Genomic DNA, 84870 nt, shown 5'->3' with positions numbered 1-84870 from the left:
TTTTCAAGGAACTTTTCAGGTGGCGCCCTCGCGCCAGGATCTTTATTGTATCACTTTTGCTGACTTTTCGTCAACCGGCAATTTCTGGTGGGAATAGGGGGCTGTTCGCCGCGCCACTACCGCCATTATTGCCTTTTTTCGTCGCTGTCGCAGCAGCGACGCTTATTAATATATCACTTTTTTTGACACTGTGCAATATGTAGTTTGTGGTAAGTATAGCAGGTTTACTCATTTGATTTACCAGCTTTGATAAATACCAGCCCCTGGGCTGAGGCTATTAAACGTCCCTGCCCGTCTTCAACTGTTACCCGATAGTTTGCCGCGCTTCGTCCCAGGTGCTCTTCCACAGCGGTTGCGATTAAAGTATCACCGGGCTTACTGGCCTTAATATAATTAATATTGACGCTAACCGCCACCGCGGTTTGCCCCCGGGCGTTGCTGGCAATACCAAGGGCCACGTCTGCCAGGGTAAATACTAAACCACCGTGAGTAATCCGGTGTATATTGGTCATGTAATCCTGTACCTGCAAGGATACCCTGGCATACCCGGGGGAAAGCTCGATAATTTTCACCCCCAGGTGGTTGGGAAAGGGATCGTCCTTTATAAAAGCCGCCAGATTATTACTAATATTTATCTCCGATTTCCCCACTTGCAATCCCCCTTTAATGAGCTAATTATATATTATCACAGGCAAAATCAGTTATTGTATACAAAATATTTGTGAAATAAATAATTATTTTAAGTAAAACCTGTGGACTGGACATAAATTAATGTGTAGAATGTTAAACAAATCAAGCTGCCACTTATTTCATTAAAGATTGATTCATTTGGCATTCATACCTTTTAATATAGCGGTAAAACTATTTTTGAATATATTTTATTATTAGGTTGGAAAGGGGTTGCCGTTTTTTATGACGATTAAAATAGGTATTAACGGATTTGGCCGCATTGGACGTAATGTTTTTCGGGCGGCGCTGGACAACCCGGAAGTGGATGTAGTGGCGGTAAACGACCTCACTGACGCAAAAACGCTGGCCCACCTGTTGAAATACGATTCTGTGCACGGTGTACTCAACGCGGATGTCCGGGTGGAAGAAGGCGGGTTTTCCGTTAACGGCAAAAAAGTGAGGGTACTTAGTGAAAAAGAGCCGTCGGCGCTTCCCTGGGGCGACCTGGGTGTAAGTATGGTGATTGAATCAACCGGGCGCTTTACCAAAGGAGAGGATGCGGCGGGTCACTTAAAGGCCGGAGCCGGAAAAGTCATCATCAGCGCTCCGGGCAAAAATGTGGATGCCACCATTGTAATGGGCGTCAACCATAACGATTATGACCCGGAAAAACACAATGTGGTTTCCAACGCTTCTTGCACTACCAACTGTCTGGCGCCCATCGTCAAAGTATTACACGATCATTTCAGCATCAAGCACGGGATGATGACCACGGTACATTCTTACACCAATGACCAGCAAATTTTGGACCTGCCGCACAAGGATTTGCGGCGGGCCCGGGCCGCCGGCGTTTCCATAATTCCCACCACAACCGGCGCAGCCAAGGCCGTGGGACTGGTTATCCCCGAACTACAGGGCAAGCTGAACGGTCTGGCCATGCGGGTGCCCACTCCCAACGTATCGGTGGTGGATTTTGTCGCCGTTTTGGAACGCTCCACCACGGCGGAAGAAGTGAACCAGGCGCTGCACAGCGCTGCCGAAGGGGAATTAAAGGGAATAATGGCGTACAGCGACGCGCCGCTGGTATCCAAGGATTACTACGGGGATTCGCACTCATCCATTGTGGACGCCCCCTCAACCATCACCCTGGGAGATAATATGGTCAAGGTGCTGGCCTGGTACGACAACGAGTGGGGCTATTCCTGCCGGGTGCTGGACCTGGCGCTGTACATGGCCAAGCGGGAAGCGGGCAGCGTCCCCAAAATAACCTGGACCGGCATAAACCGGGATAACCTGTACCGCAGCGTTTCCGCCGCCTACGTCCCCAAGTAAAAAACAAAAAGAGGGACTGGCTCCGATTCATTTGCAAGAAAGGCGCGCTCATTCAGTTCCCTTATTGCGCGCCTTTCAGTACTTCATTCCTTTGTCCTGGCCATACATTGGGGACATTCCTCGAAGAGGTGTGTCCCCAATGTATGGCCAGGATATAATATTTGAAGTGATTCATTAATACCGACGGCTATGGTAAAATTGCATAAAATGAAACCAGGTGAAAAATATGCCAGCGAAAAGCAGGTACAATATTTATTCGGAACATTTGATAAAAAAATTTGGTCAAAAGGTTTACAAACTACCCATAAATCTACCGGGCACCTGCCCCAACCGGGACGGCACGGTAGGCCGCGGCGGATGTATTTTTTGCGATGAGCAGGGGGCGGGGTTCGATGCCTTGCCAAACACGCTGTCAGTAACTGAGCAACTGCGGCGCAACAGGGACTATTTCCACCGGCGTTTTGGGGCCGAAAAATTCATCGCTTATTTCCAGGCCTTCACCAATACTTACCTGCCACCCGATGTTTTCGCCGCCAATATCAGGGCGACGGCAGCGGGAAAAGACATCGTGGGCATATCGGTATCCACACGGCCCGACTGCATCAACGAAGATTATCTGGACATCCTGACCGAAGTACAGGTGGAAAAAGGTCTGGACATCAATATCGAACTGGGGTTGCAAACCGTCAATTATCATACTTTAATAAAAATAAACCGGGGTCACACCCTGGCTGAATTTATCGACGCGGTACTGCGCGCGCACCGGAGAGAATTTGAAATTTGCGCCCACCTGATTTTGAACCTACCGTGGGACAATATGTCCGATGTTATAGAAAACGCCAAAATATTATCCGCGCTGCAAGTACGATACGTCAAACTGCATTCCCTGTATATCGTACGCGGTACCAAACTGGGAGAAATGTATGAGCGCGGCGAGTTCGACGTGATTTCCATGGAAGAGTATGTGCGGAGAATTATTACTTTCCTTGAATACCTTGACCCTGAAGTTGTCATTCAACGCCTGGTGGGCAAGGGCCCGCAAAACGAAGTACTTTTTTGCAATTGGGATGCCAGTTGGTGGAAAATTAAAACCGAACTGGAGCGGCTCCTGAAACAGGAAGACACCTGGCAGGGCAAAAAGTTCAATTACTTGAACGGCAGTGCCCTTAAATGGTCCAGGCGTTGAACAGTAAAGGATTTACTTGAAAATTTCCGCATCATCGCCGAGGAGCACTTTTACCACTTCTTTAACTTTTTCGTTGGTTACCCGGTAAAAAACTTCGGTGCCGCTGCGCACACCGTCCACAATTCCCTGGGCGCGTAAAATGGCCAACTGCTGAGAGACCGTGGACTGCGGCAAGTTTAAGCAACCTTTCATTTTATTGACATTGCAGCTGTCATTCATTAAACCTGCCACAATGCATAGGCGGGTGGGATGGGCAAGCGCCTTTAATAACCTGGCGGGCTCTTCATACTTGTTTAAATCCTTCAATTTGCATTACCCCCGAGGGTCTTTTTATGAAATAATATATTATAATATTATGTTTAATACAATACTATTTTATGAATCTTTGTCTTAAGGGCGCGATTTCTTCCACATTCAGCACTAAAAGCAGCAAAAGGTATACCGATACCGCCGCCCCCACCGCCAGCGTCATGCCCCATAGCTGACCGGCCAGGGAGATTGCACCGGCGTACAGCCCGGCATATCCCCCAACCAGCCGCAACACAGCGGCAAACGCCAGAGTGGCTGTTATTATCTTGAACTGGTCCACCAGCAGCCGGCGCCAGTCAAATCCTCGCAGGCGGCGGGTTAAAAAAGCCAGGAAAAGAATTGCGGTGACAAAAAAGCCCACCGTATTGCCCAGAGCCAGACCGGCATGTCCCATGGGAGCAACCAGCAGGTAATCCAGTACGATATTTACGGCCAGCCCGGCCACTCCCACCCCCAGGGGCAGCAGGGCGTCCCGCAGGCTTAAAAAAGTATAGGTCAGCACCGAATTCGCTGACATGGCGGCCACCGACAGCGCGTAAAAACCAAGGGCCGTGGCAGTGGCGGCCGTGGCGGCGGCATCAAAGGCGCCCCGTTCAAAAAGCAGGCGCACCACCGGTGCGGCCAACACCAACAGCAGCGCGGCGCAGGGGTAGGTTACCAGCGCCACCAGGCGCAGCCCCATGGCCGTCCTTTCCCGCAGCAGTTCCATGTCCCGACGGCCCGCCGCCGCGGCCAGGGCCGGGAAAAGAACCGAGGAAACCACGGCCACAAAAAGACCATAGGGCAGTTCACGTACCCGGTTGGCAAAGTTTAAAGCGGCAATACTTCCCTCCACCAGGTGCGAGCCGAACCAGCGATCCACAAACACAAACCCCCGGCCGGCCAGCGTTGTCAGGACTACCGGAACGGCCATAAGGAGCACCCGGCGCACTTCCGGGTCCCGGATGTTCAAAAGCGGTCGCACCGGTACCCCGAAGCGTCCCAGGGCCGGCAGGTTGTATAAGTAAAACACCAGCGCCCCGGCCAGGGTGCACCAGGCCAGGCCGGGGCCCAGGTACTTGCCCAGCGGAACGATTAATATTAAAAAAACAAAGTTTTGCCACACCGGAGCCAGCGCCGGTACGTTAAACTCGCGGTGGGCGTTGAGCACCGCCTTGGCCATAAACCCCATGGTCAGAAAAACCGTTGACGGCAGCATGATTTGGGTGCACAAAAGCGCCACCCGCCGGGCCTCGCCGGTAAAGCCGGGGGCAAGAAAGTCCACCACCTGCGGAGTAAAAAACAATCCCAACAAGGTGAGCAGAGCAATCATGGCACCGGTAACGTACATAACGGTGCTGGCCAGATAAGACCGGCCGTCGTCCTGCAGCCGCCCCGTATAAACCGGCAGCAATGCGTTGCCGGCGGAAACGCCGATAATAAAAGACAGTGTAAACGGGATGGTGGCCGCCACCACAAAGGCGTCCGCTTGCAATGAGGTGCCTAAAAGGGCGGCAATGACTTGCTCCCGAACAAAGCCCAGTACCCGGCTGGCGACAAATAAGACGAGCAATATGGAAGAAGCTCTGAATAAATTTTGCCTTGACATCTGCCGGCGCCTCCGTAAATATATTAAAAACAACGGTATTATAAATGCCTCATTAACACAGTTAAAAAGAACTTTTTAGAACAATTACTATAATAGCACATTTTTCAGCAAGGGGGGAGATTACCGTTTACCCGCAAACACATGTCTATTTTGCTGAAAAAGTATTGGGCCGCACCTCCGATTCCATTACCCTGGGCAGCCTTTTTCCTGATATGGCCATCAACGCCAGAATGACCCATACCATGGCCCACAGTATGGGCAAAAAAATACTGCAGATATGCAAAGACAACTCCAAACTGCTGGATTTCGCCCGGGGTGTGGTGACGCACGGCATCTCCCCCCGCGGCCTGGATTACTACGGTGATGAAAAGTTCCCGGGTTGCGAACGCGGTTACTGCTTTGAAAAAGGCCGCTCCCTGGTGGAACAAACCATTGACGCCTGCAATATTCCGGCGGAAATGGGCTGGTGGAAGGCGCACAATATTGTGGAAATGGGTATCGAACTGCGGGTCAGCAACCGCGGACCCTTCGGACAAACCATTCGCCGGGCCTTCAACAACCACCGGCTGATTAACCAGATTGGCAACTTATTGGCAGACATTACGGGGTACGACAGGTATCAGCTCAAATCACGCATTGCCGGTTTTCCCGATTACATTGAAATCTTTCAAGCCACCCCCCAGTCGCTGGCCAACAAGTATCGCATTCAAATGTTCGCGCGGCACCGCATTAACATCAACACCGCCAAAGTAGCCCGGCTCATCGAAGCGGCCGCCGAACAGGTGGAAGATGACCTGGCGGAATTTTTCCGGGTCACCAACGACAACGTGCTCGCCGCCCTGAAAGATATTGAAAAAGCCCTGACTTAACATTTTCCAGCGAATGTGATACCCTTAACCTAACATCGCATACTCCCAGGAAAGGTGATCCAACTTGAGTGAAACAGAGATGCAACCTTATACGCAAACTAAAGACGGGCAAGCTGTTTTAATAAACACCCCCGCTTATACACCGGATGATGTAGAAAGGGCGGCAGAATCCGGGGCGGACGGCCTGGGCCTGTTAAGCACCGATTTCATGTACCTTGACCGGAATAACCTGCCTGGCGAGGAGGAACTGTACGAAACGTTCTGCCGCATCAGCCGGAAAATGGGTGGCCGCCCGGTCACAATACGCCTGATGCAATTGCCTCCGAGCCGGATAACCGCCATAAAGGATGCCGGGCTATCCGATGAATACCGGGGCGTGCGCCTGGGACTGGCCCGGCCCGACATGCTGCTGCCGCAACTACGGGCCTTTATGCGGGCCGGCGCGGCAGGGAACTTGCGCCTGCTGCTGCCCGTGGTGGCGGATGTATCAGAAGTCCTCCGCATAAAGGAGATGATCAATGACATCCACCACGAACTGGCCGGGCAAAACATCCCCCACGTGGCCATGCCCGAACTGGGCGTGGAAGTGGAAATCCCGGCGGCGGCGGTGATGGCTCCGGTATTGGCATTTGAAGTGGCATTTTTCAGTATCAGTGAAAAACTTATTTACAATACCCTGTTACTCAATAACAGCCATAATCTTAATGGCGGGCTGCTGCACGATTACACGCCGTCTTTCCTGTTTCAAATCAGCCACCTGGCGGAAGAAGTTCGCAAAAGGCGGAAAACAGTGTCCGTAACGGCCCCCCTGGCGGGGCGGATGCCCGCGGTGCCCCTCCTGGTGGCCATCGGCGCCAACGAACTGGTCATGGCGCCCGAACAAATTGAGCAGGCCCGGGAAATCGTCAGTCGCCTGACTATGCCCAGGGCCAAGCTGGTGGCTTCCAAGGCCATGTCGTTCTGGTCCCCGAACGAAATCCAGCGTTACGCGGAGGAGTGTCTGGCCCGGCTGTTAAAGTAGCATGGCAAAAACCCACGCCCAGTCTTCCTTTTTACCAAAAATACCTTGCTTGTTTTTTGCAAATAATCTAAAATTTATAGAAAATAGCATTTAAAATTGGAATAAAGGTTGGATGAATTATGGAAAGAGCTGCGAATTTATTAAATTTGGATTCAGGCATAAAAGAAGATTTAAACATAAAAGATGAGGTACTAAAAGTTTTAAATGGCACTGTTGATGTATTAATCACCATTAGTTCGTTAATTGATTCATATACGACCAACCACCAGCAGAGAGTATCTCAACTGGCTTGCGCCATTGCAGAAAAATTAGGCCTGCCTGAACATCGAATAGAAGGAATTAAAATCGGCTCCCTCTTACATGACATCGGCAAAATTGCAATTCCCAATCATATCTTGTCCAAATACGGTGCCATCAGCGAGCATGAATTTGGTATTATTAAGTGTCACCCGCAAAATGGTTATAAAATATTAAGCAAAATAAAATTCCCATGGCCGGTACATAAAATGGTCCTGCAACACCATGAGAGATTAGACGGTACCGGTTATCCTGTTGGCCTGTTAGGGGAAGACATTTTATTCGAAGCAAAAATTATTGCCGTAGCTGATGTTGTCGAAGCCATTAGTTCACACCGACCTTACCGGAGTTCCCTTGGAATGGACACGGCCATACAAGAAATAAGTGATAACAGCGGAACCTTATATGACGAAACTATAGTAAAAGCCTGCATTAGATTAATACTGGAGGACAAGTTTAAGTTTACGACCTGACTTTATCAAAAAGAATCTACAAAGCAGCGCATTCATTGTACGGACCGCTGCATTGGTCTTTCTTATGCCGTATAGAAACAAAACACGCAGGAAGCAAGTAGGCTCCTGCGTATATTTTTGGTAAGACTACCCTAAAAGAATATTCGGTAAAAAGGTAGCGATTTGCGGGAAGGCTATCAATATACCCAGGCAGATAACCAAAGCCAGCAGGAACGGCCATATCCCTTTAAAAATGGTTTCCAGGGGTATATCCGGAGCGACTCCTTTAATAACATAAACATTCATACCCACCGGAGGCGTAATCACACCCATGGCCACCACCATAACGATTATCACGCCGAACCATATGGGGTCGTAGCCCAGTGTGGTAACCGCAACGGGGTAGAAGATGGGAATGGTAAGGAGAACCAGTGCCAGCGCGTCAATAAAACAGCCAAGCACCAAGTAAATAAGCAAGATAACGGCCATAATGACAAATGGCGGAAACGGCAGGGCACCGGCCCAGTTGGCCAGTTCAAAGGGAACCCGGCTGATGGCCATGAAGCGCCCGAAAATAACCGCCCCGGCGACCATCAGCATGATCATGGCCGTGGTCCGGGTAGCGTCAAACAGGGACTTTTTAAACCCCTCCCAGTTGAGGCGCTTTTTAACCAGAGCCACGGCCAGGACCCCGGCTGCGCCTACAGCACCCGCCTCCGTAGGGGTAAACCACCCGGCAAAAAGGCCTCCTATGGACAGGGAAAAAACAATCAAGACCTCCCCCAGCCCCCCACGGAGCGCATTTATCCTTTCCTCCCAACCGGCCTTGGGCCCGGCCGGCCCGAGGTCGGGGTTACGGGCAGCCAGAATAAATATGGCCGCCATATACAAAGCCATAAGCAGCATTCCCGGCACAATACCGGCCATAAAGAGTTTGCCAACCGACTGCTCAGTGGCCATACCGTAAACAATCATGATAACACTGGGGGGAATTAAAACTCCAAGGACCCCGCCGGCAGCGACACTGGCCGTGGCCAGGGAAATATCATATTTATATTTCTTCATCTCCGGTAGGGCTATGGCGCCCATGGTTGCCGCCGTGGCCGTGTTTGAACCGCAAATAGCCCCAAAAACAGCGCACGCCGCCTGGGTGGCAATGGCCAACCCGGCGGGGTAATGCCCGATTAACTTATACGCTAAAACATACAGCCTGGATCCAATGCCGGAGTAATAAGCGAGGAACCCCATCCAGACAAACATGGCAATAACGCTCAGCGAATAGGAAGAAAAGGTTAAATAGGTTTCCTTGGCTACCATGCTGAAGGCCGCGGTGGGTGACGCCAGTAAGCTAAAACCGGCGAAACCCACCAGGGCCATGGCATAAGCTATGGGCATGCGTAAAATTAACAGGGCAAAAAAAGCCAGTATACCGGCTAAACCAACAAATTGTGGGTTCATTTGTTAATTGCCGCCCTCTTTATAGATTCCACCAACCCGGCAAGCAATACCAGACACAGAGCCAGCAAACCAAAAGAAACGAGGTATACAAATGGGTAAAAGGGCGTCTGCGTGGTGGGAGAAACCACGCCGCTAACCGTCATGCCGTTGGCATATTTACCGGTGTACCAGGCAGCCAATCCCCAAAAACACAGTGCAAAAACATTAATAATTATATCAACGCAAGCCTGTATCCTGGCCGGTAACTTTTCCATCACAAAGCTCACCGCAATATGGCCGTTTTGCAGGGCACAGGAAGCCAATGCCAGGCCTATCATTGCCGCCGTCAAAAAGCCCACGTATTCATAGGTGCCCAAAATGGGGCGGCCCAGTAAAGCGCGTAAAAGAATGTTGGCTACCACTAAAACCATGACGGACACAATACAAAGAGCGGCTATTCTGTCCAGGAGGCGGCTCAGCCCCGCAACCAAGCCTGAAAATTTTTTCATGGCTCAAAAACCCCCAAAAGAAGTTACTTGTATTCTTGATTATATTTATCAGCTAACTTTTTAACTGTTTCTAAAATTTGCTGGCCGTCAAGCCCTTTTTCATTCATTTTGGCCACAAAATCGTCCTGGATCGGTTTAACCAAACTTATCCAGCGTTCCGCTTCCGCTTGAGGCAGTTCAATAACTTCCATACCGGTCTCTTCCACCGCCCATTTTAACGCGGATTCGTTTTGTTTATCCCATAACCCCATGGCTACTTCTTCAAAATACTTTTTATTAACTTCTTCAATGGCCTTTTGCGTATCCGGGGTCAGGGAGTTCCATTTATCCAGGTTCATGGTTATGAAAAACAAGGTGTTGTAAAGGAAGGGTGTGCGAGTTAAATAGTCGGTTACCTCAGCGTGTCGCCAACCTTGCAATACCTCGACCGGGGAAAGATTCCCCTGGACAACTCCCTTGGATAAAGCTTCGTAAGCTTCCGACTGGGGCATGGCCACCGGAGTCGCCCCCAGTATCTCCAGCGTTTTAGCGCTCAACCCGGTGGCCCTGATCTCCAATCCCTGCAGATCGCTCAGGCTGCGAACCGGAACCTTGGTGAATAAATCCCCCGGGCCGGTGGTAAGCACCATCATCAGTTTAGTGTCCTGTACTTCTTGGGGGTTAAGCTGTTGAATACCTTCCCAGGCAACTTTACTGGCTACCTTGGAGTTATTGTAAGTAATACCGGGCAGTTCGAAAGCCTCTAAAACCGGAAAACGCCCCCGGGTATAGGAAAAACAAGACATGCCGATATCGGCAATGCCGGTAACCACTCCATCGTAAATAGCATCTGCTGTCAGCAAGGTTTGGCCGGGGTAACTGGTGATTTTCACCTGCCCGCCGGTGGCTTCCTCAATAGCTTTTGCCCAGGGCTGGATTAACTCCGTCTCAGCAGGGTGGGTGCTGGGAAAGAAATGAGCCAGCTTAAGTTCAACCGCTGCCGGTTTATCTTGTTTCGGTGAAGGTGTCGATGATGAACAACCAGTTAATGCGAATGATACCATCAACACCGATAACAGCAGTACTTTCCAACCATAACCAAAACGAAACCCTTTCAATGCTTAATACCTCCTTCAAAATTTTCATTGTTAAAATAAAAAAACCCCCGTAGGAGTTTAAAAAGAAATGCAACTCACTCCCGCCCCTTTCCCCAGTGAAAAAAAACCGGAAACAGCCGGGAAAATACCGCATCTGCTTTTTCCTACCGTATAACTGTCCTACCTTTTAAAACTCAACCGTACCCGTACTAACCATGGGACCATTTTTAAAAATGCTGTCATTGCACTTAATTGACAAACAATTACTTCTTAACAGGCAAAAATATTAATTACTGTAATTAATATTATTCCATACTCAAAAAAAGTTTTCCTTCCTTGCAAAAATTATTTTTGACAATTTTTTTTATAATAAGCCGTCATAACGGCGCCGCCCTTTTAATATATTCCAACAAGGAAAAAGGAAATTGGACATCCCAGGAGGGGGTTGAATGCAAAACCAGAACATAGCCGAATATTTCTCCCGGGTTGATGAACTGCGCGCATCATACCTATCGCCCGAAGAAGCGCCGACCATTGTATTTATGGGGCCGTATAACACCGGCAAGTCCACCCTGGTTAACAACCTGCTGGAAAAAACCATTGCACCGGTGGACATCATTCCCACTACCCCCGCCCCGGTACGCTTCAGTTACGGCAAGCGCTTTCTGGCACGGGTTTATTTTGCCGACCGGCAGGTTAACACGCTGGCCGAAGGGGAATTAACCGCCCTGCTGGCGCAAAAACCGCTGTATGGCCGGGAAATACAAAAAGTTGAAGTACGGCTCACGCACAACTTGCTGCAAAAAATGCAAATTGTCGACACCCCGGGGATTGATGCCTTAACAGGGCCGGCATTTTCCCCGGAACGGCTGCCGGTTGCAAACCACATTATTTACCTTTTGCACCAGCGGGGGCCGGGCGAGGCCGACCGGCAAGCCATTCAAAAACTGATAAAAAAATACGCCCCGGGGCAGATTTCTTTTGTGATCAACTGCAACCTGGGTCATTATGACGGGTCTTCTTTCCGGGAAGCGGGCCGGGTCCTGCGCCAAATCTGCGGCGGTGAAATTACATTGCAGCGGACCAATACCTTGGACCCCGAAGCGGTGGATAAATTTCGGCTGTTTATCGAGGAACGCGCAGCCGCACTGGCGCTGCAGCACATCACCGGCAAACTGAGCGGTCTGGACCGCCGCATCCCGGATATCGTCGCCGCCTCCCAGCGGGAAGCCGGTGACGCGGACTTTTTAGTGCGTTTCTGGCAGGCCCGGGAGCACGCCCGCCAGGTCATCAGGGGCGTGGACCTGATTAAAACTTTGCCTCCGGTCGCGCAGCAAATCGGGGCCCTGCTGAAGCAATCTCCCGAACCGGCGATTTATCCCGGCGGTATCCCGGTGGTTTATCAAACCGTCGGCAGCATGCCGGACCCGGCGGTAATAAAGGAAAAAATCCGGACCCTTCTGGCACAGGTCGCAGCTGAACCGGCGCTGAAGCCTTATCAGGATATAACCCGGCAATTAAAAACACTTTCCGGTGAACTGGCCGGGGAAAAATACCTGGTAACTGCCGCCGGCAGCTTTTCCAGCGGCAAATCCACTTTTTTCAACGCAATAATGGGGGAGCCGCTGCTGCCCGCGGAAAGCCGCCCCACCACTTTCGCCGTCACCCGGCTCATCCACGGCGCTCCCCGTCGAGTCACCATTACCTTTGCGCAACAGGCAACCATTCCCACCCACTACCGGGAAGGCCAGCACGCCGTAATCTGCCGGCATGAACTGGCCACCCTGGAACGCTGGCTGGGTGACGGGGAACTGCAAAAACAAATCCACTCCCTGGAAAAAAGCGCAAATGGTAAATTATTAAAAATAACCGCCGCCGAACTGCTCCGGGAACTGGAAGCGCTGAAAAAATCCTTTGCCCGGGTAAAGCGGGATTTTTCAGGCGGCAAGCGCCCGTGGAAGACATTATTTAAAAAAATACCCTGGAATAAATTCACAGACAGCCAACTGGCGGATTACTTCGTGGTACGCTTTAAAAAAACGGACATATTGGAACTGGACCTGGAAAGCGAAGCAGGCCGCAAAGCCCTGGCACAAATTTCCGGTACGCATCTGGCCCTGCGAGTGGAAAATATAACCATCCAGCACCCGGCGGACTTACTGCGTACGGCCACCTTTGTAGACACCCCCGGCCTGGATTCGGTCTACCACCGGCACCGGGAAATTACCGCCCGCTACCTGCCGGATTCAGATTGTTTTCTACTTTTCCTGAACGGCAAACATATTTTAACCAGGCCGGATACGGGCATCCTGCGTATGATTTTTCAGGCCGCCCCCCAAACACCTGATTTTTCCCGCAAATTGTTTGTCATTATAAACTTTGCCGACACCCTGACACCTCGGCAGCGGGAAAGGGCGCATAACTACCTGCGGGAAAACCTGGCCAAACTTTCCGAGGGGCGGGCGGATCCGGCCCGAATACATTTTATTTCCGCCCTTGAAGCCCTGACCGGGCGGGACCAAAATAATTTTTCCCGGCTGTTACAGCACTTGAAGGACCAAATCTGGCAGTCGCGCTGCGCCGGCAATTACCGGCTGTTTATCCGCCGGGCCGCTGAAATATTGCATGCAGCCGGCCGGGAAGAATCCCCCCAGGAAAAAGACGCTCAAAAAAAATCCCAGATGCAGCGCGAAGCCGAAGAACTGCTGGCGCAAATAAAAGCTGAACTGGCCGACTGGCGGAAAAAAATCGCCACCTTCAGCAGCCCGGAAGATCTGCGTGGTTTCAGGGATGGAAAGCGCTTAATAAAAAAAGGTTTTTTAAGGCTTTCCCGCCAGGCGGAAACAGTGCCCTCCTGCCGCGACCTGGCCCGGAGCATTAATGCCCCTTTGTCCCGATTCTATCACCGGTGGGGGGTTGCAGCAGCGGGTCAGGCGGTGCCTGAATTCGGGATGCACGAACTGGTATCGGCCATTGACCGGCTGTTAAAAAACAAAAGCAGTCCCCGGGAAACCCGCGATACGCTATGCGCGTTGTTGACCGGGGAAGAATTACGCATTGCCGGGACCGTCAGATCTCTGGCCCGGCAAACGGCAAGCAGGTTAAAACAACCGGTCGCGACGCCGGAGCCGAAAATATTATCACCGGCCGTACTGGCTGTCATTAACCGTTATATCGCTGAACTGAGGGCATTGGAGGAAACAATAACGGAACATTAAAGAATAGGGGTTCAACAAGCCGGTATATTTTAGCGGCTTGCCCGCAACTCACCGGGAGGGATCAATGATGCAGAACGCCCGAGCACTCGATGAACGGCTGCGCAAAATTATCAGGGAGGTCAGCGACAGCACCGGCCAGGAAATTAAACGCGATTTAACGGAGGAACTGGCCCGGGTTATCCATGAAAACCGCATGCGACAAACCAGGGATTTCCTGGAGTCTTTCAAACAGGCGCTTAAAAAAATATAAAATTGGGGCAAAGGAGGATTCTAATGACGGCAGCAAACCTGTTTCAGGGACAAAAAGACGAGGTGCAGACTATTTTAACCGATATTTTAATAGGCCTCAAGGCGAAATTTGTCCAGCCGGTATTAACTGAAAACAGCAGGTTGATGAGCATGCTGGAGGAAATGCGCAAGCAGGACCAGGCCGGTATTGAGGAACTCAAAGAACGAGTTACCGGTCTGGAACAAAAAGTGGAAGAAATACCACTGCTGGTACTGTCCGCCATCAGGGACGCCATCAACCAGGCATCCGGGGGAGTGTAAAACACATGGCCCAGCTTTATGAATTCAATAGGGATACAAGTCCGCCGGAATTGACCAGTTCACTGGCCCAGTCATTAAGAAACGGCTTCTTCTTACCGGCGGAAAAGAAATTCAGCAGCATGGAAATGGAAATTATCGCCCTGAAAAAAGAAACAGAGACCAATCGGCTGGGCGTGCATGAAAAGCTGGCCAGGCTGGAAAGCGAACTGGCCCTTTTGCGAAAACTGCTGCGCAACGGCCTGTGTTTTCTGCTCACCATCCTGGCCGGGGTAATTTTTGTACTGATTTATATTTTTAGCTGGTACTAGGCAGTAATTTTCAGGGCAGCAACTGCTGTACCAGTCCACGCATGTCCGCCGGAAGCGGGCTGCACAGTTTGACCGGTACGCCGGTGCGCGGGTGATTGAAGGCAATGAAGGCAGCATGCAGGGCCTGCCTGTCCAGCAGCGCGGTATCCCCACCGTACAGGGCGTCCCCCACCAAAGGGTGACCGCCGTGGCTCATGTGCACCCGAATTTGATGGGTGCGTCCGGTTTCCAGTTCCAGGGACAGTAGCGCGGCCCCCCGGAGCTTCCTGACCACCCGGTAGTGGGTGACCGCCCTCTTTCCACCCGGCGCCACCATCCACCGGGCCGTGGCGCCGGGCTGCAAGGCCAGGGGCAAATCTATGGTCCCCCGGGAGCCGGGTAAGCCTTCCACCACCGCCAGGTAACGCCGGCACAGGGTTCCCGTTGTCAACTGGCGGGCCAGCTGCTGTGCCGCAAAATGCCCGACGGCCACCAACACAATGCCCGAAGTATCCCGGTCCAGGCGATAAACCGGCCTGAACCGGGCCTCCACTCCCCTTACCCGCCAGTGATAAAGCACAGCGTTGGCCAGGGTGCCGCGCTGCTCGCAGCCAACCGGGTGCACCAGCATACCCGCCGGTTTGTTTACCGCCAGTAAGTCCGCATCTTCGTACAATATTTCCAGCGGGTGCCTTTCCGGCTCCAGTTTAGTTGCCCCGTCGGGCGGCAGTTTAACCGTCAATACATCCCCCGCGCTCACCCGCTCCCGCATATACACCGGCACGTCATTCAGCAACACCTCCCCCGCCCTCTTCAGCCCGCGGATTAAAGTGCGGGAAAATCCTTTTCGGCGAAGCAAACCGCCCACTGTCCCGCCGGCATCGTCTTGATCAATATGATAAACCAGCTCTTGCATATTCCCCCCCCCAACAGGCAGCTCAACCCGGTAAACCGTTCCCACTGTTTTTATAAAATCTTGTGAAAATATCGACACCCGAAAATCACAATTTACATTGAAATAAATGCTTTAAAAAGGATAAGTATTGCCAGCAAAACAACATTTCTTTATAGTTTAACACATATATAAACTTTACAAGGAGGTACCCGGGGTGAAAGAAAAAGCAAAAACAATCAAAGACTACATGATCCCGTTATCCGATTACCCGCACGTCAACGATAACACAACCCTGCATGAAGCTGTCAATATCATCCACCGGATGTCCAAGGAAAAGGGGTATCGCTGGCTGGTTGTGATGAACGATAACAACAACATAGCAGGGTTTCTGACATTGAGAAACATATTTGAGGCCATAAGCAAATTAGCCCCCAGAGCGGGGGGATTATTGGGCATTTTCAGCACTGTCAGCCGTCCTGATTTCTTTTTCCTGGAGGGGATACAGTTAATTAAGGACACCCCGATCAAGAAATGCATTAAGCCGATGGTGCAAGTTTCCGTGCATGAAAATGATTCTCCCGGAAAAGTGGCGGAAATTATCCTGAGCCACCGCATAACCATAACACCGGTGGTTAACAGCCAGAATGAAGTAGTGGGTGTTGTCAGACCCATTGACCTGATACCCTTTATAAAAAAACTGTTTGATAATGCCCCGCCAAAGTAATCCCCGGTGCCGGACCGGGGTTTTTACGTTTTCCTTTTACTGCACGGGTCAACAAAAAAAAGCCATCCCTTACAAATCCCTCATTATGAGCTTAACCAAAAAAAGGGGACTGGCTCCTTTTTCGCATTTTGAAAAAGGTGCCTGTCCCCCTTTTTTCTCCATTGTTAATTTCACCGGTACAGTTATATAATGGTTTAGTATAAAGTTATATTACCAGTGAAAGAGGTATTATCAATGCCCGGTTTACGTACCATTTTATTTAACTTAAAAAGTTTAACCCTTTATCGCAACATTTTACGGGATTGTGTTATGCAGGCCTTTCAAGAACACCTGGAAGCACTCGCCGGCCCGGGCGAAACGGCACACCCGGCCCAAACCTACGCCGGGGTATATCACCTGCTGGCCGGGACCTGCAACCCCCTGGAAGGATGCGATGCCTGGCAGAACCACTTGCTGAATCTGATAATTCACGACGACAACCCTTTTAGCCGGGCGGCATATACGCCGGGAGCCGATTACACAGTTTTTTTGCCGGCGGTTAAAAGGGATTTGCTGATTTTACAACAGGCTTTTCAATTAAATACAGTAATTATACGGGACGCCACCGAGCAGTTGATCCACCGGTCTTCAGCCTTACCCGGCGAAGCCGGGCAATTACCGTTGTGGACAGCTCCCCCGCCTTTGCCGGAACAGCCCGCCGCCTTCGCCCGCCGGCTGCTGCAAGTAAAAGAAAAAATGGCCGCCGAATCACAGTGGGACAGGCTCGCCGGCCTGCTGGGAGATCATTACGCCGCCTGCGGCTGCGGCATTTACAGCCGTTACATCGCCTTCAAGTGGCAAAACGGTTCCCTGCACGGCATCAGCCGGCCCGACCCGGTCAGCCTGGATAAATTGATCGGGTACCGGGACATCCGGGAAGAAATCATCAACAACACCCGGCAGTTTTTGCACGGCTACCCCGCAAACAACATCCTGCTTTACGGCGACCGGGGCACCGGAAAATCCTCCACAGTTAAGGCACTGCTCAACGAATACTGGCCCCGGGGCCTGCGTCTGGTGGAAGTACCCAGGCGGCAGCTGGCACAATTCCCGGCCATAATTGAAGAATTGCGCCGGCGCAAACACCGGTTTATCTTGTTTGTGGACGACTTGTCCTTTGAAGAAAACGAAACGGTTTACAAGGACCTCAAAGCGCTGCTGGAGGGAGGCGTCGAAGCGCGGCCCGACAACGTAATAATTTACGCCACATCCAACCGCCGCCATCTGGTACGGGAAACCTTCGCTGACCGGGAACGAAACACCGCCGGGCGGGAAATCCACGCCATGGACTCGGTGCAGGAAAAGCTGTCCCTGGCCGACCGTTTTGGCATGACCGTCATTTTTCCCACTCCGGACCAGGAACTTTTTCTGCAAATCGCTGTCGGGCTGGCCCGACAGCGCGACCTCGCGTTGGAGCAGGATGAATTGCGCCGGCGCGCGCTGCAATGGTCGATGTGGCATAACGGACGCTCACCCCGGGCCGCCCGCCAGTTCATCGACCACCTGGAAGGGCAACTGGCCCTGGAAAGGAATTAAACTTTGGTGCCGGGTGTTGCATGGTTGCGATTCTACGCATTCTGCCAACCCAGTGCCGCCACTGATTCAATTACAGCATCCGCGCCGGCGCCGGCCAGTTGTTCCCGGGTGCAGACCCCCGACAGCACCCCGATACTGCCTGCGCCGGCGTCTCTGGCCATCTGGATATCCCGCGGCGTATCACCGATTACCACCGCCTGTCCCGGCGCCACGCCCAGCAGGCGGCAGGCCAGCAGGGCCATATCCGGGGCGGGCTTGGAGTTTTTCACCAGGTCCGCTCCGATCACAACGTCAAAGAAATCATTTAATTGCAAAGAAACCATGGACAATTGTGCCCGTTCAGTTACATCCGCCGTCACCACCGCCAGCCTGAAACCGTTGCGCCGCAAACTTTCCAGTTGTACCTTCAGCCCCGGCACCGGCCTGGTCAGCGACTCCCAATCCATGGCTGTTTCAGAACGCCGGGACACTTCGGTGACCAAATCATGTGCCGTTTCTTCAGACATTCCGGATTCCCGCATTACCATGACAAGGGCAGACCGCAAGCCGGACATCGTCCCCCCCGCCAGCGGACCATCCGGGTCCACGTGCCAGTTCGCCATATCAATCCCCATGGCCTGCTCCAAAACCTCCCGCGACAACACCCCGTGGTTAACGGCAGCCAGGATTTCATCTATCATATACCTGGACCACTCCAACCACATTACCTTAAAATCCAGCAAAGTACCGTCTTTATCAAACAACACTGCTTGACAGTTAAATTCTTTACTACCCGCCTTCAGTAAAGGCAATTGTGATCCCCCTTACCTGTAACATTGACCTGCTTCAAAATATCAAGCCAAAACTTACTTTCGCTGCCCCGCCCGTTATTTCCTTTTTAATTGGTCAACCCAATTAAGCCGAGTTAAAAGCATGTTTATGAAAACCGGCCGCCAGGAAACAATATGAGAAAAACAGGAGGTTTGACGAAAATGACATACAATGTTTCCGTCCGGGTAGACAAAGATAATTCCATCGACCCCAGCTATATTATACATTACCGGGTCACCGAAGGTGAACGCCTGATAGGCGACGGCATTGTAGAATACCACAGGCAAGCTGAACATAACAACATACCGGTCAGCGAAAACATTCCCCCGGCGTACCGGGAAGAAGTTAAAAGACAAATCGTGGAGGCGGCCACCCGGTATATCGCAGAGCAGCGTTGACCGGGCAGGTATAGGAAAATCACATTTTAATTGTTGGCCCGCTTTCCTTCAGAAGTAAAAAGCAAAAAGGGGACAGGTACCTTTTTCAAAAAACGAAAAAGAAGCCAGTCCCCTTTTTGCAGGTTCCACTACGCCAATGATTCAAGAACAGATTGGTAGTCGCAATACTGTTCGACATTTTCTTTGGCTATGGCTATGCCGACTTTGTCATTGGGCTTGAGGTGCCTGGACAGGTGGGAGACCATTTCGATCACCGTATAGGTATCCTGGTAAGTCAGGATCACGGGCACTCCCTTTTCCCCGGCCCGAGCCAGTACTCGTACGTCGGGGTATAGCCCGCCGGTAAGAATCAACACCGAAGTGTGGGTCTCCAGCGCCGCCAGGGCCAGGTCCGACCGGTCCCCGCCCATGACCACGGCCTTGTTGGCCGCCCGGCGCAGGTAAGAAAGGGCACTTTCCATGGTCATGGCGCCTACCACGACATCTTCCACCAGCCGGCCCATCTTTTCCTGGCCCACCAGGACTTCACCGCCCAGCCTCTCCCGGTATTCTTCAACGGTTGGTGAGGAAATTTCCGGCCGGCTGGGAATAATACCGGTAATGTTAAACCCGTCTTCTTCCATGGCCGGGCGGAAAACGCCCTCCGTTTTGGCCAGCAGCGGCCGGGGCACATTGCTGAAAACTGTGCCTGCAGACGGCACCTGCTGTCCGGCCAGGTACCGGTTGTAAAACAGCGCCTGATCCAGGCTGTAATCGTCTTCCACCTGCTGGACAGTCAATATTTTGGCATCAAGTTCGCGAGCCATCGCGGTCGCATCCAGGCCGACGGCAGCCAGGGCGTATGGGTAAACGGCCCCCTCCACCAGCACGATGTCACAATCGCGGGCCACTTCTGAATAGGCGCCCTTGATATCTTGCAAATTGGTAGCGTTTTCGCCAAACCGGGTCAGGTAAGACGGTCCCGCCATAACCGGGCTGATAATTCCCACCGGGACTTCCATATCCAGCACATGCTTCATCAAAACGGCATCCCCGCCGGGTACCTTCCCGGAGGCTGACTTTCTACCGTTGTCCACCGGCTTAAAATACCCCACCCGGTAGCCCATGTCTTTGAATTTTAACGCTAAACCCAGGGCTATAGCAGTTTTTCCACTACCCGGGTTACCCATAACTAACAGGTTTTTCATCAGTAAACACCTCACGATATGGTGATTTTTATATCCAGGGCGGATAGCCCGTCTTCATATGCAAACACCGGGTTGATATCCATTTCGGCAATTTCCGGAAAATCATTGACCAGCGCCGCCACTCTTCTAATGACATCCACCAGGGCCGCCATATCCCGGGGTTTTTCACCACGGTAACCCCGCAGTAAGGTATAAGCTTTGGTCTCCCGCAGCATGTTTTCGATTTCCCGCGCGGTCAACCCCCGGGCCAGCCGGAAACTGACGTCCTTGAGCAGGTTGACATAGATGCCGCCCAGACCGAAGGCTATAAGCGGGCCGAACTGGACATCCCGGGTCATCCCGATAATCAGTTCCGTGCCCTTGGGCATCATCTTCTGCACCTCAATACCGTAAATCACCGCCTGGGGCATATACCCGTGCACGTTATCCATGATTTCTATATAAGCCTGGCGCACTTCCTCCGCCGTCTGTAAACCTATTTTAACTCCACCCACATCTGTCTTGTGCATAATTTTCGGGGAAGCCACCTTCAGCACCACCGGGAAACCCATTTTTTCCGCCTCTTCCACGGCCTCATCCGGTGAAGTGGCCAGCGCCACCGGCGCCGCCGGGATACCGTAACATTTGGCTATTTCCGCAGTTTCACTGCCCAGCAGCACCAGCCGGTTGTCTTTTAACACATCATAAAATATAGCCTTTACACCTTTACGGTCAATATTCGGCAAATCAGCAGCGCTGTCCTCCTCCGGAGTCCGCAATACTTCATTATAGTGCACCAGGCCGCTGATAGACGCTATAGCCGGTTCCGGGAAGGTAAAGCAGGGCACTCCGGCTTTAGCCAGCATGTTCGCTCCCCCGGCCAGAGTCTCACCGCCCATGTAAGCCCCGAAAATGGGCTTGTCGGGGAAAGCTTCCCGCATCTCCAGGATGGCCTCGGTGGTTTCAATGGGTTGGGTAACCCCCACCGGGCACATCAACACTACCACGCTGTCCACATTGGGGTCGGCGCACACTTTTTGCAGCGCGAACCGGTAGCGATCGGCCTTGGCGTCACCCAGCACATCCACCGGGTTGTAGATGTTGGATTCCGCCGGCAGGTTTTCCCGCAATTCATCAATGGTTTCCTTTTCAAACCGGGCCATGGTGAGACCCATGGCCTCCACGTTATCCGTAGCGATAATCCCGGGGCCGCCGGAGTTGGTAACAATGGCCACCCGGTTGCCCTTGGGCACCGGGGCCTTGGCGAAAGCTACCGCCAGGTCGAATAATTCCGTCATACTTTTGGCCCTGATGATACCGCACTGGCGGAAAGCCACATCGTAGGCCAGGTCACTGCCCGCCAGAGCACCGGTGTGGGACGACGCGGCCTGCGCCCCGGCCTGGCTGGTCCCGGACTTGATTACGATCACCGGCTTTTTGCGCGCCGCCCGGGAGGCTACATCAAGAAACCTGGGACCGTCTACGATATCTTCAATGTAACAAAGAATAACCTTGGTGTTGGGGTCGTTGGCGGCTTCTTCGATAAAGTCTATTTCGGACAAGTCAGCCTTGTTACCCAGGCTGACCACCTTGCTGAAGCCCAGCCCCACCGCAATGCTCCAGTCCAAAATGGCCACCAGCATCGCACCGCTCTGTGACAGGAAGGCGATTTCTCCCTTTTTGGGGAATGTAGCTGAAAATGAAGCGTTGATGGGTGTATGCGTATCAATAAGCCCCACTACGTTGGGACCCAGCATGCGCATACCGTAATTTTTACAAGTTTGTACCAGCCGTTTTTCCAGTTCCAGTCCTTCCGAGCCAACTTCCTTAAAGCCCGCGGTAATCACCGCCAGGCTTTTTACGCCGGCCCGGCCGCAATCTTCCGCCACATCCAACACCCGGGCCGCAGGTACGGCAATTACCGCCATGTCTACCTGTTCGGGCACTTCGGATACAGCTGGGTAGGCTTGCAATCCAGCGATTTCCTTTTCCTTGGGATTAATGGGAAATATTTTCCCCTGATAACCGCTGTTAATGACATTGTTAAAAATAGTGTGGCCAATTTTCCCCGGCTTTGGTGTAGCTCCGACCACGGCAACCGATTCCGGCCTGACCATGCTTGTGAGATCGTTCACTATCCTCACCTCGCTATTACACCTCTTTAATCAACCCGCCAAGCAACCAACAGGTTTTAAAATATTAGGTCTTTATTGTTTGGTAACATTATATCCAGTAAGGATAGCGATAGTAAACCACTTGGGTTGAAGTTCATTTTTTAAAATAATTAACAATAGACAGAAAAAGCACACTATCTTGAAATCTATCAATTCAATGAGAACAAGCCGGTTGCCACTTGAAGGAAAAAAGGGAATGGCGGCACCAGACGGCCATGAGTTAAAGCAGTTGACCAATACGGGAAAAAACGGCATCGCGCATTTCTCTTCTTCCGCAATTGGGCGTAAACAATCAAACCCGCCTATCTGTTTCAAAAAGGACAATGGGATTTGACATATTTAATCATCCAGAGGGGTATAGCGGGACTGGATTAGGACACAGCCATACTTTTACTTCAGTTCTCAAACCAGGCCAAAAAGGGGTATATACCCTTCATTTCGACTTAGGTGCTGCAGAGGAAAACCAGGAGGTCAAACTGTTGCCCCCTCCTGAAGAAATGCAACAATTAGAACGAGAAGCCCTAAATGCTAACTTGATTGTTACTTTAGGAGATGAAGAAGTAGCTCGTTTTGACCTAAAACCTAACACGGTGGAAGAAAAGGCCTCCCTTTGATTATTAAGTAACCTGTCAGAAAGCTAAACTACAAGCCCTGATATTAGCTTTTATATTAGAGAGGAGTTATACATATGAAAATCATTCCATAAGATGCAACAAAAATATGAGAAAATTCGTCTATAAATATAAGGTATTAATATATCGGGGAGGGCGAAGTAAAATGTTAGCTGCCTTACGGGCAGTAATCGGGGCGCTGGTTTTTCTTGGCGTTTTTTTCTATCCTTTTCAGTTTACATTATCAAGACAATCACTCGGATATCACTCGTGGCAGGAGTTAAATCAACAAACGAGCAAGTCAACGGCAGCATCATCCCTTTCCGTTACCGGCCAGCAATCGGCTGAAACTAAGCTTCCGCAGGCAGGTAACAAAGGTAAATCCCCGCAAATATCATCGCAGCCGGAAAAAATGCTGCCTCTGCCGCGACAGTCTACAGCGGTGGATCCTCCCCCGGTAGAGTATCCACAAATAATGAAACGAGTTGAGGTTAAGGGCAAAGTGGGGATAAGCTTTGATGACGGCCCTTTTCCGGGGATGACCGAACAGTATCTTGACGTCCTTGAAAAATATGATACGCGGGCTACTTTTTTCATGGTGGGACAGCGGGTGAGTCTTTACCCCGAGTTAGCTCGTAAAGTTATAGAACAGGGAAGCGAAATCGGCAGTCATTCCTGGTGGCATGGCCGGTTGGATCAACTGGAGACGGGGCAGGTGTTTGCAGACCTGCAGAGCGTGGCAGAGCAGGTTTACGATATTGTGGGCAAAGAGGTAAGCCTTTTGCGCCCTCCCTATGGCCGCCACTCCGAAGCCATGGTTGCGGCAGCTCAGGAGTTAAACCAGCAGTTGATCCTGTGGGATGTTGATCCCCGGGACTGGGAAGACCCGCCCCCGGAAGAAATAGTCGCTAAAATATTGAATCAGACTATACCCGGCTCAATTATTGTTTTGCACGAAGGGCATAAGAATACGCTGCAGGCCCTACCCGAAATCATTCAAAAATTAAGGGAACGTGATCTGGAACCGGTGCCTATTTCTGAATTGTTTAACTGATTAAACCTTTTTCTTACCAGATATCGCTACCATGATCAATATTCATAGTGGTGGTGATAAAATATGAGCAACATTTAACCAATATTCTACAAGGTTACGCTTATCAAATGCTCTTAGGGAGCCAGTTGTTAGAAAGATACTAAAAGAACTACCTATTCCTTTATCAAGTTATGGGCTGGATGCAGGGTGCGGTATTGGGCTGTATTCCCTGCTGTTAGCAGAAGTGGTGGGGCCAAGCGGACACATAGTGGGTCTTGACATAACTAAGGAATTTTTGGAAGAAGCTTATTGTTTAGTATCTAAGTCCGGCTTAAAAGACAGGATTACGTTTAAGGTGGGTGATGTCAATGCAATTCCTTACAGTGACAACACCTTTGGTATTTATTCTAATATGGTCGTCACAGATGCTACTTCCTGGATATCCACTGTTGGAAGCTCAATTAAATGCAACTTCGGCGGGAATTGCTCCATTTAAAAAAACTATGAAACCGGAGAGGCATATCATGCGTGCCCGTGAATGGTTTAAACAAGCAGGTTTTCAAGAAACTACTGCAATGACCTTTGTTGGTGATATATCCGCTCCTTTGAGTTCTAAAATTCGTAACGCCCTAACTGACCTATTTAGTATGCGCTGGGGTGGTTGTGGGGAAAATAATCACAAAATACTATTGGGAGGGTTAAAAATGGATTTAAGTTTTGCTACAGAAGTTAAACTGGGGGTTACTAAAGGCACAGCCCTGGAACAGGCGGTGAAAGATAACTTCAGCGGCGAAAACTGGGAGGTGGGCTGGTATCTGGCAGCTGCCCGCCAGGCGCAGCGCGAGGGTTACCCCGAGGTTGGCGAAGTGCTGATTCGAATTGCCTGGGAAGAAGCTATGCACGCCGCTCGCTTCGGCGAACTCAACGGTGAAATTTCCGCCAGTACCAAAGAAAACATTGAAAAGGCTTTAGCCGGAGAACAAAAATCAAACCAGATGAAGCGTGAAGCTGCCGTGAAGGCCAAGCAGGATAACATTGACGAGGCGCACGACTTTTTTGACGAAGCCGCCAAGGATGAGGCCAGGCACGCCCGAGCCCTAAAGGGGCTGCTGGATAGATATTTTAAGTAAGCAGGCAACCAGGAACCTGGTCAGAAAGCAATCTCCAATTACTTTTACACCAATATATGCATAGCCTTAACCGGTTCCTATATATATAAGGTTAAGGCTTTTTTATCCAAAGGGAACAGCGTATTGGGAACTTTACGACATTATTACCGTCTATAATGAATACGTGCAGTTTTACGAAGGCTTGCGTAACCAGGTAGTTTTTAACCCCCCCCAAAGAGCTGTCCTTCTCGACTTTTACAAGTCCCTGGGGATTACCAGCCAAGCAATCAAATAAACAAGAATACCCGGAAAAGCTGCAGAAAGCACGGAAAGCAGCACATATCCCAGGCGTACCAGGGCGGGGTCCAGACCCAAATATTCCGCCAGCCCGCCGCAAACCCCGCCTATCATGTAATTGCGGCTGGATCGGTATAATCGTTTAATTTGTCGGGCCATATGCACAAATCTCCTTTGATCGGTGGAACTTATAAGCCGCGGGGCATCTTGTCGCCACGGCTTGTCGGCATTATGGACGAAAATAACCTTTAGCCACGCGCGGGGCCATTATTTTAATCAGCACAGCGCCCATGATAAAACCACCCACATGGGCCCAGTAAGCCACCGGGTTGGCCGCGCCGCCCAGGGACGCCACACCGTTGAACAGCTGGATTAAAAACCACAGAGCAATGAATACAACCGCCGGAATTTCCATAAGGGTAAAGATGATTATAATGGGTACCAGGGCGAGAATGCGCGAGCGTGGAAAGGCAATAATGTAAGCGCCCAGCACCCCGGCCACGGCGCCGCTGGCCCCCACCACCGGAACGGTGGAAGTGGGATTGGTCATAATATGGGCCACGCTGCCAACTATCCCGGCAGCCAGGTAAAAAAGCAGGTACTTGAAATGCCCCAGCCGGTCCTCGACATTATCCCCAAAAACCCATAAGAACAGCATGTTACCTATTACATGCACCCACCCGCCGTGTATAAACATGGCGGTAATAAAACTTACCAGCACCGGCGTCAGGGACGCCCCCGTAAAAATTGTATTCAACACTTCAGCCGGAGTCAAACCAAAAGTATAGTAAATCTGGTTCAATTGGTACGGTTCGACCGAAACTTCCAAAAAATATACAATTAGGTTCAATACTATAATGGTCAGGTTGACAATGGGAAAAGTTCGCGATCTGACGCTGTCTCTGAGCGGAATCAATGATTTCTCCCCTTCCGTCGTGCAAAGCGATTACCTTAATAATATTATAATTCACCAAATTGCGCGCGGCTATATTAAAAAAATTTGGCTTTTGGTTGTAAACAAGAAGTGTGTGTTCGAAAAGGAGCATGTAGGTGCTAGTGCAGCATTTGAACAAAGTTTGCCAAGTCGGTGTAGTTAGCTTTGGTGCCAGGTGTTGAAAGTTGAAAATCGAAGATTTTTCAACTTTCAACACCTGGCACCTATCAAACGTGTGTCTCGCGTGAACTTTTCGAACAACCTCAAGAATAAAAAAGGCACCGTAAAAGGAGACAGGAAAAAAAAGGGGGACAGGCACCTTTTTCAAAATGCGAAAAAGGAGCCAGTCCCTTTTTTTCAGTCCCCTTTTTGCGGATTGGTAGTCCCTGCTGCGCTTGCGAATCTCCGCTCCGACAGGACTTTGGTTCGTTTCGGACCGGCTCCGGTGGTCCTGCATAATGCGCGCAACGTGGCAGTTTTACGGGATTACCTTGTTGAGCGGGTATTCGATGATGTCCTGGGCGCCGGCCCGGCGCAGGGAGGGGATCAGGTCGCGCACCTGTTTTTCGTCCAATATGGTCTCCAGGGCCAGCCAGTCGCTGTTGATCAACTGCGACACCGTGGGGTGCTTCATGGCGGGCAGAATAGTCAGGATGTCGTCCAGCTTGTCCTTGGGCAGGTTCATTTTCAGGCCCACCTTGGAATCGGCGCGCAGCGCGCCCAGCAGCAATACCGCCAGGTTTTGCAATTTTTCCTTTTTGAAGGGGTCGTCCCAGGCCTGCTTGTTGGCGTGCAGCCTGGTAGTGGACTCCAGTAAGGTGTCAATCACCTTGAGCTTGTTGGCACGCAAGGAACTGCCGGTTTCGGTGAGATCGACAATGGCGTCCACCAGGTGCGGCACCTTGACCTCCGTGGCCCCGTAGCTGAATTCCACCGAGGCGGTGACACCGTTCTTTTTCAGGTAGTTGCGGGTAAGCCGCACCAGTTCGGTGGCGATGCGTTTACCCTCCAGGTCCTTAACCGTTTGGATATCGCTGTATTCGGAAACCGCCAGCACCACCCGGATAGGGTTGTTGGTCTGCTTGGAATAGGCCAGGTTGGCCACTTCCACCACATCGGCTTCATTCTCCAAAATCCAGTCCAGACCGCTTAATCCAGCATCCAGTACACCCTCGTTGACATAGCGGGGAATTTCCTGGGCGCGCATCAGCACCACTTCTATTTCCGGGTCGTCTATGGACGGAAAGTAAGAGCGGCTGCGCACGGAAATGTTAAAGCCCGCTCGCTTGAACAGCTGAAAAGTTGATTCTTGCAAGCTCCCTTTGGGTAATCCCAAACGTAACTTTTTTTGCATATTTAGCCATCCCCTTTACTTTATCTCGTTATCTATTTAGCGTATTAAAGCACTTTATTCAGTATATACCCCTGCCCGGCAACTGTCAAGGGTCTATGGACTATTTTAACTTTATCACGTAAAATATAAAAAATTACAGGCACAAGGTGATAAACGTGAGTACCAATGAATACAGGCTTTCCATGGTTAAAGTCACCAAACATCACATTTTCTTTAATTTTTATGTCAATGGTTCCCTGGCCAATACGGACGGTTATCTCTGCCTACCGGTGGAAGATTTTCACCGCCTGTTCCAGGACCTGTTCCGTTCCTCTCGCGGCCGGTGCGTTAAAAATTACAGCACCAACCCGCCCGTGGAGTTTTACACTTAAAATGTTTGCTACAACCGGGAAAGCGGTGCAATTGGCTAAAGCGCCCTTTTTTAATAAATAATAATAATTGTCAGGCAACCCGGCAAAAATAAGCATGGCATAACAACTGCGACCAGTTGCAGATTTTGTTGCCACCACCAATATCCGCGACACTTTTTACTGAAAGGAGAACCATCATTGCGGACGTTGCAAATCACCGTGTTGATGTTGTCCTTGATATTTTTGTCGGGTTTTTTATCCACACCCGGTTTTGCGGCACAGGCCGACACCGGTACGCCGGACAGCGTGATTATTTTCTGGACCGACGGCCCCAAACTGAAAGCGGTGAACCTGACTTTCTTCCCCGACCGGGCCGGGCCCATCGGGATCGTTTCCGTACCCGTTTACACCTGGCTTGACAGCGAAAAACAGGAAACAACGGTGAGTGAATGTTATTATAAATACGGCAGGGATAAATTGATTCGGCAAATGGAGGACTTATTTAAAACCTCCATAGGGGCCTACATCACCATTGACCAGCAGGCGCTGGTCAATGTCAGTGATGTAATCGGCAACATAGAAATGGCCGGCAGAAAAACAACCCTCAGGGATGTTTTTGAAGGTAATTATACCGACGGCCCGGTAAACCTGCAGGTGGAAATCAGGCAACTGGCCGATGCCTTGTTGACGCCGGCAGTGTTGTTGAAACTACCGGAGGTTATCTGGATTTTTTGCCGGCAAATTGACAGCAATATCGGCCCGCAACACGTGATGGCATTTTACCATGTGCTGCGATACCGGGGCTCCGGCGTGCTGCAAAAAAAGGCGGTGCCGGGCCGTGACTGCATGATCGGCAACCGCAAGTACCGCCGGGTTGAGCCGGACACATGGTCGAGGACATTAAAGGAAGTGACTTCGTAAATTGGTGATTGCATTAAACTTTTAAGCAGTATATATAAATATTATGGTTAGTTTAAACAAGTTTAAGTCTGACCCCAAAAAGCAAAAGGGGACAGGCTCTTTTTTCAAAATGCGAAAAAAGTTGCCTGTCCCCTTTTTGCTTTTTTTATTTATAGATTTTATTTTACTACAATATTTACCAGCTTACCGGGCACGGGAATCACCTTAAGAACTTTTTTGTCCCCAATCAATTGCTGAACCCGCTCCTGCTGCATCACCAGCTCCTGCATGGCATCCGGCTCCATGCCGGCCGGCACCAGCATGCGGTCCCGTACCTTGCCGTTGATCTGCACCACGATGGTAATTTCGTCCTCTACAATGGCCTCCGGGTCGTAAGCCGGCCACGGCATGGCGTGGATGCTGCCCTCGTGACCCGTAACAGCCCATAATTCCTCGGTGATATGCGGAGCAAAGGGAGCCAGCAACAGCAGCAGCGCATCCACCGCCTCGCGCAATACCCCGGCGTCGCGGTCGCATTCGGGCACTTCCCGGTACTGGTACATGGCGTTGACCAGTTCCATGATGGCGCTGACCGCCGTATTGAAGTTGAACCGGTTGCCCACATCCTCGGTAACCTTCTTGATAGCCTGGTGGGTCACCCGGCGCATGTCCTTGTTAACCCCGGCCAGCTTGGCGTTCCCGGGCAATGGCGCGCCCGCCGGCGTATCGCCCAGCGGCGCCACCAACCGCCAGACCCGGTTCAGGAAGCGGTAACAGCCCTCCACGCCCTGGTCGCTCCATTCCAGGTCCCGCTCGGGCGGCGAAGCAAACAGAATGAACAGCCGGGCGGTATCGGCCCCGTAGGCGGCCACAATATCTTCCGGGCTCACTACATTGCCTTTGGACTTGCTCATTTTAGCCCCGTCCTTGAGCACCATGCCCTGGGTGAGCAGGTTGGTAAAGGGCTCGTCGTTATCCACCAGTTTCAGGTCGCACAGCACCTTGGTAAAGAACCGGCTGTACAGCAGGTGCAATATGGCGTGCTCCACGCCGCCGATGTACTGGTCCACCGGCAGCCACCGGCGGACTTTGTCCGGGTCCCAGGCGTTGTCTTCGTCCCGCGGGCTGGTGTACCGGTAGTAATACCATGATGAACACATGAAGGTGTCCATGGTGTCCGTTTCCCGGCGGGCCGGACCGCCGCAGGACGGGCAGGCGGTATTGACAAAGTCCCGGTGTTCCTCCAGCGGTGAACGACCGGTGGGCTTGAAGGCCACATCCATGGGCAGCATGACGGGCAAATCCTCTTCGGGCACCGGCACCACGCCGCACCGGTCACAGTAAATTATGGGGATGGGTGCACCCCAGTAACGCTGCCGGGAAATAAGCCAGTCCCGCAGGCGGTAATTAACGCGGCCTTTGCCCAGACCCCTTTCCTCCAGGTAACGGGTGACGGCGGCAATGCCTTCCCGGTTGGGAGTGCCGTCAAAGGGCCCGGAATTGACCATCAAGCCCTCGCCGTCGTACGCCTCGGTCATGGAATCCGGTTCCAGTTCCGCACCCTCGGGCTGAATAACCACCCGGATGGGCAGGTTGTATTTACGGGCGAATTCAAAGTCACGCTGGTCGTGCGCCGGCACGCCCATCACCGCGCCGGTGCCGTACTCCAAAAGCACGTAGTTGGCCACCAGGATGGGCACCTTTTCCCCGCTCAGCGGGTTGACACAGTAAGCGCCGGTTGGCAGGCCGATTTTCTCCGTCTCGGTGGAGGTGCGGGCCAGCTCGCTCTGGTTGCGTACCCGGGCTACAAATTCTTTAACTTGTTCAGCCTGGGGCCGGCCCGCGATCAGTTTTTCCACCAGCGGATGCTCCGGCGCCAGCACCATGTAAGTGACACCGTATATCGTATCCGGCCGGGTGGTGAAAACCGTGATGGTTTCATCAAACCCGTCTATGGTAAAAGTAATCTCAGCGCCTTCGCTGCGCCCGATCCAGTTCTCCTGCATGATCTTGACCTTGTCCGGCCATCCCTGCAACTTGTCCAGGTCGGCCAGCAGCCGGTCGGCGTAGTCGGTGATCTTAAAGAACCACTGTTCCAGTTCCCTTTTCTCCACATCACTGGCGCAGCGCTCGCATATACCCTCCTTGACCTGCTCGTTGGCCAGTACAGTAGCGCAGGAAGGACACCAGTTGACGGCCGCTTTCTTTTTGTAAGCCAGCCCTTTGTGATACAACTGCAGGAACAACCACTGGGTCCACTTGTAGTAACCGGGATGACAGGTGGCCACCTCCCGGTTCCAGTCGTAACTGATGCCCAGCTGTTTCAACTGCGCGCGCATGGCGTCTATATTGTCCTTGGTCCACTGGGCCGGGTGCAGCGCCCCGTGCTTGATGGCCGCGTTTTCCGCCGGCAGGCCGAAGGCGTCCCACCCCATGGGGTGCAGCACATTGAAACCCTGCATGGTTTTATAACGGGCCACCACGTCGCCAATGGAATAATTGCGCACGTGCCCCATGTGCAGTTTTCCCGAGGGGTAGGGGAACATCTCCAGGCAGTAATACTTGGGCCGGTCGCTGAAATCAGGAACAGCGTAAATATCCTGTTCAGCCCACTTTTGTTGCCACTTGGCTTCTATTTCCTTAAAATCATAACGGTCCTTCATGGCATCCTCCCGACATAAAATTTATATGAATAAAACCGGCCTCCTGTTTAACCAACATGTCAAAACAGGCCCGCCGGCTCAATCTACCAGGAATCGGAGCATTTTCGGTTTACACCTTCGCAAACCGAATTTATATTATCATATTTTGTTATGGGTAACAAGTTTTTAAACTATCCCCGCTGTCCCATCCCCTTTGGATATTCTTTTGATACCCATTTCCCGCAGCTTGAATTTTTGCACTTTGCCGTTGGCGGTGGTGGGGTAACTATCTACAAATTGGATGTACGAGGGAATTTTATACCGGGCTATCTTACCCGCGCAATAATTCTTGACATCCTCATCGGTTACCCCGGCCCCCTCTTTTAACTGGATAAAGGCCATCACTTCTTCCCCGTACTTCTTGCTTGGCACGCCAACCACCTGCACATCTTTGATCTGCGGGTGGGTATAGAGGAATTCTTCAATTTCCCGGGGATAAATGTTCTCCCCGCCCCGGATGATCATATCCTTGATCCTGCCGGTAATGCGCAGGTAACCTTTTTCATCCATGATTCCCAGGTCACCTGTGTGCAGCCAGCCGTCCTTGTCAATGGCGGCAGCGGTCGCTTCGGGCATTTTGTAATACCCCTTCATTACGTTGTAACCGCGGGCGCATATTTCTCCCTGGCGGCCCGGGGGCAGTTCTTCTCCGCTGGCCGGGTCCACTACTTTGACCTCCACCCCGTCCAGAGCTTTACCCACCGTGGCCACCCTCACTTCCAGCGGGTCATCCGTCTTGGTCATGGTAATGCCCGGTGCGGCTTCGGTCTGGCCGTAAGTGATCACTATTTCACGCATGCCCATTTTCTCCACCACGGCCCGCATCACTTCAATGGGGCACGGCGCTCCGGCCATAATGCCGGTGCGCAGGGAAGAAGTGTCATAGGGCTGATTTTCCAGCACCTCCAGCTCGGTGATAAACATGGTAGGCACCCCGTGCAGCGCGGTACACCGCTCTTTCTCCACCGCTTCCAGAACCTTGACCGGGTTGAATGTTTCCAGCACTACCATGGTGGACGCATAAGAAACACAGGACAAAGTGCCCAGCACACAACCGAAGCAATGGAACAGCGGCACCGGGATACACAGGCGGTCGTCGGGACTGAAATTCATGCACTTGCCTATACCCAAAGCATTCCCCACCAGGTTGCGGTGCGTAAGCATAACTCCCTTGGGGAAGCCGGTGGTACCCGAGGTATACTGCATGTTGGCCACATCGTCCGGCTCCAGGGAAAGCTGCCGGGCTATCAGTTCCTCGCCGGAAATTCTCTCACCCAGGGCCAGCATTTGTTCCCAGGTAAACATTCCCGGCATTGATTCTTCGCCGATAAATATCAGATTTTTCAGCATGGGCAGCTTTTTGCTGTTTAACCGGCCGGGCATGCTGTCATAAAGTTCCGGGCAAAGTTCATATACCATATTTATATAGTTAGTTTCTTTGGTCCCGCCGGTAAAAATCAAGGTGGTGGCATCGGACTGGCGAAGCAGGTACTCCAACTCAAATAATTTGTAATTGGTATTGACCGTTGTAAGGACAGCGCCCATTTTAGCGCTGGCAAACTGGCAAATCACCCACTCCGGCACATTGGGCGCCAGGATGGCGATATGCTCGCCCCGTTTGATCCCCAAAGCCATTAACCCTTTGGCCACCCGGTTGCATTTCTGTTGAAACTGCCGGTATGTATACCTGAGATTCCGGTCCGGGTAAACCAAGGCTTCATTGTGCGGGTAACGGCCCGCCGCCCGGTCCAGCAAGTCCCCGATGGTTATCTGGTCCCAATTTTTAATCATGTTGTCACCCCTAATCCTTTATCGAGTTAACGCATTAAAGAATATAGAATCTACAATGCCTTGAAAGTAAAACATATCACCCTTCTGATTTTGCCGCGCCGGCGGCACGGGTATATTAGAAAACAAAAAACCCCTTGTCCTGTTTAGGGACGAGAGGTTTACTCGCGGTACCACCCTAATTGATAAAGTTATGTGGTGGAGATGAGGGGGATCGAACCCCTGACCTCCTGAATGCCATTCAGGCGCTCTCCCATCTGAGCTACATCCCCATAACTTTAACCGCTCAACGTGCTAACGGCACGCACCGGCCCGGTGTACTTGACAGCTTTCCCCCGGGCAACTCCGGGGCGAGTTCACCCGCATTACCCACCGCCTCGCACCAACCGGCGGCTCTCTGGGGATAATGCTATGGATTACTACTCCCCTTCAATGTTTTTCATTATTAAACCTGAGCCTTATTATAAGATATTCAATCCATAAAGTCAATGTAAAAATTATAAGTATTAAATACTTATCGGGGACCTGACTACCGGAGCATCCCCCCACAGGTGTTCAAGGTTGTAAAAACGGCGCTGCTCTTCCTGAAAGATGTGCACCACCACTGAACCGTAATCCAGCAGCACCCACTGCCCCGTCCTCAGACCTTCCCTACGGGGTCGGGCGACATTAAGCTGTTGAAGTCTTTTTTCAATCTCCTCGGCTATAGCCCGGGCATGCACGGGCGAACGGCTGCTGCAGATAACAAAATATTCGGCAACTACGGACACACCACCGATGTTTAATACGGTGATATCCATGGCTTTCTTTTCCTCCGCCGCTTCAACTGCAACCTGCGCCAGAACCTGTGGTTCAATTATCAACAAGCAGTCCCCCCAATTTTCTTTATAATAAATGGATATTCGCGCACCGGCCAAAAGTTCCTGCTAAAACGTTAAAATTCAATAGAAGCGAATTTTTTTTCTGAAACCTCAACCGCAAAAATCAACTGGTTGCGTGCCATTACCGTCAAGGGGTGAACCGGCTCCCCTTTTTGCACGGAAAGGTTTATAGCCATGTCAAAACAGCGCAACAACGTCCGGTCCAGGTTTTGTTCCGCCTCTTCCCGCAGCTTTTGCACACCGGGAAAACGGCGGCCCGGCTCCACCTTATCCGCTACAAACACAATCTTATCCAACAAACTCATACTGACGCCACCAAGCGTATGCCGGGAAATGGCGCGAAGGACCGCAATATTATGTACGCCGAATTCCAGCCGGGCCATAAGGGCGCCCACCGGCGCGTGCAGCAATACCGGCAAAATCTCTTCCACTTCGGTAATTTCCAGGGCGTGCTGCCGGGCCAGCGCCAAAAGCCTTTCCCCCGGCATATCCCTGGCGCAGTCGTGCAACAGACCCGCCACCGCCGCCTTTTCCCGGTCGGCGCCGTATATGCCGGCCAAGCGCACCGCGGTGTCCATGACCCTCAGTGAATGAGCGTATCTTTTACTGTCAAGCATACCCTTTAACCGCTGTAAATAAACCTCCATACAATCTTCTTCTCCCCGTAAACATATATTAGTTGGGGACATTCCTCCAAAGGAGGTGTGTCCCCGTACCTTAAAACCGTCCCTATAGCTCCGTTAACTTTTTTTAAATTACGCTGTGCACTGAAAGAAAACCTCCCGCTAAGGAGGTTAATGAGCTGGGTTATTGTTTTCTTTGGCCCGGGCTTCGTTGACGGTAATTATCCGCCCGCCAAATTCGGTGCCGTTAAGTGCCTCGATCATTCCGTCGGCATCCTCGTCGTTTACCTCTACAAAACCGAACCCGCGCGAACGCCCGGTTTCCCTGTCAGTAATAATTCGGCTGTCCAAGACTTCACCATAATTTGCAAAAGCTTCAGCCAGATCCTCGGCTTTGGTTGCCCACGGAAGGTTGCCTACATAGAGTGTACGAGCCATTGATTGATCACCTCTTTTCCAGTACTGCATTTCGTGGTGTGTAATGTATTATTTGCAAAAGGAAAAATCATAATACAATTAAACTTTGCCAAGTTTTTAACCTTGATATAATCTTTTTTGATAAATATATTCCTCCACCGCTTCCGGCAGCAGGTATTTGATAGGTCTGCCCTCGCGCACCCGGCGCCTGATCTCGGTAGAGGATATAGCCAGGGCGGGCACTTCCATGGTCTTGATCCTGGCCAGGCAGTTCTCCGGCAGGTTGTCCAACTTATCGCCTATACTTTCCAGTTTAAATCCCGGGCGGGTGGCCGCCACAAAATAACATTGCTCCAACAGTCCGATAACATTTTTCCAGGTTAAAATCTCCAGCACGGCATCCGCACCGGTAATAAAAAACAATTCCCAGCCGGCATATATTTCCCGCATTTCCTGCACCGTATCTATGGTATAAGAAAGTCCTTCCCTTTTTATTTCTATATCCGAAACGGTAAAGTAAGAATTGGTCCGCACCGCGCTTTGGGTCATTTCCAGCCTGTGTTGCGGGTGGGAAATACCTTTTCTGGTCTTATGGGGCGGCATGGCGGCCGGGATAAAAATGACTTTCTCCATACCGAACTGGCAGCGCGCTTCTTCCGCTGTGACCAGATGGCCGTGGTGGATGGGGTCGAATGTTCCCCCCATTAAACCGATTCTTTTTGTGCCTTTCTTTTGACCGGTATCCTTAAACATGTACAACTCCTCCGGTGCCGGGTGTTGAAAGTTGAAAGTCAATAATTAACTTTCAACTTTCAACACCCGGCACCGTCTTTTATTCCAGGGCCAGGTTGTCCCGGTGGATTATTTCATCGTAGTCCTTGTAGCCCAGCAATGCCGCTATTTCGCCGGTCTTTTTGCCCTTGATTTTTTCCACCTCGATAGCCGAATAATTGACTATCCCCCGGGCTATTTCCCTGCCGTCCGGGGCAATAACGCTTACGGTATTGCCCATTTCAAAGCTGCCCTCCACGCCGGTAACACCGGAGGGCAGCAGGCTTTTACCGTTTTGCCGCAGGGCCCGCACCGCCCCCTCGTCAATGTGAATACGCCCGCACACCGTGGCGCCGTAAGCAATCCACCTTTTTTTATTGACCAGCTTAACCGAGGGCCAGAAGGCCGTGCCCAGCGGCTCACCGGCCACCAGCCGGCGCAGCACGTCTGTTTCCGACGCCCGGGCGATAATGGTCACCAGCCCGGAATGCATGGCAATGCGGGCGGCCTGAATTTTGGTCGCCATGCCGCCGGTGCCCACGTTGGAACCGACGCCCCCGGCCAGCGCCTCAATCTTATCATTAATTTCATGAATTTCTTTAATCACCCGGGCCCCGGCAGCCCCAGGCTTACCGTCGTAAAGCCCGTCCACGTCCGAGAGCAGCACCAGCAAGTCTGCGTCCACCAGCCCCGCCACCAACGCGGCCAGGTTATCATTGTCCCCCAGCTTGATTTCATCCACGGCCACGGTGTCATTTTCATTGATAACCGGTATAACATGCAGGCCCAGCATCGCCTGCAGGGTGTGACGGGCGTTTAAAAAGCGCCGCCGGTCGGCGAAGTCCTCCCGGGTCAGCAGCACCTGCCCCACCACTATACCGTATTCCGCAAATATTTTTTCATACATATGCAGCAATATGCCCTGCCCCACGGCGGCCGCCGCCTGTTTTTCGGGGATGGTGCGGGGGCGGGCGGTAAAACCCAGTTTACCCATGCCGGCGCCGACGGCCCCGGAAGTGACCAGCAGCACGTCCATCCCCCGGTTGTGCAGGTCGACCAGCTGGCGCACCAGGCGTTCGATTTGTTCTATATTAAGTTTGCCGGTGGCATAGGTCAGCGAGCTGGAACCCACCTTCACCACCAGCCTTTGCATCCGGCTGAAGTCTCTTTTACTCATAATCCACTCCGCTTTAATCCACAAATTCAAAAGTAAAATCTCTGATCCGCACCAGGTCGCCATTCCTGGCTCCTTGGTCGCGCAGGGCCTGTTCCAGCCCCATCAGGTGCATGATACGCTGCAGGCGCTCTACCGCTTCCTCGTTGTCCAGGTCGGTCATAGCCACGTGTTTCTCTATTTCCCGGCCGGTAACCACCAGCATGCCGTCCTCCCGGTAAATTTCAAACCTGGGGCCGGCATGATGCACCACTTCCGCCGGTTCTTCCGCGTGCAGCGGCTCCGCCGGTATTTCCTGCAAAAGATCGTAAATGCGCCCGATCAATTCCGCCGTCCCCGCTCCAGTGACCGCGGAAATGGGAAATATTTCATACTTGCCGGCCAGCGCGTCCTTTATTCTGGCCAGGTTGTCCTCGCTTTCCGGCAAATCCATTTTATTGGGTACCACTATCTGCGGCCGGCCGGCCAGCGCTTCATTATACAGAGCCAGTTCCCGGTTGATCACCTGAAAATCAGCCAACGGATCACGCCCCTCGGTACCCGCCGTATCCAAAACATGCACCAAAAGCCTGGTGCGTTCGACGTGGCGCAAAAAATCATGCCCCAGGCCCGCCCCGCCGTGGGCCCCCTCGATCAAACCCGGAATGTCGGCCATGACAAAACTTTTTCCCTCGCCCAGGCTGACCACGCCCAAATTTGGCGTCAGGGTGGTGAAGGGATAATCGGCAATTTTGGGCCGGGCCGCCGAAACACGGGAAATCAACGTGGATTTGCCGGCATTGGGGTAACCGATCAGGCCCACATCGGCCAGTAACTTCAGTTCCAGCATGAGCCAGAGTTCTTCACCGGGCTCGCCCTTTTCCGCCATGGTGGGCGCTTTGTTATGCGGGCCGGCAAACCGGGCGTTGCCCCTGCCGCCGCGCCCACCGCGGGCCACCACCAATCTCTGGCCGTCCCGGGTGATATCGCCCAGCAACCGACCGCTGTCCTCCGCCCGGATCACGGTGCCCAGGGGGACCCGGACCACCAGGTCCTCCCCGGTACGACCGTGCATGTTTTTACCGCGCCCGTGCCGGCCCCGCCCGGCCTTGTAATGACGCTGGTAGCGAAAGTCCACCAGGGTGCGCAGGCCCCCGTCACCCATAAAGATGACATCGCCGCCCTTGCCGCCGTCGCCGCCCCAGGGACCGCCCTCGGCCACGTATTTTTCACGCCGGAAGGCGGCGCAACCATTGCCGCCGTCGCCGCCCTTGACATAAATCCTCGCCCTGTCGTAAAACATGCTCACTCACCTGAATTTTTGATAAATTATTACCCATATTATGCTCATTAAAGCGCCTGTTCAGGCATTGATCGGAAAAACCCACGTTTTTTCTACTCCCCGGCGGGCAGAAACATTACTATATGACACTTTCGATCGCCCACATTGCCGTCCAGTTTACCCCAGTAAGGCGCGAGCCTTTCTTCCACCCGCTGAATCGTTTCCCGGCCATTATAGCAACGCCCGCCGGACATGGTATTAAAACTGAATATGCACTCGTAATCCCGGCCCGACCTGTTTATCTTGATAAACAGGTCGCGCTCGGTATTTTCCACCGGAGCCAGGTATTCCACAATGTTCTGCAGTACATCCTCCAGCACCGGGCCCAGTTCTTTGCCGGGCACTGCGCATCCGGCCAGGTCGGCCTGCACATCGTAATGCACCTCTATATCATGGTCCGCAAACCGGTGATGGGCGATTAAAAAGGCTGCCGCCACCTCCGGCACTTTTAAGTGCACCACCCTGCTCAGGCGGACAATATCACGGGTGACTTCGCGTATATATTCCCTCGCCCGGTCTTCCTTGTTTAACTGCAGCAGGCCGGATATTACCTGCAGGTGGTTGAGAAAATCATGCCGCTGCAAGGACAATAATTCCAGCATTCTAGCCATATCCACCGGGAACTCTCCCCTTTTGCATGTATGTAATCACGTTAGAATTGGCATATAGTAAGCATTATACCAGTATTATTAAATTTTTGCACTAAATTATGGCGAAGAATAAAAAGGGGACCGGCAAAAAGGGGACTGGCTCTTTTTTCGTATTTTGAAAAAAGTGCCTGTCCCCTTTTTGCTTATTAGGCTCCGTAAAAAGGGGCCCCGTAAAAGGGGGCCCCTTTTTGCGTTCTTTCCTTAAAACACAAAGCAGCCCGTATTGGGCTGCTTCCAACTTTATACTTATTGTTATGACACAGCGGCTTCCTCAACTTCCCGGACGCTGACCACTTTTTTATCCTTGCCCTTGGTCTGAAAAGTTACAATGCCGTCCACCTTGGCAAACAGGGTATCGTCGCCCCCGCGGCCGACATTGTTGCCCGGGTGTATCCGTGTGCCCCGCTGGCGAACCAGGATGCTGCCGGCGGTGACAAACTGACCGTCGCCCCGCTTGACACCAAGCATCTTGGGATTGGAATCACGACCGTTACGCGAACTGCCTACACCTTTCTTATGTGCCAATTTATTTCACCTCCGAAATCAGGCCTGTATTTTTTCCACCACAACCCTGGTAAAAGGTTGGCGGTGGCCTTTTTTACGCCGGTAATTCTTCTTGGGCTTGTACTTGAAGACAATAATCTTCTTGCCCTTGCCGTGCTTTTCCACTTTGAGAATCACCTTGGCGCCCTCCAGCAAGGGAGTGCCCATCTGCAGTTGACCGTCCTTTTCCACGGCCAGCACCTTGTTTACTTCATAGGTTTCACCCGCGTCAGCCGGCAGTTTTTCAATATACAGGGTATCCCCTTCGCTGACCTTGTATTGTTTGCCGCCGGTTTCCATAATTGCGTACATAGTTAGTTCCCCCCTTAATACAGGACTCGCCGGAGCCGGGTAAGGTTTTACCTTTTAGCGACCCGTTCCGTGCGGTACTTATAACAAGATTAACAACACAAGTATTTTATCATAAAGACTAATATTGTCAAGGCTGCTTTACGGTTTCGCCGGTCCCCTGCAGCGTTTGTTAAGCCGGCTACCCTAAGTTCTAATCATTTTGGCCTTGGCGTAGGTGCGGAACACCTTGCTGACTTCCACGGGTATAATTTCCCCCACCAGGGCGCCCGCTCCTTCGATATCCAGGATAAATCCGTTGACCCGGGCAATCCCGTCGTTGAAGTTGTTGACATGCGGTTCTTCGACCTTAACTTCCAGCACCTGCCCCGGTTTAACAGGTAAAGTTTGCGCCTGGATATCGGCCTGGTCGTATATCGGGCGCATGGCAACCGATTCTATATGATGTTCCGCGCAGCCCCTGATGTACACGTTTTTACCGGTACGGGCCTCCAGTTCCCGCAGGTTGGCCCCCCCGCTGCCGATGAGCCGGGCGGCCACCAGCGGGTTGGCCTCCACCAAAATGGTTTCAGCCGCGGTCTGCCTGGCCATCTGGTAAATTTGCTGCTTGATGCTGATCCCCACGGTTTCCTCGGAAAGCACCTTGCCCCGCCCGTCGCAGTACGGGCAGACCTTCTGCAGCACCTCGGCCAGGCTGGGGCGTACCTTTTTCCTGGTCATTTCTACCAAACCCAGCTGGGTAATACCCAGAATATTGGTTTTGGTCTTGTCCTTGCGAATTTCCTCCTCCAGCACTTCCAGTACCTGCCGGCGGTGCTCTTCCCGGCTCATGTCAATAAAATCAACAATGATGATGCCGCCGATGTTACGCAGGCGCAGCTGGCGCGCGATTTCCACCGCCGCGTCCAGGTTGGTTTTCAACACCGTATCCTCAAGATTGGTGGTGCCCACGTACTTGCCGGTATTGACATCTATGGCGGTTAGCGCCTCGGCCTGATCGATGACGATATAACCGCCGCATTTAAGCCAGACTTTGCGCTTCAGGGCCTTTTCCAGCTCAACGTCCACATTGTTATCTTCAAACAGCTGATTGCGCTCTTCCAGGAAAACTTTGACTTTCAGGCGCGGCCCGACAATATCCAGTAAATCCAGGATCTTTTCGTATTCGTACCGGGAATCAATGATCAGCCGGTCCACATCTTCGGTAAAAATGTCGCGCAAAATACGCTGGACCAGTTCCAAATCGCGGTGCAGCAAGTTGGGGACCGGACCGTGGTTGGAGCGGTTAATGATCTTTTGCCAAAGGTTGGTGAGCAGGTTGACATCCAGGCACAGTTCGTCTTCATCGACCCCTTCGGCCACGGTGCGCACAATAACGCCCATGCCCGGGGGTTTAATCCGGGCAGCCATTTCCCGCAGGCGGTCCCTTTCCCGCTCGTCCTCGATGCGCCGGGAAATGCCGATGTATTCCGCGGTGGGCATCAGCACCAGGTAGCGGCCGGGCAGTGTAATATGGGTGGTCACCCGGGCCCCCTTGGTGCCTATGGGCTCTTTAATAATCTGGACAATTACTTCCTGGCCGTGTTTCAGTATATCGCATATATTGGTACCCAGGGCCGAGTTGCCTTGGCCCTGCCCGGCATCGGGGGCACGGGCGGGGATAGCGTCCTCCACGTATAGGAATGCGTTTTTTTCCAGTCCGATATCCACAAAGGCCGCCTGCATACCGGGCAGCACGTTTTCCACCCGACCTTTGTATATGTTCCCGACCAGGCGCTGGTTGGGCGAACGCTCAATATACATTTCCACCAGTATCTTGTTTTCCAGTACGGCTACCCTGGTCTCTTCTTCACCAACATTAATCAGTATCTCTTTAAACATTTCTTTTCCCCACAATCTATATATGAAAAACTAATCCAGCCCGCTGTCCCCGGCAAACAGTTTCATCCGGGTGATTTCCAGTTCAACCGGGTCCACCGGTATGCCGGCGTGCCGGAAAAGGGCTGTCATGGCCTCTTCCGGGCGCACGTTCATGGCGCTGCCGGTTTTCAGTTCCAGGCGCATAGTCAAACCGCAAACCCTGGACTGCACCTCCATCTTTATAATCCCGGGCCGGATGTCGCGCGTTTTTTCCCGGCCGTTCTTACCCCTGCGGCTCACTTCCACCTTGTCCAGGGCCAGAAATTCCTCCACTGTGCACTCGAACAGCGGGGCGGGCAGGTCGTCAGCATCCAGGTGCACTATGTAAGCGGCCTTATCCAGCACGGCCATGGGCGCCGGGGCATTATCCGCCACTTCAAGCACTTCCTTGACCGCCAGCCCCGGCGGCAGCGCTGCATTCAGCCGGTCCGCCAGGTCCCGGCGCGGCACCGGTGCGGTCATTTCTACGTCCATCACTTCCGCCAATCCTTCAATGCCAACGGGCAGAGGGGCGGCAAAACTCATACGGGGGTGGGGATTAAAACCCTCGGAAAAGGCGATAGGCAATCCGGCCCGGCGCATGGACCGCTCCAGCGCGCGCACCAGGTCCAGGTGTGAAATGTAGCGGGCCGGTCCCCTTTTGCTATAGATTATCCTGTACCGGGGCAACGGTTTCACCTCCCGCCATGTACGGCTTGACTGCCAGGGTGGGGCACAGCCCGCACCCCGGGCATCGCCCGCCTCGGCAATCATGGGTGGTTTGCCCGTCCATGGCCCGGCGATGTTCTTTGACCAGGTATTTTTTACTGACCCCGGCGCCGATATGGTCCCAGGGTAAAATATCTTCGTAATTATAACGGCGGTGTGCGTACCGCCCCGGTTCAATTCCCGTCTCATCAAAAGCGGCCAGCCACTTATTGAGGTCAAAAAATTCGGACCAGCCGTCAAAACGGGAACCCTTGCGCCAAGCGGCCTCAATGGCACCGGCCAGGCGCCGGTCGCCCCGGGAGAGCACCGCCTCAATAAAACTGGTTTCGGGATCGTGCCAATTGAACACCAGCCCCTTGCCCCGCAGCCGCTCGCGCAGGAACGCCTGCTTGCGCCTGAGCTCTTCCATGGTATCCTGGGGCTCCCACTGGAAAGGAGTATGGGACTTGGGCACAAACGATGATACGCTGACGGTGACTTTCAGCCGCCCCCTGGCTGTAACCAGTTCGCGACCCCGCTGCAGCACCCGGCGGGCCAGTTCTACAATTCCGGCCAGGTCAGCGTCGGTTTCCGTGGGCAGCCCGATCATGAAGTACAGTTTAATGGCCTGCCAGCCGCCGGAAAAAGCCGCCGTAACCGCCTCCATCAGGTTTTCTTCGGTAACTCCCTTGTTGATTACATCCCGCAGGCGTTGGGTGCCCGCTTCGGGTGCGAAAGTCAGGCTGGAGCGACGCACTTTCTGCACTTCCTTGGCCAGGTCCACCGAAAAGGCGTCCACCCGCAGGGAGGGCAGTGATACATTTACTCCTGTGTCCCCGTGCTTACGGGTCAGATCGCTGACCAGCGGGCGCACCCGGGAGTAATCCGAAGTGCTCAGCGAGGTAAGCGATATTTCGCCATAGCCGGTGGCGCCGATTATTTCCCGGGCATGGCGCAACAGCGTTTCCGGTTCCTTTTCGCGCACCGGCCGGTATATCACGCCGGCCTGGCAAAACCGGCAGCCGCGGGTGCAGCCCCGCTGCACCTCCAGCATGGCCCGGTCATGCACCGACTCAATGGCCGGCACCACCGGACGGGTGGGGAAATATACGTTTTCAATATCGGCAACCACCCTTTTTTTCACCAGGGCCGGCACCCCGCCGACCGTTGGAGTCACCGACTTTATCCCTCCGTCTTCATTATACTCCACTTCATAGAATGAAGGCACGTAAATTCCGTCGATTCGCGCCAGCCGCAGCAGCATTTCCCGCCACCCCTCGCCCCGCCGGCGCGATTCCAGGTAGGCGTCCAGCAATTCATTGACGATTTCCTCCCCCTCGCCGAGCACAAAGGCATCAATAAACTCGGCCAGCGGCTCGGGATTGAAGGCGCAGGGTCCCCCGGCCACCACCAGGGGGAAATCGTCCCCGGCGCGGTCCTCCGTGCGCAGGGGAATACCGGCCAGGTCCAGCATATTCAGTATATTGGTAAAGCTCAGTTCATATTGCAGGGTAAATCCTATAATGTCAAAATCCCGCACCGGTTTGCGGGATTCCAGGCTGAACAGCGGCAGGCCCGTTTTGCGCATCTGCTCCTCCATGTCCGGCCAGGGAGCAAACACCCTTTCCAGCAGGGCATCCTCGCGCTCGTTCACCGCACCGTATAAAATCTGCATGCCCAGGTGACTCATGCCCACCTCATAGACATCGGGAAAGGCGAAGGCCATTTTTATGTAAGTGCTGCTCCAGTCCTTGCGCACGGCATTCCATTCTCCTCCGGCATAGCGGCCCGGCTTTTGCACCCGGCGCAATATTTTTTCCAGCTGTTTGTCCATTTATACTTTCCTCCAAAAATTGCCTTTAAAATACCTTCCCAAGATAAATAACATTATTTATTAAAAAAATCAAGCGATTACCGGATTATCTACTTTTATTTTACCCGATTTCCGACAAAAGACACATTTGTATAAGAATACAGAAGTCAGAATTCAGAATTCAGGAGATAGGATTTATTATGTTTTTCATTCTAAATTCTAAATTCTGAATTCTGTATTCTGCAATCTCACCCTTCCAGCAGTTCGCCCACCGGAACATCCGCGCCCCGGTGTAAAAGGGCATCAATAACGATCGTTTCCGTTACCGTGCCCCGGAACCGTCCCTGGCGGTCCAGCACCGTCACCAGGTGAAAACGGCGGGGCACAAAGGGGCGCACCAACTGCCCCAGGGGCACGTATTCCATGGCCGCCAACCAGTTGGCTGGCAGCACCCCTTCCCGGGCCATTTCTTCCTGCTTGCGCATGACAAGCTGCATGAACAGGTACGGGGCCGTCTTTTGCTCCCGGGTGGCCGCGTAAAAAAGAAAAAGCGCCGTCACCGGAATGTCCAGCCCGCAGTAGCCGGCCCACATGCCCAGCGCACCGGCAACGGCAATTATCACGGCCCAAAACTGCCCCAGCCGGGCCGCCCGGTACGTGGCCAGCCTGATCCCCACCCGGCCGGACAGACAGGCCCGGTATATCCGCCCGCCGTCCAGGGGCAGCGCGGGCAACAAGTTGAACGCCGCCACCAGCAAATTACATTGCAAAAAAAACGGACCCAGGTCAGTATGCCAGAGCCCGTAATTTTTTGCCGCCACTCCCATGCCGAGCATGATCAGGTTACTGGCCGGCCCGGCCACGGCAATGTATATTTCCCGCACCGGGTCCACCGCCAGTTCGGCGCCCGCCCGGGCCACCCCACCGAAGGGCAAAAGCTCCACGTCGTCCAATGTAACCCCCAGTCGCCGGGCCGCCAGCGCGTGGGCCATTTCATGCACCAGCACCACGCCGAAGGCCACGAGCCCCCGGCCCAGAACCCCGGCTACGAAAAACAGGGCCAGCAAGGCCATAAAGAAGGGGTTTAAATAAAGCTCAACCCCCATTAAACGTCCCAAACGCATTCCCGCACCCCCGTCAATTCCCTTTCACCTGCAGGCGCGTCAGCGGGTCCACCAGTTTGCCGTTTTCACGCAGCTCAAAATGCAGGCCGCCGCCGGGCACTTCCCCCTCGCCCACTACGGCAATCTCCTGGCCCGCCCGGACCGTCTGTCCCTCCACCACAGCGACGTCGTCAACTCCACCGTACAAAGTATAGGTTCCCTCGCCGTGATTGATTAAAATATACTGTCCCAGCTCTTTATCCCGGGAGATTCTTTCCACCTGACCGTCCATGGCAGCGGCCACGCTCGCCCCCGGCGGGGCGCTGATATCAATTCCGGCATGATATCTCTCCATGCCATCCACAGAAGATTGTACCCAGCCGAATTCTTCAACCACCTTGCCCGAAACAGGCACATAAAGCTCCGCTTTCGTCAAGTCCGACCCTGCAACGGGCTTCGTGTCGCCATCCACGCCGGGAGAAGGCGGCATAACGGGATTGTCCCAGTTAACTAATTGGGCGGCCAGGAGCACCGATTTATTAATCAGCGGCCCAAAATCCCATTCCGCGGTCAACATGTGGCGCAGATTATCGCGTACCTGGTCCCCCACGGGGTGCGGGTACTGGCGCGCCACCATCAACACCGTCAGTATAACCAGTACGGCAGTGATGCGGAAAACACCGCTCCGCCTGCTTTTGCGCCTGGCCGGCGAATATCCCGGCCGCCGCCCGGTGACGGATTCATAATAGCTTGCCCATTCATCAGCTCCGTATTTGTTCCGTTTTTCCCCGCGTGGTAACCTGCCCCATTTCAAGATACTTCCCCCCCAAAAAAGCATTTTGGCTGCTGCATCCGGTGCGCAATCGCCAAATTACTTGACCGCACCGGAATTATAGTAATGTTATGATATAAAAGCGCGCGGGCTATGCTTGTCTTCATGCACAAATCCCACGCGGCTTTCATCGGCTTTCATGTCGCTATGCTATATATATTTCAGGGGGTGGACAAATATGACAAGCTTATGTCCGGTGCAGAATAAAATTAACCTCATCATGCAGCATCACTACCGCCACATCCTCACCTCCTTCGTAACCCTCGGCTTCCACGATCACCCGGTAGGTGCCCGGATCGATTTCATTAAAAACATACTGACCGTTTTTATCCGTGGTCGTGGAATGCAGCACCTCCCCGCCGTCCAATTCCTTTACATGCACGGCGGCCCCCCGCACCGGGGTATTCCTTGGGAATTCACTTACCATACCTTCCAGGATTACATAGCCCAGGTATGTCACATCCAACCCGAGGGTCCCCACCACGGATACGCGCCCCATGCGGACACTCACTTTATCCACGCTGATCCGGTGATGAATGGAAACTATGTTCTCAAAATCCTGCACACGCCGTAGCTGCACAAAAAAGGTAGTATCTATGTCCTTGGTAATTTTCTTGCAGGCCAGGTCATGGTCCGGTTCCACACCGTTTTTCGGCAATATAACAAACAGGCGCACCAACACACCCACCCGCAACACCGAATTTTCCAAAAGCTGCGGGCGAATGCTCTCCACCCGAGCCAGTACATTGACATTATACACCCCCACCGGCACCCCGACGGATCCGTACCAGTTGTATTCTTTTTTCGCTACCTGGCGCACGGTATTTTCTTTACCCATATAGGCCTCCATAAAATCTTAAATTATCATCAAAGTTATAATTTGTAAAAGATACGCCGCTGATACATGCAAAAAAAAGGGGACAGGCTGTAAAAGGTATATTGGGTGCGGGGCGGGTTGTTCCCCGCAAGTGATGTATCGGAGCGTCGGTAACGGGACTTGGTGAAGCTGAGGCTGCCGAATTGGCGGGACGAATCGCGCAGAAACCACTGGCATAGTTTGAAAAGAGAAAGCTATTGTTAATAAATGACTCAGTATAACTACCCGTTCTGCGCAATATGCAGGACCGCCAAATTCGGCCCGAAGCGAACCTTAGTCCCGTCGACGCGGAGATTTGCAAGCGCAGCGGGGAACAACCCGACCTGCACGCTTTTCACCCTCTGATGGTGTCGCAACAGCGACATGAAAGTCTGTCCCCTTTTACGGTACCTGGGCAACTTTTTCAAAAAACGAAAAAGAGAATAAAAAGGGGACAGGCAACTTTTTCAAAAAACGAAAAAGTAGCCTGTCCCCTTTTTATTCTAAAAAATTATCTTTTGCCTGCGCAGGTAAATATTGAGCAGTACGCCTATGGCGGCCATGTTGGTGATCATGCTGCTGCCCCCGTAACTGAACAGGGGTAACGGCAGGCCGGTTATGGGCATGATGGCAATGGTCATACCCACATTGACCAGTATGTGGAAGGTAAACATGCTCACCACCCCCACCGCCAGCAGCGTGCCGAATGTATCCTTGGATTCTATGGCAATCCGCACGCCCCGGTATAAAAATATACCAAATAAAACCAACATCAGGGTGGCACCCAGAAAGCCTGTCTCTTCAGCCAGTACGGAGAAAATAAAGTCCGTATGCCTGATAGGCAAAAATTCCAGAAAGCTCTGGGTCCCGCGCATCAGCCCCTTGCCCCATAAACCGCTGGAACCAATGGCTATTTGAGACTGAATAACGTGGTAGCCGGCCCCCTGGATATCCGACCAGGGGTCCAGAAATATGGTAAGTCTTTTCAACTGGTAATCGTGCAGGGGAATCCAGGTGCCGAATTTGAGGTGCGCCCAGACCAGGCCGACCGCCCCGGCCACTCCCGCGCCAAAAAGACCGGAAACCAGCCAGGGCTTGGAACTGGCGGTAAACAGCATGCCGAACAAAATGGCTATAAATACCAGGGAAGTGCCCAGGTCGGGCTGCATCAAAATAAATATCAAGGGCACCCCCACAAAAATGAAGGTGGGCAACAATTCCTTGAAATTGCGGAGTCTTCCTTCCCTTTTGGCCAGAAAATCGGCCAGGGTGATAATGATAATCAACTTGGCGAACTCCGACGGTTGAAATACAAACGGCCCGATGTTAATCCAGCGCTGCGCCCCCATGGCCGTATGTCCCAACACCAGCACCGCCCCGAGCATGAGTAGGTTTATAACATACAAGTGCCTGGTGTATTTACGCCAATCTTCGTAGGGGATATAAACAACCGCTGCGGCAACTCCGGCACCAAGCAAGGCCCAGACAGCCTGTTTGAAAACATATTCTTTTTTCATCCACAGCAAACGCTGCAGAATATTGGCCTCCTGCAGCTTGTCAATATCCAGCCCGAGACGCATCCACCACCCGTAGTCGGTGCTGGCACTGCCGATGATTACCAGGCCGAACATGATGATTACCCCGGTAACCCCGATCAAGGTAAAATCAAGGTTTTTGAAAAGTCGTCTGGTTCCCAAAAAAACCACCGCCTTGCCTTGCGGTTAATTGATTTAAGTAAAATACGCGCCACGTATTCAATTATATAACAGGCGTCAAAACAAAAAAAGCCGGTAACATAATTTACCGGACTTATCCTTATGAGCATGTTTTCAACCATTACGCGCTTTCGGTTTGAAACCTTCTTTTCATCCTCTTTACCGGTATGTTGGCCACCAGCGCCACCTGGTTTTCACTGCTGTCCAGCGAAACTTCCAGGGCTTGCTCATCAATTTCCATGTAATTGGAAATAACTTGAATCAATTCGGCCTTCAAAGCCTGCAGCAGTTCCGGTGAAACACCGGCGCGATCATGCACCAGCACCAGGCGCAATCTTTCCTTGGCCACGTTCCTGCTGGAATGGTTTTCCCGGCCGAAAATGCGGTTGATAAAATCCAGCACAGCGCCTCCTCCCTTCTTTTTTTACTTCAGGCCGATCATCCGGCGTAACCTGTTAAAAAGACCGCTGTTTTCCTCAAGATCCATCATGGGCACCTCTTCACCCTTAATCCTGCGCACAATATTACGATAAGCCTGCCCGGAACGCGAAGCGTTGTTCATTACCACCATTTCGCCCCGGTTGGTACTCACCACCACCAGCTCGTCTTCAGGCACCACTCCCAACAGGTCCACGGCCAGAATCTCAATAATATCGTCAATACTCATCATGTCCCCGTGTTTAACCATTTGAAAACGCATCCGGTTAATTACCAATTTGGGCTCCCGCAGGTCTTCCTTTTCCAAGAGGCCGATGATCCGGTCCGCGTCCCGCACCGCCGACACTTCCGGGGTGGTAACCACCACCGCCTGGTTCGCCCCGGCTATGGCATTGCGGAACCCCTGCTCAATACCGGCCGGGCAATCAACGATTACATAATCAAACTCGTCCTTTATTTCCTCACAGAGAGTTTTCATCTGCTCGGGACTGACCGCGGTCTTGTCCTTGGTCTGGGCGGCCGGCAACAAAAACAGGTTTTCAAAGCGCTTATCCTTGATCAGAGCTTTCCGGAAATGGCAGTTACCGCTGGTGACATCCACCAAATCATAAACGATGCGGTTTTCCAGGCCCATGACCACATCCAGGTTGCGCAGGCCGATGTCAGCGTCAATCAAGCACACCCGACTTCCCAACGAGGCCAAACCGGCGCCCAGGTTGGCGGTGGTGGTGGTTTTACCCACCCCTCCCTTGCCGGAAGTAACAACAATCACTTCTCCCATAAGATTTATTTCCTCCCTTATTATGCTTTTACATTGGCGTTAAAGTCATTACTGACGTTCCGGACCTGGTATAAAGGCCTCGATAATCACCATCCCATCTTTTATTCTGGCAATTTCGGGAACGGGCGAACCGGGCTCCTCCCCGTCCGGAGCGCGGGTTATATGATTGGCGATACGCAACTGGGTGGGCTGCATGCGAAAAGCATATACCGCCGCCTTTTCATTTCCGCCGGCGCCGGCGTGCACCACGCCGCGCAAATTGCCCATCACCACCACATTGCCGGTCGCCACCACCTCCCCGCCGGGATTAACATCTCCCAAAACAACCACGTTGCCGTCAAACCTTATCGACTGGCCGGAACGCACGGTGCGCTGCACCAGAATAGTATTATCGTCCATCATATCGCCAGCTTCCCCCTTGCCGGGGAAATGCACCAGATTACCGCCAGTCCAATCCGGAGCCACGCTCTACTCCTCCCTGCGAGACAAAGTTCAATCATATGATTAATTTGCAGATGCCATTACGTTTTATTATTTCTACGACCAATAACCAAATCCTGCTAAAAAACTAAAAACAAAGAGCTTTTTTCCGTGTGGAATTTACGCCAGCAATTTTAAATTTTCTATTGACAGACAGAAACATACAGTCTTATTATATAAGCAAATTTAAATATGTTTATATAAGGAGGTGTTTAAATTAAAAATAACTTAGAAATTTTAAAAGCACTTGCAGACGGTACGCGGCAACAAAGCCGGTCGAAAAGCAACACCCGGTTTATACCTTCTGAGAAAGAAGCTGATAGTTGTGAGTGAAAGAAAAAAACTGGCCATCATAGTGGCGGTTTTTTTAACCGCCTTTTATCTGCCCCTCGGCAATCAAAGAGTGCAGTCGGCCATTCTTGAAGCGTTCTTCATGCTCCAGGATTACGCGCAGCAGCACGTGCTGGCCTGTCTTATACCGGCATTTTTCATTGCCGGAGCCATAGCAGTATTTATATCACAGGCATCTGTTTTGAAATATTTCGGTACAGGCGCGAACAAAATATTATCCTACGGCGTGGCCTCGGTGTCAGGCAGCGTCCTGGCCGTCTGTTCCTGTACTGTCCTGCCGCTGTTCGCGGGCATTTATACTCGCGGCGCCGGCATCGGCCCCGCAACGGCGTTTCTGTATTCAGGACCGGCCATAAATATTTTGGCCATTATTCTAACAGCCAGGATACTGGGCCCCGACCTGGGTGCGGCCCGGGCTGTGGGAGCAGTTTTTTTCTCCATAATCATCGGCTTGATCATGCATTTTCTATTTTTAAAGGAAGAAAAAGAGAAAGAAAAAACCGCCCTGGATTTGCCTGATGCCGACGAAAACAGCCGAACGCTCCCGCAGTACGCAATCTTTTTTGGAACCATGATATTATTTTTAATCTTCGCAGCCTGGGGCAAACCATCTCAGCCGGTAGGATTTTTTAACGCGGTTTACGAAGTACACTGGTATATTGCAGCTTTATTCCTGGTTATACTGGGTGTTATCGTCAAGCTGTGGTTTAATAAAGAAGAGCTTGTCATGTGGACGGATTCCACCTGGAGTTTCGTAAAGCAAATCTTTCCTTTATTGCTGGCCGGGGTTCTGGCGGCAGGATTTTTAATGGGCAGACCCGGCTTGGACGCCGGTATAATACCCAGTTCATATGTATCCGGTTTGGTGGGCGGCAATTCTTTAAGTGCCAACCTGATAGCCTCCGTCCTTGGAGCATTCATGTACTTTGCCACCTTGACTGAAGTGCCCATTTTGCAAGGATTAATCGGCAGCGGCATGGGCAAGGGACCGGCGCTTGCATTGCTGTTGGCCGGGCCGGCGCTCAGCCTGCCCAGCATGATTACAATTAAAACCATCATGGGTACCCAAAAAACATTAATATATATTTCACTGGTAGTTGTCATGTCCACTCTGTCGGGATTCATTTTCGGCTCAATAGTAAGTTAATTGATTAAGTAAACCGAGAAGGAAGGTGTATACTTGTGGAAATCAAAGTATTGGGACCCGGATGCCCTAAGTGCCATACCCTGGAAAAAACCGTGCGGGAAGTTTTAGCTGAAACAGGCATTGTCGCCGAGGTCAAAAAAATAACCGGCATCAAAGAAATTGCCGCCCACGGGATCATGCTGACGCCGGGTTTGATAATCAACGGCAAGATCAAATCAACCGGCAAGGTTTTAAGCAAAAGCGAAGTGCAAAAATACATCGAGCAGGAACGAAAATAACCGCATATTAAGGAGGTTTTGTAACCATGCGTATGCTGGCGGAATTCTTCCCGGAGTTTGCCGAAAAACTTGACGAAATAGACTCCTTATATCAAGAGAAAAGAATGATCGATGAAAAAACATATCAATTTATCTGCTTTGCCCTTTCCATTAAAGCCAGGTCCAAACCTTGCGTGCTCAAGCATTTTAAAGGCGCGCTGGAAGCCGGAGCAACAGTACAGGAACTTGCTTACATCCTGGCCCTGGTTATGCGGGAAGCGGCAGGCGCAGACGACTGCTGGACCCATGATGTAATCGGAGACTGGCAAGAAATTATTGCCGGCAATATCAGCTGTGATTGTCAGAAATAACTTTTTAGCATAAGGTGCCGCCGGGGGGAGTACCCGGTTATGAACCCGTCATGTTGACGGGTTCATAACCGGCTTTCGGGCGCGTATGAAGGCACTGACAACAGCACCGTTCAATTCGCGGAGCTCGGGCTCGGATAAACCGGGTAAAATATTCTCCGCCCCGGGGCTGTTAAAATCATAAACTCTGGTCACCTGCACATCTACTTCTTTGAAACCGGCACTAGCAAGCTTGTCACGGTATTCCTCTTCCCGCAAAGCACCCGCGACACACCCGGCCCAGGCCAGCAAATCCTGCCGCACTTTAAGAGGCAGTTCCCTTGTAAGTACAATATCTGATACTGCAAACCTGCCGCCCGGTTTCAATACCCGGTACGCTTCCCTCAAAACCCGGTCTTTATCGGCGGACAGGTTTATGACGCAATTGGAAATAATCACATCCACGCTCTCGCCAGGCAGGGGTATGGACTCGATATGTCCCTGCAGAAATTCCACATTGTTGATTCCGGCCCGCTTCTGGTTGGCTCTGGCCCGTTCCAGCATTTCTCCGGTCATGTCCAGCCCGTAAGCCTTGCCGCCAGGGCCGACCCGGCGGGCCGACAGCAGCACGTCCAACCCCGCCCCGCTGCCCAAATCCAGCACTACTTCACCGGGACGCAGCTCAGCCAGTGCCGTGGGGTTGCCGCAGCCAAAGGAAGTCGCCACCATATCCCGGGGCAGGCCGTCAATTTCACCGGCACTGTACAGGTCACCCGTAATCATGTCAACCTGCTCCGAGCCGCCCCCGCAGCAGCTGTTCCCCCCGCAGCAACTGCTTTTCCCGGTAATGGCCCGGGCGTATTTTTGCCTGACTACTTCCCGAATATTTTCTTTCATTTTCTACCTCCGTTCATATCAATTTTTTTTGATTTGTAATTATAAAAAAAATTATTTAAGATTAAAATCTGACTTCAACAGCTGGGTGAAACCAGTTAAAGTTTTTTGATTGATATAGTACATCTTCCATTTGCCCCTGGGCTCTTCGGTAACCAAGCCCGCCTCCGCCAGCTCTTTCATATGATATGACACGCGGGATTGGATAAGGCCCAACTCAGCCATGATCTCACAGTTGCACAATCCCGGCCTTTGGTCCCGGGCTCCCGGAACCGGACAACATTCTTTTTGGCTTCGAGCCAGCATCAGTAGAATTTGGTACCTTACCGGATCACTCAGCGCTTTGGCAATTCTTACAGCATCCAACATGTTGTCATTGTATCAAATATTTTTGATACATGCAAGCTGGTGTTTCAAAACCTTACTCATCAATATTTTGCCGGTTTTCCGCCTGTTCTTCCGGCCCGGCCGGCGGCGGGGCCGGTTGTTCCTGCGCGCCCTGCAGCGGTGCGGGCGTTTGCGGCGGCAGGTTCTGCTCCGGCACCCGGTCCGGTATCGACGGGGCCGGGTGGGCTTGCTGCGGCTCAGACTGCTGCACCGGTAGGCCGGGTACCGCCTCGGGCGCGGGAGCAGTTGCAGGGGCAGGTTGCCGCTCAGCAGGAACAACCACCCGCCGTGACTGCCCGGCCGGCACTTCGGGCCGTACTGTGGTTTGTGCCGGCGAGGCCGGCTGCGCGTGTTCCCCGGCTCCCGGCATCGCCGGCCGGGATGCCGGGCCGGTCGTTTCGGGACCGGGTTCCGGCTCCCAGCCCGGCCAGTTTAAAGACGGTATAGCCGCCCAATCTACCGGATTGTCAGCCTGTTCAGTTTCCGCCCGGTCCGGCGTTTCCACGCCGGTCGTGGCGTCACCCGGTTTCTGTGCCGTCGCGTCACCGGGTTCGACCGGTTCCTGCCCGGCAAAGTAAGCGTCCAGGATCTGCCGGGCAATGGGTCCGGCGTAACCGCTGCCGGAATGGCCGTACTCCAACACCACAGCCACTGCCACTTCGGGTTTTTCATAGGGCGCGAAGGACACAAACAGGGCGTGGGCGTTACCTTCTCCCTTTTCGTTTTCCGCTGTACCCGTTTTAGCCGCCGCCGTATACTTGGCCCCGGCAAAAACCGCAGCCGCGGTGCCGGCCGGCGGTAAGGTCACCATGTGCATCCCTTCCCGGATAATCTGCAGGTTATCCGGTTTAATATCCACCTTTTGCCTGACTTTGGGCGCGAATTCTTTAACCACCTTGCCGTCCGGGGAAACAATCTTATCCACCAGGTAAGGGCGATACAGGATACCCCCGTTGGCTATGGCCGTTACGTATGCAGCCAACTGCAGCGGCGTGTACATATTGTAACCCTGTCCGGTGGACATGTTCACCGTATCGTAGGCATGCCAGTTCAAATTCCACTCGAATTTCTTCAGCTGTTTTTCCAGTTCTTTATCCCGCAAGCGCCTTAATTGCTGCTTTTGCTCTTCGGTATCAGCATTATCAATTGCTTCATTCAGTTCGCGAACCCGGGCAAAATCTTTATGCGTCCAAACCAGGAAAGACTTTTCCTTATCATATTTGTATTGCGGGGTAGGTACCGCGCCGCCCATTTCCCCGGGCAAATTAATGCCGGTTTTTTCCCCAAGCCCGAATTCCCGGGCGTAATGGGCAATGGCATTTACCCCGACCTGCAGCCCGAATTTGTAAAAATATGTGTCACACGAAACTTCCAGGGCCTCACGTAGGTCAACCGAACCGTGCCCGCCGGGCTTCCAGTCCCGGAAACGCCCTTTGCCTAACATGAAATAACCCGGGTCGGGCATTTTATATTCGGGATCCACGACCTTATTTTCCAGTATGGCCGCCGCCGTCACCATCTTAAATGTTGACCCCGGGGGATATAAGCCGGTGATGGCGCGGTTCATCAGCGCCTTTGATTCCTGCAGCTCCCGGTATTGAGTTTCGGACAGCCCCCCTTCAAAAAGCTGCGGCTCAAACCCCGGGTAACTGGCCATGGCCAGGACAGCCCCGGTGTTCACATCCATCACCACCGCCGCACCGCCCTTGGAATAAACGTAACCCGCCTGCTGGGCCCGTTTTACCCCGTCCGCCAGCGCCTGTTCCGCCGCCTTTTGCAATTCCAGGTCAACAGTCAGCACCAGATCGTTGCCGGGCACCGGCTGCTTCATGCCCAAATCGCGCACCGGGCGGCTGCTGGCGTCCACCTCCACCTGCCGGGCGCCGTGCTCGCCGCGCAGGTATTTTTCATAAACCTTTTCCAGGCCGTTTTGCCCGAACAGGTCGTTCATTAAATAACCTTCATCTTTATGCTCCCGGTACTGCTCGGCATTGATGTTCTGCACGTAACCCAGTACGTGGCTGAGCAGTTCTTTGTGGGGATAGGCCCGGGTAGGCTTGATATCAACCACCACTCCGGGCAGGTCCATTTGCTTTTCACGCAATGCCACCACCATCTGGGGCGGAATATCTTCCGCCACCAGCACCGGCTCATAGGGCCTGTACCATTTCTTGTCCCGGATGTTTTGCCGCACCCGTGATTCCACCTCGTAAGGGGTTTCATCTTCAAATACGCCCGCATCAAACAGCATAGCCACCAGCTTGCTCAGTTCATCCGTTTCCTTTTCCATCCTCACGCCAAAGGAGGCCAGGTCCTGCCGGCGCAAAGTTTTGACCGTTTCTGGATGATAAGCCACAGCTATTTCCAGGGGTTTGCCTGTTTCCAGTTTGACTTTGTTGCCGCTTATGCGGTCCTTGATAGTTTCCTCGATAAATTTCTTTTTAACCGTATAGGCTTCAGCCTCGGTGAAATTATCACCAATCACCAACTCCTGGTCACTTATTTGCTCGAAATATAATACCGCTTCCTCATCGCCGGCCAGTATCCAGGCCAGAGTATCGGCCATACGCACGGCGTCGGCTCCGGTACGGTCCAGGTAGAGGTGGTAAGCGGTGCCCTGTAAGTTCAAATCGTTGATGGATACGGTGTAAATAGGCCGGTTAGTGACAATTTTTTCCCCGTCCCGGTCAAATATTTCCCCCCGCGGGGCAAAAACCGGCACAATACGGATATAGTTGTTCCGGGCCATGGTACGGTATTCTTCGGTCTGCACCAGCTGCAGGTAGGATATTTTGGCCAGCAGCACCAACAGCACCAGCATTACCGCGCCCAGCACGAATTTCATTTTATATTCAACCAGTTTTCGTTTCATTCTGCCGCCCTTTCAATTTAAATTTCCCTGCCCCGCAACATGCCGCGCTGGTGAGAGCGATAATACCACCCGTAGATGACCAGTGCCACCAGCGCATTGTATACGCCCAGCGGAATGATAATACTGACCAACGCCGTCAACACGGGCACCTGCACGCCAACCAGCTCCAGCAACAAATAATAAACCAGTTGCGCCCCCAGGGTGCAAAAACCGCTGAGCCCGGCGGCGATAACCCGGTTGTCCCGGTAAAGACGGCCTTCGCCCAGGCCGGCCAGATACCCCGCAAACATATTCGTTAGAGCATGCATGCCAAAATACCCGCCGCTCACCAGATCTTGCAAAATACCCCCTACAAAACCCAAAAAAGCCCCCTCCCGGGTACCCCGGAGGAAGCCGTTTAAAATAACCAGAATTAAAACCAGGTCCGGTTTAACGCCGAGCACCACAATGAAATGCAAAGCCGTAACCTGCAGGATCAGCGCTCCCAGCACCAGCAGCAAAAAATACAGTGAACGCAATATTTAACCCCCCCGGGAATTGTCGCTCCCGCCCGGATTAACCGACGTAATTACCAGTACCTCCTCCAAACGGTTAAAATCCACGGCTGATTTAACCAGCGCCATCTTAAAAAGGCCCGATCTTTCCCGGCGCACTTCAGTAACGGTGCCCACCGGAATCCCCTTGGGAAAAACACTGCCGAACCCGGATGTTATGATTCCGTGCCCTTTGTCAGGCGCCAGGTCGTTGGGTATATGCACCATTTGCAAAACTCCCCGTCCGCCGGCTACGCCTTCAACAATCCCGGGAGCGCGCGTTTCTTGCACCAGGCCGCCCACCCCGCTGCGCGGGTCAGTGATGAGCAACACTTCGGCGGTGCTGTCGGAAACCCTCATCACCCGGCCAACCAGCCCGGCGGGCGTGATAACTGTCATATCGCGACGAATGCCGTCTTTGGCACCTTTGTTAATAATGATACTGCCAAACCAGTTGCCGGGGGTACGGCCGATCACCGCCGCCGCCTCGGTGGTCAGTTGCGAGGCCAGGTTGGTCTTGAAAGCCAGCAGCTCTTTCAGACGCGCATTTTCTTCCTTGATCTCCCCGTACTGCGCCAGCTTCCCCTCCAGCTCTTCAACACGTTCCTCCAGCGCTTGGTTACGCCGGGAGACTTTAATCAACCTGGCCGGTGCAGACACAAAGCCGCTGACCTCCCGCCCGGCAACCATCGCCAACCGCTGCACCGGGGCCAGCGTTTCCCGCAAGGCGGATTCCAGGGGCGTCAACCGGTCCACGTTACCCGCGGAATAATGCAGGCCCACCAAAATAACAATCAATAAAACAGCCAGAAAAATTAATCTCTTACCACCTGACATACGGGACACACGGCATGCACACCTTAATTTTTATGCCAATTTTTTGGGCTGAATAATTACTTTGCGCAAAATATCTATATTTTCCAGCACGCGCCCGGTGCCGTAAGCCACAGCCAGCAGCGGCTCGTCCGCCAGGTGTACCGGCATGCCCGTTTGTTCGCTGACCAGCCGGTCCAGACCGCGCAGCAGCGAGCCCCCGCCGGCCATTACGATGCCCCGGTCCATGATATCCGCCGCCAGTTCCGGCGGGGTCAATTCCAGGGTGTTCTTGATGGCTTCCAGGATGCTGGAAACGGGTTCGGAAAGGGCCTTGTATATTTCCTCCGAAGTGATCTCAATGGTCTTGGGCAGGCCGCTTACCAGGTCCCGCCCGCGCACTTCGTAAGTTTCCATACCGTCGGTCGGGTAAGCGGTGCCGATTTCTATTTTGATTTCCTCGGCGGTGCGCTCGCCGATCATCAGGTTGTAGGTTTTCTTGACATGTTGAATAATGGCGTCGTCCATCTCATCGCCGGCAATGCGAATGGAGCGGCTGGTTACGATACCGCCCAGGGATATAACGGCCACCTCCGTGGTGCCGCCGCCGATGTCCACAATCATGTTGCCCGTGGGCTCGTGCACCGGCAAACCGGCCCCGATGGAAGCCGCCATGGGCTCCTCAATCAGGTAAGCCTCGCGGGCGCCGGCCTGCAGCGCCGCCTCTCGGACCGCCCGTTCCTCCACGGCGGTTACGCCGGAGGGCACGGACACCACCACCCGGGGCCTGATTAAAAATGCCCGGCCCCGCAGCGCCTTGCTTATGAAATATTTTATCATGCTCTGGGTGACGTCGAAGTCGGCAATGACGCCGTCCTTCATCGGTCGAATGGCTATGATGTTGCCGGGGGTGCGGCCGATCATCTGCTTGGCCTCCTCGCCCACCGCCAGCACCTGACTGTTGTCCCGCTGGATAGCCACCACGGACGGCTCCCGCAGCACAATCCCCTTGCCCTTTACATAAACCAGGGAGTTTGCCGTACCCAGGTCAATGCCCATATCTTTGGAAAAAATCCCTAATCGCATACTAAAGGCCCCTCTCTGTGCGATTGTTTCACAAAAGGCCCTCGGCCTTGAAACTAATAAACTTATTATCTCCGATAACCAGGTGATCTAAGACTTCAATGCCGATAATATTACCCGCTTCGATCAAACGCTTGGTCGCCTCAATGTCCTGCCGGCTGGGCGTGGGGTCACCGCTGGGGTGATTGTGCACCAGGATGACGCCGGCGGCGCTGCGCCTGATGGCCGCCTTGAACAATTCCCGCGGGTGAATGGCGGACGAATTTAACGTGCCAATGGAAATTGTTTCCCTGGCCAGCACCTGGTTCTTGGTATTTAAAAGCAGCGCCCAGAAATGTTCCCGATCCAGATGGCGCATTTCCTCCATTACCAGGGCGGCGGCGTTTTCCGGCGACCTGATGGAAGGCATGTCCCAGGCCCTGGCCATGGCCACCCGGCGCCCCAGTTCCAGGGCGGCCCTGATCTGGGCCACCTTGGCCGGACCGATGCCCTTAAAGGCGCCCAGTTCTTCCGTCGAAGCGCCCAGCAACTGTTTTAGGCCGCCGAAATGACCAAGCAGCGCCGTAGCCAGTTCCACCGCACTGGCCTCGGCCGACCCCGTGCGCAGCATGATGGCCAAAAGCTCTATATCCGATAAAAATTCCGGCCCTTGGGCAAGCAACCTTTCCCGGGGACGCAACCGGGCGGGCATGTCCTTTATAGCAACGCGATAACCCGGAGAACCCAATAATATTACCTCCAGTACGCGGAAACGTCAATATCCATTTTTTTCAACATTAAGACCAATCTGGTAATTGGAAGTCCTACCACGTTAAAGTAACAACCGCGAATACCCTCGACAAATACAGACGCCAATCCCTGTATACCGTACGCCCCGGCCTTGTCCAGCGGCTCGCCGCTTTGCACATAACGCATCAATTCCGCACGGTCTGCTTCGCGCATTTTTACCGTTGTGCGTTCAAAATCAGTCAACACCCGTTCACCCGGCAGTTCCAGCACCGTCAGGCCGGTATACACCTCGTGGGTCGCCCCCTGCAACCGCTCCAGTATGGCCAGCGCATCCGCCTCGTTTTCCGGTTTGCCCAGCACTTCATTATTCAGCACCACAACGGTATCGGCGGCAATGATTACCCCGACCGCCAGTTGCCTGGCCGCAGCCCTGGCTTTGCGCCGGGAAAGTTCCATTACCTGTTCGGCGGGCGGCATCTCCCCGGGTAGGCTTTCGTCAACATCCGTGGCGATTACAATATGAGGCAAGTTAATCTGGTTCAGCAAATCCCGCCGCCTGGGTGACGACGAGGCCAGGTATATGGTGGGCAAGAACATTCCTCCTAGCATTGCGCAGATACCGTGGACCTGGTGATTAATTAAGTTAAATCTTACGATAAATCAGGTAACCCAATACCAGCCCCAGGGCGGTTACCGGTCCCATGTCCACGGTTGCCCCGAAGGTCAACTGCATAAAGTGTAAATTCAGCGTTGCCGGCTGCAGGCCGATTTTGCCGGTAGCTGCCAGAAACGGAAAACTCTGCGCCAGGGTGCCGGAAAGCGCGCTGCCGGCCAGCCCGCCGGCCAGCAACAACAACAAAAGCACCCAGGGGCTCTTGCCCCCCCGATGAACTCTGCTCATTTAACCACCCCGACTCTTGTAAGTACCTGCTCGGCTAATAACACACATAATAATTGTATCATATCTTCTTGTCCAATGGCTGTTTTGCAAAAATTTTAATCTGTTAAAACTTTTATAATCATTTCCACTTCCACCGCCGCGTTCAGGGGCAGTTCGCCGACCCCCACCGCAGCCCGGGCATGCACGCCCCGGGAGCCGAAAATTTCTTTTAAAAGTTCCGATGCCCCGTTGATCACCGCCGGCTGCCCGGTAAAACCGGGGGCGCTGTTAACATAACCGGTTGCCTTGACTACCCGCTCAATACGGTCGATACCTCCGGCCAGGTCGGCAGCCACGGTCAGACAGTTCACCGCGCAGATACGGGCGGCGGCATACCCCTCTTCCGCCGTCAGATCACCGCCCACCTTGCCGGCATAACGCAGCTTCCCTTCTTCAAAGGGCAGTTGCCCGGAAACATAAACCAGGCCGTCCACCAGCACACCCGGCGCATAAGCCGCCACCGGGCGCGGCACCGGCGGCAACTTGATCCCCAGCGCAGCAATTTTTTCCGCGGGCTTCATTAAAACAAGCACCTCCAAAAATCATCTTGAAAAATCCTCCAAGTAAATCGGGGCCGGTTGTTCCCCGTACATTAAACCAACCCCCGGGCAATGGCGTAAACATAGCCCCCGTAAAACAACCCGCCGGTGCAAACAATCACCCGGCTGTCCAGGTAACCGCGCACGCGCACCAAAATATAGACCACCAGCGCAGACAAGATGGCCAGCGCAGCGCTTAAAAGAGCCACCGAATTGAGCTGCCACGGGGTAAGCGCTATACCCACGGCCGGAATCACGGAACTTTGGAAAACCATGGCTCCGGTAATATTGCCCAGGGCCAGGGTGTCCTTGCGCTGTGACAACCAGATTACGCTGTTGAACTTTTCCGGCATTTCTGTGGCGATCGGTGCTATAAGCAGCGCAATAACCAGGGGTGAAGCGCCCAGGCTGGAGGACAGGTGTTCAATCCCCCCGACAAAATATTTGGCGCCCGCAACTATACCGACAAAGGCCAGCAATACCTGGGATATAACCATAAACAACGGCGGATCCTCATGACGGCGACACAAGAGCAGCGGGTCCATTTCACATTCTTCGTTGAATCCGGCCCCTTCGGTAAAAGTCTTATAAACGTAATATATGTAGGCTCCGATCAGCCCGATAATGACAGCCACTTTCAACGCCTGGTTCATAAAGGAGGCGGATATGGCTATGGTGTACACCAGCAAAAAAAATCCCAAATCCCTTTTTAATACGTGGGGGTCGGGCTCAATGCGGGGGTAGTTGTCCGCGCGCCGGCTGCGGAACATCAGCACCGCCCCCCCGCTCAGGAAAAGCGCCAGGGTGCCCAGCATGAAAGGAGCACCCAGAATGGCTCCGATACCTATCTCATGGCCCGCTTCACCGGCTCCGAAAAATATGGCGATAAGGGGAATGATGGTTTCAGGCAATGCAGTGCCCACGGCAGCCAGCACGCTGCCCACAGCCCCTTCGGAGAGGTTCATTTTTTTACCCAACCACTCCACGCCGTTGGTAAAAAACCCGGCGCTGATCAGGATAATCCCCAAGCTGATGATTAAAATGGCTATATCTCGCAAATTTTGCTCACTCCAGCGTTGGATAACTTGGCGTTAAACAAGGATGGTACTTTTTTCCGTTCAAGTCTAACGCAAAAAGTTCGTCGCGTCAACAAATTTTCCGCAGGTGGTAGACATTATGTTTATTATACGCATTTTTACGCACATCATTGCATAGGAACCAATGCCAATCCGGGGCTAAACCGGCCGGTTGTTGGCCCGTAGCACCACTTCCCGGGCTTCGGCCACCATATACAGGGAGCCCGTGACACACACCAGGTCGCCTTCCCGGGCCAGTTGCATGCCGGCCAGCACCGCTTTTTCGATATTTTCAACGGTATCCACACGGGCAACGTAGCGGCGCGCTTCTCCGGCCATCTGCTGCCAGTCCCCCGCCCGGGGGCTGTTGGGCCTGGTTATCACCACATGCCGGGAACGGGGCGCCAGTTCGGCCACCACCCGGGCCCGCTCCTTGTCGCCCAGCATACCCAACACCATGATGACGTTATACTCCGGAAAATATTCATCCAGTGCCTGCCGCAGGCTGCGGGCCCCGTCGTAATTATGCGCCCCGTCTATTAATACAGGCGGGCTGTCGCCGATCAGTTCCAGCCGCGCGGGCCACACCGTATTTCGCAATCCTTCCCGCAAAGCCCTTTCCGGCAAATGCACTCCCCGACCGGACAGAACCTCCAGCGTCGCCAAGGCGGTGGCGGCATTGCTGACCTGGTGCCGACCGATCAAGGGAATCCATAACTGCGACAGATTCCGGTCCAGGCCGCAATAATCGAAAAATTGCCCGCGCAGCGAGTGTTCGCCGCAGGCCCAGCGAACATCCCGGCCCAACTGAACCAGCGGGCACCCTTTTTCCCGGCAGGTTTCCTTGATTATTTCCAACACCTCGGGCTTGGCGGCCGCGGTAACTACCGGCACGCCCGGCTTGATTATCCCCGCTTTAACCCGGGCGATTTCCACCAGGGTGTTACCAAGGTAATCCATGTGATCCATGGCCACGTTGGTTATTACGGAAATTATGGGGTCGACCACGTTGGTGGAGTCAATGGAGCCGCCCAACCCCACTTCCAGCACCAGATAGTCCACCTTTTCCTCCAGGAAATAGCAAAACGCCATGGCCGTGCTCACTTCAAATTCCGTGGGATGTTCAAATCCTTCTTGCACCATGGCCTCCAGGTGGGGACGCAGGCGCGCAATCAGCCCGGCCACCCGGTCCGGCTCAATTTCCCGGCCGTTGATCCGGTAACGCTCGGTGTACGAGTGCAGGTGCGGAGAGGTGAAGGTGCCAACCCGATATCCCGCGCTATGCAGAACGCCGGCCACCATCGCCGTGGTGGAACCTTTGCCGTTGGTCCCGCCGATATGTATCGTCTTGATCTGCCGGTGCGGGTTGCCGATCCGCCGCAGCAATTCGGTAATCCGCCCCAACCCGAAATTCATGCCGAACTTGGTTAAATTCTGCAGGTATTCCATGGCCTCCTGGTAATGCAATGATTGTCACCTCTTTCGGGGCAAGTAATAAGATTTATTTCGACGTCCTTTTTTATTCTCCTATACTATCGGCTTTCTAGCAAGAAAAAAAGATTTACCGGCAGGTTATTCCAAATTTTCTGTCTAATTTTATTATTAACAATCTGAATCGGGAGGAAAAAAAAACATGCAAACACTTCGGGCACAGATGACCATGGTTACCGCGCTTTTCAGCATGCTCACCCTGGGCGCCGCCTGCGGTGGGTGGTGGTTCACCGGCAAAACCGCAACCGGCCTGGTTGGCGGGGGCCTGATGGGGCTGTTAATGGCAGCGGCTTTAAGTTATTACCTGTTCAGCCGGTTACATCAAGACCTGCAGCACATTCTGGCCAATACCGAAAAAGCCATCCGGGGGGATTTGACCGGCCACATTGAACAAAAAAATTACGGCTGGGGAGAGTTTAACCTTTTAATCAATAATATCCGTAGAATTTTAAAAGGGGTGCACAAATGGTTCGCCTTGGTCAAGGATACCAGCGTCACCCTTGACCGGGCCGCCGAACAAATTACCGCCGGCACCGAACAGGTCAGCACGGGCAGCCAGGACCAGGCCGAGCAGGTCACCAAATTGTTAAGCTCCATTGAAAAACTGGCCGGACAGGCCGGGGATTGTGCGCGCCAGGCCGCCGAAGCCGAAAAAGCCGCCCGCAACGCCGCCGCCACCACCGGCCGGGGCAGCGCCGCCGTGCAAAAGGTATTGCACGAAATGACCCTGCTGGAACAGAAATTTGCACACTTGAGCCGGAGTGCCACCAACATCGTTAAATTTTTGGAAGTGATCCAGGACATCGCTTCCCAAACCAACCTGCTTGCGCTCAACGCCGCCATTGAAGCTGCCCGGGCCGGGGAACAAGGGCGCGGCTTCGCCGTTGTGGCCGAAGAAGTGCGCAACCTGGCGGAAAGCTCGGAAAAGGCCACCAAGGAGGTGGCCCAGATAGTCAACGAAATTTCTTCCGCCGTGGCCGATACCGTGCAAGCGGTGCAAACCGGCCTTTCCTGTTCGCGGGAAGCCGAGGAAATTTTCCACGAAATAAATAAAACCCTGGATGAAACCGGTATTCTGGTGGATAATATCTCCCGGGTCGCCAGGGAACAAGCCGAATCCACCGATGAAATGCTGGGCGGTGCCCAGGCCATCGCCGCTGTGGCTCAGCAGGCGGCAGCCAGTTCCCAGGAAACAGCCGCCGTGGCCCAGGAACTGACCAGAAGCGCGCTAAGCTTGAAACAAGTAGCTGACATCTGGCACTTCGGCAACGAAAACAACACCAAAGGCGCGCACTAAATCAGTCCCCATTATGTGCGCCTTCCGGCACTTTAATCCGAAAACAGCCGGTGATATTTTTGTGTCCAGTTTTGTGTCCAGTTGTGAACCAACAGTTTAATTCGATGTCATTTGCAAAAATCCCTTGTAATATATTAGTTGATAGTATCAGAAAACCAGCACAAAAAACTATTCCCAAAAAATATTGACACGCATAAATACAATGTCTATAATGAAAGTGAAAATCGTTATCAGCTAACGGTTTTCATTTTAATTAGTTAGTGATAAAGATTATCATTTTCGAACTGCCAACTACATATTGGAGGTGCTTTACCATGACCCTGGATCGGGTTAAAAAAGGACAGCATATTAAAATTTTATCCATTCCGGACGAGATGATCCGGGCCCAGGCCATCCGCTTCGGCATCGCCGAGGGAGCGATAGTGCTCTGCGAAGAAGTAGTGCCCGCCGGCCCCATTGTACTGCGCAAAAACAAGCAGGAAATTGCCATCGGCCGGGGCCTGGCCAACAGAATCAGCGTAGCGCTCAATTAACCTTACCATTTACCATTATTCTTATAAGGCGGTGAATATCAAATGGCCCATTGCCATAACACAGGCCTGAAAATGGATATTCCGGCAGGCGCCCGAAAGATCGTGCTGGCCGGTAACCCCAATGCCGGAAAATCGGTTTTCTTCAATCACTTTACCGGCTTATATGTAGACGTCTCCAACTACCCGGGGACCACCCTGGAAATATCCCACGGGCGGTTCGGCAGCGATGTCATCATCGACACCCCGGGAGTTTACGGAATTTCATCGTTTAACGACGAAGAACGCATCGCCCGGGATATTATCCTGTCCGCCGATACGGTAATCAACATTGTCAACGCCGTGCATCTGGAAAGGGACCTGTTTTTGACCCAGCAAATCATTGACACCGGGGTCCCGGTGGTGGTGGCTTTAAACATGGTGGACGAGGCACAGAAACAGGGTATTGAAATAGATGTGGATCTACTGAGCGACCTGCTGGGAGTACCGGTTATCCCGACCGTAGCGGTGCGTAAGCAGGGGCTTGACCGGGTTAAGAAGGCGCTGGCTGCAGCCCGGCCTGGCAACATTGACGCCGGGCTGCAGCAAAAACTCACCCGCCTGGTGGACCGGGTGGGCAGTCAGGCAGAAGCGCTGCTGGTACTGGAGGGCGACCCGGTGGTGGCCGGTCGCCACGGCCTGGAGCCCGGCGGAGAACGGGAAGAGATTTACTTAAGCCGCCGGGAGCGGGTAAATGACATTACCGGTCACGTAGTCAAAGAAACCAGCAGGGGGGCCAACATAAGCAGCATTTTGGGCCGCTGGATGATCAAGCCCGCCACCGGCATCCCCATGCTGGCCCTGGCATTATGGGCCATGTACCAGGTAATCGGGGTATTTATCGCCGGGGCGGTGGTCGGCGTTACCGAGGAAACCATCATGATCGGCAAGTATGAGCCGGCAGTGCGGGGTTTTGTGGGGCAGTTTATTGCGGAAAACAGCACCCCGGGCACCATTTTAATCGGTGAATTCGGCGTGCTGACCATGACGGTCACCTATGTGCTCGGCCTGTTGATGCCGCTGGTGGTGGGATTTTACTTTTTCCTGTCATTATTTGAAGACTCCGGTTACCTGCCGCGCATCGCCACGCTGGTGGACAGGTTGCTCACCGGCATCGGCCTGAACGGGCGGGCCGTAATCCCGATGATTTTAGGGTTCGGCTGCGTCACCATGGCCAGCATCACCACCCGGCTGTTGAGTTCCGAGCGGGAAAGGAGAATCACCATCTTCCTGCTGGGACTGGCCATCCCCTGCTCGGCCCAGCTGGGAGTGATCGCCGGGCTGCTGGCCGGCGTCGGCCCGCAGTATGCCGTTCTGTACGCCCTGGTCATCCTGACCGTGCTCGTCATCGTAGGCACTGTTTTAAACACCCTGCTGCCGGGCAAATCTGCGGAATTGTTGATCGACCTGCCGCCGCTGCGTCTGCCCCGGATGGACAATGTGCTGCGGAAAACCGCCACCAAGTCCTACATGTTCCTGAAGGAGGCCACCCCCTTGTTTGCCCTGGGGGCGCTGATCATCAGTATATTCCAGGTAACGGGCATTTTGACCATGCTGCAGAATTTACTGGCCCCGGTGACCGTCGGCTGGCTGAATCTGCCGCCGGAAACCGCCACGGCCTTTATCATGGGCATTGTGCGCCGCGACTTCGGGGCCGCCGGCCTGACCGACATGGCCCTGACCCCCATGGCCACCGTGATATCGCTGATCACCATCACCCTGTTTGTGCCCTGCATCGCTTCCATCCTGGTCATCTTTAAAGAGCGGGGCCGCAAGGAAGCCGCCCTGATGTGGGCCGGCACCTGGGTGATCGCCTTTACCATCGGCGGCCTGGTGGCGCAACTGTCCGGCATCTTCGGCAACGGCAACGCCGCACGGGGCATCCCCCTGATCATCGCCGCCTTTGTCACGCTGGCCCTGGCAGTATTGCTAACCTGCCGCTTTGCCAAGAAACCGAAAAACTCCGGTGCCGGGTGTTGAAAGATAGGTTGGTGAAAGGTGCGTCGACAATCGGCGATCTAAGCTTTTATTCAACAGACAAGTTCAGCGCCCTCCATCAAGGAGGTGTTTAGTTTGGAAAAGCAAGCAGCCTATGTAACCTGTTCCCGGTGCGGTTACCGTTTTACCCCGGCGGCCGATATACGCTGCCCGCGCTGCTGCAAGCCCGCCGTCACCCCGGGCGGCTGCTCCGGCTCATGCAGCAAATGCCTGAAGGATAAAACCTGCCACAACATGCGTAAAGATTGAACGGCCGTTATACATGTGGAAAAAAATCCCCTGCGCGGGGATTTTTTTCGTAAACATGAGCCTCACTTATTTACTCCCCGAACATGGCCAGGCGTTCTTTTATGGCCCCCGCCTTGGAAGAAAGCTCCGCCTCTTTGCCGCGTTCCTTCTCCACCACCTCGGCGGGCGCCTTGTTCAGGAAGTTCGGGTTGTTCAATTTGCCCTGCACCCGGGCCAAGTCTTTTTCCAACGCCTGCAGTTCTTTGTTCAGCCGGGCCAGTTCCCGGTCCACGTCGATCAGTCCCCGCAAGGGCACATACACCTGGACGTCCCGGGCCACGGCGGTGGCCGCCTGTTCGGGCTTGTCCGCCAGTTGGGCCAGTACCTCGGCCCGGCAGTTGGCCAGGCTTTCCACGTAGGACAGGTTGCTGTTCAATACCTCGCGTATTTGGGGCGCGCCGGTCACGATCAGCGCTTCGGCCTGCTTGCCCGGCGGCACGTTCATTTCACTGCGGATCTGCCTGATGCCCCGAATGACTTCCATAAGCATCTCCATCTGCTCCTCGGCTTCCCGGTCCGCCAGATCGGCGTTATACCGGGGCCAGGAGGCGCGCATAACAGTCCGCCCGCGGTGCGGCAGGCGCTGCCAGATTTCTTCGGTGATAAAGGGCATAAAGGGGTGCAAAAGTTCCAGTGCCCCCCGCAGCACACCGGCCAGCACGTGCTGGGCCGCCTCCCGGTCGGCGGCGCTGGTTTTGCCGTACAGGCGCGGCTTGACCAGCTCAATGTACCAGTCACACAGTTCGTTCCAAATAAATTCATACAACACCCGGGCAGCTTCGCCCAGTTCATATTTTTCCAGGAATTCGGTGCAATCCCGCACCGCCCGCTGGTAGCGGCTGATTATCCAGCGGTCGGACAGGGTATACTGCTCCCGCGCCGGCGACTTTTCGGGCGCGTAATCCTGCAGGTTCATCAGGGCAAAGCGGGAGGCGTTCCATATCTTGTTGGCGAAGTTGCGCGCCCCGTCCAGGCGCTCGAAATGGAAACGCAAGTCATTACCCGGGGTGTTGCCCGTTACCAGCATGAACCGCAGACTGTCCGCTCCGTGGCTTTCTATAACGTCTATGGGGTCCACCCCGTTGCCCAGCGACTTGCTCATCTTGCGTCCCAGGGCATCCAGCACCAAACCGTGGATGAACACCTCCCGGAACGGCACCTCGTCCATGAAGGCCAGCCCGCTGAAAATCATCCGGGCCACCCAGAAGAAGATAATGTCCCGCCCCGTCACCAGCACCGAAGTTGGATAATAGTAAGCCAGGTCCACGGTTTTTTTCGGCCAACCCAGGGTGGAAAAGGGCCACAGCGCCGAACTGAACCAGGTATCCAGCACGTCCGGGTCCTGTTCCAGGTTCGTAGAGCCGCACTGGCATTTTTCCGGGGGCGTTTTGCTGACGATCATTTCATCGCAATCCCGGCAGTAATACACCGGAATGCGGTGCCCCCACCAGAGCTGGCGGCTGATGCACCAGTCCCGAATATTCTCCATCCAGTTCAAATATATCTTGGTGAATCTTTCGGGGATAAACTTTATGCGACCGTCCCGGGCTGCGGCAATGGCAGGCTCGGCCAGCGGCTTCATGCGCACAAACCATTGCTTGGAAAGCATGGGCTCGATGACCGAAGCACAGCGGTAACAGTGGCCCACGGCGTGGGACAGGTCTTCAGTTTTAAACAACAACCCGCGGGACTGCAAATCCTTGACAATACGCTTGCGGCACTCCCAGCGGTCCAGCCCCCGGTACTTTGGACCGGCCTCGTCGGTCATCCGGGCTTCCTTGTCTATGACCTGCACCGAAGGCAGGTCGTGCCGGCGGCCCACCTCGAAATCGTTGGGGTCGTGAGCCGGGGTGATTTTCACCGCGCCGGTGCCGAATTCAGGTTCCACGTATTCATCGGCGATCACCGGGATTTCCCGTTCCACCAGGGGCAAAATCACGGTTTTGCCCACCAAGTGGCGATAGCGCTCATCTTCGGGGTGTACCGCCACCGCCGTGTCTCCCAGCATGGTTTCCGGCCGGGTGGTGGCCACGGGGATATATTCCTCCGGGTTGTCTTTGACCGGATACTTGATGTAATAAAGTTGGCCGGGCTTGTCCAGGTGCTCCACCTCAATGTCGCTGATGGTGGTCTGGCAATGGGGGCACCAGTTGGTAATATAGTAATCCCGGTATATCAGGCCCCGTTCATACAGGCGGGTGAACACCTCCAGCACGGCGTCGGAACAACCCTCATCCATGGTAAAGCGTTCCCGGTCCCAGTCGCAGGAAGCACCCAAACGGCGCAACTGGGTGGTGATACGCCCACCGTACTGCTCCTTCCAGGCCCAGACCCGTTCCAGAAATTTTTCCCGGCCCAAATCGTACTTGCCGGTGCCCTCTTTGTGCAGTTGTTCTTCCACCTTGGCCTGGGTGGCTATCCCGGCGTGGTCGGTGCCGGGCAACCACAGGGCATTGTAACCTTGCATGCGCCGCCAGCGGGTGAGGATGTCCTGCATGGTGTTGTCCAGGGCGTGACCCATGTGCAGCTGCCCGGTCACGTTGGGCGGCGGCATGACAATGCAGAACGGTTCCTTTTCCGGGTCCACCGTGGAACGAAAGTACTTGTTTTCTTCCCAGTGCTTGTACCACTTGTCCTCCACTTTATGGGGATCGTAGGTTTTGGGCATATCGAACTGATCAGCCATCTTCTTCCTCCTCATAGCGGGGTCAAACTTAAACTTATTTAAACTAACCGTATTTTTTATTTATTAAGACAAAGTGTTTAGTTATAACAAGTTAAAGTCTGACCCCAAATATAAAAGCCCTTTCATTTAAGGACGAAAGGGCTTCGCGGTACCACCTTAATTCCGGCGCAGGCGAAGAAATGCGCAGGCTTGCGCGCGGCTCTTGTCAGCTATAGCGGGCTGAACCCGGCGCGGGCCTAATCAGCGCTCGACCTTTCGACCCGGCGGCTCCGGGGCGACAGCGACCGCAGCGACCGGGATACCTTACAGCCACGGGTATTCCCTCTCTTGGGTCGCTTTTTGGCGGGACGCCCTCCCTTTCAAAGCCTGTTTTAAACTACCATATATATTAATTTTTTTACTACCGCTTGTCAACATGGTGCCGGGTGTTGAAAGGTTGAACTTGAAAGGCTGAACAATGATGAAAAAAGTAAAATCGGAGACGTAAAACACCAAGTAACTATCGACTATCAAAATACGATATCCTTGCCGGGTTAATCTTCGATTTTTCGGTATTGCGCCGATCAGCGGGAAGTCCTCAAGCTGTAAAATGCTCTGTTCGATATTTTCTGCCAGTTTAAGCGCGGCAGCGGGGTTGTCGTTTGAGATATAATCAACAATTTCGGCCAGATCCTGCTCTGCCGCCTCGGTGATACTAATTAGATGCTTTGGCATGGATGCGGGTCCTTAGGTCTGCCATAACCTCACGGAACGGGAGGCGTTTTCCTGCGCGGCTTTGTTCTTCGGCCTCGTACAGTTTGTCATAAAGGTCTAATAGGGCTTGCTGTTCCTCAAAAAGCTCCTGACTCATGATGACTAAATGACCGTTACCGTTTTTGGTGATAAAAACCGGCTTTTTCTCTTTGATGCAGATTTCCTCAATCTCAGGGGTCTTGTTCCGTAAATCGGAAACGGGACGAATTACTGGCATATCATACACCTCGTGATTAATTTTATGTCATTATTATATCACAATTTTGATAAAAATGCGGGGCTTTTTTTGCCAGCAATATAACTTTGTTGATGGCAGGCTGTTGCTTGCAGGTGGCAATGGCAGAATTCTCTCCCTAAAATAATTCACCTACGTATCGCTATTGGATGGGCTTATCGTTCCATTATGTCTAAGTTATTCCATCTGCTCAAGCTTTTCCCGCTCAGACTTTTTTAGCCCCTTGCAGACAAGCGAATACGAGGGGTCTATCATCTTCATAATTTCTTTTTCAGTAATGCTCTCGTCAATCTCCACCGCCTCGTGGACAAAGCGAGCCTCCGCAGGCAGGGCAGCAAATGAGGGCGGCGCCGGTGTTCAGATCCATAAGGGCTTTATACATATTTACCTTAGCCCGGGTTTGTAATTTCCTCGCCCGCTTTTAAACGCCGGCAAGTTGACACCGATAATACCGCCGGCAGCAGCCAGGACCAATACCATAAAGAAGCGGGCTACCAATACCGGTAAAGTAGGAAAACCTGTGCTCCAAACTGCAAGAAACAAAACTATGGCCAGGCAATAAAGCAGGCCCACCGCTGCACCGTGCAGCCACCCCATACGACCGGCAATTTTACCGCTGACCGCCCCCCCTGTAAAGGTCCCCAGCAATATACCCGCCGTTACTATACCGCTAAAATGGTAAACCTGTCCACCGGTCATAAACACCCAGAGCATCAGCGCGGCACAAACAAATAATGTGCTGGTGAGAGCCCAGAGCACCCCGCCCCACAGAGCGCCCATTTTGAACAAACCGGCCTGCCCATCCCTGTGGGACCAGCTAACCAGCGTTATCCCCCTGAACATAAAACCTACCCCCGCAAATTATATTTCTAACTATTGTATGACGACAGTGACAAGTTTATGCAATAATTTATCAGTCATTAAATCAAATAAATAAAAATAACTATAAAAAGATAAAGTACTTTCCCCGGGGGTGATGTGTTGTTTAAAACAAAACCGTTTCTGGCGCTGTTGCTGCTGGTAATAATGTCCCTGGTCGGCGGATTTGTTTTTATGCTGAACAGCAAAGACAGGGATAAAAAAGAAACGATAACCCTAACGATATGGGAAGGGGAAAAATCCATCTTACACCTTCCACTATACGTGGCCCTGCAGGAAGGTTACTTTAAAGAACAAGGCATTAATGTAAAACTGGTTGCCCGCTCCGGCAATACGGGCAACAATCCCTATACCGACCGCATAACAGACTTGATATTGACCGACCCGGTGGAATGCCTGTACCGCAAGTCCATTAACCCGGGTTCACCCCTGATAATAACTACCATCGCCAGCCGGGACGGCACATTCCTTCTGGGCAGGAAAAAGGAGGTTTTCAGCTGGGAAAAACTAAACGGCAAAAATATTATTGCCTACCCGCCCGAAACCGGGCCCGGCCTGGCATTGGACCAAAAATTACGTGCGGAAAACATGGCACCCATGCTCGACGTGAACCTGTATATCCGTATACCCCGGGATTTACGTCTCAGCGCTTTCAAATCGGGCAGCGGCTCATACATCCAGCTTGCCGGACCGGAAGCAGTTAAGGCCGAGCAAAACGGCACGGGATATATATCCGCATGTCTGGGCGAGGAAACCAGGGTTTTCCCCTCGGTACTTTGCGCCGCCTGGCCGGAAACAATCGACCGGCATCCCGGGGCGGTGCAGGGATTCGTCAACGCCATCTACAAAGCCCAGCTATGGATGCGGGAAGAACCCGAACTGGGCGCCAGGGCGGTGAAAAACCACTTCCATAACCTGGACAAAAAAATCAGCAATCAACTTCTTGAAAAGTATTCCAAAATAAATATGTGGCAGCCCGGCCCCTGGGTCGACAACGCCACCTTTAACAAAATCGAGCAAACCATGGAGGTTGCCGGCCAGTTGGCGGTGCCTGTAACGTACGGCTACGCCGTCGATAATTCCTTTGCCCGCCGGGCAGCGCAAATCATAAAGTATATCCCCAAAGAAGAACGGGAAAAAAGCTGGTTTAGGAAAATATTTGACTGATCCATTAGCGTAAAAAAACAAATAGGGGATAGGCACTGTAAAAGGGGACTGGCTCCGATTCGTTTTGTTGAATCGGTGCCTGTCCCCTTTTACCGAAGCCAGTCCCTTAAAACTGTTTGTCAAATGGCCTCAAACCTCATCAACCTTGAACTTTATCACAGTGTTTTGCAATTCTTCGGCGATATTGGCCAGTTTCTGTGCGGCGCCGGAAACCTGCTGCACGGTGGAGGCTATCTGTTCGCCGGCTGCAGTAAGTTGCTGGGTGCCTTCGCTGGCCTGTTTTGAACCGGCGGCAACGTCCTGTATCAGCGCCGTGTTCTTTTCAACGGCTTGTACGATTTGATCCAATGCGGAACCGGCGCTGCCGGCCACCTGCACCCCCTCATTGACTTCCGCAGTCCCGTGCTCCATGGCCGCTATGGCCTCGTCCACACCGGCCTGTATTTCTTTGATCAAATCAGTAATTTCGCTGGCCGCGCCGGCCGACTGCTCGGCCAGCTTGCGCACTTCTTCCGCCACCACGGCAAACCCGCGACCTTGTTCCCCGGCCCGGGCAGCTTCTATGGCGGCGTTCAGGGCCAGCAGGTTGGTCTGGTCCGCAATGTTGGTGATGGTGCTAATAATTTCCCCGATTTGGTTGGACTGCTCGCCCAGTTTTTGAACCGCCCCGGATACATTTTGGGAAGCCGAGGCAATGGCATTGATTTTGGCGATGGTATCCCGGACGGCCCGGCTGCCCTCTTGGGCCACCTGCCACATCTGTTCGGATTCCCTGGTCGCTTCTTCCGCGTTTTCCGCACCCTGGGCCGATGTGGCCGCCACTTCGTTGGTGGTGCTGGCCACCTCTTCCACCGTGGCGCTTACCTCTTCACTGGCGGAGGCCAGTTCCTGGCTGTGGGATGTCAGCTGCTCGGAGTTCTTTCGTATATCTGCTATCATGGCCTTTAAATTTTCAATCATCTTAGCAAATGCACCGACCAGCCTGCCGATTTCATCCTTGCTGTTCAGGCCAATGTCAACCCTTTGGGTTAAATCTCCACCGGCGACGGCCTCGGCGGTTTGACTCAGTTTCAATAAAGGCTTGGCTATGAAGTTGGCGATCAGTAAAGCAATTAACAGCATAACCACTACGGAAACGACAGATACCATCATTCTGGTTTCCCGGATCTTTCCCAGAGGCGACATCACATCGGCCATATTGGCCGTTTGGGCTACAGACCAGCCGCTAATCTCCACCGGGGCAAAGGCCATTAATTTTTGGGTGCCTTCGAAGGTATATTCATCGTAACCCTTTTCGCCATTGCTCATCCTTTGCAAGATAGATTTTAATCTTTCACCGGCAACGTCGACTATCTTTTTGTTGCCTACAAATTCCTCCTCTGGGTGGGCAATTGTGATCATATCTTTATTTTGAATAAATCCGTAGCCATACCCGTTTATTTTCATTTCTTTGATCAATTCTTGCAGGTATTTGATCGTAAAGGTCACGCCCACCAGGCCATCCGGTTTATCGTCACTGTCTTGATATACCGGTGTAATAACGGCGATTACCCGGTTGCCGGTAGCTTTGCTGATTATGGGATCGGATATGACGGTCTGTCCCTGCAATACCTTGCCAAAGTAACCCCGGTCCGCCACGTTAACAGGCTTGTCATTTGTGCCTATGCCGTCACCGTTTTTATCCGCCACATAAAGGTATTCATAGTCTTCGTTATCTTTTTCAATGCCCTTTAAAACAGGCAAGAATTCTTCCGGGTCCATACTGCGTATGGATTTTGTTTTGGAAATGGTATTAATGTCTTTAACTATGCCTTTCAGCCATTCGTTTACAATCTTTGCGTTGTATTCGGCACTGCCGGCGGCTGAACCTTGTAATGTGTCCATAAGCATATTTGATGCTGTTTTGTAATTGATATAAGATACTGCACCCATTAGCGCAATGGTGGCCACAGATATAATGATCACCAGCTTAAGCCTTAAACTGTTCAAAAATAATTCCTCCTCCTCAGGCAATATATCTTTTGGTAAATTTTTTAATTTTTCGACGTTAAGGTAAAAATTCCTCCACTGCACAGATAAAAAGAATATTAACAACAAAAATGCCCGTGGAGCCGGGTGTTGAATTGTTGCGCTTCCGCATACGCCCACCGTGGTGCCGCGCGCATTTTTTACGTTCTTCGGGTAAATAATATTACAGAAAAAAACATGGAGGTGATTTATATGGCTCTGGTACCCTATGACCCATTTAGGAGCATGGACATCATACGCCGGGAAATGGACCGCTTTTTATCACCGTTTTACGATTTCCGGCGCGACGTGGATATCGGGCCCCGGGTCGATGTTTACGAAACCGATAATGAGGTAATCGCCCTCTGTGAAATCCCCGGTATTGAGAAAAAAGAGGATATTCATCTCGATATACACGACAACGTGCTGTCCATCTCGGGCATCATCAACCGGACCAACGAAATCAAGGAAGAAAATCGTTTCCATCGCTCGGAAAGGTTTTACGGTCGGATCCAGCGCAGCATAGCTCTGCCCGCCCGGGTGCGTTCCGAGGGGGTCAAAGCATCTTACCGAAACGGAGTCCTGGAGGTTAGAATGCCCAAGGAAACCCACGGGCAGCACAGGACCATCAATGTCGATTTTCATTAACAGAATAAGCGGACAAAAAAAAGGGGACAGGCTCCGGTAAAAGGGGGCAAAAAAGGGGACAGGCACTTTTTTCAAAAAACGAAAAAAGAGCCTGTCCCCTTTTTTGCCTGTCCCCTTTTTTTTATTTTATCCATTCCTCGATGATACTCCACACTTCGTCCCTCCCCTGGCGGGTAACGGCGGAGAACAGTAACAGCGGGTCCGCGCCCGCCAGGGGTAGCGCTTTGCGCACCACCTGCAAATTCTGCATAGCCCGTCCCCGGCCGAGCTTGTCGGCCTTGGTGGCCACCACGGCGGTGGGGATTTGGTAATGTTTCAACCAGTCGTACATCTGCCGATCGTCCGCCGTGGGTTTATGACGCACATCCACCAGCAGGATAACACCGCATAGTTGTTCCCGCCCGGCCAGGTACCCTTCCACCATTTTGCCCCACCGGGCCTTGACATGCGCCGGCACCTTGGCAAAGCCGTAACCAGGCAGGTCCACCAGGTGAAAACTGTCGTTGATAGCGAAAAAATTAATCAACTGAGTGCGCCCGGGCGTGTTGCTGGTCCGGGCCAGCCGTTTGCGGTTGACCAGGATATTGAGCAAGCTGGACTTGCCGACATTGGAACGCCCGGCCAGGGCTACCTCGGGGCGGCTTGTGGCCGGGCATTTGTCAAGCCCGGCAGCACTGGTTACGAATTCAGCTGAGGTTATTTTCATTGGGCAGTTCCGAGCCTCCCTCGACCTCCACCACGTTGCTGTACGCCACCGCGGGCGGCGGCTCGACTTGCGCGGTCTCGGGCGAGAATTTGGCTTCCCGCAGGGCAACCTTCAACACTTCGTCCATATGGTCCACCAGGACCAGTTCCAATTGCTTTTGCACATTGTTGGGGATTTCTTCGATATCCTTCCGGTTATCCATGGGCAGAATGACGGTCTTGACGCCGGCCCGGTGCGCGGCCAGCACCTTTTCCTTGACCCCGCCGATGGGCAGCACCCGTCCCCGCAAAGTGATTTCGCCGGTCATGGCGACGTCGTGCCGCACCCGGCGGTTGGTCAGCGCCGATGCCAGAGCCACCGCCATGGTAATACCGGCGGAAGGGCCGTCCTTGGGTATGGCGCCCTCGGGAACATGCACATGAATGTCGTATTTCTCAAAAACATCGTGTTTGATACCCAGTTCCGCGGCCCTGCTGCGCACGTAGCTGTAGCTGGCCTGGGCGGATTCTTTCATCACATCCCCCAGCTTGCCGGTCAGGGTTAGCTTGCCGTTACCCTTGTAGGTGGTGACCTCGATGGCCAGCGTATCGCCGCCCACTTCGGTCCAGGCCAGTCCGGTGGCCACGCCCACCTGGTCTTCCTTTTCCGCGATACCGAAACGATACTTGGGCTTGCCCAGGAACTGTTCCAGGTTCTGCACGGTCACCTTGACCTTCTTGGCCTTGCCGGCCACGATTTGCTTGGCCGCTTTTCGGCACAGCGAAGCAATGTTGCGTTCCAGGTTCCTGACGCCGCTTTCCCGGGTATATTCCCGAATCACCCGCCGGATTGTGTTTTCGGAAATATGCACCATATTATTATTTAACCCATGCTCCTTGACCTGCTTGGGCAGCAGGTGACGCAAAGCGATCTGAACCTTTTCTTCCTCGGTGTAACCCGAAATATTGATAATTTCCATCCGGTCCAGCAGCGGCCGGGGGATGTTGTGCTGAATGTTGGCCGTGGTAATGAACATTACGTTGCTCAGATCATACGGCGCTTCAATGTAATGGTCGCTGAAGCTGTTGTTCTGCTCGGGGTCCAGCACTTCCAACAGCGCCGATGACGGGTCGCCCCGAAAGTCCATGCTCATTTTGTCGATTTCATCCAGCAGGAACACCGGGTTTTTGGAACCCGCGGTCTTCATGCCCTGAATAATCCGGCCCGGCATGGCACCCACGTAGGTGCGGCGGTGTCCCCGGATTTCAGCTTCATCCCGCACGCCCCCGAGGGAGATGCGCACAAATTTGCGCTCCAGAGCCCGGGCGATGGAACGACCCAGCGAAGTTTTACCCACCCCGGGCGGTCCCACAAAGCACAGGATGGGTCCTTTCATTTTTTTGGCCAGCTTGCGGATGGCCAAGTACTCCAGGATACGTTCCTTGACTATTTCCAAACCGTAATGATCTTCGTTCAAAATTGTTTCCGCCATGTTGATGTCCAGCCGGTCCCGGGTGCCCTTCGCCCAGGGTAGGGCCAAAAGCCAGTCCAGGTAGTTGCGCACAACGGCCGCCTCGGCAGCCATGGGCGGCATTTTTTCCAGCCGGTCCAGTTCCTTCAGGGCCTTTTCTTCCACCTCCCTGGGCAGCTTGGCTTTGGCGATTTTATCCCTCAACTCCTCGCCTTCCGCCATGCGGTCGTCCTTTTCGCCCAGTTCCTTTTGAATGGCCTTGATTTGTTCCCGCAGGTAATATTCTTTCTGCGTCTTTTCCATCTGCTTGCGGACCCGAACGTTTATTTTACGTTCCAGTTCCACAATTTCCAGTTCCCTTGATACAATACCACAAAGTTTTTCCAGCCGCTTGGCAATGTCCACGGCTTCCAGAATAGACTGTTTATCCTCGATGCGCAGAGCCAGGTGCGATGCCACAATGTCGGCCAGGCGGCCCGGCTCCTCAATGTTGACAACGGTAACCACGGTTTCGGGCGGAATTTTTTTGCTCAGCTTGACATACTGTTCAAACTGTGAAATCAGGTTGCGCATCAGCGCTTCCACCTGGGAATTCTTTTCGTATTCCTCCGAGTACTGGTCTACCTCCACGCTAAAGTAAGGCTCATGATCAATGTATTGATTAATTTTAGCCCTGGCAATACCTTCCACAAGCACCCGGATGGTGCCGCCGGGCAGCTTGAGCAGCTGCTTGACCTCGGCCACGGTACCAACGTTGTAAATGTCGTCCTCGCCGGGGTCGTCCGTCTGGGCTTCTTTCTGGGTAGCCAGGAAGATAACCCTGTCCTTGATCATGGCTTCTTCTATGGCTTGAACTGATTTTTCCCTACCCACATCCAGGTGAATGACCATGAAGGGAAAAACCAGTATACCCCTTAAAGGTAAAAGAGGTAACACCCTTTTTTCTATCGAACTCATGGAGCACCTCCTTGGTTGAATTTTTGATTATATTTATTACAAACTATGCATGGGCAGATGTACAGTTTATTGTAACATACCATAAGGGGCATCGCCATAGCAATAACTGCCATAATGCCGGTAAAGCCGGTACGAGCCGGAGATAAGGCAAATAATAGCGAAAAGCTGCTATTTTTGGCCTGTTTGCTTTCTTTTGCCTTGGCAGTTATAGGTACCATGAAAAAACTTTAATACTCCCCCGTCACCGGCGCGCCGGTGGCGGGTACGAAGGCGCCGGCACCCACCGGTTCCCTTTGTGGGCCGGCCAGCACCAGTTTCTTTTCCGTTCCCGCCAGCAGCGCTCCCCGGATAACTTCGTCCAGAGTTTCCGACGGGATCACCTGCAGATCCGGGATGCCCCGGAACATCTCCTGGTTATTGTCGGCCGGGATGTATACTTTTTTGGCCCCGGCGTGTTTGGCGGCCTCCACCTTGGCCACCACCCCGCCCACGGGCATGACCAGACCCCGGATGGATACCTCGCCGGTCATGGCCACGGTGTTGTCCACCGGTATGCCGGTAATGGCGGAATAAACGGCGGTGGCTATGGCCACCCCGGCGGAGGGCCCGTCCACCGGCGCGCCGCCCGGGAAGTTCACGTGCAGGTCATAGTCCCGGGGGTCCACATCCATGGTCCGCCGGAGCACGGTCAACACGTTTTCCACCGATCCCCGCGCCATACTCTTGCGCCGGATGGTTTTGCCCCGGCCGCCCAGTTCTTCTTCGTCCACCACCCCGGTGACCACCAGCTTGCCCAGTCCCCGGGGCGCCGGTATGGCACCCGCTTCTATTTCCAAAAGCGCTCCCATATTGGGGCCGTATACCGCCAACCCGTTGACCAGTCCCACCTGGGGCTTGGCCGGCACTTTCTTTTCCGGGCGGGGCACGTACTGACCGCTGTTGACCACCCACTCCACGTCGGCGGTGCCGATTTCCCCGCGGCCTTCGGTGATGGCCACCCCCGCCGCCAGTTGGACAATGTTAACCGCCTCCCGCCCGTTGGTGGCGTACTTTTTGATAATTTCCAGAGCCCCCGGTTCTATGGGATAATTTATTTTCTGCGCCGCGTTGGCCGCAATTTGTCCAATTTCTTCCGGCATCAACTGCCGGAAAAAAATCTCCAGGCAGCGCGACCGAATGGCAGGGGGAATTTCTTCAGCGTTCCGGGTGGTCGCCCCCACCATACGAAAATCAGCCGGCAGCCCGTTCTGGAAAATATCATGAATATGCCCCGGAATATTGGTGTCTTCGGAGCTGTAATAGGCGCTCTCCAAGAGCACCTTGCGGTCTTCCATCACCTTGAGCAATTTATTCATCTGAATGGGATGCAATTCTCCGATTTCGTCAATGAACAGCATGCCGCCGTGGGCCTTGGTCACCGCTCCCGGCTTGGGCTGGGGAATGCCCGCCATGCCCATGGGCCCGGCCCCCTGGTAAATGGGGTCATGCACCGAACCGATCAGCGGGTCGGCAATGCCCCGTTCGTCAAAACGGGCGGTGGTGGCGTCCACCTCGACAAACCGGGCGTTTTCCTTGAACGGCGAATCGGGGTTCTTTTTCGCCTCCTCCAGCACTAACCGCGCCGCAGCGGTTTTACCCACCCCGGGCGGTCCGTAAATAATGACGTGCTGCGGGTTGGGGCCGCACAGCGCGGCCCGGAGCGATTTCAACCCTTCCTTCTGGCCGATAATGTCTTCAAATTTTCCCGGCCTGGTCCTTTCCGCCAGCGGCTCTGAAAGGGAAATCTGGCGCAAGCGCTGTAATTTTTCCATCTCCTTGCGGGATTCCCTTTCCACCGCCGATTTGTTACCCTGCTGAGTTTTAAGCAAATTCCAAAAATATAAACCGATAATCACCGCAAAAAATACCTGGATAAAAATGATAAAACTTGCTACACCACTGGAAAATTCCACAAAGGATGCCTCCTTAATAAAACCTACCTGAAAACAATCAGCTTTTTTATGATACAAATTACTACTGGTAATATATTATTGCTAACTTTTTCAAATTTTATCCGACGCTTAAATATGCACTGGAATGCCGAGTATTACTGAATAATATATTTATATACTGTCTGCAACTGGCAGGAATTTCCCCATGCGGTGTCCAATATGTAAGTTGTTAAATAAGGAGGCTGCCTTAAATGAACCAGTTGCGTTTTACCATACTTGACAGTATCGGCGAGGCAGTTTATGTCAGGGACCTCCGGGATAACCTGCTCTACGCAAACAAGGCTTTCATTGATTTTACCGGGTGGTCGATTGAAAAATTATCCGGCAAGAAATGTTATGAGATTTTCGACAGTACAATAGATGCTTGTGTGGTAAATTGTCCTGCGCGAAAACTTAACGGCGCTGTACACTCCTGCCGGGTGGAAAAAACCATCCGCATATTTGGCGAAGAAATCCGCCATGTCCGGGTATCCGCTTCACCGCTGACGGAAAACGGGCAAGTGACGGGCAGCGTCATAATAATGCAGGACATCACCCGCCTGCGGGAATACGAGAATTTATACATCTCAACCGAACAAAAGCTGAAAGAAGAGTTAAGCCTGCGCAAAATACTGGAAAAATACCTGTCGCAATCCGAGGCCATTTACCGGGCCATGTTTGAACATACTGGCACCGCCATGCTGGTGATAAACGAAGACCGGACCATTGCCATGGCTAACCGGGAAACGGAGCGCATCACCGGTTATACACGCGACGAAATCGTCGGCAAAAGAACGTGGGGTGAATTTGTGCATCCCGAAGATAAAGAGCGCATGCTGCGGTATCACACGGAAAGAAGGGCCAACGGGGGCAAAGTGCCAAATCAATACGAATTCAGGCTCATTGATTCCCGGGGGCAGATCAGGCACATTTTTTACACCATCGCCATGATACCCGGCACCAAGCAAAGTATCGGCTCCATGATCGACATAACCGAGCGCAAACAAGTGGAATTGAAACTGCGGGAATCTGAAGAAAAATACCGCCTGCTGCTGGAGAACATCGAAGATGTTTTTTACGAGGTGGACCTCCGGGGTAACTTCACCTACGTAAACGATTCGGCTTACCGCGTTTTCGGGTACGATAAAAACGAACTCATCGGCCGCAATTACCGGGAACTGGTGGATCAAGAAAACGCCCGCAAGGCCTTTGCCGCCTACAACAAAGTTTTCACCAGCGGCATTCCGGAACGTGGTTTTTGTTGGGCCATTACCCGCCCGGACGGGCAAAAAAGGGATATGGAGGTTTCAGTTTCCCCCATCCGGGATCAGCGTGGTAACATTTGCGGTTTTCGCGGTACCGCCCGGGACATTACCGAACGCAAGCAGGTCGAAGACCGCCTGCGTTACCTGAGCTTGCACGACACCCTCACCGGGCTGTACAACCGCACCTACTTTGAAGAGGAAATGCGGCGGCTGGAAAAGGGACGCCGGTTTCCCGTTTCGCTGATCTGCGGCGATTTGGACGGTCTGAAACTGATCAACGATACGCTGGGCCATAAAAAAGGCGACCAGCTGCTCAAAGCCGCGGCCAGGGCCATCAAGGAAGCACTGCGCGCCTCCGACGTGGTGGCCCGGATGGGCGGCGACGAATTTGTGGTAGTTTTACCGGAAACAGATGAAGCCGGGGCGGAAAACACCTGCCGCCGCATCCAGGAATCCATCGACCGGCATAACCGGCAAAATCCCGAGTTGCCCCTGCACATCTCCCTGGGCTGGTCTACGGCAAAAACCGGGTCGGAAATGAGCAATTTGTTTAAACGGGCCGACAATAACATGTACCGGGAAAAAGTGCTTACCAGCAACGGCTCTAAAAGCACAATTTTCCGCGCTTTGATGAGCGCCCTGGAAGACAGGGATTTTATCAAACAGGGGCATATTACCCGTCTCCAGGAAACTGTAACCGGCATGGGCCGGGCCCTTGGCCTGCCAAACCGGGAACTGGCCGAACTTGTTTTGCTGGCTCAATTTCACGACATCGGCAAGGTGGGCTTGTCAGATAAGGTGTTGTTTAAATCTGAACCCTTAACTGATAGTGAACGCGTGGAAATAAAAAGTCACTGTGAAATTGGCTACCGGATTGCCCGGGCGGCGCCCGATCTGGTACATATCGCCGACCTCATCCTGGCCCATCACGAATGGTGGAACGGCCACGGCTATCCCCTGGGGTTTTCAGGAAAGGAAATCCCGGTGGCCTGTCGCATATTGGCCATAACCGACGCCTACGACGCCATGACCAATGACCGCCCTTACCGAAAGGCCCTAAGCAGAGAGGAAGCGATAGCCGAATTACAACGTTGCGCCGGTACCCAGTTCGACCCCAAACTGGTGGAATTGTTCGTGAAATTACAACTGGAAAAGCGCGTTGGGGACTGAATAAAAAAGGGGACTGGCTCCGATTCGTTTTTTGAACCGGTGCCTGTCCCCTTTTTTATTGGGCTGAAAAGGAGGCTGAGCTGAAAAGGGGACAGACAAAAAGGGGACAGACTTTCATGCCGCTATCGCGGCACCAACAGAGGATGAAAAGCGTGCAGGTCGGGTTGTTCCCCGCTGCGTTCAAAATCTCCGCGTCGACGGGACTAAGGTTCGCTTCGGGCCGAATTTGGCGGTCCTGCATAATGCGCAGAACGGGTAGTTATACTGGGTCATCTATTAACAATAGCTTTCTCTTTTCAAGCTATGCCAGTGGTTTGTTGCGCGATTCGTCCCGCCAATTCGGCAGCCTCAGCTTCACCAAGTCCCGTTACCGACGCTCCGATACATCACTTGCGGGGAACAACCCGCCCGCACCCAATATGCCTTTTCAGGA

At 53.1% G+C, this 84870-nt stretch carries 83 protein-coding genes and 1 tRNA gene; 29 read left to right on the top strand and 55 right to left on the bottom strand.

Features of this window, described 5'->3' with window-relative positions; genetic code table 11:
* Positions 1-224: 224 nt before the first annotated feature.
* Positions 225-650, bottom strand: a complete 426-nt coding sequence (locus BM299_RS10965; RefSeq protein WP_092483930.1) for a PaaI family thioesterase — start codon at positions 648-650, stop codon at positions 225-227.
* A 262-nt stretch (positions 651-912) separates the two neighbouring features.
* Between BM299_RS10965 and gap the strand changes: the two genes are divergently transcribed.
* The gene (gene gap, locus BM299_RS10960; protein WP_092483928.1) at positions 913-2001 is read left to right on the top strand and encodes a type I glyceraldehyde-3-phosphate dehydrogenase; all 1089 of its coding nucleotides are present in this window, start codon (positions 913-915) and stop codon (positions 1999-2001) included.
* Between the two features lie 226 nt (positions 2002-2227).
* Complete coding sequence (gene mnmL / locus BM299_RS10955; protein WP_092483926.1) at positions 2228-3187, top strand: tRNA modification radical SAM protein MnmL/YtqA; 960 nt, start codon at positions 2228-2230, stop codon at positions 3185-3187.
* A 12-nt stretch (positions 3188-3199) separates the two neighbouring features.
* Here mnmL and BM299_RS10950 read toward each other — a convergent pair whose 3' ends face one another.
* Positions 3200-3493: an ArsR/SmtB family transcription factor gene (locus BM299_RS10950; RefSeq protein ID WP_092483924.1), complete on the bottom strand. Its 294-nt coding sequence runs from the start codon at positions 3491-3493 to the stop codon at positions 3200-3202.
* Between the two features lie 64 nt (positions 3494-3557).
* Positions 3558-5084 (bottom strand): murein biosynthesis integral membrane protein MurJ, encoded by a 1527-nt coding sequence (murJ, locus tag BM299_RS10945; RefSeq protein ID WP_092483922.1) that lies wholly within the window; start codon positions 5082-5084, stop codon positions 3558-3560.
* Positions 5085-5248: 164 nt separating this feature from the next.
* On the opposite strand from murJ, the gene BM299_RS10940 reads away from it, so the two are divergent.
* From BM299_RS10940 to BM299_RS10930, 3 genes are all read left to right on the top strand, one after another.
* The gene (locus tag BM299_RS10940) at positions 5249-5953 is read left to right on the top strand and encodes a hypothetical protein (protein ID WP_245779734.1); all 705 of its coding nucleotides are present in this window, start codon (positions 5249-5251) and stop codon (positions 5951-5953) included.
* Between the two features lie 64 nt (positions 5954-6017).
* Complete coding sequence (locus BM299_RS10935; RefSeq protein WP_092483920.1) at positions 6018-6974, top strand: putative PEP-binding protein; 957 nt, start codon at positions 6018-6020, stop codon at positions 6972-6974.
* A 119-nt stretch (positions 6975-7093) separates the two neighbouring features.
* Positions 7094-7744, top strand: a complete 651-nt coding sequence (locus BM299_RS10930; protein WP_092483918.1) for an HD-GYP domain-containing protein — start codon at positions 7094-7096, stop codon at positions 7742-7744.
* A gap of 126 nt (positions 7745-7870) precedes the next feature.
* On the opposite strand, the gene BM299_RS10925 is transcribed toward BM299_RS10930, so the two are convergent.
* The 3 genes from BM299_RS10925 to BM299_RS10915 are packed head-to-tail and all read right to left on the bottom strand — an operon-like array spanning position 7871 to position 10766.
* Positions 7871-9181, bottom strand: a complete 1311-nt coding sequence (locus BM299_RS10925; protein ID WP_092483916.1) for a TRAP transporter large permease — start codon at positions 9179-9181, stop codon at positions 7871-7873.
* Positions 9178-9669: a TRAP transporter small permease gene (locus BM299_RS10920; protein WP_092483914.1), complete on the bottom strand. Its 492-nt coding sequence runs from the start codon at positions 9667-9669 to the stop codon at positions 9178-9180. Before BM299_RS10920 ends, BM299_RS10925 begins: the two co-directional genes overlap by 4 nt.
* A gap of 23 nt (positions 9670-9692) precedes the next feature.
* Positions 9693-10766 carry a TRAP transporter substrate-binding protein gene (locus BM299_RS10915; RefSeq protein WP_245779733.1) on the bottom strand — a complete coding sequence of 358 codons (1074 nt, stop codon included), beginning with the start codon at positions 10764-10766 and terminating at the stop codon, positions 9693-9695.
* A gap of 428 nt (positions 10767-11194) precedes the next feature.
* Here BM299_RS10915 and BM299_RS10910 point away from each other — a divergent pair, with 428 nt between their 5' ends.
* The 4 genes from BM299_RS10910 (at position 11195) to BM299_RS10895 (ending at position 14820) form a co-directional block, all read left to right on the top strand.
* On the top strand, positions 11195-13963 hold the full coding sequence (locus BM299_RS10910) for a dynamin family protein (RefSeq protein ID WP_092483912.1): 2769 nt from the start codon (positions 11195-11197) through the stop codon (positions 13961-13963).
* Between the two features lie 67 nt (positions 13964-14030).
* On the top strand, positions 14031-14213 hold the full coding sequence (locus BM299_RS10905) for a hypothetical protein (RefSeq protein WP_092483910.1): 183 nt from the start codon (positions 14031-14033) through the stop codon (positions 14211-14213).
* Positions 14214-14236: 23 nt separating this feature from the next.
* Positions 14237-14512: a hypothetical protein gene (locus BM299_RS10900; RefSeq protein WP_092483908.1), complete on the top strand. Its 276-nt coding sequence runs from the start codon at positions 14237-14239 to the stop codon at positions 14510-14512.
* A gap of 5 nt (positions 14513-14517) precedes the next feature.
* Positions 14518-14820 (top strand): hypothetical protein, encoded by a 303-nt coding sequence (locus BM299_RS10895; protein ID WP_092483906.1) that lies wholly within the window; start codon positions 14518-14520, stop codon positions 14818-14820.
* Between the two features lie 10 nt (positions 14821-14830).
* On the opposite strand, the gene BM299_RS10890 is transcribed toward BM299_RS10895, so the two are convergent.
* Entirely contained in the window at positions 14831-15715 is an 885-nt protein-coding gene (locus BM299_RS10890) for an RluA family pseudouridine synthase (RefSeq protein ID WP_092483904.1), read from the bottom strand.
* A 193-nt stretch (positions 15716-15908) separates the two neighbouring features.
* Here BM299_RS10890 and BM299_RS10885 point away from each other — a divergent pair, with 193 nt between their 5' ends.
* Complete coding sequence (locus BM299_RS10885) at positions 15909-16418, top strand: CBS domain-containing protein (RefSeq protein ID WP_092483902.1); 510 nt, start codon at positions 15909-15911, stop codon at positions 16416-16418.
* Positions 16419-16652: 234 nt separating this feature from the next.
* Positions 16653-17993, top strand: coding sequence for an ATP-binding protein (locus BM299_RS10875; protein ID WP_092483898.1), 1341 nt, complete (start codon positions 16653-16655; stop codon positions 17991-17993).
* Between the two features lie 32 nt (positions 17994-18025).
* Here BM299_RS10875 and BM299_RS10870 read toward each other — a convergent pair whose 3' ends face one another.
* Positions 18026-18784, bottom strand: a complete 759-nt coding sequence (locus BM299_RS10870) for an HAD family hydrolase (protein ID WP_092483896.1) — start codon at positions 18782-18784, stop codon at positions 18026-18028.
* A gap of 180 nt (positions 18785-18964) precedes the next feature.
* On the opposite strand from BM299_RS10870, the gene BM299_RS10865 reads away from it, so the two are divergent.
* Complete coding sequence (locus tag BM299_RS10865) at positions 18965-19201, top strand: hypothetical protein (protein ID WP_092483894.1); 237 nt, start codon at positions 18965-18967, stop codon at positions 19199-19201.
* A 128-nt stretch (positions 19202-19329) separates the two neighbouring features.
* On the opposite strand, the gene BM299_RS10860 is transcribed toward BM299_RS10865, so the two are convergent.
* Both BM299_RS10860 and acs read right to left on the bottom strand, forming a co-directional pair.
* Positions 19330-20388: a phosphotransacetylase family protein gene (locus BM299_RS10860; protein ID WP_092483892.1), complete on the bottom strand. Its 1059-nt coding sequence runs from the start codon at positions 20386-20388 to the stop codon at positions 19330-19332.
* Positions 20389-20399: 11 nt separating this feature from the next.
* Complete coding sequence (gene acs, locus BM299_RS10855) at positions 20400-22502, bottom strand: acetate--CoA ligase alpha subunit (RefSeq protein WP_165608276.1); 2103 nt, start codon at positions 22500-22502, stop codon at positions 20400-20402.
* Positions 22503-22864: 362 nt separating this feature from the next.
* Here acs and BM299_RS19690 point away from each other — a divergent pair, with 362 nt between their 5' ends.
* The 4 genes from BM299_RS19690 to BM299_RS10840 all read left to right on the top strand — a co-directional run bounded on the left by BM299_RS19690 (position 22865) and on the right by BM299_RS10840 (position 25315).
* A complete protein-coding gene (locus BM299_RS19690) occupies positions 22865-23155 on the top strand; it encodes a hypothetical protein (protein WP_131820635.1) in 291 nt (96 codons plus the stop codon).
* A 163-nt stretch (positions 23156-23318) separates the two neighbouring features.
* Complete coding sequence (locus BM299_RS10850) at positions 23319-24206, top strand: polysaccharide deacetylase family protein (RefSeq protein WP_165608275.1); 888 nt, start codon at positions 23319-23321, stop codon at positions 24204-24206.
* Between the two features lie 223 nt (positions 24207-24429).
* Complete coding sequence (locus BM299_RS20465) at positions 24430-24681, top strand: class I SAM-dependent methyltransferase (protein ID WP_425429486.1); 252 nt, start codon at positions 24430-24432, stop codon at positions 24679-24681.
* 208 nt (positions 24682-24889) lie between these two features.
* A complete protein-coding gene (locus BM299_RS10840) occupies positions 24890-25315 on the top strand; it encodes a ferritin-like domain-containing protein (protein WP_092483886.1) in 426 nt (141 codons plus the stop codon).
* A gap of 234 nt (positions 25316-25549) precedes the next feature.
* Here BM299_RS10840 and BM299_RS10835 read toward each other — a convergent pair whose 3' ends face one another.
* From BM299_RS10835 to hisG, 3 genes are all read right to left on the bottom strand, one after another.
* Complete coding sequence (locus tag BM299_RS10835; RefSeq protein WP_092483884.1) at positions 25550-25750, bottom strand: PspC domain-containing protein; 201 nt, start codon at positions 25748-25750, stop codon at positions 25550-25552.
* A 70-nt stretch (positions 25751-25820) separates the two neighbouring features.
* On the bottom strand, positions 25821-26507 hold the full coding sequence (locus tag BM299_RS10830) for a rhomboid family intramembrane serine protease (protein WP_092483882.1): 687 nt from the start codon (positions 26505-26507) through the stop codon (positions 25821-25823).
* A gap of 496 nt (positions 26508-27003) precedes the next feature.
* Complete coding sequence (gene hisG, locus BM299_RS10825; RefSeq protein WP_092483880.1) at positions 27004-27879, bottom strand: ATP phosphoribosyltransferase; 876 nt, start codon at positions 27877-27879, stop codon at positions 27004-27006.
* Positions 27880-28034: 155 nt separating this feature from the next.
* Here hisG and BM299_RS10820 point away from each other — a divergent pair, with 155 nt between their 5' ends.
* Together BM299_RS10820 and BM299_RS10815 are read left to right on the top strand one after the other, a co-directional pair.
* Positions 28035-28250, top strand: a complete 216-nt coding sequence (locus tag BM299_RS10820; protein ID WP_092483878.1) for a hypothetical protein — start codon at positions 28035-28037, stop codon at positions 28248-28250.
* Positions 28251-28427: 177 nt separating this feature from the next.
* A complete protein-coding gene (locus BM299_RS10815; RefSeq protein WP_092483876.1) occupies positions 28428-29150 on the top strand; it encodes an LCP family protein in 723 nt (240 codons plus the stop codon).
* Positions 29151-29308: 158 nt separating this feature from the next.
* Here BM299_RS10815 and leuS read toward each other — a convergent pair whose 3' ends face one another.
* The 22 genes from leuS to minC all read right to left on the bottom strand — a co-directional run bounded on the left by leuS (position 29309) and on the right by minC (position 50855).
* A complete protein-coding gene (gene leuS / locus BM299_RS10810) occupies positions 29309-31792 on the bottom strand; it encodes a leucine--tRNA ligase (protein WP_092483874.1) in 2484 nt (827 codons plus the stop codon).
* A gap of 165 nt (positions 31793-31957) precedes the next feature.
* Entirely contained in the window at positions 31958-33622 is a 1665-nt protein-coding gene (locus BM299_RS10805) for an AMP-binding protein (protein WP_245779732.1), read from the bottom strand.
* Positions 33623-33815: 193 nt separating this feature from the next.
* Positions 33816-33891 (bottom strand) — tRNA-Ala (locus BM299_RS10800).
* 234 nt (positions 33892-34125) lie between these two features.
* Positions 34126-34482 carry a ribosome silencing factor gene (gene rsfS, locus BM299_RS10795; RefSeq protein WP_092483940.1) on the bottom strand — a complete coding sequence of 119 codons (357 nt, stop codon included), beginning with the start codon at positions 34480-34482 and terminating at the stop codon, positions 34126-34128.
* 71 nt (positions 34483-34553) lie between these two features.
* Complete coding sequence (yqeK, locus tag BM299_RS10790) at positions 34554-35147, bottom strand: bis(5'-nucleosyl)-tetraphosphatase (symmetrical) YqeK (protein WP_092483873.1); 594 nt, start codon at positions 35145-35147, stop codon at positions 34554-34556.
* Positions 35148-35294: 147 nt separating this feature from the next.
* Entirely contained in the window at positions 35295-35561 is a 267-nt protein-coding gene (locus BM299_RS10785; protein WP_092483871.1) for an RNA recognition motif domain-containing protein, read from the bottom strand.
* Between the two features lie 96 nt (positions 35562-35657).
* Positions 35658-36293, bottom strand: coding sequence for a nicotinate-nucleotide adenylyltransferase (nadD, locus tag BM299_RS10780; protein ID WP_092483869.1), 636 nt, complete (start codon positions 36291-36293; stop codon positions 35658-35660).
* 79 nt (positions 36294-36372) lie between these two features.
* The gene (proB, locus tag BM299_RS10775) at positions 36373-37488 is read right to left on the bottom strand and encodes a glutamate 5-kinase (protein ID WP_092483867.1); all 1116 of its coding nucleotides are present in this window, start codon (positions 37486-37488) and stop codon (positions 36373-36375) included.
* Between the two features lie 13 nt (positions 37489-37501).
* Complete coding sequence (obgE, locus tag BM299_RS10770; RefSeq protein ID WP_092483865.1) at positions 37502-38767, bottom strand: GTPase ObgE; 1266 nt, start codon at positions 38765-38767, stop codon at positions 37502-37504.
* A 92-nt stretch (positions 38768-38859) separates the two neighbouring features.
* Entirely contained in the window at positions 38860-39417 is a 558-nt protein-coding gene (locus BM299_RS10765) for a Spo0B domain-containing protein (protein ID WP_245779735.1), read from the bottom strand.
* Positions 39418-39708: 291 nt separating this feature from the next.
* Positions 39709-39981, bottom strand: a complete 273-nt coding sequence (gene rpmA / locus BM299_RS10755) for a 50S ribosomal protein L27 (protein ID WP_092483859.1) — start codon at positions 39979-39981, stop codon at positions 39709-39711.
* Positions 39982-39999: 18 nt separating this feature from the next.
* Entirely contained in the window at positions 40000-40311 is a 312-nt protein-coding gene (rplU, locus tag BM299_RS10750; RefSeq protein ID WP_092483857.1) for a 50S ribosomal protein L21, read from the bottom strand.
* A 183-nt stretch (positions 40312-40494) separates the two neighbouring features.
* Complete coding sequence (locus BM299_RS10745; protein WP_092483855.1) at positions 40495-42189, bottom strand: Rne/Rng family ribonuclease; 1695 nt, start codon at positions 42187-42189, stop codon at positions 40495-40497.
* Between the two features lie 30 nt (positions 42190-42219).
* Positions 42220-42897: a TIGR03936 family radical SAM-associated protein gene (locus BM299_RS10740; RefSeq protein WP_165608274.1), complete on the bottom strand. Its 678-nt coding sequence runs from the start codon at positions 42895-42897 to the stop codon at positions 42220-42222.
* Positions 42872-44749 (bottom strand): TIGR03960 family B12-binding radical SAM protein, encoded by a 1878-nt coding sequence (locus BM299_RS10735; RefSeq protein ID WP_092483851.1) that lies wholly within the window; start codon positions 44747-44749, stop codon positions 42872-42874. Before BM299_RS10735 ends, BM299_RS10740 begins: the two co-directional genes overlap by 26 nt.
* A 227-nt stretch (positions 44750-44976) precedes the next feature.
* Positions 44977-45852: a M50 family metallopeptidase gene (locus BM299_RS10730; RefSeq protein ID WP_092483849.1), complete on the bottom strand. Its 876-nt coding sequence runs from the start codon at positions 45850-45852 to the stop codon at positions 44977-44979.
* 13 nt (positions 45853-45865) lie between these two features.
* Entirely contained in the window at positions 45866-46645 is a 780-nt protein-coding gene (locus tag BM299_RS10725) for a murein hydrolase activator EnvC family protein (protein WP_165608273.1), read from the bottom strand.
* Between the two features lie 205 nt (positions 46646-46850).
* Positions 46851-47501 (bottom strand): carboxypeptidase-like regulatory domain-containing protein, encoded by a 651-nt coding sequence (locus BM299_RS10720; protein WP_165608272.1) that lies wholly within the window; start codon positions 47499-47501, stop codon positions 46851-46853.
* A gap of 521 nt (positions 47502-48022) precedes the next feature.
* On the bottom strand, positions 48023-49216 hold the full coding sequence (rodA, locus tag BM299_RS10715) for a rod shape-determining protein RodA (protein ID WP_092483843.1): 1194 nt from the start codon (positions 49214-49216) through the stop codon (positions 48023-48025).
* 139 nt (positions 49217-49355) lie between these two features.
* Complete coding sequence (minE, locus tag BM299_RS10710) at positions 49356-49637, bottom strand: cell division topological specificity factor MinE (protein ID WP_092483841.1); 282 nt, start codon at positions 49635-49637, stop codon at positions 49356-49358.
* A 21-nt stretch (positions 49638-49658) separates the two neighbouring features.
* A complete protein-coding gene (gene minD / locus BM299_RS10705) occupies positions 49659-50453 on the bottom strand; it encodes a septum site-determining protein MinD (protein ID WP_092483839.1) in 795 nt (264 codons plus the stop codon).
* Positions 50454-50501: 48 nt separating this feature from the next.
* On the bottom strand, positions 50502-50855 hold the full coding sequence (gene minC, locus BM299_RS10700) for a septum site-determining protein MinC (protein WP_092483938.1): 354 nt from the start codon (positions 50853-50855) through the stop codon (positions 50502-50504).
* Between the two features lie 403 nt (positions 50856-51258).
* Between minC and BM299_RS10695 the strand changes: the two genes are divergently transcribed.
* Genes BM299_RS10695 through BM299_RS10685 form a run of 3 tightly spaced genes read left to right on the top strand, consistent with a single transcriptional unit; the run spans position 51259 to position 53059 of the window.
* A complete protein-coding gene (locus BM299_RS10695) occupies positions 51259-52431 on the top strand; it encodes a permease (RefSeq protein WP_092483837.1) in 1173 nt (390 codons plus the stop codon).
* Between the two features lie 35 nt (positions 52432-52466).
* Positions 52467-52709 (top strand): thioredoxin family protein, encoded by a 243-nt coding sequence (locus BM299_RS10690; RefSeq protein WP_092483835.1) that lies wholly within the window; start codon positions 52467-52469, stop codon positions 52707-52709.
* Between the two features lie 26 nt (positions 52710-52735).
* Entirely contained in the window at positions 52736-53059 is a 324-nt protein-coding gene (locus tag BM299_RS10685) for a carboxymuconolactone decarboxylase family protein (RefSeq protein WP_092483833.1), read from the top strand.
* Between the two features lie 48 nt (positions 53060-53107).
* On the opposite strand, the gene BM299_RS10680 is transcribed toward BM299_RS10685, so the two are convergent.
* The 12 genes from BM299_RS10680 to BM299_RS10625 all read right to left on the bottom strand — a co-directional run bounded on the left by BM299_RS10680 (position 53108) and on the right by BM299_RS10625 (position 64368).
* The gene (locus tag BM299_RS10680) at positions 53108-53932 is read right to left on the bottom strand and encodes an arsenite methyltransferase (protein ID WP_092483831.1); all 825 of its coding nucleotides are present in this window, start codon (positions 53930-53932) and stop codon (positions 53108-53110) included.
* 51 nt (positions 53933-53983) lie between these two features.
* Positions 53984-54298: an ArsR/SmtB family transcription factor gene (locus tag BM299_RS10675; RefSeq protein WP_092483829.1), complete on the bottom strand. Its 315-nt coding sequence runs from the start codon at positions 54296-54298 to the stop codon at positions 53984-53986.
* Between the two features lie 52 nt (positions 54299-54350).
* Positions 54351-57188 carry a penicillin-binding protein 2 gene (mrdA, locus tag BM299_RS10670; RefSeq protein ID WP_092483827.1) on the bottom strand — a complete coding sequence of 946 codons (2838 nt, stop codon included), beginning with the start codon at positions 57186-57188 and terminating at the stop codon, positions 54351-54353.
* A 17-nt stretch (positions 57189-57205) separates the two neighbouring features.
* Entirely contained in the window at positions 57206-57706 is a 501-nt protein-coding gene (gene mreD, locus BM299_RS10665) for a rod shape-determining protein MreD (RefSeq protein WP_092483825.1), read from the bottom strand.
* A 3-nt stretch (positions 57707-57709) separates the two neighbouring features.
* On the bottom strand, positions 57710-58558 hold the full coding sequence (mreC, locus tag BM299_RS10660; RefSeq protein ID WP_092483936.1) for a rod shape-determining protein MreC: 849 nt from the start codon (positions 58556-58558) through the stop codon (positions 57710-57712).
* A gap of 30 nt (positions 58559-58588) precedes the next feature.
* Positions 58589-59620 (bottom strand): rod shape-determining protein, encoded by a 1032-nt coding sequence (locus BM299_RS10655; RefSeq protein WP_092483823.1) that lies wholly within the window; start codon positions 59618-59620, stop codon positions 58589-58591.
* A gap of 28 nt (positions 59621-59648) precedes the next feature.
* Entirely contained in the window at positions 59649-60344 is a 696-nt protein-coding gene (radC, locus tag BM299_RS10650; RefSeq protein WP_281246367.1) for a RadC family protein, read from the bottom strand.
* A 5-nt stretch (positions 60345-60349) separates the two neighbouring features.
* The gene (locus tag BM299_RS10645) at positions 60350-60943 is read right to left on the bottom strand and encodes a Maf family protein (RefSeq protein WP_245779731.1); all 594 of its coding nucleotides are present in this window, start codon (positions 60941-60943) and stop codon (positions 60350-60352) included.
* 46 nt (positions 60944-60989) lie between these two features.
* Positions 60990-61247, bottom strand: coding sequence for a DUF4321 domain-containing protein (locus BM299_RS10640; RefSeq protein ID WP_092483819.1), 258 nt, complete (start codon positions 61245-61247; stop codon positions 60990-60992).
* A gap of 95 nt (positions 61248-61342) precedes the next feature.
* A complete protein-coding gene (locus BM299_RS10635; RefSeq protein WP_092483817.1) occupies positions 61343-61807 on the bottom strand; it encodes a RidA family protein in 465 nt (154 codons plus the stop codon).
* A 71-nt stretch (positions 61808-61878) separates the two neighbouring features.
* Positions 61879-62883 carry a sodium:calcium antiporter gene (locus tag BM299_RS10630; protein WP_092483815.1) on the bottom strand — a complete coding sequence of 335 codons (1005 nt, stop codon included), beginning with the start codon at positions 62881-62883 and terminating at the stop codon, positions 61879-61881.
* 177 nt (positions 62884-63060) lie between these two features.
* Entirely contained in the window at positions 63061-64368 is a 1308-nt protein-coding gene (locus BM299_RS10625) for a bifunctional folylpolyglutamate synthase/dihydrofolate synthase (protein ID WP_092483813.1), read from the bottom strand.
* Positions 64369-64534: 166 nt separating this feature from the next.
* Here BM299_RS10625 and BM299_RS10620 point away from each other — a divergent pair, with 166 nt between their 5' ends.
* The 4 genes from BM299_RS10620 (at position 64535) to BM299_RS19340 (ending at position 68505) form a co-directional block, all read left to right on the top strand.
* Complete coding sequence (locus BM299_RS10620) at positions 64535-65689, top strand: methyl-accepting chemotaxis protein (protein WP_092483811.1); 1155 nt, start codon at positions 64535-64537, stop codon at positions 65687-65689.
* 314 nt (positions 65690-66003) lie between these two features.
* Entirely contained in the window at positions 66004-66222 is a 219-nt protein-coding gene (locus BM299_RS10615; RefSeq protein ID WP_092483809.1) for a FeoA family protein, read from the top strand.
* 42 nt (positions 66223-66264) lie between these two features.
* Positions 66265-68238 (top strand): ferrous iron transport protein B, encoded by a 1974-nt coding sequence (feoB, locus tag BM299_RS10610; RefSeq protein WP_092483807.1) that lies wholly within the window; start codon positions 66265-66267, stop codon positions 68236-68238.
* 93 nt (positions 68239-68331) lie between these two features.
* A complete protein-coding gene (locus tag BM299_RS19340) occupies positions 68332-68505 on the top strand; it encodes a hypothetical protein (protein ID WP_165608271.1) in 174 nt (57 codons plus the stop codon).
* Between the two features lie 70 nt (positions 68506-68575).
* Here the strand turns inward: BM299_RS19340 and BM299_RS10605 are convergent, their stop codons facing one another.
* The 4 genes from BM299_RS10605 to BM299_RS10590 all read right to left on the bottom strand — a co-directional run bounded on the left by BM299_RS10605 (position 68576) and on the right by BM299_RS10590 (position 73061).
* The gene (locus tag BM299_RS10605; RefSeq protein ID WP_092483805.1) at positions 68576-71230 is read right to left on the bottom strand and encodes a valine--tRNA ligase; all 2655 of its coding nucleotides are present in this window, start codon (positions 71228-71230) and stop codon (positions 68576-68578) included.
* Between the two features lie 303 nt (positions 71231-71533).
* Positions 71534-71944, bottom strand: coding sequence for a type II toxin-antitoxin system RelE/ParE family toxin (locus tag BM299_RS10600; protein ID WP_092483803.1), 411 nt, complete (start codon positions 71942-71944; stop codon positions 71534-71536).
* Positions 71925-72200, bottom strand: a complete 276-nt coding sequence (locus tag BM299_RS10595) for a type II toxin-antitoxin system Phd/YefM family antitoxin (RefSeq protein WP_092483801.1) — start codon at positions 72198-72200, stop codon at positions 71925-71927. Before BM299_RS10595 ends, BM299_RS10600 begins: the two co-directional genes overlap by 20 nt.
* A 402-nt stretch (positions 72201-72602) precedes the next feature.
* Positions 72603-73061: a TIGR04086 family membrane protein gene (locus tag BM299_RS10590; RefSeq protein ID WP_092483799.1), complete on the bottom strand. Its 459-nt coding sequence runs from the start codon at positions 73059-73061 to the stop codon at positions 72603-72605.
* Positions 73062-73199: 138 nt separating this feature from the next.
* Between BM299_RS10590 and BM299_RS10585 the strand changes: the two genes are divergently transcribed.
* Positions 73200-74264 (top strand): ABC transporter substrate-binding protein, encoded by a 1065-nt coding sequence (locus BM299_RS10585; RefSeq protein ID WP_092483797.1) that lies wholly within the window; start codon positions 73200-73202, stop codon positions 74262-74264.
* 129 nt (positions 74265-74393) lie between these two features.
* Here BM299_RS10585 and BM299_RS10580 read toward each other — a convergent pair whose 3' ends face one another.
* Complete coding sequence (locus BM299_RS10580) at positions 74394-76253, bottom strand: methyl-accepting chemotaxis protein (RefSeq protein WP_092483795.1); 1860 nt, start codon at positions 76251-76253, stop codon at positions 74394-74396.
* Between the two features lie 231 nt (positions 76254-76484).
* Here BM299_RS10580 and BM299_RS10575 point away from each other — a divergent pair, with 231 nt between their 5' ends.
* Complete coding sequence (locus BM299_RS10575; protein ID WP_092483932.1) at positions 76485-76919, top strand: Hsp20/alpha crystallin family protein; 435 nt, start codon at positions 76485-76487, stop codon at positions 76917-76919.
* A gap of 121 nt (positions 76920-77040) precedes the next feature.
* On the opposite strand, the gene yihA is transcribed toward BM299_RS10575, so the two are convergent.
* From yihA to lonB, 3 genes are all read right to left on the bottom strand, one after another.
* Positions 77041-77625, bottom strand: a complete 585-nt coding sequence (yihA, locus tag BM299_RS10570) for a ribosome biogenesis GTP-binding protein YihA/YsxC (protein WP_092483793.1) — start codon at positions 77623-77625, stop codon at positions 77041-77043.
* Positions 77606-80032 (bottom strand): endopeptidase La, encoded by a 2427-nt coding sequence (gene lon, locus BM299_RS10565; protein ID WP_092483791.1) that lies wholly within the window; start codon positions 80030-80032, stop codon positions 77606-77608. The genes yihA and lon overlap by 20 nt, the downstream gene beginning before the upstream one ends.
* A gap of 227 nt (positions 80033-80259) precedes the next feature.
* Entirely contained in the window at positions 80260-81984 is a 1725-nt protein-coding gene (gene lonB, locus BM299_RS10560; protein ID WP_092483789.1) for an ATP-dependent protease LonB, read from the bottom strand.
* A gap of 230 nt (positions 81985-82214) precedes the next feature.
* Between lonB and BM299_RS10555 the strand changes: the two genes are divergently transcribed.
* Positions 82215-84437 (top strand): PAS domain S-box protein, encoded by a 2223-nt coding sequence (locus BM299_RS10555; protein WP_092483787.1) that lies wholly within the window; start codon positions 82215-82217, stop codon positions 84435-84437.
* 242 nt (positions 84438-84679) lie between these two features.
* Positions 84680-84870, top strand: a 191-nt coding sequence (locus BM299_RS19685; protein ID WP_207545168.1) for a hypothetical protein, incomplete at its 3' end; no start/stop codon positions are given.

The organism is Desulfoscipio geothermicus DSM 3669, assembly GCF_900115975.1.
GTDB classification, from domain to species: domain Bacteria; phylum Bacillota; class Desulfotomaculia; order Desulfotomaculales; family Desulfallaceae; genus Desulfoscipio; species Desulfoscipio geothermicus.
This window is presented reverse-complemented; position numbering and strand designations above follow the sequence as displayed.

What these genes read in the sequence shown, in the direction of transcription:
- BM299_RS10735 (WP_092483851.1), bottom strand. Translation starts at nt 44,749, where the DNA reads ATGGACAAACAGCTGGAAAAAATATTGCGCCGGGTGCAAAAGCCGGGC.
- BM299_RS10655 (WP_092483823.1), bottom strand. Translation starts at nt 59,620, where the DNA reads ATGCGATTAGGGATTTTTTCCAAAGATATGGGCATTGACCTGGGTACG.
- BM299_RS10685 (WP_092483833.1), top strand. Translation starts at nt 52,736, where the DNA reads ATGCGTATGCTGGCGGAATTCTTCCCGGAGTTTGCCGAAAAACTTGAC.
- BM299_RS10920 (WP_092483914.1), bottom strand. Translation starts at nt 9,669, where the DNA reads ATGAAAAAATTTTCAGGCTTGGTTGCGGGGCTGAGCCGCCTCCTGGAC.
- BM299_RS10620 (WP_092483811.1), top strand. Translation starts at nt 64,535, where the DNA reads ATGCAAACACTTCGGGCACAGATGACCATGGTTACCGCGCTTTTCAGC.
- BM299_RS10890 (WP_092483904.1), bottom strand. Translation starts at nt 15,715, where the DNA reads ATGCAAGAGCTGGTTTATCATATTGATCAAGACGATGCCGGCGGGACA.
- BM299_RS10615 (WP_092483809.1), top strand. Translation starts at nt 66,004, where the DNA reads ATGACCCTGGATCGGGTTAAAAAAGGACAGCATATTAAAATTTTATCC.
- yqeK (WP_092483873.1), bottom strand. Translation starts at nt 35,147, where the DNA reads ATGGAGGTTTATTTACAGCGGTTAAAGGGTATGCTTGACAGTAAAAGA.
- murJ (WP_092483922.1), bottom strand. Translation starts at nt 5,084, where the DNA reads ATGTCAAGGCAAAATTTATTCAGAGCTTCTTCCATATTGCTCGTCTTA.
- BM299_RS10640 (WP_092483819.1), bottom strand. Translation starts at nt 61,247, where the DNA reads ATGAGCAGAGTTCATCGGGGGGGCAAGAGCCCCTGGGTGCTTTTGTTG.
- BM299_RS10605 (WP_092483805.1), bottom strand. Translation starts at nt 71,230, where the DNA reads ATGGCTGATCAGTTCGATATGCCCAAAACCTACGATCCCCATAAAGTG.
- BM299_RS10930 (WP_092483918.1), top strand. Translation starts at nt 7,094, where the DNA reads ATGGAAAGAGCTGCGAATTTATTAAATTTGGATTCAGGCATAAAAGAA.
- BM299_RS10645 (WP_245779731.1), bottom strand. Translation starts at nt 60,943, where the DNA reads ATGTTCTTGCCCACCATATACCTGGCCTCGTCGTCACCCAGGCGGCGG.
- BM299_RS10850 (WP_165608275.1), top strand. Translation starts at nt 23,319, where the DNA reads ATGTTAGCTGCCTTACGGGCAGTAATCGGGGCGCTGGTTTTTCTTGGC.
- BM299_RS19690 (WP_131820635.1), top strand. Translation starts at nt 22,865, where the DNA reads ATGGGATTTGACATATTTAATCATCCAGAGGGGTATAGCGGGACTGGA.
- BM299_RS10720 (WP_165608272.1), bottom strand. Translation starts at nt 47,501, where the DNA reads ATGGGTAAAGAAAATACCGTGCGCCAGGTAGCGAAAAAAGAATACAAC.
- mrdA (WP_092483827.1), bottom strand. Translation starts at nt 57,188, where the DNA reads ATGAAACGAAAACTGGTTGAATATAAAATGAAATTCGTGCTGGGCGCG.
- minC (WP_092483938.1), bottom strand. Translation starts at nt 50,855, where the DNA reads ATGATGGACGATAATACTATTCTGGTGCAGCGCACCGTGCGTTCCGGC.
- mreC (WP_092483936.1), bottom strand. Translation starts at nt 58,558, where the DNA reads ATGTCAGGTGGTAAGAGATTAATTTTTCTGGCTGTTTTATTGATTGTT.
- BM299_RS10835 (WP_092483884.1), bottom strand. Translation starts at nt 25,750, where the DNA reads ATGGCCCGACAAATTAAACGATTATACCGATCCAGCCGCAATTACATG.
- BM299_RS10595 (WP_092483801.1), bottom strand. Translation starts at nt 72,200, where the DNA reads ATGCCAGTAATTCGTCCCGTTTCCGATTTACGGAACAAGACCCCTGAG.
- BM299_RS10785 (WP_092483871.1), bottom strand. Translation starts at nt 35,561, where the DNA reads ATGGCTCGTACACTCTATGTAGGCAACCTTCCGTGGGCAACCAAAGCC.
- rplU (WP_092483857.1), bottom strand. Translation starts at nt 40,311, where the DNA reads ATGTACGCAATTATGGAAACCGGCGGCAAACAATACAAGGTCAGCGAA.
- BM299_RS10875 (WP_092483898.1), top strand. Translation starts at nt 16,653, where the DNA reads ATGCCCGGTTTACGTACCATTTTATTTAACTTAAAAAGTTTAACCCTT.
- feoB (WP_092483807.1), top strand. Translation starts at nt 66,265, where the DNA reads ATGGCCCATTGCCATAACACAGGCCTGAAAATGGATATTCCGGCAGGC.
- BM299_RS10675 (WP_092483829.1), bottom strand. Translation starts at nt 54,298, where the DNA reads ATGTTGGATGCTGTAAGAATTGCCAAAGCGCTGAGTGATCCGGTAAGG.
- BM299_RS10575 (WP_092483932.1), top strand. Translation starts at nt 76,485, where the DNA reads ATGGCTCTGGTACCCTATGACCCATTTAGGAGCATGGACATCATACGC.
- yihA (WP_092483793.1), bottom strand. Translation starts at nt 77,625, where the DNA reads ATGAAAATAACCTCAGCTGAATTCGTAACCAGTGCTGCCGGGCTTGAC.
- BM299_RS10680 (WP_092483831.1), bottom strand. Translation starts at nt 53,932, where the DNA reads ATGAAAGAAAATATTCGGGAAGTAGTCAGGCAAAAATACGCCCGGGCC.
- BM299_RS10590 (WP_092483799.1), bottom strand. Translation starts at nt 73,061, where the DNA reads ATGTTCAGGGGGATAACGCTGGTTAGCTGGTCCCACAGGGATGGGCAG.
- BM299_RS10600 (WP_092483803.1), bottom strand. Translation starts at nt 71,944, where the DNA reads ATGCCAAAGCATCTAATTAGTATCACCGAGGCGGCAGAGCAGGATCTG.
- lon (WP_092483791.1), bottom strand. Translation starts at nt 80,032, where the DNA reads ATGAGTTCGATAGAAAAAAGGGTGTTACCTCTTTTACCTTTAAGGGGT.
- nadD (WP_092483869.1), bottom strand. Translation starts at nt 36,293, where the DNA reads ATGTTTAAGGATACCGGTCAAAAGAAAGGCACAAAAAGAATCGGTTTA.
- BM299_RS10745 (WP_092483855.1), bottom strand. Translation starts at nt 42,189, where the DNA reads ATGTTTAAAGAGATACTGATTAATGTTGGTGAAGAAGAGACCAGGGTA.
- BM299_RS10555 (WP_092483787.1), top strand. Translation starts at nt 82,215, where the DNA reads ATGAACCAGTTGCGTTTTACCATACTTGACAGTATCGGCGAGGCAGTT.
- BM299_RS10805 (WP_245779732.1), bottom strand. Translation starts at nt 33,622, where the DNA reads ATGATTAAAAATTGGGACCAGATAACCATCGGGGACTTGCTGGACCGG.
- BM299_RS10635 (WP_092483817.1), bottom strand. Translation starts at nt 61,807, where the DNA reads ATGAAGCCCGCGGAAAAAATTGCTGCGCTGGGGATCAAGTTGCCGCCG.
- obgE (WP_092483865.1), bottom strand. Translation starts at nt 38,767, where the DNA reads ATGTTTTACGACAGGGCGAGGATTTATGTCAAGGGCGGCGACGGCGGC.
- BM299_RS10765 (WP_245779735.1), bottom strand. Translation starts at nt 39,417, where the DNA reads ATGGCTAGAATGCTGGAATTATTGTCCTTGCAGCGGCATGATTTTCTC.
- BM299_RS10860 (WP_092483892.1), bottom strand. Translation starts at nt 20,388, where the DNA reads ATGAAAAACCTGTTAGTTATGGGTAACCCGGGTAGTGGAAAAACTGCT.
- BM299_RS10895 (WP_092483906.1), top strand. Translation starts at nt 14,518, where the DNA reads ATGGCCCAGCTTTATGAATTCAATAGGGATACAAGTCCGCCGGAATTG.
- BM299_RS10865 (WP_092483894.1), top strand. Translation starts at nt 18,965, where the DNA reads ATGACATACAATGTTTCCGTCCGGGTAGACAAAGATAATTCCATCGAC.
- gap (WP_092483928.1), top strand. Translation starts at nt 913, where the DNA reads ATGACGATTAAAATAGGTATTAACGGATTTGGCCGCATTGGACGTAAT.
- hisG (WP_092483880.1), bottom strand. Translation starts at nt 27,879, where the DNA reads ATGCAAAAAAAGTTACGTTTGGGATTACCCAAAGGGAGCTTGCAAGAA.
- BM299_RS10730 (WP_092483849.1), bottom strand. Translation starts at nt 45,852, where the DNA reads ATGCGTTTGGGACGTTTAATGGGGGTTGAGCTTTATTTAAACCCCTTC.
- BM299_RS10910 (WP_092483912.1), top strand. Translation starts at nt 11,195, where the DNA reads ATGCAAAACCAGAACATAGCCGAATATTTCTCCCGGGTTGATGAACTG.
- BM299_RS10840 (WP_092483886.1), top strand. Translation starts at nt 24,890, where the DNA reads ATGGATTTAAGTTTTGCTACAGAAGTTAAACTGGGGGTTACTAAAGGC.
- BM299_RS10925 (WP_092483916.1), bottom strand. Translation starts at nt 9,181, where the DNA reads ATGAACCCACAATTTGTTGGTTTAGCCGGTATACTGGCTTTTTTTGCC.
- BM299_RS10900 (WP_092483908.1), top strand. Translation starts at nt 14,237, where the DNA reads ATGACGGCAGCAAACCTGTTTCAGGGACAAAAAGACGAGGTGCAGACT.
- leuS (WP_092483874.1), bottom strand. Translation starts at nt 31,792, where the DNA reads ATGAAGGACCGTTATGATTTTAAGGAAATAGAAGCCAAGTGGCAACAA.
- BM299_RS10905 (WP_092483910.1), top strand. Translation starts at nt 14,031, where the DNA reads ATGCAGAACGCCCGAGCACTCGATGAACGGCTGCGCAAAATTATCAGG.
- mnmL (WP_092483926.1), top strand. Translation starts at nt 2,228, where the DNA reads ATGCCAGCGAAAAGCAGGTACAATATTTATTCGGAACATTTGATAAAA.
- proB (WP_092483867.1), bottom strand. Translation starts at nt 37,488, where the DNA reads ATGAGTAAAAGAGACTTCAGCCGGATGCAAAGGCTGGTGGTGAAGGTG.
- minD (WP_092483839.1), bottom strand. Translation starts at nt 50,453, where the DNA reads ATGGGAGAAGTGATTGTTGTTACTTCCGGCAAGGGAGGGGTGGGTAAA.